At 67.4% G+C, this 115343-nt stretch carries 101 protein-coding genes, 1 tRNA gene and 1 riboswitch (1 of these 103 running past the window's edge); of the genes, 52 read left to right on the forward strand and 50 right to left on the reverse strand.

The window, feature by feature from the left end:
* On the forward strand, positions 1 to 906 hold a 906-nt coding region (locus tag CWC60_RS07930; RefSeq protein WP_109793463.1), incomplete at its 5' end, for an ABC transporter substrate-binding protein.
* A gap of 74 nt (positions 907 to 980) precedes the next feature.
* Here the strand turns inward: CWC60_RS07930 and CWC60_RS07935 are convergent.
* Positions 981 to 1592, reverse strand: a complete 612-nt coding sequence (locus tag CWC60_RS07935; RefSeq protein ID WP_109793464.1) for an SCO family protein — start codon at positions 1590 to 1592, stop codon at positions 981 to 983.
* A gap of 97 nt (positions 1593 to 1689) precedes the next feature.
* On the opposite strand from CWC60_RS07935, the gene CWC60_RS07940 reads away from it, so the two are divergent.
* Entirely contained in the window at positions 1690 to 2439 is a 750-nt protein-coding gene (locus CWC60_RS07940; protein WP_109793465.1) for a glucose 1-dehydrogenase, read from the forward strand.
* A gap of 17 nt (positions 2440 to 2456) precedes the next feature.
* Here the strand turns inward: CWC60_RS07940 and CWC60_RS07945 are convergent, their stop codons facing one another.
* The gene (locus tag CWC60_RS07945) at positions 2457 to 3221 is read right to left on the reverse strand and encodes a putative bifunctional diguanylate cyclase/phosphodiesterase (protein ID WP_109793466.1); all 765 of its coding nucleotides are present in this window, start codon (positions 3219 to 3221) and stop codon (positions 2457 to 2459) included.
* Positions 3222 to 3499: 278 nt separating this feature from the next.
* Between CWC60_RS07945 and CWC60_RS07950 the strand changes: the two genes are divergently transcribed.
* Complete coding sequence (locus CWC60_RS07950; RefSeq protein WP_109793467.1) at positions 3500 to 3736, forward strand: Sec-independent protein translocase family protein; 237 nt, start codon at positions 3500 to 3502, stop codon at positions 3734 to 3736.
* A 51-nt stretch (positions 3737 to 3787) separates the two neighbouring features.
* On the forward strand, positions 3788 to 4132 hold the full coding sequence (locus CWC60_RS07955; protein WP_109796361.1) for a hypothetical protein: 345 nt from the start codon (positions 3788 to 3790) through the stop codon (positions 4130 to 4132).
* 26 nt (positions 4133 to 4158) lie between these two features.
* On the opposite strand, the gene CWC60_RS07960 is transcribed toward CWC60_RS07955, so the two are convergent.
* From CWC60_RS07960 to CWC60_RS07995, 8 genes are all read right to left on the reverse strand, one after another.
* On the reverse strand, positions 4159 to 5853 hold the full coding sequence (locus tag CWC60_RS07960) for a mechanosensitive ion channel family protein (protein ID WP_109796362.1): 1695 nt from the start codon (positions 5851 to 5853) through the stop codon (positions 4159 to 4161).
* A 131-nt stretch (positions 5854 to 5984) separates the two neighbouring features.
* Positions 5985 to 6060, reverse strand: a tRNA-Lys gene (locus CWC60_RS07965).
* Positions 6061 to 6137: 77 nt separating this feature from the next.
* Positions 6138 to 7265, reverse strand: coding sequence for a tRNA guanosine(34) transglycosylase Tgt (tgt, locus tag CWC60_RS07970; protein WP_109793470.1), 1128 nt, complete (start codon positions 7263 to 7265; stop codon positions 6138 to 6140).
* On the reverse strand, positions 7262 to 8299 hold the full coding sequence (queA, locus tag CWC60_RS07975) for a tRNA preQ1(34) S-adenosylmethionine ribosyltransferase-isomerase QueA (RefSeq protein ID WP_109793471.1): 1038 nt from the start codon (positions 8297 to 8299) through the stop codon (positions 7262 to 7264). The genes tgt and queA overlap by 4 nt, the downstream gene beginning before the upstream one ends.
* Before the next feature lie 21 nt (positions 8300 to 8320).
* Positions 8321 to 8815 carry a pantetheine-phosphate adenylyltransferase gene (gene coaD / locus CWC60_RS07980; protein ID WP_109793472.1) on the reverse strand — a complete coding sequence of 165 codons (495 nt, stop codon included), beginning with the start codon at positions 8813 to 8815 and terminating at the stop codon, positions 8321 to 8323.
* Positions 8816 to 8847: 32 nt separating this feature from the next.
* Complete coding sequence (gene gyrA, locus CWC60_RS07985) at positions 8848 to 11604, reverse strand: DNA gyrase subunit A (protein ID WP_109793473.1); 2757 nt, start codon at positions 11602 to 11604, stop codon at positions 8848 to 8850.
* 172 nt (positions 11605 to 11776) lie between these two features.
* Positions 11777 to 12589, reverse strand: a complete 813-nt coding sequence (locus tag CWC60_RS07990; protein ID WP_109793474.1) for a division plane positioning ATPase MipZ — start codon at positions 12587 to 12589, stop codon at positions 11777 to 11779.
* Between the two features lie 54 nt (positions 12590 to 12643).
* On the reverse strand, positions 12644 to 13624 hold the full coding sequence (locus CWC60_RS07995; protein WP_109793475.1) for a DUF3179 domain-containing protein: 981 nt from the start codon (positions 13622 to 13624) through the stop codon (positions 12644 to 12646).
* A 156-nt stretch (positions 13625 to 13780) separates the two neighbouring features.
* On the opposite strand from CWC60_RS07995, the gene CWC60_RS08000 reads away from it, so the two are divergent.
* Both CWC60_RS08000 and CWC60_RS08005 read left to right on the forward strand, forming a co-directional pair.
* Positions 13781 to 14641, forward strand: coding sequence for an alpha/beta fold hydrolase (locus CWC60_RS08000; protein WP_109793476.1), 861 nt, complete (start codon positions 13781 to 13783; stop codon positions 14639 to 14641).
* A gap of 229 nt (positions 14642 to 14870) precedes the next feature.
* Positions 14871 to 15929 (forward strand): Glu/Leu/Phe/Val dehydrogenase dimerization domain-containing protein, encoded by a 1059-nt coding sequence (locus CWC60_RS08005; protein WP_109793477.1) that lies wholly within the window; start codon positions 14871 to 14873, stop codon positions 15927 to 15929.
* On the opposite strand, the gene CWC60_RS08010 is transcribed toward CWC60_RS08005, so the two are convergent.
* From CWC60_RS08010 to dnaK, 6 genes are all read right to left on the reverse strand, one after another.
* Entirely contained in the window at positions 15926 to 16348 is a 423-nt protein-coding gene (locus CWC60_RS08010; protein ID WP_109793478.1) for a DUF1489 family protein, read from the reverse strand. The genes CWC60_RS08005 and CWC60_RS08010 overlap by 4 nt on opposite strands.
* A complete protein-coding gene (locus CWC60_RS08015; protein WP_109793479.1) occupies positions 16341 to 17723 on the reverse strand; it encodes an SLC13 family permease in 1383 nt (460 codons plus the stop codon). Before CWC60_RS08015 ends, CWC60_RS08010 begins: the two co-directional genes overlap by 8 nt.
* A 7-nt stretch (positions 17724 to 17730) precedes the next feature.
* Positions 17731 to 18099, reverse strand: a complete 369-nt coding sequence (locus tag CWC60_RS08020; RefSeq protein ID WP_241147904.1) for an HIT domain-containing protein — start codon at positions 18097 to 18099, stop codon at positions 17731 to 17733.
* Between the two features lie 36 nt (positions 18100 to 18135).
* The gene (locus CWC60_RS08025; protein ID WP_109793481.1) at positions 18136 to 18462 is read right to left on the reverse strand and encodes a phosphoribosyl-ATP diphosphatase; all 327 of its coding nucleotides are present in this window, start codon (positions 18460 to 18462) and stop codon (positions 18136 to 18138) included.
* A 25-nt stretch (positions 18463 to 18487) separates the two neighbouring features.
* Complete coding sequence (dnaJ, locus tag CWC60_RS08030; RefSeq protein ID WP_109793482.1) at positions 18488 to 19627, reverse strand: molecular chaperone DnaJ; 1140 nt, start codon at positions 19625 to 19627, stop codon at positions 18488 to 18490.
* 76 nt (positions 19628 to 19703) lie between these two features.
* Positions 19704 to 21641: a molecular chaperone DnaK gene (dnaK, locus tag CWC60_RS08035; RefSeq protein WP_109793483.1), complete on the reverse strand. Its 1938-nt coding sequence runs from the start codon at positions 21639 to 21641 to the stop codon at positions 19704 to 19706.
* 180 nt (positions 21642 to 21821) lie between these two features.
* Here dnaK and CWC60_RS08040 point away from each other — a divergent pair, with 180 nt between their 5' ends.
* Entirely contained in the window at positions 21822 to 22667 is an 846-nt protein-coding gene (locus tag CWC60_RS08040) for an exonuclease/endonuclease/phosphatase family protein (RefSeq protein ID WP_109793484.1), read from the forward strand.
* Between the two features lie 10 nt (positions 22668 to 22677).
* On the opposite strand, the gene CWC60_RS08045 is transcribed toward CWC60_RS08040, so the two are convergent.
* The 6 genes from CWC60_RS08045 to epsC are packed head-to-tail and all read right to left on the reverse strand — an operon-like array spanning position 22678 to position 27496.
* Complete coding sequence (locus CWC60_RS08045; RefSeq protein WP_109793485.1) at positions 22678 to 23469, reverse strand: alpha/beta fold hydrolase; 792 nt, start codon at positions 23467 to 23469, stop codon at positions 22678 to 22680.
* Positions 23470 to 23496: 27 nt separating this feature from the next.
* Entirely contained in the window at positions 23497 to 24159 is a 663-nt protein-coding gene (tenA, locus tag CWC60_RS08050) for a thiaminase II (protein WP_109793486.1), read from the reverse strand.
* Complete coding sequence (locus tag CWC60_RS08055) at positions 24156 to 24488, reverse strand: ferredoxin family 2Fe-2S iron-sulfur cluster binding protein (RefSeq protein ID WP_109793487.1); 333 nt, start codon at positions 24486 to 24488, stop codon at positions 24156 to 24158. The genes tenA and CWC60_RS08055 overlap by 4 nt, the downstream gene beginning before the upstream one ends.
* On the reverse strand, positions 24485 to 25633 hold the full coding sequence (locus tag CWC60_RS08060) for a cysteine desulfurase family protein (RefSeq protein WP_109793488.1): 1149 nt from the start codon (positions 25631 to 25633) through the stop codon (positions 24485 to 24487). The genes CWC60_RS08055 and CWC60_RS08060 overlap by 4 nt, the downstream gene beginning before the upstream one ends.
* Complete coding sequence (locus CWC60_RS08065; RefSeq protein WP_109793489.1) at positions 25630 to 26739, reverse strand: cysteine desulfurase family protein; 1110 nt, start codon at positions 26737 to 26739, stop codon at positions 25630 to 25632. Before CWC60_RS08065 ends, CWC60_RS08060 begins: the two co-directional genes overlap by 4 nt.
* A gap of 13 nt (positions 26740 to 26752) precedes the next feature.
* A complete protein-coding gene (gene epsC, locus CWC60_RS08070) occupies positions 26753 to 27496 on the reverse strand; it encodes a serine O-acetyltransferase EpsC (protein ID WP_109793490.1) in 744 nt (247 codons plus the stop codon).
* Between the two features lie 170 nt (positions 27497 to 27666).
* Between epsC and CWC60_RS08075 the strand changes: the two genes are divergently transcribed.
* Positions 27667 to 28323 carry an alpha/beta hydrolase gene (locus CWC60_RS08075; RefSeq protein WP_109793913.1) on the forward strand — a complete coding sequence of 219 codons (657 nt, stop codon included), beginning with the start codon at positions 27667 to 27669 and terminating at the stop codon, positions 28321 to 28323.
* Here the strand turns inward: CWC60_RS08075 and CWC60_RS08080 are convergent.
* Entirely contained in the window at positions 28239 to 29396 is a 1158-nt protein-coding gene (locus CWC60_RS08080; protein ID WP_109793491.1) for an anhydro-N-acetylmuramic acid kinase, read from the reverse strand. The genes CWC60_RS08075 and CWC60_RS08080 overlap by 85 nt on opposite strands.
* Before the next feature lie 55 nt (positions 29397 to 29451).
* On the opposite strand from CWC60_RS08080, the gene tyrS reads away from it, so the two are divergent.
* On the forward strand, positions 29452 to 30705 hold the full coding sequence (tyrS, locus tag CWC60_RS08085; protein ID WP_109793492.1) for a tyrosine--tRNA ligase: 1254 nt from the start codon (positions 29452 to 29454) through the stop codon (positions 30703 to 30705).
* On the opposite strand, the gene CWC60_RS08090 is transcribed toward tyrS, so the two are convergent.
* Positions 30702 to 33896, reverse strand: a complete 3195-nt coding sequence (locus CWC60_RS08090; protein WP_109793493.1) for a YhdP family protein — start codon at positions 33894 to 33896, stop codon at positions 30702 to 30704. The genes tyrS and CWC60_RS08090 overlap by 4 nt on opposite strands.
* Between CWC60_RS08090 and CWC60_RS08095 the strand changes: the two genes are divergently transcribed.
* The 7 genes from CWC60_RS08095 (at position 33877) to CWC60_RS08125 (ending at position 41910) form a co-directional block, all read left to right on the forward strand.
* Entirely contained in the window at positions 33877 to 36843 is a 2967-nt protein-coding gene (locus CWC60_RS08095) for a bifunctional [glutamine synthetase] adenylyltransferase/[glutamine synthetase]-adenylyl-L-tyrosine phosphorylase (RefSeq protein ID WP_125182745.1), read from the forward strand. The genes CWC60_RS08090 and CWC60_RS08095 overlap by 20 nt on opposite strands.
* Entirely contained in the window at positions 36840 to 37310 is a 471-nt protein-coding gene (locus CWC60_RS08100; RefSeq protein ID WP_109793495.1) for a peroxiredoxin, read from the forward strand. The genes CWC60_RS08095 and CWC60_RS08100 overlap by 4 nt, the downstream gene beginning before the upstream one ends.
* On the forward strand, positions 37307 to 38131 hold the full coding sequence (locus CWC60_RS08105) for a ferritin-like domain-containing protein (protein ID WP_109793496.1): 825 nt from the start codon (positions 37307 to 37309) through the stop codon (positions 38129 to 38131). The genes CWC60_RS08100 and CWC60_RS08105 overlap by 4 nt, the downstream gene beginning before the upstream one ends.
* 97 nt (positions 38132 to 38228) lie before the next feature.
* The gene (locus CWC60_RS08110) at positions 38229 to 39830 is read left to right on the forward strand and encodes a M23 family metallopeptidase (protein WP_125182746.1); all 1602 of its coding nucleotides are present in this window, start codon (positions 38229 to 38231) and stop codon (positions 39828 to 39830) included.
* Positions 39799 to 40248, forward strand: coding sequence for a bactofilin family protein (locus CWC60_RS08115; RefSeq protein WP_109793498.1), 450 nt, complete (start codon positions 39799 to 39801; stop codon positions 40246 to 40248). The genes CWC60_RS08110 and CWC60_RS08115 overlap by 32 nt, the downstream gene beginning before the upstream one ends.
* Positions 40249 to 40258: 10 nt before the next feature.
* Complete coding sequence (panC, locus tag CWC60_RS08120; protein ID WP_109793499.1) at positions 40259 to 41113, forward strand: pantoate--beta-alanine ligase; 855 nt, start codon at positions 40259 to 40261, stop codon at positions 41111 to 41113.
* Positions 41110 to 41910, forward strand: coding sequence for an alpha/beta fold hydrolase (locus tag CWC60_RS08125; protein WP_109793500.1), 801 nt, complete (start codon positions 41110 to 41112; stop codon positions 41908 to 41910). Before panC ends, CWC60_RS08125 begins: the two co-directional genes overlap by 4 nt.
* A gap of 63 nt (positions 41911 to 41973) precedes the next feature.
* Here the strand turns inward: CWC60_RS08125 and infC are convergent, their stop codons facing one another.
* Positions 41974 to 42495, reverse strand: a complete 522-nt coding sequence (infC, locus tag CWC60_RS08130) for a translation initiation factor IF-3 (RefSeq protein ID WP_109793501.1) — start codon at positions 42493 to 42495, stop codon at positions 41974 to 41976.
* Positions 42496 to 42595: 100 nt separating this feature from the next.
* On the reverse strand, positions 42596 to 44539 hold the full coding sequence (gene thrS, locus CWC60_RS08135) for a threonine--tRNA ligase (RefSeq protein WP_109793502.1): 1944 nt from the start codon (positions 44537 to 44539) through the stop codon (positions 42596 to 42598).
* Positions 44540 to 44710: 171 nt separating this feature from the next.
* Here thrS and phhA point away from each other — a divergent pair, with 171 nt between their 5' ends.
* Entirely contained in the window at positions 44711 to 45496 is a 786-nt protein-coding gene (phhA, locus tag CWC60_RS08140) for a phenylalanine 4-monooxygenase (protein WP_109793503.1), read from the forward strand.
* A gap of 45 nt (positions 45497 to 45541) precedes the next feature.
* Positions 45542 to 46213: an EthD domain-containing protein gene (locus CWC60_RS08145; RefSeq protein WP_109793504.1), complete on the forward strand. Its 672-nt coding sequence runs from the start codon at positions 45542 to 45544 to the stop codon at positions 46211 to 46213.
* Between the two features lie 357 nt (positions 46214 to 46570).
* On the opposite strand, the gene CWC60_RS08150 is transcribed toward CWC60_RS08145, so the two are convergent.
* Positions 46571 to 47605 (reverse strand): phosphotransferase, encoded by a 1035-nt coding sequence (locus CWC60_RS08150; protein WP_109793914.1) that lies wholly within the window; start codon positions 47603 to 47605, stop codon positions 46571 to 46573.
* A 222-nt stretch (positions 47606 to 47827) separates the two neighbouring features.
* Between CWC60_RS08150 and CWC60_RS08155 the strand changes: the two genes are divergently transcribed.
* On the forward strand, positions 47828 to 49213 hold the full coding sequence (locus CWC60_RS08155) for a caspase family protein (protein ID WP_109793505.1): 1386 nt from the start codon (positions 47828 to 47830) through the stop codon (positions 49211 to 49213).
* Positions 49214 to 49350: 137 nt separating this feature from the next.
* Positions 49351 to 51474, forward strand: coding sequence for an AsmA family protein (locus tag CWC60_RS08160; RefSeq protein ID WP_109793506.1), 2124 nt, complete (start codon positions 49351 to 49353; stop codon positions 51472 to 51474).
* Positions 51475 to 51480: 6 nt separating this feature from the next.
* Here CWC60_RS08160 and CWC60_RS08165 read toward each other — a convergent pair whose 3' ends face one another.
* Positions 51481 to 52290: an enoyl-CoA hydratase/isomerase family protein gene (locus tag CWC60_RS08165; protein WP_206419831.1), complete on the reverse strand. Its 810-nt coding sequence runs from the start codon at positions 52288 to 52290 to the stop codon at positions 51481 to 51483.
* Positions 52291 to 52360: 70 nt separating this feature from the next.
* Between CWC60_RS08165 and CWC60_RS08170 the strand changes: the two genes are divergently transcribed.
* From CWC60_RS08170 to CWC60_RS08190, 5 genes are all read left to right on the forward strand, one after another.
* Positions 52361 to 53236, forward strand: coding sequence for an alpha/beta fold hydrolase (locus CWC60_RS08170; RefSeq protein WP_109793508.1), 876 nt, complete (start codon positions 52361 to 52363; stop codon positions 53234 to 53236).
* A gap of 61 nt (positions 53237 to 53297) precedes the next feature.
* Positions 53298 to 53445, forward strand: a riboswitch (FMN riboswitch).
* A gap of 109 nt (positions 53446 to 53554) precedes the next feature.
* Positions 53555 to 54226, forward strand: coding sequence for a 3,4-dihydroxy-2-butanone-4-phosphate synthase (gene ribB, locus CWC60_RS08175; protein WP_109793509.1), 672 nt, complete (start codon positions 53555 to 53557; stop codon positions 54224 to 54226).
* 37 nt (positions 54227 to 54263) lie between these two features.
* On the forward strand, positions 54264 to 54935 hold the full coding sequence (locus CWC60_RS08180; RefSeq protein ID WP_109793510.1) for a DUF2459 domain-containing protein: 672 nt from the start codon (positions 54264 to 54266) through the stop codon (positions 54933 to 54935).
* A gap of 108 nt (positions 54936 to 55043) precedes the next feature.
* Positions 55044 to 55925, forward strand: coding sequence for an aromatic amino acid exporter YddG (gene yddG / locus CWC60_RS08185; RefSeq protein ID WP_109793511.1), 882 nt, complete (start codon positions 55044 to 55046; stop codon positions 55923 to 55925).
* 12 nt (positions 55926 to 55937) lie between these two features.
* Positions 55938 to 56696: a class I SAM-dependent methyltransferase gene (locus tag CWC60_RS08190; RefSeq protein ID WP_109793512.1), complete on the forward strand. Its 759-nt coding sequence runs from the start codon at positions 55938 to 55940 to the stop codon at positions 56694 to 56696.
* Here CWC60_RS08190 and CWC60_RS08195 read toward each other — a convergent pair.
* Together CWC60_RS08195 and CWC60_RS08200 are read right to left on the reverse strand one after the other, a co-directional pair.
* Positions 56686 to 57681, reverse strand: a complete 996-nt coding sequence (locus CWC60_RS08195; protein ID WP_109793513.1) for an NAD-dependent epimerase/dehydratase family protein — start codon at positions 57679 to 57681, stop codon at positions 56686 to 56688. The two genes, CWC60_RS08190 and CWC60_RS08195, sit on opposite strands and share 11 nt — an antisense overlap.
* A 32-nt stretch (positions 57682 to 57713) precedes the next feature.
* Positions 57714 to 58940, reverse strand: coding sequence for a DUF2336 domain-containing protein (locus tag CWC60_RS08200; RefSeq protein WP_164516432.1), 1227 nt, complete (start codon positions 58938 to 58940; stop codon positions 57714 to 57716).
* A 110-nt stretch (positions 58941 to 59050) separates the two neighbouring features.
* Here CWC60_RS08200 and CWC60_RS08205 point away from each other — a divergent pair, with 110 nt between their 5' ends.
* From CWC60_RS08205 to CWC60_RS08220, 4 genes are all read left to right on the forward strand, one after another.
* Entirely contained in the window at positions 59051 to 59770 is a 720-nt protein-coding gene (locus CWC60_RS08205) for a pyrimidine 5'-nucleotidase (protein WP_109793515.1), read from the forward strand.
* Complete coding sequence (locus CWC60_RS08210) at positions 59770 to 61275, forward strand: M81 family metallopeptidase (RefSeq protein WP_109793516.1); 1506 nt, start codon at positions 59770 to 59772, stop codon at positions 61273 to 61275. The genes CWC60_RS08205 and CWC60_RS08210 overlap by 1 nt, the downstream gene beginning before the upstream one ends.
* A gap of 70 nt (positions 61276 to 61345) precedes the next feature.
* A complete protein-coding gene (locus CWC60_RS08215) occupies positions 61346 to 62578 on the forward strand; it encodes an MFS transporter (protein WP_109793517.1) in 1233 nt (410 codons plus the stop codon).
* Between the two features lie 165 nt (positions 62579 to 62743).
* Positions 62744 to 64849, forward strand: coding sequence for a sodium-translocating pyrophosphatase (locus CWC60_RS08220; protein WP_109793518.1), 2106 nt, complete (start codon positions 62744 to 62746; stop codon positions 64847 to 64849).
* Between the two features lie 87 nt (positions 64850 to 64936).
* Here CWC60_RS08220 and CWC60_RS08225 read toward each other — a convergent pair whose 3' ends face one another.
* The 3 genes from CWC60_RS08225 to flbT all read right to left on the reverse strand — a co-directional run bounded on the left by CWC60_RS08225 (position 64937) and on the right by flbT (position 66503).
* Entirely contained in the window at positions 64937 to 65695 is a 759-nt protein-coding gene (locus tag CWC60_RS08225; RefSeq protein WP_109793519.1) for a glutathione S-transferase family protein, read from the reverse strand.
* Between the two features lie 63 nt (positions 65696 to 65758).
* On the reverse strand, positions 65759 to 66118 hold the full coding sequence (gene flaF / locus CWC60_RS08230; protein WP_109793520.1) for a flagellar biosynthesis regulator FlaF: 360 nt from the start codon (positions 66116 to 66118) through the stop codon (positions 65759 to 65761).
* Positions 66099 to 66503, reverse strand: coding sequence for a flagellar biosynthesis repressor FlbT (gene flbT, locus CWC60_RS08235; RefSeq protein ID WP_109793521.1), 405 nt, complete (start codon positions 66501 to 66503; stop codon positions 66099 to 66101). Before flbT ends, flaF begins: the two co-directional genes overlap by 20 nt.
* A 221-nt stretch (positions 66504 to 66724) precedes the next feature.
* On the opposite strand from flbT, the gene CWC60_RS08240 reads away from it, so the two are divergent.
* Genes CWC60_RS08240 through CWC60_RS08285 form a run of 11 tightly spaced genes read left to right on the forward strand, consistent with a single transcriptional unit; the run spans position 66725 to position 79995 of the window.
* Complete coding sequence (locus CWC60_RS08240; protein WP_109793522.1) at positions 66725 to 68497, forward strand: tetratricopeptide repeat protein; 1773 nt, start codon at positions 66725 to 66727, stop codon at positions 68495 to 68497.
* 7 nt (positions 68498 to 68504) lie between these two features.
* The gene (locus tag CWC60_RS08245) at positions 68505 to 69197 is read left to right on the forward strand and encodes a cytidylyltransferase domain-containing protein (RefSeq protein WP_109793523.1); all 693 of its coding nucleotides are present in this window, start codon (positions 68505 to 68507) and stop codon (positions 69195 to 69197) included.
* Positions 69194 to 70201, forward strand: a complete 1008-nt coding sequence (locus tag CWC60_RS08250) for a Gfo/Idh/MocA family protein (RefSeq protein WP_109793524.1) — start codon at positions 69194 to 69196, stop codon at positions 70199 to 70201. Before CWC60_RS08245 ends, CWC60_RS08250 begins: the two co-directional genes overlap by 4 nt.
* Before the next feature lie 31 nt (positions 70202 to 70232).
* On the forward strand, positions 70233 to 71351 hold the full coding sequence (locus CWC60_RS08255) for a DegT/DnrJ/EryC1/StrS family aminotransferase (RefSeq protein ID WP_420891151.1): 1119 nt from the start codon (positions 70233 to 70235) through the stop codon (positions 71349 to 71351).
* Positions 71338 to 72429 carry an NAD-dependent epimerase/dehydratase family protein gene (locus tag CWC60_RS08260; protein WP_109793526.1) on the forward strand — a complete coding sequence of 364 codons (1092 nt, stop codon included), beginning with the start codon at positions 71338 to 71340 and terminating at the stop codon, positions 72427 to 72429. Before CWC60_RS08255 ends, CWC60_RS08260 begins: the two co-directional genes overlap by 14 nt.
* Positions 72426 to 73124 carry a GNAT family N-acetyltransferase gene (locus tag CWC60_RS08265; RefSeq protein WP_109793527.1) on the forward strand — a complete coding sequence of 233 codons (699 nt, stop codon included), beginning with the start codon at positions 72426 to 72428 and terminating at the stop codon, positions 73122 to 73124. The genes CWC60_RS08260 and CWC60_RS08265 overlap by 4 nt, the downstream gene beginning before the upstream one ends.
* A gap of 5 nt (positions 73125 to 73129) precedes the next feature.
* Positions 73130 to 74143 carry an N-acetylneuraminate synthase family protein gene (locus CWC60_RS08270; protein WP_109793528.1) on the forward strand — a complete coding sequence of 338 codons (1014 nt, stop codon included), beginning with the start codon at positions 73130 to 73132 and terminating at the stop codon, positions 74141 to 74143.
* A 6-nt stretch (positions 74144 to 74149) separates the two neighbouring features.
* Positions 74150 to 75973, forward strand: coding sequence for an asparagine synthase (glutamine-hydrolyzing) (asnB, locus tag CWC60_RS08275; RefSeq protein WP_109793529.1), 1824 nt, complete (start codon positions 74150 to 74152; stop codon positions 75971 to 75973).
* Positions 75970 to 77121 carry an N-acetyl sugar amidotransferase gene (locus CWC60_RS08280; protein ID WP_109793915.1) on the forward strand — a complete coding sequence of 384 codons (1152 nt, stop codon included), beginning with the start codon at positions 75970 to 75972 and terminating at the stop codon, positions 77119 to 77121. The genes asnB and CWC60_RS08280 overlap by 4 nt, the downstream gene beginning before the upstream one ends.
* Positions 77118 to 77462, forward strand: a complete 345-nt coding sequence (locus CWC60_RS23545; protein WP_164516433.1) for a hypothetical protein — start codon at positions 77118 to 77120, stop codon at positions 77460 to 77462. The genes CWC60_RS08280 and CWC60_RS23545 overlap by 4 nt, the downstream gene beginning before the upstream one ends.
* Positions 77443 to 79995: an AMP-binding protein gene (locus CWC60_RS08285; protein ID WP_164516434.1), complete on the forward strand. Its 2553-nt coding sequence runs from the start codon at positions 77443 to 77445 to the stop codon at positions 79993 to 79995. The genes CWC60_RS23545 and CWC60_RS08285 overlap by 20 nt, the downstream gene beginning before the upstream one ends.
* 3 nt (positions 79996 to 79998) lie before the next feature.
* Here CWC60_RS08285 and CWC60_RS08290 read toward each other — a convergent pair whose 3' ends face one another.
* The gene (locus tag CWC60_RS08290) at positions 79999 to 80487 is read right to left on the reverse strand and encodes a MarR family winged helix-turn-helix transcriptional regulator (protein WP_206419833.1); all 489 of its coding nucleotides are present in this window, start codon (positions 80485 to 80487) and stop codon (positions 79999 to 80001) included.
* A gap of 143 nt (positions 80488 to 80630) precedes the next feature.
* Here CWC60_RS08290 and CWC60_RS08295 point away from each other — a divergent pair, with 143 nt between their 5' ends.
* The 5 genes from CWC60_RS08295 (at position 80631) to CWC60_RS08315 (ending at position 85724) form a co-directional block, all read left to right on the forward strand.
* A complete protein-coding gene (locus CWC60_RS08295; RefSeq protein ID WP_164516435.1) occupies positions 80631 to 80972 on the forward strand; it encodes a response regulator in 342 nt (113 codons plus the stop codon).
* Positions 80973 to 81104: 132 nt separating this feature from the next.
* Positions 81105 to 82199, forward strand: a complete 1095-nt coding sequence (locus CWC60_RS08300; protein WP_164516436.1) for a DUF2336 domain-containing protein — start codon at positions 81105 to 81107, stop codon at positions 82197 to 82199.
* Between the two features lie 50 nt (positions 82200 to 82249).
* Positions 82250 to 83269, forward strand: a complete 1020-nt coding sequence (gene moaA / locus CWC60_RS08305; protein ID WP_420891152.1) for a GTP 3',8-cyclase MoaA — start codon at positions 82250 to 82252, stop codon at positions 83267 to 83269.
* Between the two features lie 135 nt (positions 83270 to 83404).
* Positions 83405 to 85195 carry an ankyrin repeat domain-containing protein gene (locus CWC60_RS08310; protein ID WP_109793534.1) on the forward strand — a complete coding sequence of 597 codons (1791 nt, stop codon included), beginning with the start codon at positions 83405 to 83407 and terminating at the stop codon, positions 85193 to 85195.
* Positions 85196 to 85220: 25 nt separating this feature from the next.
* Positions 85221 to 85724, forward strand: coding sequence for an MgtC/SapB family protein (locus CWC60_RS08315; RefSeq protein WP_109793535.1), 504 nt, complete (start codon positions 85221 to 85223; stop codon positions 85722 to 85724).
* 225 nt (positions 85725 to 85949) lie between these two features.
* Here the strand turns inward: CWC60_RS08315 and CWC60_RS08320 are convergent, their stop codons facing one another.
* From CWC60_RS08320 to tpiA, 10 genes are all read right to left on the reverse strand, one after another.
* Positions 85950 to 87110, reverse strand: coding sequence for an aminotransferase (locus tag CWC60_RS08320; protein WP_109793536.1), 1161 nt, complete (start codon positions 87108 to 87110; stop codon positions 85950 to 85952).
* Between the two features lies 1 nt (position 87111).
* On the reverse strand, positions 87112 to 91953 hold the full coding sequence (locus tag CWC60_RS08325; protein WP_109796364.1) for a coiled-coil domain-containing protein: 4842 nt from the start codon (positions 91951 to 91953) through the stop codon (positions 87112 to 87114).
* A 4-nt stretch (positions 91954 to 91957) separates the two neighbouring features.
* The gene (locus CWC60_RS08330; RefSeq protein WP_109793538.1) at positions 91958 to 94249 is read right to left on the reverse strand and encodes an ATP-binding protein; all 2292 of its coding nucleotides are present in this window, start codon (positions 94247 to 94249) and stop codon (positions 91958 to 91960) included.
* A 99-nt stretch (positions 94250 to 94348) separates the two neighbouring features.
* The gene (locus CWC60_RS08335) at positions 94349 to 95107 is read right to left on the reverse strand and encodes an SDR family NAD(P)-dependent oxidoreductase (RefSeq protein WP_109793539.1); all 759 of its coding nucleotides are present in this window, start codon (positions 95105 to 95107) and stop codon (positions 94349 to 94351) included.
* 1 nt (position 95108) lies between these two features.
* Positions 95109 to 96263, reverse strand: coding sequence for a CaiB/BaiF CoA transferase family protein (locus CWC60_RS08340; RefSeq protein ID WP_109793540.1), 1155 nt, complete (start codon positions 96261 to 96263; stop codon positions 95109 to 95111).
* A gap of 84 nt (positions 96264 to 96347) precedes the next feature.
* Entirely contained in the window at positions 96348 to 97622 is a 1275-nt protein-coding gene (gene eno, locus CWC60_RS08345) for a phosphopyruvate hydratase (RefSeq protein ID WP_109793541.1), read from the reverse strand.
* A 211-nt stretch (positions 97623 to 97833) separates the two neighbouring features.
* Entirely contained in the window at positions 97834 to 98685 is an 852-nt protein-coding gene (gene kdsA, locus CWC60_RS08350) for a 3-deoxy-8-phosphooctulonate synthase (protein ID WP_109793542.1), read from the reverse strand.
* A gap of 10 nt (positions 98686 to 98695) precedes the next feature.
* Entirely contained in the window at positions 98696 to 100330 is a 1635-nt protein-coding gene (locus CWC60_RS08355; protein ID WP_109793543.1) for a CTP synthase, read from the reverse strand.
* An 81-nt stretch (positions 100331 to 100411) separates the two neighbouring features.
* Positions 100412 to 100741, reverse strand: a complete 330-nt coding sequence (gene secG / locus CWC60_RS08360; RefSeq protein ID WP_109793544.1) for a preprotein translocase subunit SecG — start codon at positions 100739 to 100741, stop codon at positions 100412 to 100414.
* Positions 100742 to 100833: 92 nt separating this feature from the next.
* Complete coding sequence (gene tpiA, locus CWC60_RS08365; RefSeq protein WP_109793545.1) at positions 100834 to 101583, reverse strand: triose-phosphate isomerase; 750 nt, start codon at positions 101581 to 101583, stop codon at positions 100834 to 100836.
* 145 nt (positions 101584 to 101728) lie between these two features.
* On the opposite strand from tpiA, the gene CWC60_RS08370 reads away from it, so the two are divergent.
* Both CWC60_RS08370 and trpE read left to right on the forward strand, forming a co-directional pair.
* The gene (locus CWC60_RS08370) at positions 101729 to 103624 is read left to right on the forward strand and encodes a peptidylprolyl isomerase (protein ID WP_164516437.1); all 1896 of its coding nucleotides are present in this window, start codon (positions 101729 to 101731) and stop codon (positions 103622 to 103624) included.
* A 20-nt stretch (positions 103625 to 103644) separates the two neighbouring features.
* Complete coding sequence (gene trpE / locus CWC60_RS08375; protein ID WP_109793547.1) at positions 103645 to 105162, forward strand: anthranilate synthase component I; 1518 nt, start codon at positions 103645 to 103647, stop codon at positions 105160 to 105162.
* A 106-nt stretch (positions 105163 to 105268) separates the two neighbouring features.
* Here the strand turns inward: trpE and CWC60_RS08380 are convergent, their stop codons facing one another.
* A complete protein-coding gene (locus tag CWC60_RS08380) occupies positions 105269 to 105757 on the reverse strand; it encodes an acyl-CoA thioesterase (protein ID WP_109793548.1) in 489 nt (162 codons plus the stop codon).
* Positions 105758 to 105837: 80 nt separating this feature from the next.
* On the opposite strand from CWC60_RS08380, the gene betB reads away from it, so the two are divergent.
* Positions 105838 to 107334 (forward strand): betaine-aldehyde dehydrogenase, encoded by a 1497-nt coding sequence (gene betB / locus CWC60_RS08385; protein ID WP_109793549.1) that lies wholly within the window; start codon positions 105838 to 105840, stop codon positions 107332 to 107334.
* A 138-nt stretch (positions 107335 to 107472) separates the two neighbouring features.
* Here the strand turns inward: betB and CWC60_RS08390 are convergent, their stop codons facing one another.
* Both CWC60_RS08390 and CWC60_RS08395 read right to left on the reverse strand, forming a co-directional pair.
* On the reverse strand, positions 107473 to 109296 hold the full coding sequence (locus tag CWC60_RS08390) for an ABCB family ABC transporter ATP-binding protein/permease (RefSeq protein WP_206419835.1): 1824 nt from the start codon (positions 109294 to 109296) through the stop codon (positions 107473 to 107475).
* A gap of 172 nt (positions 109297 to 109468) precedes the next feature.
* Positions 109469 to 110263 (reverse strand): enoyl-CoA hydratase/isomerase family protein, encoded by a 795-nt coding sequence (locus CWC60_RS08395; RefSeq protein ID WP_109793551.1) that lies wholly within the window; start codon positions 110261 to 110263, stop codon positions 109469 to 109471.
* A 68-nt stretch (positions 110264 to 110331) separates the two neighbouring features.
* Here CWC60_RS08395 and CWC60_RS08400 point away from each other — a divergent pair, with 68 nt between their 5' ends.
* Complete coding sequence (locus CWC60_RS08400; protein WP_109793552.1) at positions 110332 to 110619, forward strand: DUF1330 domain-containing protein; 288 nt, start codon at positions 110332 to 110334, stop codon at positions 110617 to 110619.
* A gap of 99 nt (positions 110620 to 110718) precedes the next feature.
* Here the strand turns inward: CWC60_RS08400 and CWC60_RS08405 are convergent, their stop codons facing one another.
* Positions 110719 to 111507: an enoyl-CoA hydratase/isomerase family protein gene (locus CWC60_RS08405; RefSeq protein ID WP_109793553.1), complete on the reverse strand. Its 789-nt coding sequence runs from the start codon at positions 111505 to 111507 to the stop codon at positions 110719 to 110721.
* 107 nt (positions 111508 to 111614) lie between these two features.
* Between CWC60_RS08405 and hemB the strand changes: the two genes are divergently transcribed.
* From hemB to CWC60_RS08420, 3 genes are read left to right on the forward strand one after another with little or no spacing between them, the layout of a single operon-like run.
* Entirely contained in the window at positions 111615 to 112670 is a 1056-nt protein-coding gene (gene hemB / locus CWC60_RS08410; protein WP_109793554.1) for a porphobilinogen synthase, read from the forward strand.
* Between the two features lie 35 nt (positions 112671 to 112705).
* A complete protein-coding gene (locus CWC60_RS08415) occupies positions 112706 to 113314 on the forward strand; it encodes a Panacea domain-containing protein (protein WP_109793555.1) in 609 nt (202 codons plus the stop codon).
* A gap of 53 nt (positions 113315 to 113367) precedes the next feature.
* A complete protein-coding gene (locus tag CWC60_RS08420; protein ID WP_109793556.1) occupies positions 113368 to 114156 on the forward strand; it encodes an SDR family NAD(P)-dependent oxidoreductase in 789 nt (262 codons plus the stop codon).
* Between the two features lie 65 nt (positions 114157 to 114221).
* Here the strand turns inward: CWC60_RS08420 and rpsD are convergent, their stop codons facing one another.
* Together rpsD and CWC60_RS08430 are read right to left on the reverse strand one after the other, a co-directional pair.
* The gene (rpsD, locus tag CWC60_RS08425; RefSeq protein WP_109793557.1) at positions 114222 to 114842 is read right to left on the reverse strand and encodes a 30S ribosomal protein S4; all 621 of its coding nucleotides are present in this window, start codon (positions 114840 to 114842) and stop codon (positions 114222 to 114224) included.
* Positions 114843 to 114937: 95 nt separating this feature from the next.
* Positions 114938 to 115343, reverse strand: the final stretch of a protein-coding gene (locus CWC60_RS08430) for an RNA methyltransferase (protein WP_109793558.1). 407 nt of this gene lie beyond the right edge of the window; the window shows 406 of its 813 coding nt (coding positions 408–813); the start codon falls outside the window, past its right edge; its stop codon occupies positions 114938 to 114940.

Here is a 115343-nt window from a genome sequence, read left to right on the forward strand (position 1 = left end):
AAGGATCAGATCCCCGGCACCTCGCCGGGCTTCGGCACCGCAGCGTCGGCGGATGGCGAGCACTATCCGTATCTGTTCCCCGCGGCGGCCAGTTACTGGTCGCAGGCCGGCGGCGCGGTCGAGTTCGCGCGCCAGCGCCTGGGCGGCGACCTGAAGGGCAAGAAGATCGCCTACCTGTTCTTCGACAATCCAGCCGGCCGTGAGGGCCTGCCCGTCGTCCGCAAGCTGGCGGAGATGGAAGGCTTCGACCTGCAGGAGTTCCCGGTCCCCTCGCCCGGCATCGAGATGGACAACCAGGCGCGCGACATCGCCCGCCGGTTCCGGGCCGATTTCGTGATAACTCACCTGTTCGGGCGCGCGCCGTCGGTGTCGATGCAGGCGCTGCGCCGCGCCGGCTACCCGCTGGAGCAGGTCGTGTCCTTCGTCTGGGGCCAGTCCGAAGCTGATGTGGAGGCCGGCGGCGGCTATGCCGCCAATGTCGGCTATAACGGCATCCAGTTCGCCGGGGTCGGCGACGACTTCGAAGTCCGCCGCGAGATCGAGGCCATGTACAAGGACCGGGGGCAGGATCTTCCGGCCACCTTCAACTCGACGGTGTTCTACAACCGCGGCCTGCTGATCGGCGCATTGCATATCGAGGCGGTCCGCAATGCCGTCAAGGCCAATGGCGGCGGCGCCGATATCACCGGAACCCAGGTCCGCGACGGCTTCCGGGCCATCAAGGACTTCTCGCTGGGCGGTCTGGTGCCCCCGCTGAATCTTGCGGGCGGCGACCATGAGGGCGGCGGCTGGGTCCGTGTCTTCACGATCACCGAGAACGGCTTCGAACCGAAGACGGACTGGTTCAAGGGCTACCGCGACGTCGTCTTCGAGATGATCAAGGAAGAAGCCGCGAAGTCCAACTGAACCGACGGATTCGCGACAGATTGGGTCGGGCCGGCATCTGCCGGTCCGGCCCTTTTCGTTGCGCCCGGCGGACCCTAGCCGTCGACCGCCTGGCGGATGCCGGCCGCTATCGTCTCCGGCGAGGCCTGACCGTTGAAGATGGCGATATTGTCGCCGTCCGGACCCATCAGGAAGATGAAGTTGGAGTGATCCATCAGGTAGTATTCGTCGTCCCTGTTCACCGGCGCGTAGAAGACCCGGTAGGCCCTGGCCATGGCCGCGGTCTGTTCGTCGGTGCCCCGCAGACCGACCATGCGCGGATGGAAGGCCTCCACATAGGCCGCCATCTCCTGCTGGCCGTCGCGGGCGGGGTCGATGGTGACGAAGACCGGCAGAACCTTCTCACCGGCTTCGCCGGCCAGGTCGAGGGCCACGGCCATGTCCTGAAGTTCGGTGGGGCAGACGTCCGGGCAGAAGGTGTAGCCGAAATAGATCAGCGCATGACGGCCCTGCAGCATCGCTTCCGTGACCTCGCGGCCGCGGTGGTCGGTCATGGTGAAGGGCCCGCCGATCTCGACGCCCTTCGTGACGTTGACGGCCCCGGCGACGCGCTCTCCGCTCCGGCTCTGCCAGACGATGATGGCGGAGATGCCGATGACGGCGGCGATCACCAGCACGATGAGTGCGAAGATGTGATGGCGTTGCATACGGAAACGATTACGCCGCCTCTCCGCAGGGTTCCGCGTGGCATGCGGTCGCATCGCCGCTAAGCTGGGACCACGACAGCGACAACGGGAGGAAGACATGCGGCTGGAAGGCAAGACCGCGCTGGTCACCGGCGCGGGTTCGGGGTTCGGCGAAGGTATCGCGCGGCGCTTCGCCGAGGAAGGCGCGCGCGTGCTGGTGGTCGATATCGACGCCGAGGCCGCCGGCCGGGTGGCGGACGCGATCGGACCCGCTGCGGAAGCGGTCGTTGCGGACGTTGCGGACGGCGACAGCGTGCGCAGGCTGTTCGAGCGCGCGGACGCGATCTTCGACGGCCGCCTTGACTGCCTCGTCTGCAATGCCGGCGTGCCACAGCGCAACCGGCCGATGTGGGAGATCGACGAGGCGACCTTCGACCGGATCTACGCCGTCAACGTGAAGAGCCTCTACCACGCGGCCCGGCACGGCCTGGACCTGATGAAGGCGAATGGCGGCTCGATCATCGTCACGTCGTCGACCGCCGCGGTCCGCCCCCGCCCCGGCCTCACCTGGTACAACGGTTCCAAGGGCGCGGCGACGGTCATCGCCAAGTCCATGGCGCTGGAACTTGTGCCGATGAAGATCCGGGTCAACGCCATTCATCCGGTGATCGGCGACACGGGCATGGCGGCCGAGTTCATGGGCGGCGAGGACACGCCGGAGATCAGGGAAAAGTTCGTGTCGACGGTGCCGCTGGGGCGGATGAGCACGCCGCTCGACATCGCCAATGCCTGCCTTTTCCTCGCCTCCGACGATGCGGTCTTCATCACCGGAACCTGCATCGAGGTCGATGGCGGGCGCTGCGTCTGACCGCCGCCGGCGGCTGTCTAACCGCCCAGTTCACGGGAGAGAGCCGCTGCCGTCGCCGGCCTGCCGAGCAGGAAGCCCTGAGCGAGATCACAACCGGCTTCCTGCAGGAACGCGCGCTGCTGCTCTGTCTCGACGCCCTCGGCCACGACGGTCATGTCAAGGTCGTGCGCCAGACGTACGGCGTTGGCGACGATCGCCCGCGAGCGAGCGTTGTCGCGCAGTCCGCTGATGAACGACCTGTCGATCTTCAGTGTGTCGAAGGGCAGCCTGTGGAGATGGGTGAAGGAGCTGAACCCGGCCCCGAAATCGTCCATCGCGAGGCGAAATCCGGCTGCGCCAAGGGCGCGAATGCCTTCTTCCGCCGCCGGATGATCCAGCGGCGCGGTTTCCGTCACTTCCAGATGGAGGCATTCGGGCGCGATCCCATGGGCGTTCAGCACCCCGGCGCACTGGGCGACGATATCGGACTTTGACAGCTGGATCACCGACAGGTTCACAGCCACGAACATCGACCTTCCGGCACCAGTTCGTTGCCACGCCGCCAACGAGTCGAGTGCCTGTTCCAGCATCCAGGCGCCCGGTGCATGGATCGATCCGGTCCGTTCGCTGACGGGGATGAACTCCGCCGGTTCGATGCGGCCATGCTCGGCATGGGTCCAGCGCATCAGCGCCTCGGCCCCGGCAATGACGCCATCGCTCAGGCGGCGCACCGGCTGGAAAACCGGCGAAAGTTCGCCGCGGTCCAGCGCGTGTCGGAAATCGTTTGCCAGGCTGAAGTTCATGGCGTTCGTCCCCGGTCCTTGGAACCTGCCCGGTCGGGGCCCGGCCGGCACGCCTTTCTGGGCGATGATGCTCTCACGCCGGTTGAATGATACTTCAAATACACTCTCGCCACGATATTTCCTTCGGAGGGGGTGGCATGTGAGCCGCGTATGGCCGTTCCGGCTGGCCCGGCACGAGCGTCAGGCGCTTGCATTCCGGAGCGGCGGCCACATCTAGAAAATGTCTTGCGGACCCGGCGCCGACCGCAGCCGGGTCCGCGCGATCGCGGAGGTCGAACATGGGCCCGTTCTCCTTCTGGCACTGGCTCGTCGTCGCCATCATCGCTGGCGGCCTGGCCGGTTATGTCCTGCTCCGGAGTGCCGACCGTGTCCGCGGCCGGAGCCGCCCTGACGGCGGCGCCGGGATGCGCTGGACGTGGTTTCGCGTCCCCGGCCTGATCTGCCTCGCCATCGCGGGCCTGGGCGTCGTCGCCGGCGCCGTGCTGCTCATCCATGACCATATGGGGGCGGCCTGATATTCCGACCAGATCGACGTTTCGATTCTCAACAGAATGGAGAGCCATGCCATGCGTCCTGCGTTCGTGTCCGCTGCGGCGATCGCCGTCGCCAGCCTGTTCGTCCTGCCGCCCGCGGGCGGCGCCGCCGCCCAGCAGCAATGCGCCGAGCCCCTTGAGCGGCAGTACGACGCGTTCAGCGCCGGCGGCGATGTTCTGGGCAAGGTGATCGCGAACGTGACCAATGAGGATGGCGAGCCGCTGACCTGGGTACTGGAAACCGAGGGGCCGGTCTTCGGCCTGGGCGGACGCAAGGCAGCGTTGCCCGGCGACGCCGTGGAGATCGCAGCGGGGCGCGCGCTGGTCCGCATCCGCGACGAGTCGGCGCTGGAGCAGTTCCCCACCTACGCCTGCTGAACCGGTTCCCGAACCGGGCCGGCGGATCACCCCGCCTCGTTCGCGTCGATGATCCGGGACTCGAGCCGGCCGGCCCGGCCGGGCCGCTCCAGGCGCACGCGCGGCCACCATTCGGGATGGTTCTCGCGTATCCAGTCCCCCATGCGTTCGGCCAGCCGGACCTCCATCATCCAGGCATCCGACGGATTGGCCGCGGTCGCGTAGAAGTTGACGGTCTGCGCATGCTCGGTCTGCCCCTCGACCGCGACGAGCAGCAACCCGTCCTCCATGGCGTCCTCGTCCCGGGCGACCAGTTTCTCGAACACGTCGCGCAGGTCGGCCGGCCGCGCCGCCTGATCGAGTTCGATCGCAAAGCTGCGCACGGTGGTGGAATCGATCATCGTCCAGTTCTCGAAGGGCCGCGACAGGAAGTATTTCACCGGCACGATCAGCCGCCGCTCGTCCCAGGTTTTCAGCACGATATAGGTGTAGAAGATCGATTCGACGTGCGACCAGCGATCCTCGTAGAGCACGCTGTCGCCGATGCGGATGGGTTTGGCGATGGCGACCTGCAGGCTCGCCAGGATGTTGCCGAGAATGCTCTGCCCGGCAATGCCCAGAATGACGGTCGCCACGCCCGCGGACGCCAGCAGCGACATGCCGAAGCTCTCGAAGAGCTGCAGTTTGTGAAGCAGCAGGACCGAACCGAGGACGAAGGCGACCAGCAGCACGAAACGGCGCAGGCCGTAGACATTGGTGTACAGATGCCGCCGCGCGGAATCGTCCGTGCCGTCGATTTCGCCGACATATCGCTCCGTCACCACCTCCAGCGTGGCGTCGATCGTCCTGACTACGGCAAGGGTCAGGCTGAAGATCACCAGGGCCCAGAGCAACGGATAGAGGAACAGGGTCACGGCGCTCGAGAATGACAGCGCCCAGTCGACCCCGATCAGCAGCGCCACGCTGACGAGACCGATCGCAAGCGGCGTGCGCGCCTCGTCCGAAGCGCGGCTGATCCATCCGATATGCGAATTCGCGCTCGTCCGCCCGATCACCGCCCGCAGGACCATCACCGCCGCCAGGGAAGCCAGGAACAGGACCGGCAGGGCGATCAGTTCCCACGCGCGGACGCTGGCCGTCACCGACTCCCTGAGCGGCGCCGGCAGGCTGCGTTCGAACCAGGTGGGCCCGAAGGCGGCGTTCAACTGCGGAACCATCCCGACGGTCTTGCGGCTGAATACCCAGACCGGTTCGGTATCGGCCGGCCCGATCCGGTTCAGACGGATGGGAACCGAACGGTTGTCGAGCATGAGCGAACCGAGCCTGATGCTCCGGCGCTGCTTGCCGGCGAAGGGATGGTCGGTCGACAGGCTTTCGTCCAGACCGTCCGGCCGGGTCGGCACGTCCTGCCAGTCGATCACGACGCGCCGCTCGATCACTTCGTAGAGCATGCGCGCCAGCTCGGCGCCGCGCCGGCGCTGACGGTCCGCTTCGACGCCGTTCAGGTTCAGGGCGTGAGCGGCCGCGCCGAACATGCGGCGGTCGGCGAGATCGAGAAAGGTTTCGAGCGTGCCCCGGGGCGTCTCGCGCACGAAATCCTCAGGCGGCGCGCCGAGGCCCGCATTGAGCCGCTGGGCTTCGAAGACGGTCGGCTCCGGTTCCTGGGCCGCCAGCGGCAGCGCGCAGACGAACACGATGGCCATGGCGAACAGCCGGCCCGGTGCGCTGCGGACGATCGACACGCGCTCCTCCATGCGATGCAGGCGGTGGACTGGCGACCTGGCGCCGCCGCGATCCGGGGCATTTGGGAACTGGCGCGCGAATGTCGACCCCCGGGTCGATGCCGCGGGCCCGAACAGAAGGAAGGGAATATTGGTGAGCCCGACAGGATTCGAACCTGTGACCCGCTGATTAAAAGTCAGCTGCTCTACCAACTGAGCTACGGGCCCACCGGGGCTGTGCGGCGCGCCGGACAGCGGCGCGGAACCTAGGCCGCGGTCCGCCGGCGGTCAAGACGCGGCCGCGGTCAGAGCGGCGCGATGTCGCCCTGCGCCAGTTCGCGGCGGAACGCCGCGGCGAAATCCGCGAACGCGCCGGCGAGGATCGCCGCCCTCATCCCGCGCATCAGTTCCTGATAGTAATGCAGGTTGTGCCAGGTCAGCAGCATGGCGGCGAGGATCTCCTTCGCCTTCACCAGGTGATGCAGATAGGCGCGGCTGTAGTCGCGGCAGGCCGGGCAGCCGCAGGCCTCGTCTAGCGGGCGCGGATCGTCGCGATGGCGGCTGTTGCGGATGTTGACCGTGCCGCGGCGGGTGAAGGCCTGTCCGTTCCGGCCCGAGCGTGTCGGTGCGACGCAATCGAACATGTCGACGCCGCGTTCGACGCCGCCGACCAGGTCGTCCGGCTTGCCGACGCCCATGAGATAGCGTGGCCGATCGGCGGGAAGCGCCGGCGCGGTGAAGTCCAGCACCCGAAACATTTCCGGCTGCCCCTCGCCCACCGCCAGGCCGCCGATGGCGTAACCCTCGAAGTCGATCGCGGTGAGCGCCTCGACCGATTCCCCGCGCAGATCCTCGAATGTGCCGCCCTGGACGATGCCGAACTGTCCGTAGCCCTCGCGGCGGCGGAAGGCCGTGCGGCAGCGCTCGGCCCAGCGCATGGACAGGCGCATGGACCGGGCGGCCGCCTCGTGGCTTGCCGGGTACTCGGTGCACTCGTCGAAGGCCATGGTGATCGTGGCGTCCAGCAGATCCTGGATTTCGGTCGAGCCCTCCGGCGTGAGGCGGACTTTCGCGCCATCGATATGGCTGGCGAAGGTCACGCCGTCCTCGTCCAGCTTGCGCAGCCCCGCCAGCGACATGACCTGGAAGCCGCCCGAGTCCGTCAGGATCGGTCCGGGCCAGTTCATGAAGCGGTGCAGACCGCCCAGCGCGGCGACCCGCTCCGCGCCCGGCCGGAGCATCAGATGGTAGGTGTTGCCCAGGATAATGGACGCGCCGGTCGCCTTCACCGATTCGGGCAGCATCGCCTTGACCGTCCCCGCCGTACCGACCGGCATGAAGACCGGCGTCTCGACGGGACCGTGGGCGGTCTCCAGCCGGCCCGCCCGGGCCCGGCCATCCTGCGCCTCCAGGCGGAAGCCGAAGGCGCTCATGGCTCGACCCGGTGCAGCAGGCAGGCGTCGCCGTATGAATAGAAACGGTAGTCCCGCTCGATTGCTTCGGCATAGGCCGCCTTCATGCGTTCGAGGCCCGAGAAGGCCGAAACCAGCATGAAGAGCGTCGAACGCGGCAGGTGGAAATTGGTCAGCAGCATGTCGGCGGTCCGGAATCGGTGCCCGGGGGTGATAAAGATGTCCGTCGCCCCTGAAAAGGCCCGGATGTCGCCGGCCGCATCGACCGCGCTCTCCAGCAGCCGGAGCGACGTCGTGCCGACGGCGACGATGCGTCCGCCGGCGGCGCGGCCCCGGTTCAGCGCCTCGGCCGTTGTGGCGGCGATCTCCCCGACCTCCGCGTGCATGCGGTGATCGGCGGTATCGTCGGCCTTCACCGGCAGAAAGGTGCCCGCCCCGACATGCAGGGTCAGCCGGTGGACGGCAATGTCCCGCGCGGCCAGTTCCGTGAACAGGGCCTCGGTCAGGTGCAGGCCGGCGGTCGGGGCGGCGACGGCGCCCGGCCTGTCGGCCATGACGGTCTGGTAATCGGAGAAATCCCGGACATCCACCGGGCGCTTCGAGGCGATATAGGGCGGCAGCGGCATCTCACCGGCGGCGTGCAGCGCCTGAAACAGGGCGTCGTCGGCCCGGTCGAAGCGCAGCACCACCTCCCCGCCGTCGCGCCTCTCCACCACCTCGGCGGACAGGGCGCCGCCGAATTCGATCCGGTCGCCGGGACGAAGCCGCTTCGCCGGGCGGGCAAAGGCGGCCCAGGTGCGCCCGTCGATCCGCATGTGCAGCGTCGCCTCGACCTTCGCTTCGCCGCGGCGGCCTTTCAGCCGCGCCGGAATCACGCGTGTGTCGTTGACCACCAGCATGTCGCCGGGGCGCAGCAGACCGGGCAGATCCGCGATGCGGAAATGCCCGAGACCCGCCGCGCGCACCTCCAGCAGGCGCGCGCTCTCGCGCGGCTCGGCAGGGCGCAGGGCGATGCGATCGGACGGGAGATCGAAATCGAAGAGGTCGACTTTCAAATGCTTCCCGTCCCGCCTCCTCTAGCGGCTTTCGATCTTGTTCGAGAGCCGTTTGGCCACGGCGGGCGAAAGGAACGGCTTCACGTCGCCGCCCAGCGTGCCGATCTCCTTGATCAGCTTGGATGCGATGAACTGGTGGCTGTCGGAAGCCATCAGGAAGACCGTCTCGATGTCGGCGTTCAGCCTGAGGTTCATGCCGACCATCTGCATTTCGTATTCGAAGTCCGAGACGGCGCGCAGGCCGCGGATGATGGCGCGGGCGCCGACCTCCTCGGCGAAATGCATCAGCAGCCCCTCGAAGGGCCGCACCTCGACCTGGCCCTCGAAACCGGCGACTTCCTGTTCGACCATCTCGACACGCTCCTCCAGCGTGAAGAGCGGTCCCTTGCCGGCGTTGATGGCGACGCCGATTACCAGCCGGTCCATCAGCCGCGCGGCGCGCCGGATGATGTCGAAATGGCCGAGATGTATCGGATCGAATGTGCCGGGATAGAGCCCGACGATTTCACGGTTCATGCTGGTTTGCCCCTCCCCAAGAGCGCCGGCGATCAGGCGTCCTCCCCGCCTTCTGCATCGCCGTCCTCATCCTCGTTGTCGCCGTCGGCATCCTCGTCCGACAGGCGGGTGACAGAAACGACGCGTTCCCCCTCGCCGACGTCGAGCAGCGTCACGCCCTGGGTATTCCGCCCGGCGATCCTGATTTCGTCAACCCGGATACGGATCAGCTTGCCGCCATTGGTCACCAGCATGAGCTGATCGCTGTCCTCGACCGGTCCGGAGGTCACCACCTCGCCATTGCGCTCGCCCGTGACGATGTTGACAATGCCCTGCCCGCCCCGATTGGTGACACGGTACTCGTAGGCGGAGCTGCGTTTGCCGTAACCGTTCTCGGTGATCGAGACGATGAACTGCTCGGCGGCGCCGAGCTCGGCCAGACGCCCGGAATCCAGCGAGACTTCTTCCTCATCGCTTTCCACTGGCAGATCAGGTGCTTCCGGCTCGATGTTCTGACCGCGTCTGAGCATATTGGCGTGTTTCAGATAGGCCCTGGCCTCCGGTGTGCTGGTGTCGACGTGCCGCAGGATGCTCATGGAGATCACCCGGTCGCCCCGGGCCAGCCGCACGCCGCGCACGCCGGTGGAGTCGCGGCCCTTGAAGACGCGGACGTCGCCGACGCGGAAACGAATGCACTTGCCGCCGGCCATCGCCACCAGGACGTCCTCGTCCTCGGTGCAGAGCCGCACGTTGACGATGTAGTCGCCCGGATCGAGCTTCATCGCGATCTTGCCGTTCGACATCACGTTGGCGAAGTCGGACAGCAGGTTGCGCCGGACATTGCCCGAGCGCGTGGCGAACATCAGCTGGTAGTTCTCCCAGCTTTCCTCTTCCTCGGGCAGCGGCAGCAGCGTCTGGATCACCTCGCCCTGCTCCAGCGGCAGCAGGTTCTGCATCGCCCGGCCCCGCGCATTGGGCTGAGCCATGGGGATGCGGTAGGCCTTCATCTTGTAGACCTTGCCGGCCGACGAGAAGAACAGCACCGGCGTGTGGGTGTTGACCACGTAGACCTTGGCGACGAAATCCTCGTCGCGCGTCGACATGCCCGCACGGCCCTTGCCGCCGCGCCGCTGCACCCGGTAGGTGGAGAGCGGCACGCGCTTGATGTAGCCCTTGTGGCTGACGGTGACGACCATGTCCTCGCGCTGGATGAGCGCTTCGTCGTCCTGCTCGAATTCCAGATCCTCGATCGCCGTGCGCCGGTCGTTGGCGAACCGTTCGCGGGTTTCGAGCAGCTCGGCGCGCAGGATATCCATCAGCCTCGGCCGGCTGGACAGGATGTCGAGATAGTCGGCGATCTTCTCGCCCAGACCTTCCAGTTCGCTGCCGATCTCGTCCTTGCCCAGTGCGGTGAGGCGATGCAGGCGCAGGTCCAGGATGGCGCGCGCCTGGCCTTCGGAAAGACGGTAGCGGCCCTCGACCACCTTGTGGGTCGGGTCGTCGATCAGTTCGACCAGGGCGCGCACGTCCTCGGCCGGCCAGTCCCTGCCCATGATCTCCGCCCGGGCAGTCGCCGGATCGGGCGCGGCGCGGATGATGCGGATCATCTCGTCGATATTGGCGACCGCGATGGCCAGGCCCACCAGCACGTGAGCGCGGTCGCGGGCCTTGCCCAGCAGATGACGCGTCCGCCGGGTTATGACTTGCTGACGGAACTGGACGAATGCGTCGATCATGTCGCGCAGGTTCATCACCTCGGGCCGTCCGCCCCGCAGCGCCAGGCTGTTGACGGCGAAGCTCGATTGCAGCGGGGAGAAGCGGTAGAGCTGATTGAGCACCACTTCGGGCGTCGCGTCGCGTTTCAGCTCGACCACCACGCGCACGCCGTCGCGGTCGGATTCGTCGCGCAGTTCCGCGATGCCCTCGATACGTTTGGCCTTCACCGCCTCGGAAATGCGGATCAGCATGGCCGCCTTGTTGACCTGATAGGGGATCTCCGTGGCGACGATGGCGTAGCGGTCCTTGCGGATCTCCTCGATTTCGACCTTGCCGCGCACGATGACGGAGCCCTTGCCCGTCAGCAGGGCGGCGCGGAGGCCGGCCCGGCCGAGAATGATGCCGCCGGTCGGAAAATCGGGGCCCTGGACGTACTGCAGCAGGTCCTCGGCGGTCAGCGCCGGGTTCTCCGCCAGCGCCAGACAGGCGTCGATGACTTCGCCCAGGTTGTGCGGCGGGATGTTGGTGGCCATGCCGACGGCGATGCCGCCGGCCCCGTTGACCAGCAGGTTCGGGATACGCGCCGGCAGGACGGACGGTTCCTCGGTGGTGTTGTCGTAGTTCTCGGTGAAGTCCACCGTGTCGAGGTCGATGTCCTCCAGCATCGCCTCGCCCGCCTTGTCGAGGCGGATCTCGGTGTAGCGCATGGCCGCCGGCGGATCGTTGTCCATGGAGCCGAAATTGCCCTGCCCGTCCAGCAGCGGCAGACGCATGGAGAAGTCCTGCGCCATGCGGACCATGGCGTCGTAGATCGCGCTGTCGCCGTGCGGATGGTACTTGCCCATGACGTCGCCGACGACGCGGGCCGACTTCCGGTACGGCTTGTCGGAGGTGTAGCCGTTCTCGTTCATCGAGAACAGGATGCGCCGGTGCACCGGCTTCAGTCCGTCGCGCACGTCGGGCAGCGCGCGGCTGACGATCACGCTCATGGCGTAGTCCAGATAGGACTGGCGCATCTCGTCTTCGATGGAGATCGGAGAAATGTCGGTCGGCGGCTCCGGCGGAGCCGGTGGGGTCTCGTCGTTATCGGCCAATTGGATGCGTCTCCGTCCCTGTCCGGATCATGCGCGGGAGACGCCTTTCCGGCGCCTGCCGCAACGTCATCGTGACCATCACGAAACGTCAGGGAATCAGTTAGATAGATACTTTCTTTACATAGCCCGAATGAGCGCGCGGGGCAAGCCGTGCGGGGCAAATTTGCCGCTTTCAGGCGGCGTCCACCGCGCGTGTCCCGCCAGGAAGCTGAAGGGCGTCCATCAGCGCCCGCAACTCCTGTCTGGCCGCGACGTGGGACATGGTCACGTCGACGCCGGAATCGCTCTCCATGACGTCCAGCAAGGTGAGTCCGTCCAGGAAGAGTTCCCGGTAGATCACCCGCTCCGACAGGCCGGGCGCGACGCGATAGCCGACGCGGCTGGCCAGGCGGTCGAGCACGTCACCCACACGGCGCTTGTTGCGGGCGTCGAGCTGGCTCAGCCGGTTGCGCAGCACCACCCAGTCGACGGAACCGCGGTCGCGCAGCATGCGGCGCTTGCGCTCCTCCCAGACCGTCTCGGCGTAGCGGCTGGGCCGGCGGATCTCGAAGCTCTGCGGGTCGACGTCGGCCAGGTTGTCGAGGTCGACGAAACTGTCGTTCAGCGGGGTGACCAGCGTGTCGGCGAAATTGTGGGCCAGGCGGCTGAGCGGCGTGTCATGGCCGGGGCAGTCGATGACCACGTAGTCGCTGGCCGGGGCCAGTTCGCCCAGCACGCCGAGCAACCGCTCCCGGTCGGCCGCACCGTCATCCGTGCTCTCCACGACCTCGAAGCGCGGCATTTCCAGGTCGAGCGCGAGCCGTGCGGCCGTGCCCCGGCGGTTGGCGAAATAACGGCTGAGCGTGCCCTGCCGCGCATCGAGATCGACCGCGCCGACGGTGTGGCCGGCCTTGAGCAGGGAAACGATGATGTGCATGGCGGTGGTGGACTTGCCAGTACCGCCCTTCTCGTTGCCGACGACGATGGCATGTGCGGATGCGGACATGGGTGACGCGAATCCCTCCAGAAACGACACCCTCTCCTTCTATGCGTCCGGGCTTCAATCCGCCAGATGACGGATCGGCGCGTCCGGATAAAAGGCGTGATAGGCGAACGCGAAATCGACGCCATGGGCGACGTCGGCGCCGTCCCGGATGACCGTCACATTGCCCACGTCGCGGCTTTCGGCGATGACATTGGCGTCGAGGGCGGAGAACTGCCCCGGCGTCCAGCGGATGACCGTGCCGTCGTCCAGCCGCACCTCGCCCTTCGTCCGCACCAGTTCCAGCGTCCAGGCCCCGCGTTCCCCCAGGGACACGACCCGCATGAGCGGCGGTACGCCGTCGGGCATCTCGCCCTGCCAGAACCAGGGCTGGCCCAGCGTGTCGTAGCCGACATACGGGTTCTGGCCATAGTTCCGGCGGTAGCGGCCGCCGGGCACCAGGACCTGGCCGCCGGGCGCGCGTTCGCGGAAGCGGGCGAAGGATTCGACCCGCGAGGGGATGACCTCCAGCCGCGCGCCGGTCAGTTCGCCGACGATCGCCTCCCCCAGGAACTGCTGCCACCAGCTTTCGGTCTGGCGGTCCCACATCACAAGGTCGGAATTGCGCAACTTGCCTGTGGTGCCGAAATCCAGCACCCGCTCGCCCAGCCGCCGGTCGAAGACGATGGCGGCGTTGCACAGCGGGCAGAAGGTCACGGCGACGGGGACGCCGGCGATCTCGTCATTGACGATCTCATGCCACATCAGGACCGAGAGAGGATAGGCTTTCGCCTCGCCGTCGACGATCAGGCCCATCACGGGCTGCGCGTCCTCCAGCCCCTCGATCTCTCCGACCGGGCGGAATTCCGGTTCGTCGATCGGTGGAATGCCGTCCTTCGAGGGACCGCCCGACTTGATCTCGTCGAAATCGACCGACCGTTTCGAGAAGTCGGTGTCGGGCCATTCGGACTGCCAGTAGCGGATGTACTGCTCGTCCGTCTGGGCCGCCGCCTGGGCGAACGACCCGGCCATCAGCAGGACGGCGATGATCCAGCGCATGCGTGCCTCCCCTGTGCGTCGGGCGATGCTAGCGAGAGGCGCGGAACACCGGCGACACACAAGGCCGTGACGGTTTCCGTGACCGGCTCAGGAATCGGATTGGCGGACCGGCGCCCATTGGCCTAGGACTCGAGAGCGTTCCTGGGGAGGAGAACAATGGACGAGACGGCAAGGAATATGGTCGAGCGGCTGGAGGCCGCCGCCGACTATCGGGAGACCGAATGGCGGGGCCTGCGGACGGCCTGGCGGTGCTTCGGCGAGGGCCGTCCCGTGGTCCTGCTGCACGGCGATTTCGGATCGTGGACGCATTTCGTCCACAACATCGAGGCGCTTTCGGCACGGTTCCGCGTTCTGGCCGCCGACATGCCGGGCTACGGACGCTCGGACACGCCGCCCGAACCGCATCTGCCGGACCGCCTGGCGCCGCCGCTGGCGGCGGGCGTCGATGAACTGCTCGGGCCGGACGCCGAACTGGATATCGTCGGCTTCTCCTATGGCGGCATCGTCGCCGGGCATCTGGCGGCGATGCTGGGCGCCCGTGTCGGCCGGCTGCTTCTCAGCGGACCGGGCGGCTTCGGCATGCGGAGCGGACCGTCGCCCGGCGTCGATCTGAAGGGTGTGCGCGAAGGCATGTCGGAAGCCGAGATCGACGCCGTCCACCGCCACAATCTGGGCCGGCTGATGATCGCCGACCCCGCGTGCGTGGACGATCTGGCGGTCCGCATCCAGCGTGAGAACATCGCCGCCGCCCGCGTCCGCTGCGGCAAGATCCCCGACACGACGGCGCTGCTGGACGCCCTGCCCCGGGTCCGGGCGCGCCTGTCGGGCATCTGGGGCGGCGCGGACGCCTTCTCCGATCCGGAACGCCTTGCCGGACAGATGGCGGCGCTGCGCCGCTTCGACCCGGACATGGATTTCCAGGTGGTGCCGGGCGCCGGGCATTGGCTGTTCTACGAAGCGTCCGGAACGGCGAACAAGTGGCTGCTGCAGACGCTCGAAGATTCTCCCGGCGTGTAATCGGACCATCCACGCGTGACGAAACCGGCGAATTTCCGCCATGCGGCAGCGCGACATCTGCGCAACAAGATTTCGCACGGCGACCGCTGCAAGTAACCGCCGGGTCCATTTGGCGCCGGACGCGAAAGCATTCGTGCTTTGTTTGGGACTCTCCGTCGCGTGAGTTGAAAATTAACCCTGTTGTGCTGAATTCGGGAACCAGAAACCAGCGATCTTACGCGAGGTCACCATGTCGGTCTTCGGTTCGGAACACTTTGACGACCATGAGGAAGTGGTCTTCTGCCGGGATGCGGAAACGGGGCTGAACGCGATCATTGCGGTCCACGACACCACGCTCGGCGCGGGTCTGGGCGGTTGCCGTTTCTGGCCCTACGCCAGCGAAGACGAGGCCGTGGCGGACGTTCTGCGCCTTTCCCGCGGCATGACCTACAAGGCGGCCCTGGCGGGCACCGGCCGCGGCGGCGGCAAGTCGGTGATCATCGGCGATCCGGCGAAGCTGCGTTCGCCCGGATTGTTCCGGGCGATGGGCCGTTTCGTCGAGAAGCTGGGCGGCAGCTACATCATCGCCGAGGACGTGGGCACGTCACCGGACGACATGGCCCATGTCCGCGAGACCACGCGCCATGTCGCGGGTCTTGCCGGCCTGTCGGGCGATCCCTCCCCGGCAACGGCCCATGGCGTCTTCGTCGGCATCCGCGCCGCGCTGAAGCATTGCCGCGGGAATGACAGCCTCGCCGGCGTGCGGGTCGCGGTGCAGGGTCTCGGCCATGTCGGCTGGGATCTCTGCCGTCAGCTGCACGAGGCGGGCGCGAAGCTGCTCGTCGCCGACATCCGCGACGGGGTCTGCGAACGCGCCACGAAGGCGTTCGGCGCCGAGGCCGTTGCCGCGGACCGCATCCATGCCGTGGAGGCGGATGTCTTCGCACCATGCGCCCTGGGCGCCGGCCTCAACGACCGGACCATTCCGGTGCTGAAGGCCAGAATCGTGGCCGGCTCCGCCAACAACCAGCTCGCCGAGGACCGCCACGGCGACATGCTGGCCGAGCGCGGCGTGCTCTACGCGCCGGACTATGTCATCAACGCCGGCGGGGTCATCAACATCACCCATGAAGGCCCGGACTACGACCGGGAGACCGCCATGCGTCATGTCGCGACCATCGGCGACACCCTGGCCGATCTGTTCGCCCGGGCCGAGGCCGAGGACGTCGCCACGCACCGCATGGCCGACCGCATGGCGCGCGAGATCATCTCGAAAGCGCGCGAAAAGGCACGCCTCCTGGCGGCCTAGCCGACTCCGATTTCCCGCAGCTTCGCCCTGAGTTCGGGCGGCAGATCGTCGGCCCCGGAACCGGCGGCGAGGTCGGGTGGCGCGTCCTTCGCCTCCAGATAGCGCCAGCCCTGATGCGGTCGCCGCGCCCATGGCTCCGTGCGGATCAGTTGCGGATCGAAGACGAGGCCGCACTTCGCGCCCTCGTCCGTCTCGACCCTCTCCAGTCCGACAATACGCTGCCGTACCCGGATGGCGCCCGCGATGATCCAGTAGATGGAGCCGCCTGCCAGCACCTCCGCGTCGCGCCGCGGCCGGTTCCGGGTGAGGTGGCGCAGTGTCTCGCCGCGCGCCAGCCGCGCCTTCTGAAAGACCTCGAGCTGTTCCACGCTCTCGACGCCGACGCAGAGTTTCAGCAGATGCACGACCGGCTCAGCCATCCGGCAATCCCAGCACTTCCCACCACAGCAGGTCCAGCGGCAGCAGCACCAGCAGCGTCACCGCCGCCAGCGCCAGCACCGCGCGTACGGCCTTCGCCATCGGCACGCCGGCGAGCTGCAGCGCCACCACGACCGGCGGCACCTGGTAGGGCAGGATGACGGTCGAATAGGCCAGCACCTGGGTCATCAGCACGGTCCGGACCGGCAGCCCCGTGGCGCCGGCCAGTTCGTCGGCCAGTGGCGTCCAGACCGCCGGCACGGTCGGCGCCGTGCCCAGGAAGCTGGTGAGTATCTGCGCGCCGGTCAGCGTGGCGATGTTCGCCGCGCCCGCGCCAGGGGTCAGGCCGGCCACCGTGAGGAAGGCGGCGGCCATCCGGTCGGCGAAGCCCGTGGAGGTCACGACCGCGCCCAGCGAGAGAACGCCGGCGATGTAGATAAGCGGTCGGATCTGCACGGCCTCCCCCAGCTTCTCGGTGGGGATCATGCCGATTCGCGGCAGCAGGCACAGCACGCCGCCGCCCAGCGCCACCCAGGCCGGCGAGACGCCATGGGCGAAGTCCGTCGCCCAGAGCGCCAGCGCCCCGGCAAGGATCAGCGCGAGCCGCCATTCCTCGCGGCTGGCGGGTCCGAGTTCCGCGTCCGCCGCCGGATCGGCCGGCATGCGGTCGGGGAACAGCGCCCGCACGACGACCACGATGGCGATCGCCTTGCAGAGCCCGAGCACCGGGAAATGCAGCAGCAGGAACTCGCCATAGTTCAGCTTCAGACCGTGGATCGTATCGGCCGCACCGGCGAGCACGAGGTTCGGCACGTTGGCAGGCAGGATGCCGAAGCCGGGTATGACCGCGCCGAGCGCCGCGGCGATGGCAATTCCGTTGCCGCCCCGGCTGCCCGGCGTGAACCCGAAGGCGGCTGCCAGACTGACGGCGACCGGAATCAGCAGCACAGCCCGGCCCGTCGCCGAGGGCATGAGGAAGGACAGCGCGAGCGCGACGCCGACGATGCCCACCAGCACGCCGGTGTAGGAGACCCCCATCCGCCGCGCCATGGAGCGGGCCAGCCGCGCGCCCAGACCCGTCTTACCGACCGCCGTGCCCAGGATCATGCCGCCGAACAGCAGCCAGAAGGCGCCGGCGGCGAAGCCGGAAAAGACCGCGGGCGCCTCGGCGATGCCGAAGACCATGGCGATGAGGAAGAAGATCAGCGCCGTCACGTATTCCGGCAGCGCGCCCGTGGCCCAGAACCCGACGGCGGCCAGAGCCAGGGCTCCGCCCATGGCGGCCTGCGTCGGCATCACCGCCGCGGGCAGCATCAGGATCGCCGCCGCTCCCAGCAGGAACGGCAGGACCAGCAGGTGGTTGAGACGCGGATTCACGCGCCGTTCAGCCGTCGCTCGCGCGCACCATGCGGCCCAGCGGCCGTCCGCCGAAGATGTGGACGTGGAAATGGAAGACGATCTGCCCGGCGACCTCGCCGTTGTTGGTGGTCAGGCGAAAGCCCTCCTCGCCGACGCCGCAGATTTCCGCCGTCTCCTTGACGGCCCGCCAGAAACCGGCCTGTTCCTCGGCTGTCGCCCTGGCCGTGAAATCGTTGAAATCGACATACTCGCCTTTCGGTACCACCAGAACATGGACCGGTGTCTTGGGCGCGATGTCGTCGAACGCCATGGCCCATTCCGTCTCGTGGCGCTTCGTGCACGGCAGGTCGCCGCGCAGGATCTTCGCGAAGATATTGTCCCTGTCATAGGCCACGACCACTTCCCTCCCGATATCCGCGAACCGGCCCGACTATTCCCCGCGGGCCGCCTTCTCGGCAAGCCCCGACACGCCCTCGCGCGCGGCCAGGGCTTCCAGCACTTCACCGGGCGTGATTCCCAGATGCGACCACAGGACAATGAGGTGAAAGAGCAGGTCCGCGCTTTCCTCGACGACCTTCTCACGTCCTTCCGAGACGGCGGCGAGTGCGGTCTCGACCCCTTCCTCGCCGACCTTCTGGGCGATCTTGCCGACACCCTTCGCGTGCAGCTTGGCGACATAGGAGGCCGACGGATCGGCACTCTTCCGTTCCTCGGCCACGGCATGAAGGCGATCGAGTATGTCGCTGTTGCGGTTCATTGCCCGGGCCCTTCCCTCGCGCCGGTCAGTCCGTCAGGTCCGACCAGAATTCCTTCACCTTGCCCAGGAACCCCTCCGATTCCGGATTGTTCGACTGGCTGTGCCCGTCGCCGGCCTTCTCGAACTCCTGCAGCAGTTCCTTCTGGCGCTTGGTGAGGTTCACCGGCACCTCGACCTGGGTCTGGATGTAGAGGTCGCCGAAGACGCCGCCGCGAAGCTGCGGCATGCCCTTGCCCTTGAGCCGGAACTGCCGGCCGTTCTGGGTGCCGGCGGGAATGTTCACCTTGGCCCGGCCCCCGTCGATAGTCGGCACCTCCACCGTGCCGCCGAGCGCGGCCGAGGTCATGGGGATCGGTACGCGGCAATGCAGATCGCGCCCGTCGCGGTCGAAGATCGGATGCGGCGCAATCGAAAGGAAGATGTAGAGATCGCCGGCCGGTCCGCCCCGGGCGCCGGCCGCGCCTTCGGCCGTCAGGCGGATCCGCGTGCCGTCCTCGACGCCGGCGGGAATGTTCACCGACAGGGTCTTGTCTTCGTGCATGACGCCGCGGCCGGAGCAGTCGTCGCACGGATCGGAAATGACCTGGCCCTGGCCGCCGCACTGCGGGCAGGTCCGCTCGATCATGAAGAAGCCCTGCTGCATGCGGACCCGGCCGGCGCCCTGGCAGGCGGTGCACTGTACCGGGGATGTTCCCGGCTTGGCGCCCGAACCGGCGCAGCTGCCGCACGCAACGGTCGTCGGCACGGTGATCTGCACCTGCTTGCCGATGAAGGCGTCGTCCAGCGTGATCTCCAGATTGTAACGCAGGTCGTCGCCGCGGGCCGGACCGCCCCGCGGACCGCGGCGGCCGCCCATGAACTCCCCGAACAGGTCGTCGAAGATGTCGGAGAAGGAATGCGCGAAGTCCGCGCCCGACTGCTGCCCGCCGAAGCCGCCGCCTTCGAACGCCGCGTGGCCGAACCGATCATAGGCCGCGCGCTTCTCCGGATCGCGCAGCACGTCATAGGCTTCGGAGAGTTCCTTGAACTTCTGCTCGGCATCCTGATCGCCCGGATTGCGGTCCGGGTGATACTGCATCGCCTTCTTGCGGTAGGCGCGCTTCAGTTCGCTCGCGTCGGTATCGCGGGCGACGCCAAGCATCTCGTAGTAGTCCGTCTTCGCCATCTAGTCGCCAGCCCCTCCCAGTGGTCCAGAATCGGGACGGCCCGCGAGGCGGGCCGTCCCTTTCGTCTGGAGTCGGTCAGGCCGACTTCTTCTTGTCGTCGTCGTCGTCGACTTCCTCGAAGTCCGCGTCGACGATGTCGTCATCCGCCTTGCCGGACTGGCCGCTCTCGCCGGCCTCGCCCTCCGGCGCGGATTCACCGGCTTCGGCCTGCTGCTTGTAGAGCTGCTCGCCCAGCTTCATGGAGATCTGGGAGAGCGCCTGGACCTTCTGTTCGATGGCCTCGGCGTCGTCGCCTTCCAGAGCCGAACGCAGTTCCTCGACGGCCTTCTCCACATTGGCCTTCTCTTCGGCCGGGACCTTGTCGCCAAGATCGGACAGCGTCTGTTCCGTGGCGTGGATCAGGCTTTCGCCCTGGTTCCGCGCCTCGGCGACCTTGCGACGCTTCTCGTCCGCCTCACGGTTGGCCTCGGCGTCCTTGACCATCTGCTCGATGTCGTCGTCGGAGAGGCCGCCTGAAGCCTGGATACGGATCGCCTGTTCCTTGTTGGTCGCCTTGTCCTTGGCCGAGACGTTGACGATGCCGTTGGCGTCGATGTCGAAGGTGACCTCGATCTGCGGCACGCCACGGGGCGCCGACGGGATGCCGACCAGATCGAACTGGCCCAGCATCTTGTTGTCGGCGGCCATCTCGCGCTCGCCCTGGAAGACCCGGATCGTCACCGCGGACTGGTTGTCCTCGGCGGTCGAGAAGACCTGGGACTTCTTGGTCGGGATCGTGGTGTTGCGGTCGATCAGCCGGGTGAACACGCCGCCCAGGGTCTCGATGCCCAGCGACAGCGGGGTCACATCCAGCAGCAGCACGTCCTTGACATCGCCCTGCAGCACGCCGGCCTGGATCGCTGCGCCGATCGCCACGACCTCGTCGGGGTTCACGCCGCGATGCGGCTCCCGCCCGAAGAACTCCTTCACCGTCTCGATGACCTTCGGCATGCGGGTCATGCCGCCGACCATGACGACCTCGTCGATGTCGCCGGCCTGCAGGCCCGCATCCTTCAGCGCCGCGCCGCAGGGACCGACGGTGCGCTTGACCAGTCCTTCGACCAGGCTTTCGAACTTGGCCCGGCTGAGCTTCATGGTCAGGTGCTTCGGCCCCGACTGGTCAGCGGTGATGTAGGGCAGGTTGATGTCGGTCTGGGTCGAGGACGACAGCTCGATCTTGGCCTTTTCCGCAGCCTCCTTGAGGCGCTGCAGGGCCAGCTTGTCGCTCCTGAGATCGATCGAGTTCTCCTTCTTGAACTCGTCGGCCAGGTAGTTGACGAGGGCCATGTCGAAGTCCTCGCCGCCCAGATAGGTGTCGCCGTTCGTCGAGCGCACCTCGAAGACGCCGTCGCCGATCTCGAGGATCGAGATGTCGAAGGTGCCGCCGCCCAGGTCATAGACCGCGATGGTCTTGCCGTCGCCGGACTTGTCCAGGCCATAGGCCAGCGCCGCCGCCGTCGGCTCGTTGATGATGCGCAGAACCTCCAGGCCGGCGATCTTGCCGGCATCCTTGGTGGCCTGACGCTGGGAATCGTTGAAATAGGCCGGGACGGTGATGACCGCCTTGTCGACCGTCTCGCCGAGATAGGATTCGGCGGTTTCCTTCATCTTCTGCAGGATGAAGGCGGAAATCTGCGACGGTGCGTACTGCTCGCCCCCCGCCTGGACCCAGGCGTCACCGCTGTCGGCCTTGACGATGTCATAGGGCGCGGTCTTCTGCATTTCCGCGACCACCGGATCGCCGTGCGGACGGCCGATCAGGCGCTTGATCGCGAACAGCGTATTGGACGGATTGGTCACCGCCTGCCGTTTCGCCGACTGGCCGACAAGACGTTCGCCATCCTCGGTGAACGCGACCATCGAGGGCGTGGTGCGCGCGCCCTCCACGTTCTCGATCACCTTGGCGTTCTTGCCCTCCATGACGGCCACGCAGGAGTTCGTGGTACCGAGATCGATCCCGATAACTTTAGACATTCATGCCTCTCATTTCTGGCCGATGCGCTTGGCCCATCAGGCGCCGCGCGCATCCCCTTACGGTTCGATTTGCAGGTTGTCGCGGGCGGTGTGACAAAAGCGACTCAAAACCACCCTATGGTCGCAACGGTATATAGGATCAGCCGCCACGGGCCGCAACCCGAGCACAGAGCGAGATAAATGCTCCGCATCGCCACTTTCAATATCGGTCTTGCCCGTCTGCGGGCGGGCGGCGTTCCCCTCGTGGACGCGGTTGCCCACGCCGGGCGCCGTCTGCCCCGCATTGTCGAGGCGCTGAGCGCCAACGCGCCCGGCATCGACATCTGGTTGATCCAGGAAGCCTATCACCACAGCGTGCGCGCCGCTCTCGGCGGGGTCAGCGGGTTCCGTCTGCATGCGGCGGCGGAGAGGAGTGCGGACACGGGGCTTTGCGTCCTGGTGCGCCGGGACTGGCCCTCGGGCGGGCTGGCGGTGGTGCGGTTCCGGGCGCTGGACTGGGTCGAGACCGTCGTCGCGCGCAAGGGGGCCATGCGCATCGACGTGGAAACCCCGCTCGGCCCGGCGCGGGTGGGCAACCTGCACGCCAGCTATGACGGAAGAGGACGTGAAGGCATCCGGCGCACGGCTCCCGGCCTGCGGGCCGAGGAAGTCGGGCAGGCGCTCGATCTGCTGGAAAGCGGCGGCGGTGGCCTGAAGCTGCTCGGCGGCGATTTCAATCTCAGCCTCGCCAGCGAGCCCGCAGGACATGGTGTCGCCACGGCGCGCGGCTGGCGCGACCTGCGCGAGACGGCCGACGCCCATGACGACGGCGGCGTGCGGACATGGTCGCTGGACAATCCGATCGCCGTCAGCGCGCCGGGCGGGCCCGCGCACGACATCGACCTGATCTTCATGAAGGACGCGGCGCCGTCGCTCCGGGTGGAAACCGCCCATATCCTGACCGAGCCGGCCGTTCCCCTGCCCTCTGGCCGCCATGTTCCCCTGTCCGATCACTACGCGCTGATGGCGACGCTGATACCGGCCTGAAACCACGGCGCTACCGCTCGAGGAATTCGATCAGGTCCCTGTAGGGCTGCGGGTCTCCGATGAAGAACAGGTGCCCGCCGTCATAGAGCTTCAGTTCGGCCTCGGCGATTCGCTCCGCCATGCGCCGCATCGTTTCCGGCAGCGCAATCTGGTCGTGCAGCCCGCCCGCCAGATGGACCGGCATGGGCAGGCCGGCCAGGGCCTCCCAGCAATCGTGCCCGGCGCGGGCCTGGATCTGGCCACGCGCGCCGCGCAGGAAACCCTCCTCGCCCGCGAACTCGGACTTGTCGGCACGCTTGCGCAGGACGTCGGCAGCGTCGGTGTCGAACCAGTCGTCCGTCACCCGGCTGTCGGAAAGTTTCATCATGCGCCGGAAGGCGGTCTCCTGATCGACCTCGGGCAGCTCGTGCAGCGGATAGGACGCGCCACCCGCACCGCCGGGGGAGGTGCAGTAGAGCGCAAGACGGCTGATCTTCTGCGGATACCGCGCCGCCAGGTTCTGGGCGACCATGCCGCCGAAGGAAATGCCCAACACCGGACAGGGCGCGAGACCCAGATGATCCATCAGCGCCGCGGCGTCCTCGGCGTAGTTGGCCATGGTGTAGCCGTCCTCGGGCTTGGTCGTCTGCCCAAGTCCGCGCTGATCGTAGCTGGTGACCCGGAAACGCTTCGTCAGCGGGCTGTCCGTCGCATTGGGATGGCGGCGCAGATCGCCTCCGGTGCCGCTGATGACCAGCATGTCTGGCCCTTCGCCGGCCTGCTCGTAATGGATGTCCAGATCCCGGATCTTCGCAAAGGGCATCTTCCCTCCCCCTCCCCGTTGTTTCGATCAGGCCGCGTCCAGCCCCATCTGCCAGAAAGCGCTCTCCAGCCGCGTCGCCTGGGCGAACACGGTGGCCAGGCGGTCGAAGCGGGCCTCGGTCAGCCTCTGTTCGCCGAGCCGGTCCAGATGCGCCAGCGCGCCCTGCATCACCTCCTGATATTCCTGCCCAGCATACATCCCGATCCAGGAGAGATAGGGATTGCCCTCGCGCTTCGTCGCCGGATCGTCCGCCAGCCTGCGCCCGATCTCGCCATAGCCGATGACGCAGGGACTGAGCGCGGCATGCAGGTCCAGCACGTCGCCCTGCAGACCGACCTCCAGCACGTAGCGGGTATAGGCCATGGTGGCGACGTCCTCGGGCGCGCGCTCCATTTCCTCGGGCGTGATGCCGAAACCGGCGCAGTAGTCCACGTGGAGCTTCATCTCGGTGTCGAGGATGCCGTTCATGACCTCGCCGGCGGCGCGCATCTCGGCCAGGCTCCCGGACTTGTAGACGGCGAGCGCATAGGCCCGCGCGAAGTGGGTCAGGAACAGGTAATCCTGAACCAGATAGTGGCGGAACGCGCGCTCGGGCAGCGTGCCGTCGGCCATGCCGCGGACGAAACCGTGCTCGACATAGTCGCGCCAGTCGTCGCCGGCCGCGGCCTTCAATCGCTGGAACAGGCTCATCCGATCAGCAGGTTGCGCGTGGCGCGCGGCAGATGGAACTCGATGCCGTCGAGTTCCTCGGTCAGCAGGATCTGGCAGCCGAGACGGGAAGTCTCCTGAAGATCGAAGGCGAGATCAAGCATGTCCTCCTCCTCCTCCTTCGGCTCGGGCAAGCGGTCGAACCAGGGATCGGGGACGATGACGTGGCAGGTCGAACAGGCCATGCAGCCCTCGCAGGCTCCTTCGATGTCGATGTCGTTGGCATGCGCCACATCGAGCACGGAATCGCCCGGCTTCGCCTCGACCGTCACCCGCCTGCCCTTCGCGTCGATGAAGTGAACCGTGATCATGTCCTCGCCTTCCGGATCGCCTCCGCCAGCGCGACGATGGCGATCTCGATGTCAGCCTCGGTCGTCGGCCGGCCGATGCCGATCCTGATCGAGGAACGGATCTCCGCTTCCGTCAATCCGATCGCCGCCAGAACGTGGGAGGGCGCGGACGAGACCGACGAGCAGGCCGAGCCCGTCGATACGGCGATCTCCGGCGCCTCCCGGATGACGTCGTCGGCATCGGCGCCATCGATGCGGAAATTGAGGTTGCCCGGCAGGCGCATGACCTCGCCGCCATTGAGGTGGACTCCTTCGGTGGTTTCCCTGAGCCCCGCCCAGAGCGTGTTGCGCAGGGTCGCGATCCGCCGCCTGTCCTCGGCCATGCTTTCGGCCGCCAGGCGCGCCGCCGCGCCGAAGCCCACCGCCAGCGGCGTGGGCACCGTGCCCGACCGGCGGCCCTCCTGCTGCCCGCCGCCGTGGAGCAGTGGCGGCAGATCGGCCATGGCCCGCTCCGACAGGATCAGCGCGCCGATGCCTTTCGGCCCGTAGAACTTGTGCGCGGTGAGGCTCAGCATGTCGACGCCCAGGCGTTCGAAGTCGACCGGTATGCGGCCCGCAGCCTGAGCCGCGTCGCAGTGCATCCACGCGCCCGCCTCACGGCACTGCCGAGCAATGCCGGCGACGGGCTGGATCGCGCCGATCTCGTTGTTGGCCAGCATCACGGACACCAGACCGACATCGCCCTTCGCCAGTTCGGCGGCCACCTTGTCGGGGCCGACGCCGCCGCCGGCGTCGACAGCCAGTTCGGTGACGTCGAAGCCCTCCGCCGCCAGGGCTCGCGCGCTTTCCAGCACGCAGGGATGCTCGATCGCCGAGACGAGAATGCGCCGCCGACCTTCGGGCAGAATCCGTGCAGCCCCCTTGAGCGCCCAGTTGTTGGCCTCTGTCGCGCCGCTGGTGAAGACGACCGCCTCGTCGGCGGCGTTGAGCAGCCGCGCGATCTCGGTGCGGGCGAGATCCACGGCAGCCTCCGCGTCCCAGCCATGCTCGTGATGACGCGAATGGGGATTGCCCGGCCGTTCGGTGAACCAGGGCAGCATCTCCTGCAGCACATCCGGATCGACCGGGGTGGTGGCGTGATGATCCAGATAGACGGGCGTTGTCATGCCGCCGTCTTCCGCCGCCAGAGCGCTTCCCAGGCAGCCAGCAGGGCGTCGATATCGGCCTCCGTCGTGGTCCAGCCGGTGGATATCCGGATGGCCTCGCCCGCCGCCTCTTCGTCGAAGCCCATCGCCCGGAGCACGTGGGAGGGCTGGACCTTGCCGGAGCTGCATGCGGCCCCGGCGCTTACCGCCACCCCGGCCAGATCGAGCGCCATGAGTTGGGTCTCCGCCGGCACGCCGGGCATCCGGACGCAGGTCGTGTTGGGCGCACGTTCGGCGCTTCGGCCAATGATTTCAGCCCCTTCACAGACGTCGCTCAAGCTGCGTTCGAGCCTGTCCCGCAGTGCCGCGAGACGCGCCGCTTCGCCGGTTTCCTGCGCCACGGCCTCGGCGGCCGCGCCGAAACCGGCGATGCCGATCAGATTCTCGGTGCCGGCTCGCCGCCGCTTTTCCTGCCCGCCGCCGACGATCAGGGGCTCCAGATCCAGACCCTCGCGCACCAGCAGCGCGCCGGCGCCCGCCGGTCCGCCCAGCTTGTGGGCCGAAAGGCTGATCAGATCCCCGGCATCTGCGATTGCGGCCATGTCGGTCCGGCCCGGCGCCTGCACGGCGTCGATGTGGAGGAGCGTCCCGCATTCGCGGCATATCTCCGCGATGGCGGCCAGCGGCTGGATCACGCCGGTCTCGTTGTTCACCGCCACGACCGAGACGATGGCCCGCCCGGCTGCGTCCATCGCCCGGCCAGGCTCCGCCGGGTCGAGAAGACCGTGACCGTCGACCGCGAGGATTCCGCCGCCCGCGCGCTCCACCGCCCGAAGGACGGAATCATGGGAACTCGCCATGGCCAGCGGCGTCCGGCCGGAAGAGGTCAGCGCCCAGTTGTTGGCCTCGGTGCCGCTCGCCGTGAAATGCACCGCCGCGACCGGAACCCCGGCCATCGCCGCGACCTGCTCCCGGGCGCGCTCGATCACCGCCCGCGCGGCGCGGCCCGGTCCGTGGACACTGGAAGGATTGCCGGAAACCGCCATGGCGGAGGCCATCGCCGACTGCGCTTCGGGGCGAAGCGGCGCGGTGGCGTTGCAGTCCAGATAATGGAAGTCGGTCCGCATATGCGGGGGTTTATCAGTCCTCGCCGCCGGAGACGACCCTGACCTTCGGTTCGCGCTCGGCAAGACGCCCTTCCAGTTCGGTCACGCGTTCGCGAAGCCGCTCCATCTCGTCCAGGATCTCGCTCATGCGCTGGTCGACCGGGTTGGTGACGCCTTCCAGGGGCATGCCATAGGCGGCGAAGGCGCGGCGCGCATCTTTCGGGTCATCGACCAGCTTCGGCCTGGTCTTGCCGACGATCTCGGCGGGAATGCCCACCACAGACACGCCCGGGGGCACTTCCTTGACCACCACTGCGTTGGCGCCGACGCGGGCGCCCTTGCGCACCGTGATCGGACCCAGCACCTGCGCGCCGGAGCCCACGATCACGTCGTCCTCCAGCGTCGGATGCCGCTTCTGTCCTACCTGCGAGGCGGAATCGACCGATGGCGCGACGCCGCCCAGGGTGACGTCGTGATAGAGCGTGACGTTGTCGCCGATCTCCGCCGTCTCCCCGATCACGACGCCCATGCCGTGGTCGATGAAGAACCGCCGGCCGATCTTCGCGCCGGGATGAATCTCGATGCCCGTAAGGAAACGGCCGGTCTGGGAGATGAAGCGGCCGACGAAGTAGAGCCGCCGCCGCCAGAGCGCATTGGCGATGCGGTAAAACATGACGGCGTGGAAGCTGGGATAGCAGACCACGATCTCGAGCGCGGACTTCGCCGCCGGATCGCGTTCCTTGATCGCCGCAATGTCGTCTTTCAGAGCCCGCCACATGCCGGACCTCCCCCTTGTCGGGTGCCTGTCGGTCTGGCGGAATATATTTCACAGCCAGATTACGTCAATAAAGCCAAGGGCTACAAATACTGGCGCGAGACATAATGTTTCTATATGAAGGCGCGCTGGCGGCTTCGCGCCGGAACCCCCTCAAGCTGTACCGGAACAACATGCCCGAAGTCATCTTCAACGGACCCGACGGGCGACTTGAAGGCCGATATCATCACGTCGAAGACGAGACGGCCCCAATCGCACTGATCCTGCATCCGCATCCGCTCTATGGCGGCAACATGAACAACCGGCTGGTTTACAATCTGTTCCAGCTGTTCAAGGCGCGAGGATTCGCCGTGCTGCGGTTCAACTTCCGCGGCGTCGGCCGCAGCCAGGGCGAATTCGACCAGGGCGTCGGGGAGCTGTCCGACGCGGCCTCCGCGCTGGACTGGATGCAGCAGATCAAGCCCGACGCCGGCGCCTGCTGGATCGCAGGCTTCTCCTTCGGCGCCTGGATCGGCATGCAGCTCCTGATGCGCCGTCCGGAGGTCGAGGGCTTCATCTCCGTGTCGCCGCCGGCGAACATGTTCGACTTTTCCTTCCTCGCGCCCTGCCCCTCGTCGGGACTGATCATTCACGGCACGGATGATGACCTGGTGCCGGAGCCCGACGTGCGCAAGCTGGTGGACAAGCTGAAGTCCCAGAAGGGTATCGTCATCGACTACGAGAAGATCGAAGGCGCCTCGCACTTCTACGAGAACGAACTCGACGAGGTGGACGGGCTGGTCGGCAGATATGTCGACGGCCGCCGCTCGGAGGCAGAGGCGGGCGGCTGAACCAGCCGTCCCCCCGGCATCGGGCGGGGGACGCCGGTCGTCGAGGGCAGGCTGAGCGGCAGGCCGCGCAGGGAGCGCACCGCCAGAAAGGCGAAGGCCTGGGCCTCCAGCGCATCGCCGTTCCAGCCGACGGCCTCGACGGGCACCACCGGCGCGCCGAGACGCTGCGCCAGTCCCGACATGATGTGCCTGTTGTGCCGCCCGCCGCCCGTGACCAGCCAGCGTACGGGCGGCGCCGGCATGTGAACCAATGCAAGCGCCACCGACTCGACCGTGAAAGCGGCAAGCGTGGCGGCGCCATCGGCCAGGCTCATGCCATCGACGGACGCAGTGAAACCGTTCCGGTCCAGTGACTTGGGCGGCTTTCTTCCGAAATAGGAATGACCGAGCCAGGCGTCGAGGCGGCTTCGGTCCACCCGACCGCTGGCGGCGGTCCGCCCGTCCGCGTCGAAGCGTTCGCCGCTGCCGGCGGCCATCCAGTCGTCGATCAGCGCGTTCGCCGGCCCGGTGTCGAAGGCCATCGGCGGCGCCTGCGGACCGATCCAGGTGACGTTGCCCACGCCGCCGAGGTTCAGGACCGCGAGTGGCTGCGTCAGCCCCTCGGCCAGCGCCAGGTGATAGAGCGGCGCGAGCGGCGCGCCCTGCCCGCCCGCGGCCACGTCCGCGCTGCGGAAGTCATGAACCACCGGGATCCCGGTGGCCTCGGCCAGCGCCTCGGCGTCGCCGATCTGCACGGTGCGGCGGTTGTCGGGATCGTGAAAGGTGGTCTGGCCGTGGAAGCCGATGACATCGGTCCTGCCGCGCAGATCGGGATGGGCGGACAGGAATGCCTCGACGGCCCGCGCATGGGCTTCGGTGACCGCCCGGACGGCACCCGGCCCCGGCGCGGCGTCGCCCATGGCGGCAAGGATCCGGGCGCGTTCCCCGTCTTCGAAAGGATAGCTCTCGAATGGCCCGGTCTCGGCGATGCTCAGGCCGTCGCTGGCCAGCCAGGCGACGTCGACCCCATCGGCCGACGTGCCGCTCATCAGCCCGATCGCGCGGGTCAGGGATCCGGGCGTGCTTTGCCTCATCGAAGCAGTGTGCTACACGCCGCCGCCTGAATGCAAAGAACCAGTTCGAAGACAGATGACCGACGCCCGATCCGATTTCCTCTCGACCCTCAGCGCCCGCGGCTTCGTGCATCAGTGCACGGACTGGGACGATCTCGATTCCAGGCTCTCGAAGGAAACGGTGACGGGCTATATCGGCTTCGACTGCACCGCCGACAGCCTGCACGTCGGCAGCCTGTTGCCGATCATGCTGCTGCGGTGGATGCAGAAGACCGGGCACAAGCCGATCGTGCTCATGGGCGGCGGCACCACCAAGGTGGGCGATCCGTCCGGCAAGGACAGCGCACGGCAACTGCTGACCGACGATCAGATCGAACGCAACATGACCGGCATCCGCCGCGTGTTCGAAAAGTTCCTGGTCTTCGGCGACGGGCCGACCGACGCCATCATGGTCAACAACGCCGACTGGCTGGACAAGCTGGAATACATCCCCTTCCTCCGGGAAGTGGGGCGGCATTTCTCGGTCAACCGCATGCTGAGCTTCGATTCGGTGCGGTTGCGCCTGGAGCGCGAGCAGCCGCTGTCGTTCCTCGAATTCAACTACATGATCCTCCAGGCCTATGACTTCCTGGAACTCGGCCGGCGGATGAACTGCCGCCTGCAGATGGGCGGTTCCGACCAGTGGGGCAATATCGTCAATGGCGTGGAACTGGGCCGCCGCGTCGACGGCATGGACCTCTATGGCCTGACCTCGCCGCTGCTGACCACGGCCAGCGGCCAGAAGATGGGCAAGACCCATGAGGGCGCCATCTGGCTGAACGCTGACAGGCTCAGTCCCTATGACTACTGGCAGTTCTGGCGCAACACCGCCGACGCCGATGTCGGGCGCTTCCTGAAGCTGTTCACCGAGTTGCCGCTGGACGAGATCGACCGCCTCGCCGCCCTCGAGGGCAACGAGATCAACGAGGCCAAGAAGGCGCTGGCCGACGCCGCGACGATGCTGGCCCACGGCGCCGAAGCCGCGGTGGCGGCGGCCGAGACCTCGCGGCGCGCCTTCGAGGCGCGCGAGAGCGCCGAAGGCCTGCCCACGGTCTCCCTGCCGCAATCGGAACTGCTGGCTGGCGTCGGCATTCTCGACGCCCTGGTCCGCGCCGGACTTGCGAAGTCCAACTCCGAAGCGCGCAAGCTGATCCAGAACGGCGGCGCCCGACTGAACGACCGGCGCATCGACGATTTCCGCCTCAGCATCTCCCAGGCGGACCTCGTCAGCGACGGCGCGGCCAAGCTCTCGGCCGGCAAGAAGCGCCACGTCCTTCTGCGCGCCGGTTAGGGCGACTGCATGGAGCCGGTGGGCGGAGGCGTCGCCTCCACCGGATCGACGGGGGCGAGGAACATCCGGCGCAGGATGCCGGGGGCAAGCGCCGACAGAGGGTTGACCGTGACCTGCGGGTCGGACGCATCTCCTTCCACCACATAGGTGACGCCGAACAGGCCCTGATCGCCGCCCAGGATCTGGCCCAGCAACGGTATCGCGCCCAGCACCTGCGAGATCGAATAAGCGGGGATCAGATTGCCGACGAAGCGGATCTGCTCGGTCTGCGGCGCGTAGTAGCCCTCCGCCGTCAGGCCGATCGACGGACCGACCATCCGCCCCTTGCGCACGTCGACCCGGCCTTCGCGATAGGCGAACGGCAGTTCGGCGAGGCTGAATGACAGGCCGCGGCCCGACAGCGCCTCGGCGATGCCGGTGAATGAGGCAAGGCTCAGCAGGCGGGCGAAGCCGGGTGTCTCCCGCAGCGTGAAGTCGGATACCGTGGCGACGCCGGTGATGACGTCCGGCCCGGCCGCCACGCCGCCGATCGACAGGTCGCCGCCGCTGATCGCGTCGGTCAGGCCGGCTGCCGACAGCGCGAGTCCGGCATTGGCCGACGCCAGGTCGAAGCGCCAACCGGAGCCGTCATGGCCAGCGGCGAAGGTCAAAGCCGCCTCGCCGTTCAGCAGGCCTTCGGCACGGCCGACGGGCATGCCCTGCTCGATGCGCAGATCGCCGGTGAAGCTCTCAAGCGCGGTTTCCTGGCGGAGCCGCACGCTGTCGACCGCGATGTCGATCGCTGCGCCCTCGAACGCCGTCAGGTCGGCGCCCTCCCTGTCATCGGCCTCCAGAAGCGTCTGGAGATCGAGACTGGCGCCCCTGATCCGGGTTCGCCAGGCGCCGTCTTCCGCTTTCACCAGGGAGAGGGCGAGGTCGTTGCCGCCGAGACGCGCGCGCTCCAGGTCTGCCCGCAACAGATCGCCCGCACCCGAAATCATCAGGCTGCCGGCGATGTCGAGACCCCCGCCGTGGAAGTCGAGATTGCGGATCGCCACGTTCCCATCCGGCCCCGGGACATGTAAGAAGCCGAGCCGTCCCGGCTCCCCGGCCGGTTTGCGCCAGCCAATCTCGCCGATCTCCAGCGCCGCTTCGCTCAGATCCGCCTCCACCGCGCCCCCGACGGAATCGCCGCCCTGGAACGCCAGCCGCCCGCTCAGACCCAGCGGGCCCTGGAGCCGCCGGGCCTGGTCAATTCCCTGGTCGGCCAGCAGCGCCGACTGCACCTGACCGGAAAAGGCGAGCTCGCGACGCCCGCCTTCGACCCCGAAGTGCTCTATCCAGTTGATGTCCAGCCATGACGCCCCGGAATGGACCCGGCCGGCCAGTTCGGCGCCGCGGCGATCGACGCTCAACGCCATCGATTCTGCGCTGAGAGCGAGATCGCCGAGCAGTCCGTCCGCGACGACCCCGGTCAGATTGGCGTTCGCCACGAAGTCCGTGTCCTCCAGCGACACGCCGGCATGGATCGGCAGGTTGAGGCGGACCCGCGTCGCCGCCGTACCGCCGACCCCGAGTAACGTTCCGCCGCCTTCCACGCTGGCCGCGATCGGATCGTGCAGCACGGAGGCGACGGTCTCGGCAATGGTACCGCGGGTGACGAACTCCGTGGTCAGAACCGGCGGGTTGGCCGCGAAGCTCTCGATGGCGACATGCCCGTCGGACAGGGCGAGATCGCCCAGCCGCCCCGATTCGAGTTTCAGTTCGAAGCTGTCGCCGGTGACCGTGAGTTCGCCCCTGCCCTGCGTTATCGGATCGAAGGGCGGATAGAGCGTGACCGTGGCGTCACGGAAGGCGATGTCGATGTCGAATGCCCGGCCGGGCGGTTGATCGAGGCCCCACATCTCGGCGGCGATGTCGAGGGCGGCGACCACCCTTTCGGCGGTCGCGGACCGCACATGCCCGGTGACCCAGTCGCGCACCGGTTCAGCGACGCCCAGCGGCCAGTAGTCCCCGATCAGGTCGCCCGGCACCTCCTCGCCCGAGATCGTGAGATCGAGATCCGGTCCGATGTCGCGCACGCGCACCCTTCCCTCGGCGCGGGCGACGAACGCGCCGGCGTCATAGACCAGACGCCGGATCTCCATCGCCTGGGTCTCAATGTCGACGGCCCCTTCGATTTCCATGGCGGCGACCGGGACCGGCGCAGGCAGATGCCCGGGGAGATCGAACTCCCCTTCCCCGCCATAGAGCCTTAGCGTCAGCGGTTCCGGCCCCTTCCGCGCGGAATAGCCGAACCGGGCCTCCCCCGAGACGGGAAAGCGGACGCCCGCCAGCCAGTCCGGCGCATCGAGCGCTGTCACCAGTTCCGGAGGCCGGACGGCTTCGAAGCGCACCAGGCCGCTCGCCTGCTCCCCTTCGGGTCGGTAGTCCAGTTCGATCCAGAGCGGCAGGATGAGATCGCGGGCACTGAGATCGACCGAGGCCTGGATGGTCAGGTGATCGCCGGCGGAGCGAATCCGGATCGTGTGCCCCTCCAGTCCGAAGACGCGGTCCCGGACCTGATCGACAATGCGCACCCGGGAGTCCACCAGCGAGATGGAACGCACCCGCCGCAGCGCATCCTCCTCCGCCGCGCCGACGCCGAACAGTTCGGCGACGATCTGCGGCACGGGCCGCTGGGGATGCCCGCCCTCTTCGGTGCTGCGGGTCAATCCCATGGCGAAGCCGCCGTCCTCCGTGCGGGTCAGCAGCAGGCTCACGCCCCGCGCCGTCACCTCGCGCGGACGCAGATTGCCCTGCAACAGCGCATCCCCCCAGAGCGAGAAGGCCATTTCCGGCACCTGGAGGACGCGCTGGTTGTCCCGGTTGACGAATGTCACGTTGTCGGCCGTCAGGTTGACCGTGCGCGCGGCGCCATCCCAGGCGATCGCCGTTTCTCCCACCTCCAGCCGCCAGCCCTCGGGCAGCCCGCCGATGGACTCCTGCAGATAGGGCGTCAGAAAGCCGATCGGCACGGGGCCCTCCGACAGCCGCCAGGCGGCCAGCACCGCCAGTACGGCGGCAAAGGCGAATACGCCGCCGACGAAGTAGAGCGGGATGAGAAGGCCGAGGCGCCAGCGGGAGCGCGTGGCTTGATTCTCGCCGGCGGCGGCCCCAGTCTCCCCCTCTTTCAACTGACCAGCGATCGTCGTGACCCCATTCCCCGACATGATCCGGAGCGCCCCTCTCCCGGCCGACGCCGAAGCGGCCGGGCGCGCCTGGGAGAGATGGCGCGCGGCCGCTAGGACCGCAACTGCCGAGAGCGATGATGGCCCGGCGGGGCCCGAAACGCACGACGGATTCCGCACCCTGCTGGACGGAGTCTTCGGATGCAGCCCCTATCTGACCGGGCTGGCGATGAAGGAAACCGACATCGTGCTGTCGCTGGCCACACGGTCGCCGGAGGAGGCGTTCGCAACCATCCTCGACGAACTGCGCGCGCCGGTGACCGCCGTCCAGTCGAACCGCGTCGCGGCGCAGGAACTGCGGCGCGCCAAACGCCGCGCCGCCCTGCTCATCGGGCTGGCCGACCTCGGGGGCGCGTGGCGGTTGGAGCAGGTCACTTCGGCCCTCACGGACCTTGCGGATGCGGCGGTGCACCGCGGTCTTGGCGTACTGCTGCGCCAATCCGCCGAGAAGGGTGATATCGAGATCCCCGAAGGCGACGATCCGGCCGAGACGTGCGGCGTGGTGGCCATCGCCATGGGCAAGATGGGCGCCTTCGAACTCAACTATTCCTCGGACATCGATCTGATCGTGGTCTACGACCCCGAACGGATCCGCTACCGCGGCGCACGCGACATCTCCGAGCACGCCTCGCGCCTCACCCGCTCTCTGGTGCAACTCATGCAGGAGCGCACCGGCGACGGTTACGTCTTCCGCACCGACCTCCGGCTGCGCCCCGACCCCTCGGTTTCGCCGCTCGCCGTGTCGCTGGAAAACGCGCTGACCTACTACGAGACCATGGCCCAGAACTGGGAACGGGCGGCCATGATCAAGGCCCGGGCCGCCGCCGGCGACATCGCGCTGGGCGAGATGTTCCTCCACGAACTTTCCCCGTTCATCTGGCGCAAGAGCCTGGATTTCGCGGCGATCGCGGACATCCAGTCCATCAAGCGCCAGATTCACTCCAGCAAGGGGCATGACCGTATCGCCGTCGCCGGCCACGACATCAAGGTCGGACGCGGCGGCATCCGCGAGATCGAGTTCTTCGCCCAGACACAGCAGCTCATCGCGGGCGGGCGCGACCCGCGGCTGAGGATTCCCGCCACGGTCGCCGCCGTCGATGCGCTGGTTGAGACCGGGCGCGTGGAACCGGTTACGGCGGAAGAACTGAAGGCGGCCTATGTTCACCTCAGATCGGTCGAGCACCGCCTGCAGATGCTCGACGACGCTCAGACCCAGAAGCTGCCATCCGACGAGGCGGGCCTGCGGCGGCTGGCGCGGTTCTGCGGCTACCGGGACACCGAAGGCTTCGCCGAGGCGCTCACCGGACACATGCGGCGGGTCGCGGGGCACTATGCCGATCTCTTCGCCGAGGAGCCGAGCCTTGCGGCCGACCAGGGCAACCTGGTCTTCACCGGCACCGACGACGATCCGGGCACGGTCGAGTCCCTCGCGGAGATGGGTTTCGGTTCGCCGTCCAGCGTCATCAGCAGCGTGAAGAGCTGGCACAGCGGCCGCTACCGCGCCCTTCGGACCACCCGCGCCCGGCAGCTTCTGACGACGCTGGCCCCCACGATCCTGACGGCGCTCTCGAGGACATCCAACCCGGACGGCGCGCTGGCGAACTTCGACCGCTTCCTTTCCCGCCTGCCGGCGGGCGTGCAGTTCATGTCGCTGTTGCACGCCAATCCCGGATTGCTGACCTTCATCGCCCGCATCATGGGCACCGCGCCGGCTCTGGCCGATACGCTCAGCCGCAATGCGGGACTGCTCGACATCCTGCTGGATCCGGGCGACGAGGCCGTGGACGACCTATCCGCCATCGTCGCGCATTGCGACCGCGAGTTGTCGATGGCGGAGAACTACGAAGACGTGCTGGACGCTGTCCGGCGTTTCGCCAACGACCGGAAATTCGAGATCGGTGTCGGCCTGCTGAACGGCAGCCTCACGCCCGACGCGGTCGGCCGCGGTCTCACCCGTATCGCCGACACGTCGATCCGGGCCCTGTTGCCCCATGTCGCCGGTGAGGTGGCCCGCCGACACGGCCATGTTCCCGGCGCCGGCATGGCGGTGATCGCCATGGGCAAGCTGGGCGCCGAGGAACTGACCTTCGGTTCCGATCTGGATCTCGTCTTCGTCTACGACGACCGCGGCGAAGCGAAGCATTCCGACGGCCCGGCAGCGCTGCAGATCGGGCCGTATTTCTCCCGCCTCAGCCAGCGTTTCATTTCCGCGGTGAACACCATGACCTCGGAAGGCCAGCTCTACGAAGTCGACATGCGTCTCCGGCCATCGGGCAACAAGAGCGCCGTCGCTGTGCCGCTGTCGGCCTATTCCGCCTACATGCAGAACGACGCATGGACCTGGGAAGTCATGGCGGCCACGCGTGCGCGGATCATCGCCGGGCCCGAGGACCTGGCCGAGAATCTGCTGACGACGCTGCGTGAGATCGTCCTGCGCCGCCGTGACGGCGAGGACCTGCGGCGGAGCGTGCTGGACATGCGCCGGCGGATCGCGAAACAGCACGGCACGCGGGATCCATGGTCGGTCAAGCATGTGCGGGGCGGCCTGGTCGACCTGGAGTTCCTGACACAGTACCTGATCTTGGCCCACGCCAGCGACCGGCCTGCGATCGTGCGGGGCCATGTCGGCGCCGCGATGGACCGCCTGCACGAGGCGGGTCTGCTGACAGAAACGCAATACGGGGCGTTGAGCGAGGCCAACCGCGTCCTCAAGTCAACGCAAATGCTGCTGCGGCTCTGCTTCCATCACGGCTTCAAGGAGGCGAACGCCTCCGAGGATTTCCGCCTGCTGGCGGCCGAGATCGTTGGCGGCGGTGATTTCGACGACGTCAGGGAAGCGGTCCGCAGAGCGGAGGCGGACGTATATCGGGCCTTTCAGGAGATACTTGGCGAGGAGAACGAGACCATGACGACAGGAGACAGCGCATGAGCGGCAAACCGGAGGCGGGCGACAAGGCCCCCGATTTCACCATGGCGGCGGACGGCGGCCGCGAGATCAGCCTGAAGGAGCTTCAGGGCCGGAACGTGGTTCTGTATTTCTATCCGCGCGATGACACGCCGGGCTGCACCAGGGAGGCGATCGCCTTCACCGGCCTGGCCAATGAATTCGAGGCGGCCAATACGGTCGTGATCGGGGTCTCGCGCGACACGGTCGCCAAGCACGAGAAGTTCAAGGCCAAGCACGATCTCGGCGTCATCCTCGCCGCCGACGAGGACGGTTCGGTCAGCGAGTCCTATGGTGTCTGGGTCGAGAAGAACATGTATGGCCGAAAGTCGATGGGGATCGAGCGCTCCACGTTCCTGATCGATCCCGCAGGTCATCTGTCGAAGGTCTGGCGCAAGGTCAAGGTACCCGGACATGCCGAGGCGGTGCTGGAGGCCGTCCGGGGCGGATGAACGATGGCGACAGTCTGACAGCGGCGGCCTGCGCCGTACTGAAGACTTCGGACCCGACATCGAAAGCCGGGGCCGCGCGATCGCTCGGGCGCCGCTGGCGGGCGGGTGAACTGGCCGGGACGGGCGGCGATATCCCTCCCGACCGACCGGGCCGGCCCGAGCGGCCCGAACTTCGCGCGCCCCGCGACATGCCGAAGCGCCGCAAGGCCGGCGCCGGGCACTCCCGAATCGCCTTGCTGCACGCCATCGCCCACATCGAACTCAACGCCATCGACCTCGCCGTCGACATGGTGGCCCGGTTCGCGCCCGTCGTCGCAGACGACGCCTTCGTCGATGACTGGCTGGGGGTGGCCGACGACGAGGCGCGGCACTTCAACATGCTCGCCGGCCGGCTGGCCGATTTCGGCGCCGCCTATGGCGACCTTCCGGCCCATGACGGGTTGTGGGAGGCGGCTTCGTCCACGGCGCACGATGCCTGCGCGCGGTTGGCTGTCGCCCACATGGTGCTGGAGGCGCGCGGCCTCGACGTGACGCCGGCGATGGTGGCGCGGCTGCGGCGCGCCGGCGACGACGTAAGTGCCGATATCCTGCAGATCATTCACGACGAGGAGATCGGGCACGTGGCCGCCGGCGCGCGATGGTTCGACCGGCTGGCCAGATCGCGCGGACGGGAACCGCAGTCCTACTGGCGCGAACTCGTGGCGCACAATTTTCGCGGCGGCCTGAAACCGCCGTTCAATATCGAGGCCCGCCGCCGCGCGGGAATGCCGCCGGAATTGTACGATCCCGCTACCTTCCCGGGGCCGAATCGAGGAAACTGAAAGTTCGTTCCGAACTTAGACGTTGAATCACTGCGGCGCTTCCGGTTCTATCCGTGGACTTGCGAGGGGCAAGACCGTTGGCGGAGGGGGCGTATCCGTGACAGCCTTTGCGCGCATGTGGGGCCGGGTCTACCGGGACCGACAGATATTCGTGCGAACCGACGGCCGGCTGCGCTTCCTGCGCGTCTCATCCGGCCTGCAGATCTTTGTGAGCGGCGTGGCTCTCGGCACCCTGCTCTGGGCTGGCATCGCCACATGGACCGCCAGCGAGCAGCAGGCCATGCTGGTGCAGAGCCGGGAACGCATGGGCGCGCTGGAGCGGGACCGCACCCGGCTGGGCGGCGAACTGGGGGCCGTGCGCGCCCAGTACTCCAACGCGACCACCGAGATCGTCCGTCAGTACCGCGAGCTGCACCGCCTGATCGCCACGCGCGGCGTGCTGGAGCGGGATCTCGTTCAGGCCCAGACCCGTCTGGCCGAAGTCGAGACCGCATTCCACGTTGCATTGAACGAAAGCCGGGAACTCGACCAGCATCTCGGGCATCTACGGCAGCGTCTCCAGGTCAGCGTCGCCTCCAACCACCTCATGGAGACCCGTCTGCGGGAAGCCGCGTCGGCACTGGCCGGCGCGAACCGCGGACGCCAGCAAGAGGCGGAACGCCGACGCGCCTATGAGAGCCGCCTTAGCGCCCTGGAAAGCGCGCTGATGCAGAGCACCGCCAATCAGGACGTGGTCCGACAGCGGCTCTACGAACAGCAGCAGGCGATCGAAACCGTGGAGGGTTCCCGCGACGTCGCCCGCGCCGAAATCCGCCAGATGTCGTCGCGCATCGCCGCACTGACCTCCGATCTCGACCAGACCCAACGCTCCAACGCTTCGCTGCGCAAACGCCTGGCCTCGACCGCCGATGCGCTGACCCGCACCCACGAGGAACAGATCGAGGCGGAGCGCAAGGGCTATCGTCTTGCCAGTACCGTCTCATCCCTGGAAGGCCGGCTCGATCAGGTGCGCCAGACGCAGCTCGAACTGCTGCGCGGCATTCGATCCAAGGCGCAGCGCAACATCGCCGCGCTGGAAGCAACGCTGCAGATGACCGAGATCCCGCTGAATGAGCTGCTGGAGGCCACCCATGCCTACCGGCCCGGCATCGGCGGACCGATGATCGCCCTGGACGACGAGGGTCTCGCCGAGGACGAGAGCTTCGAATCCATGGTCGGCACCCTGGAAATGGATCTGCTGCGCTGGGAGGCGATGCAGGAGCTGCTGGAGAACGCGCCCCTCGCCCGGCCCACGACGACGGGTTATGTTTCCAGTGAGTTCGGCCCCCGCAAGGACCCCATCACGGGGCGCCGTGCGGTGCACAAGGGCATCGATATCGCAGCTCCGGCGCGCACGCCGATCTACGCCACCGCGCGGGGCCTGGTGACCTTCGCGGGGCGCAAGTCGGCCTATGGCCGGCTGGTCGAGATCGATCACGGCTATGGTTTCGTCACCCGCTACGCCCATCTCCGCTCCATCGATGTGGAGGCCGGCCAGAGCGTCGAGTTCCACGATCAGGTCGGCACGATGGGCTCCAGCGGACGCAGTACGGGAAGTCACGTCCACTATGAGGTACTGTTCCAGGGCGAGCAGGTCGATCCATCCAATTTCCTGAGGGCAGGTCGTTATGTTTTCAAAGTCAAGGACGCCAGCGGATAAGCCCGCAGTCAGGGCCTCGGCGGCCCCTTCCCTGATCAATCGCGGCCTGGCGATAACCGGCGATCTCCACAGCGACGGCGAGATCCAGATCGACGGCGAGGTCACCGGCGACATCAACTGCAACCAGCTCGTCATCGGCGAGAGCGCAACCGTCAGGGGCGAGATCATTGCCGAGGCAGTGACGATCCGCGGCGAGGTGAATGGCCGGGTCCGCGGCTCCGAAGTCAGCCTCTCCAAGACCGCGAAGGTGGTCGGCGACATTCTCCACCGCAGCCTCGCCATGGAGGCTGGCGCCCATCTGGAAGGCCAGGTCCGCAAGGTCGACGATCCGCGCGCGCCGCTGCCGACATCGATGCCCAAGCTGCTGCAGACCGGCTCCGACAAGGCCGACAAGGACAGCCGGGTCAAGGAAAGCTGACGGCGACGCGATGAATCTCAAGACCGTCAGGACGGTGGCGGCGCTGCGTGAGGCCGTACGCGGCTGGCGCGCCGCTGGAGAGAGCGTGGGGCTGGTGCCGACCATGGGCTGGCTGCACGACGGCCACATGTCGCTGGTGCGCAATTCGATGGTCCAGAACGATCGCACGGTCGTGTCGATCTTCGTCAATCCGAAACAGTTCGACAGGGCTACCGACCTGGAGGCCTATCCCCGGGACGAAGCACGCGACGCGGCGCTGCTCGACGCGGCGGGCGCGGATGTGCTGTGGGCGCCCGAGGCCGGGGAAATGTATCCGGACGGCTTCTCGACCTCCGTCAATGTGAGCGGGTTGACCGACTGTCTCTGCGGGGCGTCCCGACCGGGCCATTTCGGCGGCGTGGCCGTGGTCGTCACCAAGCTGCTGCTGCAATGCCTGGCGGACCGCGCCTATTTCGGCCGCAAGGATTATCAGCAGCTCATGGTGGTCCGCCGCATGGCCCGCGACCTGAACATCCCGACGGAGATCCGCGGTATCGACACGGTGCGCGAAACCGACGGCCTCGCCATGTCGTCGCGCAACTGGTACCTGACCGAATCCGAGCGCGCCGCGGCTCCCACCCTGTTCCGGGTGCTGACCGACATCGCCGAAGCCGCCGGCCAGGGCGAGGACGTGCGCCGCGCCATCGACCGGGGGAAGAGGCATCTCGACCGCGCCGGCTTCGGCCAGCTCGACTACCTCGAGGTGCGGGATGCCGAGACCCTCGAACTGACGACGCGGCCGACGCAGCCGGCGCGCGCCTTTGCCGCCGTCTTTCTCGGCAAGGCGCGGCTGATCGACAACGTGCCCGTGGATCCGGCCGCTTGAGCGTTCCCGCGCCCCGGATCGCCGACGGCGGGTTCGGCCGCATCGAATATTTCGAACTGGGCCACGGTCCGGCGATCCTGGCGCTCCACGCCTCCGGCGCCGGCGCGCCGACCCTGCTGCCATTGGCGGAGACCTGGGCCGCGCGGGGTCACCGCGTCGTCGTTCCCGCCTTCGACGGCTATGGCGGCACGCGCGTTTCAGCCGGCGATGACGCCATCGAGCGCCATTGCACGGTACTTGCGACCATGCTGGCGCGGGAAAGCGGGCCCGCGAAACTGTTCGGGCATTCCATGGGCGGGCTGGTGGCGCTGATCGCCGCCGCGCGCGGCCATGACGGCATTGCCTCGATAGCCGCCGTCGAGCCGGTAGCGATCGGCGTATTGCGGGAACATCCCGAGGACGCCCCGGCGCTCGCGCCCGATGACGAGGCGGTCGCCAGGATCGCGCCGGCAATGGCCGAAGGCCGTCACGAGGACGCGATCCGCGATTTCATATCGTTGTGGAACGGCCAGCCCTGGGCGGAAATGCCCGAACGCATGCGGACCGCGATCCTGCGTCAGGCGCCGCAGATTCATGCCGACACCGCCTCGGGCGCGCTGAAACACGTCCACGCCGGCTTCTACGCCACGATCGACGTCCCCGTCACCCTGATCGAAACAGAGCATGGCCCCGAGGCCGCGAAGGCGGTCATCCAGCGACTGCGCGAGGTCCTGCCCCAGGCTGGGTACGAGCGCATCGCCGGTGTCGGTCACATGGGACCGGTCACGCAGCCGGCGCTTTTCGCGCACCTCTTCTGAAACGCCGAAGGCCCGTCCGGTTTCCCGAACGGGCCTTTCAAAGCCGTGCTGCACCGCCGCGGTTCAGCGCGGAGCGAGAACCATGATCATCTGGCGGCCCTCGGTCTTGGGGTGCTGTTCCACCTTGGCGGTTTCGGCCATCTCCTCCTGAACGCGCTTCATCACGTTCAGACCGAGTTCCTGGTGCGCCATCTCGCGGCCGCGGAAGCGCATGGTGACCTTCACCTTGTCGCCGTCACCGATGAACTCGACGACCTTCTTCATCTTGGTTGTGTAATCATGATCGTCGATGTTCGGACGCATCTTGATTTCCTTGACATCGACGGTCTTCTGTTTCTTTCGCGCGACGTTCGCCTTCTTCTGCTCCTCGTACTTGTACTTTCCGAGGTCCATCAGCTTGCAGACAGGCGGCTTCGCAGTGGGAGACACCTCAACGAGGTCCAGCCCGATCGTGCGCGCAGCCTTGAGCGCGTCAACGGTGGCCACGACCCCGTGGTTGTTTCCCTCATGATCGATCAGTCTGATTTCCCTGCTGTCGATCATGTCGTTCGCGCGGGGTCCGTCCCGGACCGGCGCTGATTGCATGGGCGGGCGAGCTATGAGTTTCCCCTTTTCCTTACAGTTACTTCGTCATCCGGCCCGATCCGTGCGGGCCATTCGCCACAAGAGATGGAACGCACACCGGTCACTTCAGGTCCGGTGGCGTCCCCTCTCCCACTAAGATATCAATCGCGTCTTCGAGAGCAAGGACTTGTTGGTCCTTTTCGCCCAGCCGGCGCACGGAAACACGGCCTTCCTCGGCCTCACGCTTGCCGACCACCAGCATCACCGGAATCTTGGCCACGCTGTGCTCGCGCACCTTGTAGTTGATCTTCTCGTTGCGCAGGTCGGCCTCCACACGAAGGCCGCGCGCCGCCGCCGCCGCGGCGACCTCCCGGGCATAGCCGTCGGCGTCCGAGGTGATGGTCGTGACCACCGCCTGCACCGGCGCGAGCCACAGCGGAAAGCGGCCGGCGAAGTTCTCGATGAGGATGCCGGCGAAACGCTCGAAGGAACCCAGGATCGCGCGGTGCAGCATCACCGGCCGGTGCCGGTCGCCGTCCTCGCCGACATAGCTCGCCTCGAGCCGTTCCGGCAGCACGAAATCGACCTGCAGCGTGCCGCACTGCCAGTCGCGGCCGATGGCGTCACGCAGAACGAATTCCAGCTTCGGGCCGTAGAACGCGCCCTCGCCCGGATTCATCTCGTAGGGCAGACCGACTTCCTCGATCGCTTCCCGGAGCGCCGCCTCGGCCCGGTCCCACGTCTCGTCGGAGCCGGCGCGGACCGGCGGCCTGTCGGAGAACTTCACCTTCACATCCTCGAAGCCGAAATCCCGATAGACCGCCAGCAGCAGATCGCAGAACTTCTCGCTTTCCGCGTTGATCTGGTCTTCGGCGCAGAAGATGTGCGCGTCGTCCTGGGTGAAGTTCCGCACCCGCATCAGCCCGTGCAGCGCGCCCGACGGCTCGTAGCGGTGGCAGCAGCCGAATTCCGCCAGCCTGAGCGGCAGGTCACGGTAGCTCTTCAGGCCCTGGCGGAAGATCTGCACGTGTCCGGGGCAGTTCATCGGCTTCAACGCGTAGAGCCGCTCGTCGGATTCCGAGACGAACATGTGCTCGCCGAACTTCTCCCAGTGACCGGAATCCTCCCACAGCTTCCTGTCGATGAGCTGCGGCGTCCGGATCTCCTTGTAGCCCGAGGCGTCGAGCCGGCGGCGCATGTAGTGCTCCAGCTCCAGGTAGAACTTCCAGCCCTTGGGGTGCCAGAAGGCCATCCCCGGCGCCTCCTCCTGAATGTGGAAGAGGTCCATCTCCCGGCCGAGGCGGCGATGGTCGCGCTTCTCCGCCTCCTCGAGCATGGTGAGATAGGCCTTCAGCTCCTTCTCGTTGCGCCAGGCCGTGCCGTAGACGCGCTGGAGCTGTTCGTTCTTCGCGTCGCCGCGCCAGTAGGCGCCCGCCAGCTTGGTCAGCTTGAAGGCGTGGCCGAGCTTGCTGGTCGACGGCAGATGCGGGCCGACGCACAGATCCTTCCAGTCGCCCTGGCGATAGAGCGAGATTTCCTCGTCGGCCGGCAGGTCCTCGATGATGCGGGCCTTGTACTCCTCGCCGATCGAACGGAAATGCTCGACGGCTGCATCGCGGTCCCAGACTTCGCGTTCGATGTCGAGATCGCGGTCGACGATCTCGTGCATCCGCTGCTCCATCGCCTCCAGGTCCTCGGGCGTGAAGGGCTCCTCGCGGGCGAAATCGTAGTAGAATCCGTTCTCGATCGCCGGGCCGATGGTCACCTGGGTGTCGGGAAACAGCTCCTGCGCCGCCTGCGCCAGCACGTGCGCCGCATCGTGGCGGATCAGCGGCAGCACGGTGTCGTCGGCCGACTTCGCGGTCACGATCTCGATCTCGGCGCTGTCTTCGATCGGCCGGGCCAGATCGCGCAGTTCCCCGTCAACCCGCACGGCGAGAGCCGCCTTCGCGAGACCGGGGCCGATGGCTTCGGCGACGTCCAGACCGGTGGGCGTCCGCTCGAACGTCATGGACTTGCCGTCGGGCAAGGTGATGACGACGGGCGCGGACTCCTGCACGCTCATATTGGTTCTCCGATCCGGTTGGCCGTGTCGACGGCGGTACAGGCGGCGGACTTTATGACCGGGTGGGCGCTAGTCAAGGGCGCAGGGCCGCGGCGTTATCCCGCCGGTCTGTTCCGGAACCCCGGCAATGACCATATTCGATGCAACATGTCGTGACACGGGAGCGCCGTCATGAACGACAATGCCGTCATCGATCAGGGCCACGACGGCTACACCAGCGAGGATCACGGCGTCTGGCGCACGCTGTTCGAACGCCAGGCGAAACTGCTGCCCGGCCGCGCGGCGCCGGAGTTCATCGAAGGACTGGATGCGCTGGGGGTCGAGGCCGGCGGCATTCCGGATTTCGAACGCCTCTCCGACCGGCTGGAGACAGCCACGAACTGGCGCATCGTCGCCGTGCGCGGCCTGATCGACGACGATGTCTTCTTCGATCATCTCGCCCACCGCCGCTTCCCCGTCACCAACTGGATCCGCAAGCCCGAACAGCTCGACTACCTGCAGGAACCGGACTGTTTCCACGACTGCTTCGGCCATGTGCCGATGCTGTTCAATCCGGTCTTCGCCGACTACATGCAGGCCTATGGCCAGGGCGGGCTGAAGGCGCTGGAGCAGGATGCGCTGGGCTATCTCGCCCGGCTGTACTGGTACACGGTCGAATTCGGCCTGATCATGAGCGACGAGGGCCTGCGCATCTACGGCTCGGGCATCGTCTCCTCGAAGGGGGAGACCCTGTACGCCCTGGAAAGCGATACGCCCAACCGCCTCGCCTTCGACCTCATGCGCATCATGCAGACCGACTACATCATCGACCACTATCAGCAGACCTACTTCGTCATCGGTTCCTACGATCAGCTCTTCGAGGCGACACGGCCGGACTTCACGCCCTATTATGAAATGCTGAGGGCGCGTCCCGCGATCGAGCCGCACGAGGTGCTGCCCGGCGACCAGCGCGTCTGAGCGGGCCGCGCGTTCCGGCCCGACCACCAAGGGGAGGAGGAAATCATGATCAAATCGGTGCTGACGTTCATGCGCAAACCGGGCATGCCTGTCGACGAGTTCCAGGACTACTGGCTCAACGAGCACCCGAAGGCCGTGCTGCAACTCGACGGACTGCAGCGCTACGTGCAGAGCCACCCGCTGCGCTCGGGCTACGCCAAGCGCGACCTGCCGGTCGACGGCATCGCCGAGACCTGGTGGCCGGACACGGAGACCATGAAGCGCAATACGGGGACGGCGGCTTGGGAAGCGCTGATCGCCGACGAGGAGCGTTTCGTCGACCGCGACACCATGAACCTGCTGCTGGTCGAGGAACATGTGATGAAGGACGAACCCGTAGCCGATCACGGTTTCAAGATCGTCGAGATCGTGCCGCGCAAGAAGGGCATGGCGGTCGAGGATTTCCAGCGCCACTGGCGTGACATCCACGGCCCTCTCGGGGCATCGATCCCGCAGGTGCGGCGCTACGTGCAGAACCATGCCCGGCTGTCGGCCTATGACCGGGGGCGGAGCCCGGTCTGCGACGGCTACGCCATGGTCTGGTTCGATTCCATGGACGACATGCGCGCCTCGCCGTCGACGAAGGAATACCAGGCGACCATCGCCGATGAAGCCAACTTCATCGACCACGACCGCCTCGATTTCGTGATCACAAAGGAACACGTGATCGTCGGCTGACGGTTGTCGGCTGGCGCGGTTTCTACCGGGACCCGGTGCCGGAGGGACGTGGCTGCGCAGCAGCCGGGGGGTATCGGAAACCGCGCTGCGGGGGATGGTTCGCGCCGTTCGATCCCACCGCCGAGTCCTGAACGGGCCGCAGGCCCGGTTCGGGACATATGCCTGAGCAGATCCGGCCACGCCCTTTCCGGCGGAAAGGCTCAGGCGTGGGTCCCGGGCCCCGGCTCCACCGGTCCCGGGACGCGGGGTGTGCCAGCCTGACCACGCCGAAGGCGGCGGTTTCAAGGTCACCCCCACCCGCGACCCCTCCCCCATCATGAGGGAGGGGGAAAAGCTCCGGTCGAATGTCGGATTGCTTCAGACCAGACCCGCGTCCCTGAGCACGTTCCAGCCCCATTTCGCGCGCTGTTCGGCGAAGCCGGCGAAGTTCTTCGCCGCGTCCGAGCTGGCGTTGCCGTCCAGGCCGCGCCGGTAGACGCCCTGAACGATCGCCGCTGAACGGAACATCGTGTAGGCGATATAGAAGGGCCAGTTCTCGATCTCGCCCTGGCCGGTGAGATCCGCATAGCGCTGCAGGAATTCCTGTTCGGTCGGAATGCCGATCTCGCGCGGGTCATCCAGGTGCGCGAAACCGCCCTCCGCCGCGTGGCCGTAATACTCCTGAGCGCAGTAGGCCACGTCGGCCAGCGGATGGCCCAGGGTCGAGAGCTCCCAGTCGAGCACGGCGACGATCCGGGGCTCTGTCGGGTGCAGCACGCAGTTGCCGATGCGGTAGTCGCCGTGGACGATGGAAACCTCCTCGGCGTCCGGGATGTTCTCGGGCAGCCATTCCATCAGCGCCTCCATCTCCGGGATCTCCTCGGTCTTGGAGGCGACATACTGCTTGGACCAGCGGGAGATCTGGCGGGCGTAGTAGTTCCCCGGACGGCCGAAATCGCCAAGGCCGACGGCCTCGGGATCGACCTTGTGAAGGGCGGCGAGAACCTCGATGAAATGGTCGTAGAGCGCGCTGCGTTCGGCGTTGGTCATCGACGGCACCGCCGGGTCGATGAGCACCCGTCCCTCCACATGCTCCATGACGTAGAACGCCTGGCCGATGACGTCGTCGTCCATGCAGAGCGCCAGCACCTCCGGCACCGGCACCGGCGTGGCGGCCAGCGCCTTCATCACCCGGTATTCGCGGTCGACCTGGTGCGCCGATTTCAGCAGTTCGCCCGGCGGCTTCTTGCGCATGACGTAACGGCGCGAGGGGGTCTCCAGAAAGTAGGTCGGGTTCGACATGCCGCCCTGGAACTGCCGGACCGTGAGCGGCCCGCGGAAGCCGGCAACATTCTCCTTCAGATAGCTCTCCAGCGCGCCCTCATCGAAGCGATGGTGCGGACGCACGTCCATGATCTCGACGTCGGTCGCCTTGTCGCTCACCGTCCCGGTCCTCCCCTTGCCGTTCGAGCGCCGGATTATATCGGCCTGTCCGGGCCTGTATATCCCGCCCGGCGGCGGTCCGGCGACCCACGCCTTCAGGCCACACGAGCGCGTTGACAGCCCGGAGCGGCGCGCGCACCATCCGCCCCCGTCTGTTCAAGCGGCAAACGCCCTTGTCGGAGCAGGAACCCGATGATTCGAATCCGGCGGGCCGGATGGCCCGTGCTGCTGCGTATCTGTACGGCGCTGCTTGTCGCGATTGCGGTCGCGGCCCCTGCTGTCGCGGAAGAACGGATCGCGCTCGTCATCGGCAATGGCGATTATGGCGCCCTCGGCAGTCTGAAGAACCCCGTCAACGATTCACGGCTGATGGCCGCAACGCTGCGGGAGATGGGATTCCGGGTCATCGAGATCGAGAATGCCGACCAGCGCGACATGAAGCGCGGCGTGCGCGATTTCGGCCGCTGGCTGCGCCGCGCCGGTACTGACGCGGTGGCGCTGTTCTATTACGCCGGCCACGGCGTCCAGGTGGCGGGCGAAAACTACCTGCTGCCCGTGGAGGCGGTCATCGAGGCCGAGGGCGACGTCGACATCGAAGCCGTGTCCGCCGGCAGCATCCTGGAACAGATGCAGCATGCGAACACCGGCGTGAATATCGTCATCCTCGACGCCTGCCGGAACAACCCCTTCCAGCGCGAGTTCCGCTCCGCCGCCAGCGGTCTGGCGCGGATGGACGCGCCCACGGGCACCTACATCGCCTATGCGACCGCGCCCGGCCAGCTTGCCGTCGACGGCGCCGGCGCGCACAGCCCGTTCACCGAGACCCTCTCCCGAGTCATGCGCGAACCGGGCCTCGGCGTGGAGCAGGTCTTCAAGAAGGTCCGTCAGATGGTGGCCGCCGCTACCGGCGAGAAGCAGGTGCCGTGGTCGTCCTCGTCCCTGATCGGCGATTTCGCCTTCAATACGCGAAAGGCCGATCCGCCGGCCGCAGCGGCGCCCGCTGCATCGCGGCCTGCCGAGGTGAGGCCCGAGACGCCGCGCGAGGATATCGAACTCGCCTACTGGGAAAGCATCATGGCGACGGACAATGCCGGTCTGTTCCGGAGCTATCTGGAACGCTATCCCGCCGGCATCTTCGCCGAGATCGCCCGCGAACGTATCCGCGCGATCGAGACGCCTGTGGCGGCCGCGCCTGCCGCGACCGTGCGTACAGTTCCGGAAGCCGCACCTTCGGACCGCACTCCAGCACCGGCTGTTGAAGGCTGTGACAGCCGCCGACAATCGGAACCCGACGCCATAGGATGCATCCAGGTCAAGGTCTCCGGCCGGTACCCGGTTTCAAGAGCCTGTCAGGTCCCTCAATATCATGAGGTTTTCGGCGGGCAGATGCTCCGTTTGCGGCAGGGGCTGGAGATCCTGGTGCGAAAACCGACGAGCAACTATGTCCATGGTTCGGCCAATCTCAATTGCTATGAAATGTCTCTCGGTGAGACGGACGGGCTGCTCGCCTACGACGGATGGTACATCCTCGTGACTCCGAGCAATGAAGCCGGTCTGGTCCTGACCCGCTTCGAATAACCGCCTTGCCCGGTGGGGCGTAGGTTTGTCGCGGCCGCCGGTGGCTGCGTGCCGCGATCCCGATCCCATATCCAACAGGCGTGAACCTTCGCGCGGGCGCCGACAAGCCCGCTGCCGTACAAGAATGAAGGACGCGCATGAGACCGCTGAAGATCGCCCGCGGCGCGCTGGCGGCGCTGGCCGTCATCGCTGTGGCCGCCGGGCTCGTTTTCGACTGGAACTGGCTGAAGCCGCTTGCCGAAGACCGGCTGAGCGCCGCCGCCGGGCGCGAGGTGACCATCGAGTCGCTGGACGTGGAGCCCGGCTGGACCAGCCGCGTCATCCTCACCGGCCTCGTGATCGCCAATGTGGAGGCCCGGGAGCGGCCTTTCGCGGAGGTCGCGCGCACGGAGATCGACGTCAGGGTACTGCCGCTGCTGCAGGGCGACTACGAGTTCCCCCGGGTGGCCCTGGAGCAGCCTGGCTACGACCTCTACATCGCGCCCGATGGCGCGGCGAACTGGCGCTTCGGCCCGTTCGCGCGCGAGGGCCCGGCCGCTGGCGCCCTGCCCGAACTTGGGCGCATGGAGATGAACGACGGCGAGGTCGTCTACCGCGACGCGCGCAACGATCTGCGTCTCGAAGGCGCCATCGCTGCAACTGCCTCGCCTGGCCGCCGTGAGGGCCGGCTGCACCTCGATCTGACCGGCCAGCTCCGGGACAAGGCCGTCGATCTCGTCTTCACCGGCGGCTCAGTCTTCAACCTCGGTCAGAAGGAGGAGTCCTACCCCGTCGATATGGCGCTCGAAGTCGGCGGGACGTCGATCAACGCCGAAGGCAGCGCGCTTCGGCCGCTGGATCTTGCCGGTCTCGACTTGCAGCTTGCCGCCAAAGGGCCGACCCTGGCCGCGATCTACCAGATCTTCGGCCTGCCTCTGCCGCAGACACCGCCCTATGACCTGCAGGGCCATCTCACGCACGAGCCGGCTCAGACCCGCTTCAGCGACTTCTCCGGCACCGTGGGGCAGAGCGATCTGGCCGGGTCCTTTGAAGTCCGCCATGACGGCGGCAAGCCGTTCCTTTCCGCGGAAGTCGTCTCGCAGGAACTCCGCCTGAAGGACGCAGCCGCCCTGTTCGAGGCGCCGCGGGCAACAACCGAGCAACCCACCGGCGGTGACGACGCAGGTAATACGGACAGCGCGCCGGTCTCCGGCCAGGCGATCCGCACCGGCCGTCTGCAGGCCATGAACATGGATATCAGCTGGCGCGCCGAAAGCGTCCGTTCCGGCCGCCTGCCGATCAGCTCGCTGGGTACGCGAGTGCGGTTGACCGACGGACTGCTCCGCGCCGATCCGCTGGAACTCGGCATTGCGGACGGCACAGCCTCCGGCGCAATGAAACTCGACGGGCGCTCGGCGCCGCTTGCCGCTGGTGCCAGCATGCAGTTCCGCGATCTGGACCTCAGGCCCTTCTTCGCCGAGCCGGGGGTCGCGCTCGAACTGGGCGGCGCCTTTTTCGGCCGGATCGACGTTCAGGGCCGGGGCCGGTCCTTCGCCGGCATCCTCGACGGCCTTCAGGGCGACGGCATGCTGGCCATGCGCGGTGGCTCAATCGGCTCGCAACTGCTCGGCAAGATCGGCCTCGACCCGCTGGAGGCGCTCGGGCTCGCCAGACCCGAGCGTGCGATGCTGCCTATCCGCTGCGGGCGGGCCGACCTGAAAGTCGACAGCAGCGATCTGATCGTCACCCGGGCCATTGTCGATGCGGCGGAATCCGTCCTGGTCGCAAAGGGTCGCCTCAACCTGATGCAGCGGATGATCGACATGCGGCTCGAGGCGCGCGCCAAGGATTTCAGCCTGATCGATGCCAACGCGCCCATCCACCTGAGCGGCCCGCTCTCCGATCCCGACTACAGCATCGGCGGGCTGGACGCCCTGCCCTTCTTCGAGACCGGCGATCAGCCAAGCCTGGATTGCGACGCGTTGATCGGCGGCGCACTGGAACTGGCGAGTGAGCCTTCGCCCACACCGGCGGCGCCGGACCCGGATCCGGAAGGGACGGAAGCGCCCTCGCAGACCGGCGTACGCCCGGCGGAAGGCGGCACGGGCGATTCCGCTTCCCGCGATTCAGAAACGGAAGCTGCCGGGCCAGGGAACGCCGACGAACGGGACGCCGATAGCGGCGAAGTCGATGCCGGCGGCGTGCCTGACAGGCCGAGACCTGCCGCCGAAGCCGCCCGCGAAGCGGAAGACGAACCGATCACCGGCTTCGACGAATTGTAGGGGCGGCTATTTCGTCATCCGGTCCCAGTCATAGAGCGACGGCTCCTTGGCCATGAAACGCCGTACCGCTTCCTTGTGGAATGGGGTGGTGAACATCACCGCCTGACCGTTGGCCTCGGCGTCCACAACGTCGCCATAGGTCGATTCGAAGGCGCCATTGACCGTGCGCTTGGTGATGGCGATGGCGTCCTTGGAGCTGTGCGCGAGCCGGGCGGCGAAATCGTCGACGGCGCCCATCAGCGTCTCGGAGCGGTGAATCTGGTGGACGATGCCCAGCGCCTTCGCCTCCTCGACGTCGATCGAGCGGCAGGTGAACATCAGGTCCTTCGCCGCCGCCATGCCGACGACGCGCGGCAGGGTGTAGAGCACGCCCAGGTCCGGCATCAGGCCGATGCGGCCGAACACGCTGCAGAAGCGCGCCTTTTCGCTGGCGAAGATGAAATCCGCGACCAGCGCGAAGGCGAAGCCGCCGCCATAGGCCAGGCCGTCGACCGCGGCGATCACCGGGCAATCGATGTTGTAGAGCCGCTGCAGCCAGTTGTGGGCGTCATAGAGACGCGTACGGGCCTGCGCCGCCTGGGCGTCCTTGCGCTCCGCCATGCCCTTGACGTTGCCGCCCGCGGAGAACGCCCGTCCCTCCCCGGCCAGAATCAGCACCTTCACGTCGGGGTTGCCCTCGACGGTATTGACCATGGCCTCGAAATCATCGCGCAGATCGTCGGTCAGCGGGTTGAGGATCTCCGGCTTGCACATGGTGAAGCGGGCGATCCCGTCGCCGTCGATGTCGAACCTTGCGGATTTGTACTGGTGGGTCATCGCATCCTCCCCTTCGCGATCCGGTCCGCAGCCATTATGAAGGAAGCGCATCGGAGGTGGGGAGGATTTCATGAGCGGATGGCGTGCGGAGGCGCCCGACTGGTTCGTCGAGGCGGTGGAGAGTCCCTGGGAAAGACGCTACGCCGACAGCGGCGGGGCGAAGATTCACTACCGCGTGCGCGGGGCGGCGGACGCGCCGGGCGTCGTGCTGTGCCACGGCAACGCCGCCCACAGCGGCTGGTGGGACTTCATCGCGCCCGCACTTGCACAGGATTACCGCGTCGCGGCGATGGACTTCGCCGGCATGGGCGATTCCGAGGAGCGCGCCCTGGTCACCCCCGACGGGTTCGTCGAGGACATCGTGCAGGTCATCGCCGGCATGGACTTCGCCGCGCCGCCGGTTCTGGTCGGCCACAGCTTCGGCGGCGGCATGTCGATGCGCCTGGCCGCCGACCGCCCGGAACTGATCCGGGGTTTCATCATGATGGATTCGCCCGTCTACCCGCCGGACGCGCCGCGCAACAGCCCGCCCAGGGTCGCGAAGCGCCTCTACCCCAGCCGGGACATCGCGCTGGAGCGGTTCCGTCTGATTCCCGATCAGCCGGTCGTGACACCCTATGCAGTCCGCTACATCGCCGAGGACGGCGTGATGGAGACGCCGAAAGGCTGGACCTGGAAGGCGCGCACCAACATCTTCGGCCATCCCGCCTTCGGCCCGGCGTTCTGGGCCGAGCAGCGTGACTATTTCCCGCGTGTCCAGGCGCCGACCACGGTCTTCTGGGGCGCCGAAAGCACGCTCTGCACGCCGGCGACGATGGAGTTCATGAAATCGATCGCCCCGCCGGGAACCGGATTCGTGGAGATGCCCGGCGCCTATCATCACCTGCTGCTGGACAAGCCGCAGGAAACGGCAGCCATGCTGAAGCAGATGATCGCGGGCTATTGACGCGGACGTAACCCCCGCTAACCTTGTCGGCGCGGCGCGTTTGCCGCTTACATGACTGGTGACGCTTTCTCAGGGCAGGGTGAAATTCCCGACCGGCGGTAACGGGGCTCAGGCCTCGAAGCCCGCGAGCGCCTCAGCGACGTTGAGGGTCAGCAGACCCGGTGCAATTCCGGGGCCGACGGTAACAGTCCGGATGGGAGAGAGAGCATGCGGCGCAACCCCGCCGAGCGGGCGCGCGCCGCGTTCACGGTTGCCGGGCATCCGCCCGCCACCGCGCCCTGGGCATGAGTCACCCGCTGGACACTGCGGGAGGACACCATGCCGACATTCGGACAGGAACCCCTTCTGTCATCATTCGGAACGCCGTTGCAGCGCGTGGAGGCCGCCTTTTCGGCCCTGCGCCAGGGCAACGGCATCCTGGTCGTCGACGACGAGGACCGGGAGAACGAGGGCGACCTCATCTTCGCCGCCGAGACGGTAAGCGAGCGCCAGATGGCGATGCTGATCCGCGAATGTTCCGGCATCGTCTGCCTGGCCATGCGGGGCGAGCTGATCGACCGCCTGGAACTGCCCCAGATGGTGGCCGCCAACACCTCGCGGATGGGTACCGCCTTCACCATCTCCATCGAGGCCCGCGAAGGCGTTACCACCGGCGTCTCGGCCACCGACCGGGTAACGACGGTGCGCACGGCGATTGCGGCTCAGGCCCGCGCCGATCATCTGGCGCGGCCGGGCCATATCTTCCCGATCAGGGCCGCCGACGGCGGCGTCCTTTCGCGGCGCGGCCACACGGAGGCAAGCGTCGACCTGGCCGCCCTGGCCGGGTTCAAGCCCGCCGCCGTGCTCTGCGAACTGGCCAATCCGGACGGGACGATGGCCCGGCTGCCGGAGATCGTCGCCTTCGCCCGCCGCCACGGCATGCCGGTGCTCTCGATCGAGGATCTGGTGGCCTGGCGGACGGAAGGCGCCGGACTCGAACGGGCCGGCTAGATGTGAGGTTGCGTTCCCGCAATCCTGGGCCGGAAGCATGAGCGCCCTCGGCGTGCGCGCTGCCCTGATCGGCATCGGCGCCTTCTGCATGGCCTGGGTCGGCGCCTGTGCGCCCGCCGGCACACCGGTTCCGACGCCGGACCCGACCGTGGACGGCGGCAGCCTCACCCGGACCGTCTATCTCGTGAGAAGCCGGCTGCACACCGGAATCGTCATGGCGCGCGACGCGCTGCCGTCGTCGCACCTGCCGGAAGCGGCGGATTTTCCGGACGCCCCGTTTCTGGAGTTCGGCTGGGGCGACCGCGACTACTACCCCGATCCGAATCCCACTGTCGGGATGGGTCTTTCCGCGCTGATGACCCCGACGGAGGCCGTGATGAAGATAGGCGCGCGCGGTCCACCACCCTTCGCGGGCGCGGACGATCTGCTGTCCCTGCCGGTGAGCGACGGAGAATTCGGGCGGATCGCCGAGGCGATCGACGCTTCGTTCGACCGGCCGGACGGCGGCCGGGCCGAGCCGATCCCGGGCGGGCGCCGGGGCGGGCGCAACTTCTACCCGGCCCACGGCCGTTTCCAGATGTTCAACACCTGCAACAACTGGCTCGCCCGCGTGCTGGCCGCGGCCGGGCTGGATGTCTCCACCACCGGCGCGATGACCGGCGCGGAACTGATGCTGCGCGTGCGCGCATTGCCGCGTGTGACGGAATGACGAAAGGCGGCTCGGCAACCCGCATCGTTCTGCGGCGGAGGGCAATTGCATCGGGCGGCGGCGCGCCATAGTTTTCCGCGTCACCGACCAGTTCCCCGGACCGGAAGCATGAACGCCCGCAGCGCGCGCGCAACCCTCGTCGGCATCGGCGCCGTCCTCCTCTGGGCGCTGCTGGCGCTGTTCACCGCCGCCAGCGGCGACGTACCGCCGCTGCAGCTGACGGCCATGAGCTTTCTGGTCGCCTTCCTGATCGCGCTGACGCTGTGGATCGTCAAACGGCGCAATCCGCTTCGCCGCCTGCGGCAACCGCCAGCGGCCTGGCTGCTGGGTGTCGCCGGCCTGTTCGGCTATCACGCGATGTACTTCCTGGCGCTGCGCACCGCGCCCGTCGTCGACGCCAGCCTGATCGCCTATCTGTGGCCGTTGCTCATCGTGCTGTTCTCCGCCCTTCTGCCGGGCGAACGGCTGCGCTGGTTCCACCTGGCCGGGGCCGTTCTGGGCTTCGCCGGCGCCATCCTGATCATCTCCCGGGGCGGCCTCGCCTTCGCCGGGCTCTCCGGCGGCTATTTCGCGGCGATGGCCTGCGCCCTGATCTGGTCCGGCTACTCGGTCCTCAACCGCCGCTTTCCCGACGTGCCGACCGACGCGGTGGGCGGCTTCTGCGGCGTCACCGCAATACTCGCCTTCGGCCTTCATCTGGGGCTGGAGCAGACGGTGTGGCCGGGCACTGCGTGGCAGTGGCTGGCGGTGCTGGGGCTCGGCCTGGGGCCCGTGGGCGGCGCCTTCTTCCTCTGGGATCACGGCACCAAGCACGGCGACATCCGGGTCCTTGGCGCGTCGGCCTATCTCGCCCCGCTGATCTCGACGGTGATCCTGATTGCGGCGCGGGAGGCGGAGCCGACCTGGCGGATCGGCCTGGCCTGCCTGCTGATCACCGGGGGCGCGGCGCTGGCGGCCCGCGAAATGCTGCGCCGCCGCCGGCCCGCGTGATAGATTGCCGCCATGTGGCGTCCGGATATCGTCGATCTCGGCCAGTTCTATGCCGGCCATCTGGGGCGTGTGGCGCGCCGTCACCTGACGGGCGACATCCGCCGGCTCTGGCCGGACGTGAAGGGCCAGCGCGTGCTGGGCATCGGCTACGCCACACCGTTTCTCAGGCCATTCGCGGACGAAGCCGAGCGGACGCTCGCGCTGATGCCCGCCAACCAGGGCGTCCGGCTCTGGCCCCGCACCGGCCCGAACCGGGTGATGCTCGCGGACGAACTGGAACTGCCCCTGCCCGATCAGAGCTTCGACCGCATCCTGGTGGTCCATTGCCTGGAGACGGCCGAGAATCTGCGCCCGATGCTGCGGGAGATCTGGCGGGTCCTCGACAGCGGCGGTCAGGCGCTGTTCGTCGTGCCCAACCGCCGCGGTCTCTGGAGCCGGGCCGAGAACACGCCCTTCGGCCACGGCCAACCCTATACCCAGGGCCAGCTCGTGCGGCTTCTGCGCGACAACATGTTCGATTCAGGCCGGGTCGAGACGGCGCTGCATCTGCCGCCCAGCCGCTGGCGGCCGGTGCTGCGCGCCAACCGCCTGCTGGAGCGGATGGGCCAGAGGCTCTGGCCCGGCTTCGGCGGGCTGATCATGGTGGAGGCGCAGAAACAGGTCTATGCGGCCACGCCGCTGATGGCGGCGGAGCGCAAGCGGAAACGGCGCCGCGCCCGCGCCGGCGTTGTCGCCACGCCGCAACGTGTCGGCGAAACCCTCAGGAAGTGATGAGCTTTTCCCGCATCAGGAAGACATAGGCGTCCTCCACCGCCTCATCGAGCGGCGTCGGCGCGTAGCCCAGTTCGTCCCGTGCCCGGGTGGAGACAATGGTCACCCGCCGCGAAACCATCTCCGCCGCCTCCGGCGTCACTTCAGGCGTCCAGCCGGTAATCGCGGCCAGCTTCTCCTCGAAATGGCCCATCGCCTTCAGCAGGAAGGGGGGCACCGTGCGTTTCGGAACCTTCTCCTGGCGCGCATGCCGGGCGATCAGGCGGACCAGATCGAGAAAGCGGGCGTGCGGCCCGCCGAGCAGGTAGTTCCGCCCGCGCCCGCCCTTCTCGAATGCCGCGACATGCGCCGCCGCCACCGCCGGACCGTGGGCGAAATCGCCCGCTCCCGGCGGCACCCCGGGCAGCCGCCCCATGGCGGCCATGGAGATCAGCCGCGCCCAGTTGTGACGGTCATAGCGTCCGATGATGTGGCTCGGATTCAGGATCACCGCGTCCAGCCCCTGGGACCCCACGGCATCCAGCACCGCTTCCTCGGCGGCGAGCTTTGTCCGGTTGTAGCCGATCCAGGCCGTGTCGCCGCCCTTGGGCGTATCCTCGGTGATCTCCCCGCCCGACCAGTCGAAGACGTTCCAGGTCGAGGTGTGCAGCACGCGCCCGACGCCGTTGTCGAGCGCCGCGCGGATCACGTTCCGCGTACCGCCGACATTGACCGCTTCCTGTTCGTCTGCCTGCTTCTTCCAGATCGACGTCAGCGCCGCGGCATGGAAGACCGCATCGCAACCGACCGGAATGCCGCGGCGAAGGCTGTCGATATCGGTGACGTCGCCGACCACCTGCTCGGCGCCCATGCGGTCCAGAAGGCGGGTATCGGAGGTCCGGCGGCGCAGCGCCACCACATGCCAGTCGCGCCGGCGGAGCTGTTCCACGAGGTGCAGCCCGAGGAATCCGGTCGCGCCGGTGACGAAGGCGGTACGATCACTCATGTCCCGAGTGTGGCCGCGCGACGCGGCGCGGATCAATCGGCGATGTGGGCGATCTGGATCTCCATCTCTTCCGGCGTCATGGGAAAGTCGACACCGTTGCGGGCCGGCAGGATCTGGCTCGGGGCCACCTTGGCGACGCGCTGCTGCACCATCAGGGCGGTGCGCATGGACAGCCCGGCCTCCCAGACCAGCGCCGTCGTCGCCTTGGCGTTCTGCATTTCCATGATCCGCTCGACGCCGGCGTCGGAACGGCCGGCGAGCAGCGCCAGGGCGCGGATCACGAAACTGCGGCGGTTCTTTTCCAGGGCGCTGCGCAGTACTTCGTCGTCCAGCTTGCCCTGTCTGGCCAGGTGCTCGGCGAAGTCCGCGTCCAGCTTGCCATCGGCGTCGCGATCCTCGGACAGGCGCTCGGACACCGCCTCGGCAAGCACGCGGCGGGTCTTGTTGTCCAGGCCGCCGCGCTCGGAAAGCTGTTCCAGCAGTGAGCGCGAGATGAACGAGGCGATCCGGCGCATCGCGCGCTGGGAGAGTTCCGGGCGCATGACGACCGGCTCATGCAGTTCCTCGAACCGCTCGGCCTCCTCGGCGACATTGTCGAGGGTGCGCGCGCGGATCGTGGCGGACTTGTTGTGCAGCAGCGCCGCGATCGACGGCATGTCCGCGGTGGCGACGATGGCGTCGCCGACCTCGGCGCCCAGATCGTGACGCCGGGCGATGGCGGGCAGCGCGCCGATCGTCACGCCGGCGGCGATGAGTTCGACCAGATCGGCGTCGCTGAGCAGCGGCGAATATTCGAGGATGGGCGCGGCGACGATGGCTTCCACGTCCTGCGCCAGTTTCATCACCGAGTCCTTCGGGATATCGCGGGAGGTCTTGACCGCCTCGGCGAGCGCCGCGCGCACCGCCGGCAACTGGTCCTCCGACAGCTTCTCCAGGGCCTGGATGGTCAGCTCGCGGAGCTTTTTCTTCTTCTCCGCCTTCAGCTCCGGCAGCAGTCGCCCGATCTTCCGCGCCAGTTCGATGCGGACGTCGTCGGCATCGTCCTCGGTGAGCTTGAGATTGGCCAGGCCCGGGGCCGCGTCATTCGACGCCACGGCCAGGCGCACGCCCTCGTCATCATCGTCGACAAGGTAATAAAGCACTTCGGGCTGTGTCTCGGGGTTCCCGGCCAGAGCCACGCGGTCGGCCGCATCCCCGCGCAGCAGCAGCGGCTTGGCTTCGCTGTAGTCGGGCGTCGTGGCGCGGGCGTCATCTGCCATCATCTTCTCCCGCCTCGGTTCGGAGCACTCGCCCACCACGATAGATCGGGATCGCTAACCTGCGGTTAATGACTTGCCCCGCCGGCGGCGCGGTCGGCTATAAATGCGCCATGCCTCTGACCAATCCCGAAGCACCCGACCTGCGCCATGTCGAGACATGGGTGTTCGATCTCGACAACACGCTCTACCCGGCGAGTTCCGACCTGTTCGCACAGGTCTCCGACCGGATGCGCGAATTCATCATGGACCTGCTGGAGATCGACGCCGAGGAGGCGCACCGGCTGCAGAAGGGCTATTTCCTCTCGCACGGGACGACCCTGAAGGGCCTGATCGACCATCACGGCATCAACCCCCGGGACTTCCTGGACTATGTGCACGAGATCGATCTTTCGCCCATTCCGCCCAATCCGGAACTGCCGGCGATCCTGGGCCGGCTGCCGGGGCGAAAGCTGATCTTCACCAACGGCTCCGTCCGCCACGCCGAGAACATCATGATCCACCTCGGGATCCACGAGCATTTCGAAGGCATCTTCGACATCGTCCATTCCGACTACGTGCCCAAGAAGCACGTCGAACCCTATCGCCGGTTCCTGGAAGCGCATGCGGTCGAACCGGCGAAGGCGGCGATGTTCGAGGACATGGCGCGCAACCTCGCCCCGGCGCACGAGCTCGGCATGACCACGGTCTGGATTCCGGGCATCAGCGAGTGGAGCTTCGACCATTCCGAGGGCGAGCACATCCACTATGTCACCGAGGATCTGAACCGGTTCCTGAGCGCGGCGCTCGATGTCATCGAGGGACGCCGCGAACCCGAGGAGGGACAGAACTGATGGCCCGTATCGCCCATGCCGGCTTCATGCACGAAACCAACACCTTCGCGCCGATCCTGACGACCTACGAGCATTTCGAGAAGGGCGAGGGCTGGCCGCCGCTGACCCTGGGCGAGGACATGCTGAAGGTCTTCCCGCCCATCAACATCGGCACCGGCGGCTTCATCAACGAGGCGCAGAACCTGGGACACGAACTGGCGCCGGTGTGCTGGTCCGCCGCCGTGCCCGCCGGCTACGTGACCGAAGACGCCTATGAGCGGATCACCGCGCTGATGCTGGAAGGGCTGGAACAGGCCGTCCACGACGGCGCGGACGCGATCTATCTGGACCTGCACGGCGCCATGGTGACCGAGCATCTGGAGGATGGCGAGGGCGAGCTGCTGGCGCGGCTGCGATCCCGCATTGGCGGCGACATCCCCGTGGTCGTCAGCCTGGACCTGCACGTCAACATCACCCGGCAGATGGTGGACCTGGCGGATGCGCTGATCGCCTATCGCACCTATCCGCATGTGGACATGGCCGAAACCGGCCGCCGCGCGGCGCGTCATCTGGACGAGCTGCTGCGCGGCCGGCCAAGCCAGGCCAGGGCCTTCGTCAAGCTGGACTTCCTGCCGCCTCTGACCGGGCAGTGCACCATGGTGGAGCCGTCGAAGTCGGTCTACGAACTGGTCGCGCGGCTGGAAGGCGGCGCGGTCTCCTCGACCAGCTATACGCCGGGCTTCCACCCCGCCGACATCCGCGAATGCGGACCGGCGGTGGTCGCCTATGCCGACGATCAGGAAAGCGCCGACCGTGCGGCGCAGGAGATCGCCGACTTCGTGCTGGCCAACGAAGCCGGTTTCGCCGAGCCCATGCTGGCGCCCCGCGCCGCCGTCGCCGAAGCCCTGCGGCTTTCCAACCGGGCGACGAAGACCGTAGTGCTCTGCGATGCCCAGGACAATTCCGGCGCCGGCGGCACCTCTGACACGACCGGCCTGCTCCGCGCGCTGGTCGAGGGCGGCGCGCAGGGCGCCGTGATCGGTCACCTGACGGATCCGGCGGCGGCCCGCGCCGCCCACGAGGCCGGCGTCGGCGCCCGGCTGACCCTGGCGCTCGGCGGCAAACTGTTCACAGAGGGCGACCCGCCCTTCGAGGCGGAGTTCGAGGTCACGGGCCTGTCGGAGGGCCGTTTTCTCTGCACCGGGCCATTCTATGGCGGCACCAACGCCAATCTCGGCAAGACGGCCGTGCTCACAACCGCCGGCGTCAGCGTCGTGGTCTGCGAGAACCGGATGCAGGCGGCCGACAAGGAAATGTTCCGCCATATCGGTATCGAGCCCGCCGACGTGCCCATTCTGGGCCTGAAATCGGCGGTGCATTTCCGGGGTGACTTCACCGATATCGCCGAGACGATTCTGGTGGTCGAAGCGCCCGGCGCGTTCGTCGACAACCCGGCGCGGAACGCCTACCGCAATCTGCGGCCCGGCGTCCGTCTGGGACCGCATGGCGCCCCCTTCGGCGGCTGAGCGGTTTTACATACGCCGCATGCAAAATACATGATGGCTTTTTGATCGCTCCCGCCTATCTTCGCGCCCCATGACCGCGACCGCACAACATCGCGCCACCCCCGAGGTGAAGCGCAACGTCGCCTTGCTGGCCACCTGTCAGGGCCTGGGCACGTCGACCATGTCGATGATGATCGCGATGGGCGGTCTCGTCGGCTACTGGCTGGCCGAGAACAAGGGCCTGGCCACCCTGCCCGTCACGACCGTCGTCACGGGCACGGCGCTGATGACCATACCCGCCGCTCATCTCATGGGCCGCGTCGGCCGGCGCGCCGGGTTCATGATGGGCACGATGCTGGGCGTCGCCGGCGGCTTCATGGCCTGCCTGGCCCTCTATCTGCAGAGTTTCTGGCTGTTCTGCGCCGCGACCGGGCTGGTCGGCATGTTCTCCGCCTTCGTGCAGCAGTACCGCCACGCCGCCGTCGACATGGCGCCCATACCCTTCAGGCCGCGCGCGGTCTCCCTGGTCATGGCCGGCGGCGTCGTCGCCGGATTTCTCGGTCCGGAACTGGTGAAATGGACCAAGGACATGGTGATCGACCTGCCGGGCCTCGGCGCGATCGCCATCCCCTATTTCGGCGCCTATCTGGGCGTGGTCGCGCTTTGCGTCATCTCCGCGGTTATCCTCTCGTTCCTGCGCATCCCGCGTCCGGTCCGCCGGACCCGCGCGGAACAGGGCCGGCCGTTGTCCGAGATCATGAAGCAGCCGGTCTTCTGGGTGGCCGCAGGCTCCGGCATGGCAGGCTTCGGCGTCATGAGCCTGATCATGACCGCGACGCCCCTGGCCATGGTGGGCTGCGGACTCGCCGACACCCAGGCCTTCACCGTGATCCAGTGGCACGTGGTGGCGATGTTCGCCCCCAGCTTCTTCACCGGTCACCTGATCAGCCGTTTCGGCGTTCTGCGAATCATCGCCGTCGGCGGCGTTCTGAACCTGATCTGCGTCGCCACTGCGCTTTCGGGCCTCGAGTTCCTGCATTTCTGGTCCGCACTGGTGCTTCTCGGCATCGGCTGGAACTTCATGTTCGTCGGCGGCACGACCCTGCTGGCCGAGTGCTACGAGCCCGAGGAAGCGCCCCGCGTGCAGGGGCTCAATGACTTCCTGGTCTTCGGCATGGTTGCCGTTTCCTCGTTGAGTTCCGGCCAGTTGCTCGAGTTCATCGGCTGGAACGCGGTGACGCTGACCGCCGTCCCGGTGATCGGACTCGCCCTGGCCGGCGTCTTCTGGCTGATGGCCACGCGGCGGGGCATGCGCCGCGCCTGACCGCGCCTGCGGCTCCCGCATGGGACTGCCGCAATCTTGCGCATCTGTTGCGCTGGACGGGCGGTTTTGGCATATAGCCGCCACTCTCGACGGCAGGGCCGCGTGTTCGGAGGGGTTTCGAGGCCACCCTGCCATTCGTTTCCGTTCGACAGGGGACATACAGAAATGGATACGACACTACTGCTCGTACTCGTCGCCGGGGCGCTGGCGATCGTTTACGGCATCGTCACGGCCATGCAGGTCATCGGCTCGCCCGCGGGCAGCCAGCGCATGCAGGAAATCGCCGCCGCGGTGCAGGAGGGCGCGCGCGCCTACCTCAATCGCCAGTACATGACGATTTCCGTCGTCGGCGTCGTCATCGCCATCATCCTTTACCTGCTGCTGGGCGGCCTGGTCGCGATCGGCTTCCTGATCGGGGCCATCCTGTCCGGCGCTGCCGGCTATATCGGCATGAACGTGTCGGTCCGGGCCAATGTCCGCACCACCGAAGGCGCGCGCGAGAGCCTGGCCAAGGGCCTCTCCATCGCCTTCAAGGCCGGTGCGGTCACCGGCATGCTGGTCGCCGGCCTCGCCCTGCTGGGCGTCGCGGGCTACTACGCGGTCCTGCTCGGCCTCGGCGTCGACGGCCGCGCCCTGATCGACCCGCTGGTCGCCCTCGGCTTCGGCGCGTCGCTGATCTCCATCTTCGCCCGTCTCGGCGGCGGCATCTTCACCAAGGGCGCCGACGTCGGCGCCGACCTGGTGGGCAAGGTCGAAGCCGGCATCCCCGAGGACGACCCCCGCAACCCGGCGGTGATCGCCGACAATGTCGGCGACAATGTCGGCGACTGCGCCGGCATGGCCGCGGACCTGTTCGAGACCTACGCGGTGACCGTCGTCGCCACCATGGTGCTGGCCTCGATCCTGTTCGTCGGCGACCTCGCCTACTCGACCATGATGTATCCGCTGGCCATCGGCGGCATCTGCATCGTCACCTCCATCATCGGCACCTACTTCGTGCGCCTGGGTTCGTCGCAGAACATCATGGGCGCGCTCTACAAGGGCTTCATCGCTTCGGCGGTGCTGTCAGCGATCCTGATCTGGCCGGTCACCAGCTACGTGGTCGGCATGGACACGGTCATGGAAGCCGGCGGCAGCAGCTTTACCGGCATGGACCTGTTCTTCTGCGCCGTCGCCGGCCTGGTAGTCACCGGCCTGATCATCTGGATCACCGAGTACTACACCTCGACGGAGTACCGCCCCGTTCGCTCGGTGGCCAGTGCTTCCAACACCGGTCACGCCACCAACATCATCCAGGGCCTCGCCATCGGCATGGAATCGACGGCGATCCCGGCGCTGATCATCTGCACCGGCATCATCGTCACCTACGGTCTCGCGGGCCTGTTCGGCATCGCCATCGCGGTCACCGCCATGCTGGCGCTGGCCGGCATGGTCGTGGCGCTGGACGCCTATGGTCCGGTCACGGACAACGCCGGCGGCATCGCCGAGATGGCCGACCTGGACGAATCGGTGCGCAAGACCACCGACGCCCTGGACGCGGTCGGCAACACCACCAAGGCGGTGACGAAGGGCTACGCCATCGGCTCCGCCGGTCTCGGCGCCCTGGTGCTGTTCGCGGCCTACACGCAGGATCTGAAGTTCTTCGCCGCCAATCCGGACCTGTATCCGTACTTCGCCGGCGTCGTCGTCGACTTCGAGCTGTCCAACCCGTTCGTGGTGGTCGGCCTGATCTTCGGCGGCCTGCTGCCCTTCCTCTTCGGCGCCATGTCGATGACCGCCGTGGGCCGCGCCGCCGGCTCGGTCGTCGAGGAGGTTCGCCGCCAGTTCCGGGACGATCCGGGCATCATGGAAGGCACCTCCAAGCCCGACTACAGCCGGGCCGTGGACATGCTGACCAAGTCGGCGATCAAGGAAATGATCGTGCCGTCGATGTTGCCTGTGCTGGCCCCGATCGTGGTGTACTTCGTCATCTTCGCGGTGGCGGGCAAGGCCGAGGCCCTGGCCTCGGTCGGCGCCATGCTGCTGGGCGTGATCGTCACCGGCCTCTACGTCGCGATCTCCATGACCGTCGGCGGCGGCGCCTGGGACAACGCCAAGAAGTACATCGAGGACGGCAATCACGGCGGCAAGGGCTCCGAGGCCCACAAGGCCGCAGTGACCGGCGACACGGTCGGCGATCCCTACAAGGACACCGCCGGCCCGGCCGTGAACCCCATGATCAAGATCACCAACATCATGGCGCTCCTGCTGCTGGCGATCCTGGCGCACTGAGCGGACGGACCACGGTCCCGAAACAGAAGGCCCCGCGGGAGCGATCCCGCGGGGCTTTTGCTTTTCCGGTGCTGCCGGCGGCGGCGTTCAGAGAACTGCCGGCGTCTCCAGATATTCGTCGTAGATGCGGTCGCGGTGCGCCATCAGTTCGCCGGAGGCCGCCGCCTTCACCTCTGCGGGCGCCGTCTCCCACATCTGGCGGAAGCGCGGGTGCATGGGCAGCTTCTCCTCGGGCAGCGGCGCCAGCAGATTCGAGAACACGGCCCAGTAGATATCGACCGCGGTCAGGCTGTCGCCCACCAGAAAGCGCCTGCCCGCGATCCGCGCCGACAGCCCTTCGAGGATCTGGATGACGCGGCCACGATAGTCCTCCTCTTCCCGGTAGCCGTATTTCCCGGCGAGGAACTTGCCCACCTTGGGGTGGAAGCCGCTGGCGCCCTCGCTCGCGAACCCCTCCCCGACAAGGAGATTGCGGGCCGCCCAGCCCAACCCCATCTCGCCGCAGATCTCGTGGGCCAGCCCCATGACAACGGCGCGGCCCTCGAAATCGGCGGGCAGCAGCGGCGTATCAGGCGCGAGGCGTTCAGCCAGCAGCAGGATCCCTGCCCAGCCGGTGCGCAGCGGCTCGTCATCATAGGCCACGACGGGTGCCGACGAATCGCCCGCCCACTGGGCAATGGCGTTCTCGGGATCGTCTTCCGACTGCCCCGCGTACTGGCAGTCCAGTCCCTTGACGTGAAAGATGCCCTTGGCCGCCTCTGTCCAGGGGCTCGGCACGGCGCGCAGGCACGCCATGCGCAGCCCGGACATCGCCCGGGCCTCGGTGATGGATACGAATCTCGACATGTGAAAACCCTCCCCGGTTCAGACCTTCGGTCTAGCCCAGGGAGAGCCGGTATGGAACCGCGATCAGGCGGCGGCGGGCCGCTGCGCCAGACCTTCCATGATGGTGCGGTTCACCGCCACGAGGTCGTCGACGCTTTCCTGGCCGCGCATCACGGCACTGGAATGACGGTCTACCCACAGCGCCAGCGAGATGATCGAGGCGCGGGTCGATTCCGGCAGCGAGTTGCCGTCCCGTGAGCAATCCGCCATCAGGGTCGACCACAGCCGCTTGTTGCGGTGGATCGCCTCGATGACGCCATTGTCATGACGGGGCAGATCCTTGACCTCGATCAGCCGCCGCGTGATTTCGGCGAACAGGCGGTATTCGGTATCGCGCGGCGTCTCTACGACACGCTGCGCATTGCTATACGCTCGCAGGCTCATAGCTCAGTCTCTCTCTTTCGAAGTCGAGCAGGCGGCGGCACAGCGTCAGACCCTTGTAGTACTGACGGTCCATCACGCACTGGCTGATGGCGACACAATTCGCCAGGGCGTCAGCATCCGTGACGACCCCCATGAACTCCGACATGCGCAAGACGAATTCTTCGTAGAACCGCGGCCGGACCTTTTCGTCGAGATACATCGACATGATGGCGAAGTAGATTCGCTTCGCCGGTGTGTCGACGCGCTCGGGCTTCAGGATGTCCTTCTCCCGCAGGATCGACGCCTTGTTGTGCAGGACGAGGGTCGCGCGGCGGTCGCCATTGGCGATGACGGCGCCGTTGATGACGAATTTCTCGCCGGGCTTCAGGGTGAGTTTCAGCGCCATGTTGCGATCCGGCCGGTCGCCCGGCCCTCCCGAGACAGTTGAACATCCATGACGGCCGCGGGCACGGCCATCGATGCGGAATCTGCGCGGGTGCGGTTGATTTATCGTTAACGCCGAACGGGTCTGGGGACGGGCGCAGAACCAGGTATTGGTTAGGACAATCTTTACCGTGGGCACCGTTTGATGCGGCTCGATCCAGTAACAACGGATGACCGTTTCCCATGGCCCGACACGCCCATCTGACCAAGTCCGAACCGCTGCAACGCCCCAAGGTCGGCCGGACCATCATGCAGGGCGACACGATCCAGATCCTGGACGCGATCGCCCGCGTCGATGACGACCGCACGCCGACCAGGGCGGAACTGAAACGCGCGATCCAGCATCTCGCCAAGGCCGGCAAGCTGTCAAACATGAACAAGTTCGTGGAGGCCTCGGCCGAACTGCTGCAGGCCCACCGGCTGGACCCGCACAACGCCGACACGTTGCTGGTGCTGGGCAACAACCTGCGCCATGCCGGCAACGTCCAGGCCGCGATCCATGTCATGGAGAAGGCCCTGAAGGCCGCCGGCGAGGATCTGGAGCTGTTGTACGGCATCGGCCTTCTGGCCCAGGATCTGGGCATGCTGGACGCTGCCGAGCGCATGTACGCCATGGTCATCCAGCGTAACCCCGACGATCCCCGCGGTCATACGGCGCTGGCCGCGGTCAAGCGCGGCAAGGGCGAGTACGACCTGGCCATCGACACGCTGAAATTCGCCATCGAGCAGTCGCAGCAGGATCCCACGCTCTGGCAGGCGCTGGGCGTCACGGTGGCTGAAGCGCGCGGCGCCGATCATGCGCGGCCGTTTTTCGAGGAGTCGCTCCGGCTCAATCCCGACTACGACCTCGCCTGGTCGAACATGGGCCATGCCTATTCCGCCGAGGGACGCTTCGCGGAGTCCCTGCCCTTCCTGGAGAAGTCGGTGGCGCTCCGCCCCGACGACCCCGACACGCGGTTCTCCTACGCTTCCTCCCTGCTCGGCGTCGGGGAGCTGGAAAAGGGCTGGGCCGAATACGAATGGCGCCTGGACCGGCGGCGCAAGGATTCGGTCGTCTTCGTCCACGATCTGCCCCGCTGGCAGGGCGAGGACATTTCGGACAAGACCATCCTGATCTGCGACGAACAGGGCATCGGCGACGCCATCATCTTCGCCAGCGCCTATCAGGACGTCATCGAGCGCGCCGGCCACGTCATCATCGAGTGCGACCGGCGACTTGTGACCTGGTTCCAGCGCTCCTTCCCCGAGGCAACGGTCCACCGTCACGTCACCTTCCGCTCCAACGCCAAGATCCACCGTCACTATGGCTGGCTGCGGGAAGACGGCGTGCCGCAGCCGGACCTGTTCATCCCCTCCGGTTCGATCTTCCAGCTGGTGCGCGGCGATGTGGCCAGCTTCGCCCGCAACGGCGCCTACCTGAAGCCCGACCCGGAACGGGTGGCATTCTGGCGCTCCCGTTTCGACGCCATCGGCGACGGCCCGAAGATCGGCATCTGCTGGTCCGGCGGCTTCATCACGCCGATCCGCGCCAAGGGCTACATGTCATTGATGGACTTCCAGCCCTTCTTCGACCTGCAGCAGAAGGGCGGCCATTTCGTGAACTGCATGTACAAGGACGCGCGCGAGGACTGCCGCCGCCTGGCCGACGAGAAGGGCGTCATCCTGCACGACTGGGACGATATCGACCGCCGCGACCAGTTGGACGAGGCCGCCGCCTATACCGCCGCCCTCGATTACATGGTTTCGATCTCCTCCTCGCCGGTGGCCATCGCCGGCGCGATGCAGATTCCTGCGATCACCCTGCTGCACAAGCACGACCGCTTCCATTTCGGCGCCGGCGTCGAGCCCTGGTTTCCGACCACGGATATCTTCGTCGCCGACCGGCCCGACGCATGGCCCGCCGTGCCCTGCGCTGCGGCCCGCAGACGCGCCGGCGAGAGGCTGGAACTGGACTGAGGCGACGATGCAGGACCTCATACCGGTTATCGTGCAGGCGCGGACGGGCTCGCAACGCTGCCCCGCCAAGGTTATGCGCGCCGTGGCCGGCCGGCGGCTGATCGACTACACCCTGGACGCGCTGGAACGCTGCCGCAGCGCCAGGCCGCTGATCGTGGCGACGTCCGACGATCCCCTGGACGACGCGCTGGCCGCCCACTGCACGGCGCGCGGGACACCCGTGATCCGCGGCCCCCTGCTGGACGTGGCCGGCCGCTTCCGATGTGTCCTGGAACGCTTTCCCGTCCGGGCCTTCGTGCGGATCTCCGGCGACAGCCCGCTGATCGACTACCGCATCGTCGACCGCGCTGTGGAACTGTTCCGCGCCGAACGGCCGGACCTCGTGTCCAATGTCGTCGAGCGCACCTTCCCCAAGGGACAGTCCATCGAGGTCATCGACAGCGCCATTTTCCTCGGCGCCGAGAGCCGCATGCACGATCCCGCGGACCGCGAGCACGTGACGCCGTGGTTCTACCGCCCCGAGTCGGGCTATCGCATCGTCACCATCCGCGCCGACACTGACGCGAGCGCCACGTCGATGGTCGTCGACACCGAGGAGGAGTTCCAGCGTTTCCGGCAGGTGGCCCGCGAACTCTCCGCCCCCGCCTGGCGCTATCATTGGCACGAACTGGCGCCGAAACTGGAAGAGCGCAGCGCATGACCCCCCCCATCGCCGCGGGCGTGATCGGCCTCGGCGTCGGCGAACGCCACATCGCGGGCTATGAGCGCCATCCGGGCTGTCGCGTGACCCGCCTCGCCGACTTCTGCCCCGACAAGCGCGCCGACGTCGCCAGCCGCCATCCCGAGCGGCCGATCTCGGCGGACGCGGATGCGGTACTGGACGACCCGGAAATCGCCATCGTCTCCATCGCCAGCTACGACCAGCATCATTTCGAACAGGTCGTCCGCGCCCTCGACGCCGGCAAGCATGTCTTCGTCGAGAAGCCGGTCGTCCTGCGCGAGGATCATGCCCGCATCGTCCGCGACAAGCTGCGCGAGAAACCGCATCTGAAACTGTCGTCGAACCTGATCCTGCGCCGTTGCCCCCGCTTCCGCTGGCTGAAGGCGGAGATCGAGGACGGCCGCTTCGGCGAGATCTTCCACATCGACGCCGACTACCAGTACGGCCGACTCCACAAGCTGCTGGGCGGCTGGCGCGGCGACTTGCCGGGCTATTCGCTGGTGCTGGGCGGCGCGGTGCACATGATCGATCTCGTGCTCTGGCTGACCGGCGACCGCGCCGTGGAAGTCCAAGCCTATGGCAACCGCATCGCCACCCGCGGCAGCGGCTTCGCCAATCACGATCTGGTCCAGGCGATCGTGCGCTTCGAGAGCGGCATGGTGGCCAATATCGGCTGCAATGGCGGCTGCGTGAAGCCCCACTTCCACAAGCTGGAGGTCTACGGCACCGCGGCCAGCTTCGTTAACCGTTTGGAAAGCGCGTTTGTTTACCGTTCCCGTGATCCCGGCATGGAGCCGGAGGCGATCACGGAGGCTTATCCCGGTGTCGACAAGGGCGATCTTCTGCACGATTTCGTGGACGCGGTCATCGAAGACCGTGAGCCGGAGGTAGGCGTCGATGGGATATTCAGCGCCCTCGCCGTCTGCTTCGCCATCGAACGCGCCGTCCACAGCGGACGCGCGGAGCCCGTCCGCTCCTTCTGAACCGAAGGAAATCCACTTCGGGCGCCCGATCCTGGGCGAGGAGGAGCGCCGCGCGGTGCTCGACGTGCTCGACAGCCCGCAGCTCGTCCACGGCCCCCGCGCCGTCGCCTTCGAGAATGATTTCGCCGGCTGGTGCGGCGGCGGCGAGGCGGTCAGCGTTTCCTCCTGCACCGCCGGCCTGCATCTCGCCTGGTTCCAGATGGGTCTCGGTGAAGGCGACGAGGTGATCGTTCCCGCCCAGACCCACACCGCCACGGCCCACGCCGTCGAGTATGTCGGCGCGAAGCCTGTCTTCGTCGACGCCGAGCCGGTCACGGGCAACGCCGACCTGGAACAGATCGAAGCCGCCATAAACGAGCGCACCAAGGCGATCTCCGTGGTGCACTATCTCGGCATGCCGGTCGACATGCGCCGCCTGAACGCGATCGCGTCGAGGCACGGCCTGCCGGTCATCGAGGACGCGGCGCTCGCCATCGGCTCCACTGTCGACGGCATCCACGCCGGCCTGCTGGGCGATCTCGGCTGCTTTTCCTTCTATCCGGTCAAGCACATGACCACCGCCGAGGGCGGCATGGTTCTGACCCGCGATGCCGGCATCGCCGAGCGCATCCGCCGCCAGAAGGCCTTCGGCCTGGACCGCACGGTAGTCGAACGCGCCGAGCCCGGCGTCTACGATGTCACCCAGCTCGGCTTCAACTACCGCATGAACGAGCTCCAGGCGGCCATCGGCATCGAGCAGATCAAGCGTCTCGAGGGCTTCCTCGCCGCGCGCCACCGCAACTACTGGCATCTCGAGACGGGCCTGAAGGAAATCGACGAACTCGATCTCCTTCGCTCCAGCCATGACGGCCTGGAAAGCAGCCACTACTGCCTGAGCGCGATCCTGAAGGGCCCCGCCGAGGGCCGCCGTTCGGAGATCGTGGCGGCGCTGAAGGCGCAGGGCGTCGGCAGCTCGGTCTACTACCCCGGCCCAGTCCCGGCGCTCGGCTACTACCGCGACAAGTACGGCCTGAAGGCCGAGGATTTTCCCAACGCGACCCGCATCAGCCGCCAGTCGATCGCGCTGCCGGTCGGGCCGCACCTGGACGAGGACGACATGGACCGAATTACGCAAGCGATGAAGAGGGCGATCCACGATGTCTGCAACTGATCATCCCCTGAAGGGGCGCAAGGTCGCCATCATCGGCGGCGCCGGCTTCATCGGCCACAACATGGCGCTGACCATGAAGCGGGCCGGCGTCGACGTCGCCGTCGTCGACAGCCTGGGCGTAAACAACTACTACGCCATCGAGCGGGAGCGGTACACGAACCCCAACGGCGAGATCTATCTCAACTTCATCAAGCAGCGCATGAACCTGCTGCACGAGGCGCGCGTGCCTTTCGTGGAGATGGACGCCCGCGACTATCACGGTCTGTCGGAGACGATGGAGGACCTGAACCCGGACGCCATCATCCACCTGGCCGCAGTGGCGCACGCCAACCGCTCCAACAAGGATCCCTACTCCACATTCGACCACTCGCTGCGCACGCTGGAGAACGCCCTCGACGTGGCCCGCTCATCGCGGCTGAACGTCGACCGGTTCGTCTACTTCTCCTCGTCGATGGTCTACGGCACCTTCGCCGACGGCGTGGTCGACGAGGAAACCTCGTGCAACCCGCTCGGCATATACGGCGCGCTGAAGTTCGCGGGCGAGAAGATGGTGATCGCCTACAATCAGGTCTTCGGACTGCCGTTCACCATCATCCGCCCCTCGGCGCTCTATGGCGAGCGCTGCGTCAGCCGCCGGGTCGGCCAGGCGCTGATCGAGAACGCGCTGCGCGGCAACACGCTGACCATCAACGGCGACGGCTCCGACTGCCTGGACTTCACCTATGTCCAGGACCTGATCGGCGGGGTCATGGGCGCGCTGACCTCGAAGGACGCGGCCAACGAGATCTTCAACCTGACCTATGGCGACGCGCGCTCGCTCAATCAGATGGTCGACATCATCCGACAGCATTTCCCCGGCATCGACGTGAAGCACAATCCGCGCGACAGCCTGATGCCGGAACGCGGCACGCTGAACGTCGACAAGGCGCGCTCGCTGATCGGCTACGATCCGCAGTATCCGCTGGAGCGGGGCTTCGTCGACTACATCGACTGGTACAAGGCGAACTGGGACCAGCTCAACCAGGGCGGCGTCGATGCCGGCCAGGTCGTCTATCTGACCCGCCGCGCCTGGGCATGAACGACGCCCCGGCAATGGCGCTGCAGCCCGATTCATGGCTGAGCGGAATGATCGGGAAACCGGCCTGGCACCTCACGCCGACCGGCCGGGAACTCGATCGCGTGCCATTGCCCGGGGACGGGCCCTGCTTTGTCGACGTCAAGGCGCCGGCCAACGACGTCGAAACCGTGGGTCGCGTGGAGAATGCCGGATTCCGGCTGGTCGACACCAATCTGCAGCTCGAGCGGCCGGCCTGGCCGGTGGCCCGCAGCCGCACCGGGCGCTTCGCCATGCCCGACGACCGGGCCGCCGTGGAACGGCTGGCCGAAAGCGCCTTCACCTATTCGCGCTTCCATCTGGATCCGCTCATCCCGCGTTCGACGGCCGACCGGATCAAGCGGGCCTGGGCGGGGAATTATTTCGACGGCAGGCGCGGCGACCACATGGTCGTCTCGGAAATCGACGGCGAGATCGCCGGCTTCCTGCAGCTTTTCCAGCAGGGCGACCTGCTGGTCATCGACCTGGTGGCCGTCAACAGCCGCTTCCGCGGCCGCGGCCTGGCCTCCGACATGCTGGCCTTCGCCGAATCGACAATCCCGGATCTCGGCCGCGTGAAGGTCGGCACCCAGGCCGCCAATGCGCGGGCCCTGCACGCCTACAGCCGCGACAAGTTCCGGATCATCTCCGCCACCTACGTTTTCCATTATCACGGGTAGAGCCCATGCGGATCGCCAGCCACGACACCGACCAGCGCGCCTTTGTCATCGCCGAAGTCGGCAACAACCACGAGGGCGATTTCGGCCTGGCGAAGGAAATGGTCCATCTCGCCGCCGACGCCGGCGTCGACGCCGTCAAGTTCCAGACCTTCCGCACGGAGCAGTTCATCGCGGCCGAGGACGCCGTCCGTTTCCAGCGCCTGAAGGGCTTCGAACTGAGCTACGACCAGTTCGCCGCACTGGGCGAACTGGCCCGGGCCGAGGGCCTTTCCTTCATCTCGACGCCGCTGGACATGGAAAGCGCTGCCTTCCTGGACGGTCATGTCGACGCCTTCAAGATCGCCAGTTCCGATAACAATTTCTGGCCGCTGATCGACTTCGTCGCCGGCCGGGAAATGCCTACCATCTTCTCGACCGGGCTTGCCGACATGGCCCTGGTTCGGCAGGCCGCGGACAGGATTCACGGCCTCTGGGCCGACCGTGGCGTGGCGCCCGGCCTGGGCGTGCTGCACTGCGTCTCCGCCTATCCGACCCCGCCCGAGGCGGCCAATGTCCGCGCCGTCGCGGCCATGCAGGCCGCCCTGCCCGATTGCGCCGTGGGCTATTCCGACCACACCCAGGGAATCGACGCAGCGGTCGTCGCCGTCGCAATCGGCGCGCGCATCGTCGAGAAGCATTTCACTATCGCGCATGACCATTCCGACTTCCGCGACCATCAGCTCTCCGCCGATCCCGCGGAAATGAAGGCGCTGGTGGAGCGCATCCGCCTGACCGAGACCCTGCTTGGCGACGGCCGCGTGGCCATGGCCGATTGCGAGCGCGACGCGGCGCCGCTGATCAGGCGCTCCATCGCGGCGAAGAAGCCGCTCCACCCCGGCCATGTCGTCGGCGAAGACGACCTGGTCTGGGTCCGTCCCGGCGACGGTTTCCCCCCCGGCGAGGAAGACCGCGTCATCGGCCGCACGCTGACCGCGGCCATGGCCCCGGGCCAGCGCTTCGCGCCCGATCTGCTGGCCTGACCGCCGATGTGCGGCATCGCCGGACATATCGGCCCGGTCGCGCCGCCACCGCCGCGCATTCAGGCAGCCTTCCGCGCCCTGCACCGGCGCGGCCCGGACGCGCGCGGGCTGTTCCAGACCCATGAAGGCGCCGCTGCGGTCACGCTGCTGCACACCCGGCTCGCCATCATCGACCTCGACCGGCGGTCCAACCAGCCCTTCCGCCGCGGCGGCCTGACCCTGGTCTTCAACGGCGAGATCTACAACCACGTCGAACTGCGCCGGGAGCTCGAGGCGCTGGGCGCGCGCTTTGTCACGCGTTCCGACACCGAGGTGCTGCTGGAAGCTTACCGTCGCTGGGGCGAGGGCTGCGTCGACCGGCTGGAAGGCATGTGGGCCTTCGCCATTCATGACGCCGATCGCCACCGGCTGTTCGTCTCCCGCGACCCGTTCGGCGAAAAGCCGCTGCTCTGGCGCAATGGCCCCGACGGCTTCCACTTCGCCTCCGAGATCGCCGGCCTGGCCGCACTGAGCGGCGAACGGCCCGAGGTCGAGCGGGAGACCGTGCGCCGCTTCCTGGTGAACGGCTACAAGTCCCTCTACAAGTCCGACGCCCTGTTCCACCGCGGGGTGAAGGAGCTGCCGCCCGGCTGCAATCTCACCGTCGGCGGCAATGGCGACGTCGAGATCGCGCGCTACTGGCGGCCCCGCTACACACCTGACGCCGCCTTGACCTTCGCGGAAGCCGTGGAAGGCGTACGCCATCATCTCTCGGAGAGCATGCGCCTCAGGCTCCGCGCCGACGTGCCCATCGCCTTCTGCCTGTCAGGCGGCGTCGACAGTGCGGCGCTGGCCTCCTTCGCGGCAAAGCATCACGGCGCGGACGTCGCGACCTTCTCCATCATCGATCCCGACCCGCGCTACGACGAGAGCGGCAACATCCGCGCGACTGTGGACGACCTGGGCTGCCGCCACCGCGAGATCCGCCTGTCGCAATCGTCGGACCTCGACCGTTTCGCCGAGCTCGTCGGCTATCACGGCAAGCCCGTGGCCACCGCGTCCTATTACGTCCACAGCCTGCTGTCGGAGGCGATGCGGGAGCAGGGCTTCAAGGTCGCCGTCTCCGGCACCGGCGCGGACGAGTTGGTCACCGGCTATTACGACCACTTCAACCTGCACCTGCACGCCATGCGCAATCACCCCGACCGCGCGGCGCGGCTGCAGGACTGGCAGACGCATCTCGCGCCGATCGTGCGCAACCCGCACCTGCAGAATCCCGGACTCTACGACGCCGACCCGGACTTCCGCGGCCACATCTACCTCAATGCGGATGTCTTCTCCGACTATCTGACCGAGCCCTTCCGGGAGGACTTCACCGAGGAACCGCTCTCCGGCGACCTGCTGCGCAACCGCATGCTGAACGAGCTATGCGTCGAGGCCGTGCCGATCATCGTCCGGGAGGACGACCTCAATTCCATGCGCTCCTCGATCGAGAACCGCAGTCCCTATCTGGACCGCGCCCTCTGCGACTTCGCCTACACCATCCCGCCCGAGCACCTGATCCGCGACGGCTACGCCAAGGCGCCCCTGCGCGAGGCGGCGAAGGACGTGCTCAACGACACGGTTCGCCTGGACCGGCACAAGAAGGGGTTCAATGCCGCCTTCCGCAGCCTCTTCGATCTCGACACCCCGAAGACGCGGGAGCGCATCCTGGACGACGGCCCGATCTTCGACATCGTCCGCCGCGAGAAGGTCGAGGAAGCCATGGGCCGCGCGGAGCTGCCCAACAGTTTCTCGAAGTTCCTCTTCTCCTTCGTCTCCGCCAAGCTGTTCATGGAGCAATGGGCATGAGCGTCCGTTTCTGTCAGAGCTGCGTCCTGCCCGACAGCCGTCCCGGCATCGAGATCGGCGCGGACGGGGTCTGCAATGCCTGCAAGGGCCACAGCGACAACCGTTCGAGCATCGACTGGGCCGGGCGCGGCCAGGCCCTGGAACGGCTCTTCCGCGGCGCGAAGGCGCGCAAGGCGGCCTATGACTGCATCGTCCCCGTCTCCGGCGGCAAGGACAGCTTCTGGCAGGTCGCCAAGTGTCTCGAGATGGACATGAAGGTGCTCGCCGTGACCTGGCGCTCGCCGGGCCGCAACGCCCTGGGCCAGGCCAACCTGGACCGGTTGGTGGCGCTGGGTGTCGACCATATCGATTTCTCGATCGATCCGTCCGTCGAGGCGCGGTTCATGAAGAAGACGCTGATCGAGACCGGGTCCAGCGCCGTGCCCATGCACCTCGCCATCTTCGCCATCCCCATGCGGATCGCCGTGCAGATGCGCGTGCCGCTGATCGTCTGGGGCGAGAGCCCGTTCATGGAGTATGGAGGGCAGAAGGGCGACAGCGACCTGGACCTGTTGAACCACGCCTGGCTGAAGCGCCACGGCATCCTGCAGGGCCGGGAGGCGCTGGACTGGGCCGGCGACGAGCTGACCACCGCCGAGCTGGCGGCCTACTGCCCGCCCGCGGAGGAGGAGTTCCGGCAGGCGCAGGTCCGCTCCATCTTCATGGGCTACTATCTGCAGTGGGATCCGGCCGAGAGCCTGCGCGTCGCCGAGGCCAATGGCTTCCGCCGCCGCCCCGAGGGCCCCAAGATCGGCCTCTACGACTATGCCGACATCGACTGCGACTTCATCTCCGTCCACCACTGGTTCAAGTGGCCGAAATTCGGCTTCACGCGGCTGTTCGACAATCTGGCGCTGGAGATCCGCAATGGCCGGATGAGCCGCGACGAGGCACTGGCCATCATCGGGCGGCTGGGCGATCAGCGGCCCGACGCCGACATCGCCCGCGCCTGCGATTTCATGGGACTCTCGGCGGCCGAGTTCGCCGCACTGGAGGAAAAGTTCCGCGACCATGATGTCTGGACGGCGCGCGACGGCCGCTGGATCATTGACGGCTTCCCCGTCGAGAGCCGGGACTGGCCGGCTGTGCCGATGGAGCGCGCCGCATGAGGCTGGCGGAAAGGAATCCCCCGCGTGTGTTCGAGCCCGCGCCCGGCATTGCCATCAGCGACTGCGGCGATGTCGAGCTGCGGCCGGACGAGCAGGTCACGCTGGTGACCGAGGCCGGCAAGCGCATGGATGTGGCTGCCAGGGATTTCGGCTTCTACGCCACGCCGTCCGTGAACGGCCGGCTGAAATCGGAGGGCTTCAAGACGGCCCTGGTCCGCAATGCGCGCGGGCAGGTCTACGTCATGGTCGTCGACAGCGACCGTATGGCGGATTTCGACCGCTATTGCGCCTCGGAGCGGCAGACGGTGCTGGAGTGGCTGGATGAACGCCCCCTGGACTGAGGACACCATCCAGGGCGTGCTCGCCGCCAACCGGCTGCGCGAGGACGGGCGCCCGTTCCTGACGTTGATCGAGGCGGACGGGCGCGAACGCGTCTTCACCTATTCCGAACTGCTGGAGCGCGCCGAATGCTGGGCTGCGCATTTCGCGGGCCACGGAATCGTTCAGGGTGACCGCGTTGTCGTGATCCTGCGCCACAGCGTCGACCTCTACGCCGCCTATATCGGCGCGCTGCTGCTGGGCGCGGTGCCGACCATGTTCGCCCACCCCTCGCCCAAGCTCTCGGAGGCCGTCTATTTCGAGACCATCGGGACGCTGCTCACCGGCAGCCGCGCCAGGGCGCTGGTCACCTATGACGAACTTGCGCCGAAGCTGACGCCGCTGGTGAACAGGATCGGCAGCTTCGAGCATCTGGCGACGCCCGACGACATCGACCCGGAACACCGCGATCATCCCGCACCTTCAGTGGCGCCGGACGACGCCGCCTTCCTGCAATACTCGTCGGGCACGACGGGACTGAAGAAGGGCGTCGTCATCAGCCACCGCGCCCTGCTCTGGCAGATCCGGACCTATGGCGAGACCATCGGCGCCGACGAACGCGACACCATCGTCTCCTGGCTGCCGCTCTATCACGACATGGGCCTGATCGCGTGCTTCTTCCTGCCGCTGATCCGCCGCTGCCGGCTGGTCGCCATGTCGCCGTTCGACTGGGTACAGAGGCCCGGCCTGTGGCTCGACGCGGTGACAAGACACAAGGGCACGCTCGGCTGGCTGCCGAACTTCGCCTACGCCTTCATGGCGAGGAATGCGCCGGAATACGATTGGGAGCTGTCGAGCCTGCGCGGCGTGGTCAATTGCTCGGAGCCGGTGACCGCAGCGGCGCACGCCGCCTTCCTCGACCGCTTCCGCGCCCACGGCTTCCGCGAGGATGCGCTGGCCGCCTCCTACGCCATGGCCGAAGCGACCTACGCCGTCACGTCGGGCGGCTTCGGCGAACCCCTCCGGTCGGTCGAGCGGGATGGACGCCGGCTCGTCTCGTCCGGCGTTGTGTTGCCGGGCACCGAGGTCCGCATACTGGGCGATGATGGGCAGGTGCTGCCCGACGGCGCGACAGGCGAGATCGAGATCCTCTCGCACTCGCTCTTCCGCGAATACGATGGCAACCTGGAGGCGACGGCCGAGGCGCTGAAGGATGGCCGGTATCTCAGCGGCGATCTGGGCTGCCTGTTGGACGGGCATCTCTACGTCACCGGCCGCAAGCGCGACCTGATCATCATCGGCGGCAAGAACATCTACCCTCACGACATCGAGGCGCTGGCCGAAGGCGTGGACGGAATCACGCCGGGCCGGAGCGTCGCGCTCGGCGAGGCCGACGACGCCGCCGGCACGCAGCATCTGCTGGTGCTGGCCGAAAGTGACCGCCCCGAAGCCGATTGGGCGGGCCTGTCGGAAACCGTAAGGGCCACGGTCGCCGCGGCCACCGAGGTCAGTCCGCGCGCCGTCCATATCGTGCCGCCGCGCTGGCTGAGGAAATCGACCTCCGGGAAGCTGGCCCGCAGCGCCAATCTGGAGCGCTACCGCGCCGAGTTCGCGCCGAAGCCCGCGGCCCCGGCCATCGCCCCGGCTACCACGCTGGAGCGCGTCCGCCAGGTGGTGAACGGCCAGATCCTGAGCGCCGGGCGAGCGGAGGATCACGAACCGCTGATCCGCTCCGGCCGCATCGACAGCTTCTCAATCGTCAATCTGGTGCTGGAAATCGAGCGGGCCTTCGACATCCGCCTGCCCGAGAGCGTGGCCGCCGACCCGGATGCCCTCGACACGATCGCCGCCATCGCAGCGACCGTCGAGCGCCTGAAGGACGGCGGCATCGGCGGCGAGACCGCCTTCGACTTCGGCCCCGACGACGTGCCCATGCGCGCCGACGGGCCGGTCGCGCTTTCGTCGCGCCGACCCGGCTTCTGGACCTGGTACTACCGCTTCCGCCTCCGGACCCTCGGCGTCCGCCATGGCCGGGGCCTCCGTGTACTGGGCCCGCTCCTGCTCCGGCTCGAGGGAAATCCGCGCAATCTCAGCATCGGCGACGGGGTCACGATCATGCCCTGGGCCGATCTGAAGGTGCGCGAGAACGGGAAAATCACCATCGGTGACGGCTGCGCCATCGACACCATGGCCCGGCTGGTGGCGGCGAACGACGCCGAGATCCGCCTCGGCGACCGCGCCCAGATCGCCTTTTCCTCGATCATCAACGCCGGCGAGAACGTCACCATCGGCCGCGACACGGCGACCGCCGGCCACTGCACCATCATCGCTTCCGAGCACAACTATCGCGGGCGCGAGCCCATCATGCACCAGGGCTACCGGCATGAACCGGTGCTGATCGGCGCCGACGTCTGGCTGGCCTCCAACGTGCTGGTCACGCCGGGCGCGAAGATCGGCAATGGCGCGGTGATCTCGGCGCGATCCACCGTGACGGGCACGATCCCGCCCTATGCGCTGGCCGCCGGCGTGCCCGCGCGGGTGATCGGCGCGCGCTGACGCTCAGCCGAGCGGCAGGCTGCGGATGTGGTTGGTCCAGCCGTGCTCCAGGGCCTCGAGCCGCACCAGCAGCGCCGCCAGATCATTGCCTTCGGCATCGAAGACGTCGGCGAAATCGGCCTCCAGCCCGGCGATCCTCTCCGACAGCGCGCGGCCTGTCCGTGTCAGGCGGACAATCGTCGCGCGGCGGTCCTGGGACGACTTGAACTGCTCGATATAGCCGGCCTCGACCAGATTCTTGAGGTTGTAGGAGGCGTTGGAACCCTGATAGTAGCCGCGCTCCGTCAGGGTGCGGACGTTCACCTCCGCGTCGCCGATATTGGTCAGAAGCAGAGCCTGGACGGCGCTGATGTCGGCGATGCCGAGGCGATCCAGCTCCGCCCGGATCACGTCCAGATAGAGGCGGTGAAGACGCTCGATCATACGGGTTACGGCACGGTAGGCGCGGCCCGGATCGCGGGTCATGCTGTCCGGCTGATGGCTTTCGGCCATGAAGTCGCTCCGGCGGTTAAGCGAACGGTAAGATGATGGTGGCAGCGTTTCCTTAACAAGCCCCTGCCCCAACCAGGCCATCAATCATGAGTACGCGCGATATCGGTGGGATGGAAGACGGCGCCGCCACGCCGAGCGTCGTCGTGATCGACGACGACAGGGCCGGCGGCGAAATCATCGGCCGTTTCATCGCGGGTTCCGGATTCACGGTGCGTGTCGAATCGAACGTCTTCGCCGGTCTGCACGCGGTCCGCCGGGCGCAGCCGACGGTGGTCCTGCTCGACATCCAGCTGCCGGGCATCGATGGCATCGAAGCGGCCGCTATGGTCCACCGCTACGCGCCGGCGGCCAAGGTCATTTTGATGTCGGGATTCCCCGAGCAGCTCTCCAAGGCGAGCCGGGATTCGCTGGCTGCGTTCGCCATTCTGGAAAAGCCGCTGCCGCTTCCCGCGATCGTGGATTTCGTCCGCCGCGCCGTCGGGTGATGCCCGTCACGCAATTGAAATTGCATGCTTATTCGTTCGTTAACCCTTGCCGCATATCGTGGAAAGCAGATCGCACGACTGGAGCATCTGGTGTTGAATCCGGCGCAGAGAGCCAAACCTGACGTCAAGGCGTTGTTTGATCTGGCTCAGCGCAAGAGCCGGGAAGGCCGCGCGCGTCTCTACGAGGATGTCTGGAACCTGTTCGAAACGGACGGCGACGCCCTGTCCGACAACGAACGGGGAATCATGACCGACATTCTCCGCCGCCTGAGCCATGACGTGGAAATGACGGTGCGCCGGCGGCTGGCCGAGAAACTCGCCGCCGACGACAACGCTCCGCCGGAACTGGCGGCCATGCTCGCCAATGACCAGATCGAGGTCGCCTACCCCATTCTGATGGACTGCCGCGCGCTGCGCGACGCCGATCTCGTCGAGATCGTCCGCCACCGCACGCTGCAGCACCAGTTGGCGACCGCCATGCGCGCCGACATCTCCGCCGAGGTCAGCGATGCGCTGGCCAGGCATGGCGGCGAGGACGTGGTCGTCGCCCTGCTGGAGAACAGCAGCGCACAGATCTCCGAGGTGCTGTTGGAGCATCTGGTGGCCGAATCGGAACGCGTCGATCGCTACCAGAAGCCGCTGCTGCGCCGGCCGGACCTGCCCAAGCCGCTGGCCAAGCGGATGTACGCCTGGGTTTCCGCTGCGCTGCGCCAGTACATCCTCGACAACTACAAGTTCGACCAGGCTTCCCTGGACGAAACGATGCTGAACGCCATGAACGAGGCGGTTCGCGCCAACAACGGCGAAGACGAGCCGCGCGACCCCTCGGAGCGGCTGGTGGAACGGCTCTACAACGCCGGGCAGCTCAACACGGGCTTCGTCATGAAATCGCTTCGTCAGGGCGAGGTCAGCCTGTTCGAATTCGCCCTGGCCCGGCTCTGCGGTCTGCGCGTCGAACTGATGCGGCGGCTGGTCTACGAACCGGGCGGCGAGGCCTTCGCCATCGCCTGCCGGGCGCTGGACATGGACCGGCAGGTCTTTCTGACCATGTACGACCTGACGCGCGCAGCGCGCGGCTCGCTCACGCGCAGCCACTCGGAGGAACGCCAGCGTCTGCACGATCTCTATCACGACATCTCGTTCGAAAGTGCGCTCGCCGTCGTGCGCCGATGGCGCCAGGATCCGGACTATCTGGCCGCGCTCAACCAGCTCGCCCACCAGAAGTAGCCTGGCCGCCCACGCCTTTACACGCCGGGTCCGCCGCGCAATATAGCGGACTGGACCTGAGCAATCGGAAGGGCGAACCATTGATCGACCCGTTCGGCAGAACGATCAGCTATCTCCGCGTCTCCGTGACGGACCGCTGCGATTTCCGCTGCGTCTACTGCATGTCGGAGAACATGACCTTCCTGCCCAAGTCGGAAGTGCTGAGCCTGGAGGAACTGGACACCCTCTGCTCGGCTTTCGTCGCCAAGGGCGTACGCAAGCTGCGCATCACCGGCGGCGAGCCGCTGGTGCGCCGCGATGTCATGACCCTGTTCCGCAATCTCGGCCGGCATCTGGAAAGCGGCGCGCTCGAGGAACTCACGCTGACATCGAACGGCAGCCAGCTTCACCGCTTCGCCGACGAACTCGCCGCCATCGGCGTGCGGCGCGTCAACGTCTCCATCGACACGCTGGACCCCGAAAAATTCGAGCGCATCACGCGCTGGGGCAAGCTGGACAAGGTGCTGCGCGGCCTCGAGGCGGCGCAGAAGGCCGGGCTGCACGTGAAGATCAACACCGTGGCGCTGAAGGGCATCAACGAGGACGAGATTTCCTCCATGGTCGACTGGTGCGGCCGCCACGGCCACGACCTCTGCCTGATCGAAACCATGCCGCTGGGCGACATCGACGGCGACCGCACCGACCAGTATCTGCCGCTTTCCATGGTCCGGGCGCGTCTGGCGCAGGACTGGACGCTGCAAGACACCGACTACAAGACCGGCGGCCCCGCGCGCTACACCCTCGTGAAGGAGACCGGCCAGCGGCTGGGCTTCATCACCCCGATGACCCACAATTTCTGTGAGAGCTGCAACCGGGTGCGGCTGACCTGCACCGGCACGCTCTACATGTGTCTTGGCCAGGAGGATGCGGCCGATCTGCGGGCGCCGCTGCGCGCCGACCCGAGCGGCAGGGCGCTGGATCAGGCCATCGACGAGGCCATCGGGCGCAAGCCGAAAGGCCATGATTTCATCATCGACCGCCGCCGCTCTGCGCCTGCGGTCGGCCGGCACATGAGCGTCACCGGCGGCTGAACCCGGGCCGTTTGACGGCGACGCGCCCCACGTGGGCATGTATCTTGCTGAAATTCCTGTGCGGATCGTGCGCTGTGCCAGCAGGGCACAGGGCGCGCCGCGCCTGAACGCAGACGCCCGGGGTCCCAACGCGCCATGATCGCGCGCCGCATCATACCGAAGTTCCTGTCGGTGACGGAAAACGTCAGCCGGGGCATGACCGTTGCCGGTCTGGCCCATGGCGCGGCACTCGGCGTTCTGATCGTGGCCGCGCCCCAGCTCTTCGACCGCGATCTCGACCGTTTCGCGTCGCCGATCTCGATCCAGATCTTCGAGGGCGTCTACCAGCAGCCTGAGCCGCAGAACGTGCTGCGCATCGAGCCGGATCTGCCCGCGGCCATCTCTGTGGAGACCGCCATCGAATCCAGCGACCCCGACCCGCCCGAAGGCGCGGTCCCCAGGCCGGAGAATGCGCCCGAGATCGCCCTGCCCGATGTGCGCCCGGCCGCGATCGAGGCCGCCCGCCGCGCGCCCCGTCCGGCGGACGCCGGCGCCGCCCCCGAGCCCGCCGCGCCGGGCGACGTCGCCCTGATCTACGAACGCGGCGCGCCGCTGACCCCGGACGAGGAAAGAGGACAGCGAGAGACACCTGACGCATCGCGCCTGCAGGACCGCGAGCGGCTGCCCGAGAACGCGCGCGCGATCGAGGCCGAGATCCGCCGTCTGGAAGCCATGAAGGCGCAGGCCGTGGTCGAACAAAAACTCGCCGCTGCCCGCAAGCAGGAGGCTGCGGCGCGCAACGCCGAGGAGCGGCTGGCGGCCATGCAGCGCCGGCTCGAGCGGCTGCAGATCGCCAGGGCCGAAGCGCGCGTGCCCCGGATCGAGCCGCCCGATCGCGCGGCTCCGGAAGCCCCGCGCGAGGTCGCCCAGGACGCGCGGACGCGCGCCACCCTCACACCCGATGCGGCGATGCCGGAGAAGGCGGCGGAAGTCCTGGAACGCTCCGAGAGGCGCGAAAAACAGGATGACGCACTGACACCGGCCGAACGGGAAAGGGCGCGCCAGGCCGTCGAGCGTTATCGCAAGGCCGCCCAGGAAGGCATTCCCGCCGCGGAGATGAACCTCGCCCGCGCCCTCGACCGCGGTGATGGCGTCGAGAAGGATCGCGCCAAGGCCCGCTCAATCATGGAGGACCTCGCCGAGAAGGGCTACGAGCCGGCCCAGATCGAACTGGCGAAGAAGCACCTGACCGGCGATGGTGTGGAGGAAAGTCGCAAGAAGGCCTACATCCTGCTGAAGAACGCTGCGGAGGAGGACAACGTGGTGGCCCGCCGCGCGCTCAGGGCGCTGCGCGACGAGATGAGCCTGGAGGAGCGCCAGCAGGCTGAGCGGGAAGCTGCCAACCGGCGGCGGAAGATCGAACAGCAGCACGCGGAGAAGCGTCTGCCGCCGGCGCGCCAGAAGGCGCTGGACGAAAACCTGCGCGAGGCCGTCGACCACGGGAATATCGGCAAGATGGAGACGCTGCTGCGCGCCGGCGCCGATCCCAACGCGATCGATGCTTCCGGCCGGGACGCCATCATCGCCGCCGCCTGGCGCGGACGCGAGATGGTGGTGGAATTCCTGATCGAGAAGGGTGTCGACATCGACACAGTCGATCTGGATGGCCGCACCCCGCTTGCATGGGCCGCCATCAATGGCTACGTGCATATCGTCGAGGATCTGCTGGCCCACGGCGCCGACCCGAACGCCCGTGACGACACGGGCACGACGCCGCTGATCCGGGCGGCGTGGAATGGCCACTTCGAAGTCGCCGAAACGCTGCTGAACGGCGGCGCCAACCCCTTGATCGAGGATCGGCAGGGCAAGACCGCGCTCGACCGGGCGCAGGAAGAATCCTGGCCCCGCGTGGTCCGGCTTCTGGAAGGACGCATCTCGGCCAACTGAACCGGCGCAAGATCGGGAGTGGACGATGGAAGAGTTTCTGCAGACGGACTACATCCCGGTCGGCGAAGCGTTGCTCCGCGTCCTCGCCGCCGCCGGCTGCGGCTTCATCCTGGGTCTGGATCGGGAACTGAAGAAGAAGCCGGTCGGCCTGCGCACCTACATGCTCGTCGCCGTCGGTGCGGCCGCGTTCACCATCGCGGGCATGGAACTCGCTCACCAGGATGCGCCGGTCAACAACCGGATCGATCCCGGCCGCGTCATCGAAGGCATCATCGGCGCCTTCGGCTTCCTCGGCGCCGGCGCCATCATCAAGTCGGGCGACGACCGGCTGTCGGGCATGGCCAGCGGCGCAGCCACCTGGGTGACCGGCTCGATGGGCGTGGCCTGCGGCCTCGGCCTGTTCTGGCTGGCCCTGCCGCTGGCGCTCGGCGCCGCGGCCGTCCTGTTTGTCCTCGAATTCATCCAGGGCCGAACGGAAGCGATGAAGAACCCCAACTACCGCAAGGCCGGCGGCAAGCACTTCCGCTAGAGCGGACCAGTAAGATATTGAATCCACTGGCATGCTCGGCTTGAGGTGGCTGTACCGGGGTCAAGTCCCATCACGCCAGAGGAATTCGTCTCCACATGGCGTCACCCCCGCCTCCGTGCGGGGGTCCGGAGCGGCTTCGCCGCCATTAGATGATCTGACCGGATACCCGCACGTTGGCGGGCATGACACCAGGCGGCAACGCGATTCAATCAATGCTGGTCCGCGTCAGGCGAACCGGGTCGCCAGCTTTTCCGAAGCCGCATCGAGTATGTCGTCCTGCTTGGAGAAACAGAAGCGCACGAAGTTCGACGGCGCCTCCGCGCCGGCGTAGAACGCGCTGACCGGCACCGCGGTGACGCCGGCCTCCTTCGTGATCATCTCGCAGAACGCGACGTCGCCATCGGCGAAGCCCAGCCCCCGGATATCGGCGTTCAGGAAGTACGTGCCCTGACAGGTCGCGGGCTGGAATCCGGCCGCCACCAGCCCCTCGGCAATGCGGTCACGCTTGGCCTGCATCACCGCCGCCAGGCCGGCGAAGTAGCTGGCTTCCTTCTCCAGGCCGTAGGCGACGGCGCGCTGCAGGTTGGGCGGTGTGGTGAAGGTCAGGAACTGGTGCGCCTTGGCGATGCGCTGCAGCAGTTCCGGCGCCGCGGTGGCGTAACCGACCTTCCAGCCGGTCAGTGAGAACGTCTTGCCGGCCGATCCGATCTTGACCGCCCGGTCGCGCATGCCCGGCAGGGTGATCAGCGGAATGTGCGCCAGCCCGTCGAAGACGATGTGCTCGTAGACCTCGTCGCAGACGGCGTAGGCGTCATGGGCCAGAACCAGTTCGGCGATCAGGTCCAGCTCCGCACGGCTGAACGCCTTGCCCGCCGGATTGAGCGGGTTGTTCAGCAGGATCAGCTTGGTCCTGTCGGAGAACGCGGCCCGCAGCCGGTCCTCGGGCAACTTCCAGTCGGGCGGCGACAGGCGCACCAGCTTCGGGACGCCGCCCGCCCGGCGGATCATGGGCAGATAGGAATCGTAGAGCGGCTCGAAACAGACGACCTCGTCGCCCGGCTCGATCAGCGCCAGGAAGCATGCGGCCAGCGACTCCGTCGCGCCCGAGGTGACCATCGTCTCCGCCTGCCAGTCGACATCCAGGTCATAGAACCGCTTCCCGTGGGATGCCACCGCCTGGCGCAGTTCCGGTACGCCGAGCATCGGCGGATACTGATTGGGCCGGTCTTCCAGCGCCTCGGCGGCGACGCGCCGGACGTCCTCCGGGCCGTTGTCGTCAGGAAAGCCCTGGCCGAGATTGATCGAACCGTGCTGCATGGCCAGACGGCTCATCAGTTCGAATACGGTCACCCCGTATTCGCCGAGGATCGAGTTGCCTTGTTTCATGTCAGTGTCTTGCAGGTCTGCTTGTCATGGGCGTGCGGTCGAGCGCGGCACATAGCACGCGGTAGAGCTTTCCGACATCCGCGCTGAGAAAGACCGATGAGAGCAGCCCCTGGCTGTCTGCCTCGTCCACCGCCTGCAGCAGGGATTCGTACTCGTTGACGTACATGTCCACGTGACGGCGGAACTCGCCGTCTTCGGCATAGGCGCGGGCTATCCGCTTGCGCTGGCCACGCTCGGCCAGCCGGCGGGCGAACAGACCGCGGTCGCCCTTGCGGAAGGCGCGCCATTGCCGGTCGTCGACCGTGTCGCCGAGCATCGCATGCATGTCCACGGACAGTGAATGCAGCCCTTCCGAGACCATGGCCGCGGAGCGCAGGAAGCGCTTGTCGCGGTCGATCCGGATGTCCTCGCGGACGCGCCGCGCCGCTTCCGCCGCCCTTTCCGCCGCCGACTGCAGCTTTTCCGCCTGCCCTTCGAAGGCACGAGCGGCCAGTCCGGACTGGATGGTCACGGCCTGGGAGGCGCCGGCGACGGCTGTCGCCTGCTCGCCCAGCAGGCGGCGCGCCCGGTCCGCCGCCTTCTCCGCGAGCGACACGGACTCGGCGAACGCCTCGCGCTGGCGGGTCATCGCCGTGTCCGACTTCTCGGCCGTCTCGGTCAGCGCCCGGCCCGCCTCGCCGGTGCGCTCGACCTCCTCGGTCATGGCGCGGACCGTCGCGACCAGATCCTCGTTCAGCCTGGCCGAGGCGGCGCCGAGCGTCTCGATCCTGGTTTCGAAGGCCTCCGATTTCTGCTGCAACTCGGACAGCGCGACGGCGATGGTCCCGGTCAGTTCCCGGCCGCCTTCCGCCGCGCTCTCGCGCATCGCCTGCAGCCGTTCGGCCTCCGCCTCGAAGCCGGCGCGCAGTGTCTCCGCCGCGCGTGTCGCCGCTGCCTCGGCCTCCGATACGGCGGCCAGGCGCGACTGAAGCAGGGCTTCCAGTTCGCTGCCGCGCTCACCCAGCGTCGCCGCGACCTGCTCGCTCTTTTCGACCTGAACCTCCAGGCGGCGGGTCACCTGTTCGGCGCTGGCGCCCGCAGCCTCGCCCGCATTGACGAAAGCGGACATCCGCGCCCGGGCCTGTTCGAGCTCACCGGCCAGACGCTGGGCATTCGCGGTGACTGTCTTGGCCAGCCGCTCGTGCTCGGCCGCGAAGGCGTCCCGCTCCTCCGACAGGCGCCGTGCCCGCTCCAGGCTTTCCTCGGACGTCCGGACAAGATCTTCCCGCATCGACGCGCTGGCGTCGGCCAGCCGCCCGGCGGCGATCTCCACCTCGCCGGCCTTGGGCAGCGCCGCCGCCATGGCGCTCGCCGCCTCTTCCATCGCGGCGCTGGCGGACTTGGCGGAGTTCTCGCCGGAATTCGCCGCTTCGGCAATGCGCTCCGCGGTCCGCTCGAGCATGGCCTGGGACGCCTGATTGCGATCGGTGAGCGCCTGCATCTGCCGCGCGATCGCCTCTGCCTTTTCCAGGTTCGCATCGGCGGCGCTGTCGGCCGTGGCGCTGAGCGCGGTGGCCCTGAGTTCGATCTCGTCGGCGGCGCCGAGAACCCGGCCGGAAACCGCGCCGGCCCGCTCGTCCAGCCCGTCGATCTCCTGCTGCAGCCGGGCGGTCAGATCCATGATCCTGTCGCGCACGCGTTCGGCTTCCTCGGTCAGCGCGCCGCTGCCGACCTCCAGGCTTTCCGCGGTGATACGGGCCAGTTCGCTCGCTTCGGTGACCTTCCGGGCAAGGCCCGAAAGCGATGCCGAAAGCGCCTCGTCGGCGCCGCCGGCATGTTCCTGCAGCCGTTCCAGCACCCCTGCAATGCGGTCGCCCTCCCCGGCCAGCCGTCCGGCGGCCTCCGTCATCTGCCGCTGCATGCCGTCGGCGGTCTCGCCCAGGCGGCTGCCGTTCTCCTCCAGCGACTGCGCCGTCCGGTCGCCCAGTTCGGCGATACGCACGATCTCGCGGCCAAGCACGGAAGACGAATCGGTGACATCGCTCAGCAGGGCACGGACATCGCGCGTGCGTTCCCCGGCCCCTTCGGCGCCGGCGCGAGCGGCGGCGTCCAGACTGTCGACAGCCGCTTCCAGCTCGCCGATCCGCTCAGCCAGCCGCCCGGCGGCGCCATCCGCCGTGGCCGCCGCCGCCGACAGTTTCAGTTCCAGTTCCGCCGCGGCGCCGCTCAGATTCTCGCCCAGATCCGAGCTGATCTTCTGCAGGCCGGTTTTCTCCGTCTCCAGGCTGCCGACAGCGCGCCGGGTTTCGTCCACTGCCCGCTGGAGCCCGCCTATGACGCCTTCCAGTCTGGCCGCCGTCTCCCCGTCCAAGCCCTCGGCCAAAGCGCGGAGTCGGCCGGCCATCCCTTCCAGTCCCTCGGTGCGGTCGCGCCAGAGATCCACGAACACGCCGAAGGCATCCTCCGTCTCCCGCGCCTGTGCGCCAAGCCGCCCCTCGACCGCAACCAGCCGTTCCGCCGAGAGCGCAGCGCGTTCCTCCAGACGGCCCGAAGCTTCCTCGAGGTCCCCCGAACGCGCGGTCAGTTCCGCGGTCACCGCCCGGCTGCGTCCCTCCAGGACGTCCAGGTTCTCCTCGATGCTGTGGCGGATCGCGGCGGCCAGACCCCGCACCTGACCATCCAGCGTCGACATGTTCTCGCCCGCGCCGCCCACGGCCTGCTCGATGTCCTTGAGCAGCAGGGCCAGTTCGGCGACCGATTCTGACAGCCGCGCCGAGGCCCGGTCGGATGCGCCCGTGGCCTCGTCCACCGTCGCCCGCATGGCTCCCGTCCGACTCTGAAGGTCAGACATGAATGCCGACAGATCGTCCGACAGCCTGGCAAAGGATCCGCCCGCCGCCGACGTCGCATGCTCCACCCGGTCGGCGACCTGTTCCAGGCGTTCGGCCGCCCCCTGTTCCGCGGCCAGCGCCGCCGCGGCGATCCGCGCCGCGATGTCTTCCAGTTCGCCGGTGCGCAGGGTCACGACGTCGCCCAGTTGCGCCAGACGTTCGTCAACGCGGTCGCCGGCGCTCACCAGCGAACGCGCCGCGCCCTCGATCGACTCCACCGACTGCCGGGCGCGTTCCTCGCTGCCTTCGGCACCGCGGGCGACCTCGTCCAACGCTTCGCCCAGGCTGCGGACGGCGGCCTGGCCGCGTTCTGCCAGGTCCCGCAGACCGGCATCGCTGCGCGCGGCTTCCAGCCCGACTTCCTCCAGCGCGGCAGACAGTTCGGCTACGCGCGCCGAGAGCCGCGCCGACGTCTCCCGACCCTTCTCCCCGGAGGCTTCGGTCCGCTGCTCCAGGAAGGCGATCTGCTTCTCCAGGTCGCGGGCGGTCCCGGCGAGCCCGCCGGAGACCGCGGCCAGCCGTTCGGCCGACCGCTCTGTCGCCGCTTCGGCGAAGCTGGCGACCTCGCGGACGCGCTCCTCCAGACCGGCCATGCCTTCCTCGACCACGCCCGACAGATGCGAAACGGTGGCGTCGATCCGCTCCTGCGCGGTAGACAACCTGACGTCGGCGGCTTCGATCTGCCGACCCGCAGCGGCGAAGGCTGCGCCGGCTTCGGTCACATGGGCTGCGGCCCCTTCGGTGCGATCTGCAGTCGCGGACGCCGTCTCGCCTGCGGCCTCGGCATGCTCGCGGAACAGGTCGACCGCGGCCCGGGCCTGTTCGACCGCGGCCAGCAGCGCCTGCTCCGCTTCCCCGGCGCCGACATTGATGCTGTCGAGGGAGCCCGCCAGTTCGGCCATCCGCCTGTCGACGCGGCCTGCCGCCTGATCGGACGCCCGCATGGCCCCCGAGGCCAGTTCGCCCAATTCCTCGAGCCGATCCCGCGTGGTCTGATCCAGATCGCCGATCAGGGTGCGGATCTCGCCGGCAGCGGTCCGCACCCGTACAAGACTGTCATCGACGCCCTTGCCGACCGCTCCGGACTGATCGGCCGTCCGCGCCATCTCCTGGGAAAGCGCCTCGATCCTGGCCTTGAGATCCTGTGTGGCGCCCGCAATACGGCGCACCGTCTGGTCGCTCTCTTCGCGCAGACGTCCGAGCGGCTGATCGATGGAATGGCCGATCTGCTCTGCTCTTCTGGCCACGATTTCAACGGTTTCCCCGGCAGCCTTCACCTTGGACTCCAGGGCGGCGCCGATCTCCGCCGTGCGCCGTTCGGCCAGGGCCACGGTCGCGCTCAGATTGCCGCTCTCGGTCCGGCCCAGCTCGCGCACCCGTTCGCCGACGCGCTCGAACTCCGCCAGCAGCCGGTTCTGTTCCGCCAGAGCATCGCTCAGCAGCGCGGAGACATCGTCGGCCCGGCCGCCGGCGGCAGCGGCGTTGCGCGACAGCGCCTCCGCCCCGGCGCCGATGCGTGTGTCCAGGGATTCCACGCGGGCGAGCGCATTGGACAGTTCCGACTCGACGGTCTGGCTCAGCCGGCGCAGCGAAAGCGCCACCGCGTTCAGTTTCGCCTCCGCCTCGGCGTTCGGACCGCTGATATCGGACAGCACTTCCAGAAGGGCGGCTCGGCTGCGGCCCGCCTCGACGCTCCGCCAGTAGAGGAAACCGGCCAGCCACAGGAACAGCGGCGGCGTGAAGGCCGCAAGCACCAGCAACGCCACTTCGTGCGGCAGCATCAGGCCGAGCGAGCCGAAGCCCACCGACCAGGCGATGTAGCGCCAGACCAGGACCGCCCAGACAACGGTCGCACCGCCAAGAACCACGGCGGTGACGCGCCGGACCCTGCCGATATCCGCGGCTGCAGCCTCGTCCGCCGCCTCCGCGCGAACCGCTTCCTCTTCCGAACGTCCCGACCATTTCAGCAGCATCGGTTCAGTCTCCTTCGGCAGTGTCGCCCGGCGGCAGACTCGCGGCGCGGTCCGCATGCTCCTGCAGGATCGAAATCAGTTCCGCGGCGTCCAGCGGCTTGGCCAGATAACGGTTCATGCCTGCGTCCATGCAGCGCGAGATATATTCGTCGCCCGGATGGGCCGTCATCGCGATAATCGGAATGGCGCCGGCGGCGCCCGGCATCTGCCGGATGGCGCGGGTCGCGCTCAGGCCATCCATTTCCGGCATCTCGACGTCCATCAGTACGAGGTCATAGGGCAGCGTGCGCAGGGCCTGCAACGCCTCGCGGCCGCCGCCCGCTACCACGGCCTCGTGGCCGGATATCTCCACGATCGAGGCCGCGAGCTTCTGGTTCACGGCGACATCGTCGACCACCAGAACGCGCAGGCGCGCGCCGGAGGCGGCAACGGTCCGGCGCGGACGGGCGCTCTCGTCCGCCGCTTCGGCCGGTCCGCCCGCCAGCGCCCGATGGTATCGGGCGCGGCGCACCGGCTGCAGCAACCGCGCATCGAACAGGGCGTCTTCGGCCTCAGGCACCGCCTCGACGACGCCCACCGGCACGGTCAGGACCAGCCGGCAGCGCTTCAGGGCGGCATCCGCCCGCACCCGCGTCGCCAGATCCCCCGCGCCGCCCTTCACGCGCCAGTCGATCACGGCGACCGAATCGCCGCCGGCGGCCCGCAGCTGACGGAGTCCCTCCGCCGGGTCGTCCGTGGATCGCACCGCCGCGCCCCAGCATTCGGCATAGCGGGCGGCAACTTCGCGCACCACGCCGGACGGACCGACCAGAATCACCTTGACACCATCGAGGGAGTCGGGGGCTTGCGCCTGCTTGCCGGATCGTATCGGCAGGTCGACGCGGAAGGTCGAACCGCCGCCATCCTCGCTTTCGACCGAGATCTCGCCACCCATGGCGTCCACCAGGCGGCGTGAGATCGCGAGCCCGAGTCCCGTGCCGCCGAACCGTCTGGAAATGCCGCCCGCCTGGCTGAACGGGCGGAACAGGCGGGGCAGAACGTCGGCGGGAATGCCGATGCCGGTATCGGTGACTTCGATGCGCAGCATGGCGCGCGACTGCGGCGCCAGCGTCGCCGTCAGCGTGACCGAGCCCTCCTCGGTGAACTTGATGGCGTTGCTGAGCAGGTTGAGCAGCACCTGGCGCAACCGTCCGGCGTCGGCGGTCAGGATGTCCGGCACCTCCGGGGCGATGTAGCTGGCCAGTTCGAGCCCGCTGGATTGCGCCCGTTCCGCCATCAGGCCGACGGTCCCTTCGATGGTTCGGGCCAGTTCGAAAGGACTGTCGTCCAGTTCCACCCGGCCCGATTCGAACTTGGTCAGGTCCAGGATGTCGTTGATCAGGTTGAGCAGCGCGTCCGCCGATTCCTTGATGATGTCGGCGTAGGAGCGCTGTTGCGGGTCGAGCTTCGTGCCCTGTAGCAATCCGGTCATGCCGATGATGCCGTTCATCGGGGTGCGGAGTTCATGGCTGATCGTGGCGAGGAATTCGGATTTGGTGCGGTCGCCGGCCTCCGCCGCCTGCCGGGCGGTCTCCGCCGAACGGTGGGCCGCCTCCAGCCTTTCGATCAGGTCCGTGTTCTGGAACCGGAGCGAGAAGGATTCCCTGAACCGCTTGTTGAGGATGCGCAGCCAGCCCAGCAGCACCGCGAAGCCCAGCAGACCCATGGCGGCTGTGGCCATGCCGAGTTCGTCACCAGTCAGCGCGAGCATGAGCAGCAGCGGCGCAACCGTCGGCACGGCGAGCGCGATGAAGGCCGGCGGATAGAGCGCCCTGTGGACGATGGCGGCAAACAGCGAGCCGAAGGTGAGCAGGGCCAGAAACGCCTGATGCGGATAGGAACCGGGGTCGAAATAGCCCGCCAGGCAAGAACCCCAGATCACCCCGACCACAGCGGAAAGCGCGACATACCGCAGGCCCCAGGCCTCGGCGTTTTCCGGCGCGGTGCCTGCCGCCTCGAACGCCTTTCGCAACCGGTCGCCGGCGATCGTGAACAGGGCCGCGCCGACGATCAGGACGATTGTCGGCCACAGTGCGCGGTCGACGAAGACGGTGCCGAGAATCGCGACCAGAATGAAGGGACTGACCCGCAGCCGGGATGAATCGCGGATCAGTTCCGCGATCATGGCCGCGCGGATGCGGGAATCGCGGTCGAGGGACGACGAATCGCCCGCGCTTCCCGCCGGCCGCCGCGGCGTCGCGTCGACGGCCGAAAGCGCACTATCGCCGATGTTCTGCGAAGCGCCGACGCTGTCCATACCGACGCCCACTCCCAAGCGCTGCCCCCTGACCGGTCAAGGTGTCACGACCGGCCGCCAAGGGCAATCTTCCGGGGCGCGGGGCGGCCCGGGCGCGCCTCACCAGGCGGTGTAACCGCCATCGACGACCATTTCGGCGCCGGTGACGAACCGGCTCTCGTCGGACGCAAGATAGACCACGGCGTGGGCGATGTCGGCGGGCTCGCCCAGATGGCCGACCGGATGCCGGCTGGCGATGTAGGCCATGACCTGATCGGGCTCGGGACGCTTGTTGACGGCATTCACCACCATGGGCGTCTCGATGTAGCCCGGATGGATCGAGTTGACCCGGATCGTCAGCCCCGCCTGTGCGGCTTCGACCGCGGCCGACTTGCTCAGCAGCCGGACCCCGCCCTTCGATGCGCAGTAGGCCGCCGTGCCGGCGTTGCCCACCAGCCCGAGGATCGAGGAGATGTTGATCACCGAACCGCCAGGCCGCATGCGGCGGAAAGCGAGCCGGGTCCCGAGAAAGACCGAATCGAGATTGACCGACTGCACGCGCCGCCACTGGGTGAGCGTGGTCTCGGCCAGGGGCCGGTTCTCACCCAGGCCTGCATTGTTCACCAAAACGTCGAAGCCGCCGAAGGCCTCTTCCGCCTCGTCGGCCACCTCGTCCCAGCGCCCTTCGACAGTGACGTCCTGCGCCAGGGCCAGGACTCCCCCGCCCGCATCCGCAATCTCGGCGGCAACGGTATCCGGCGCGGCCAGGTCGGTGACGACAAGGCGGGCGCCCTCGGCAGCGCAGCGCAGTGCGGATTCCCGGCCCAGCCCGGAGGCCGCGCCGGTGATCCAGATGACCTTGCCGTCGAGCCGGCCCATGTCAGCGGACAGCGCCGGAGGCCTTCAGCCGTTCGATCTCATCGCCGGTAAAGCCCCACTCGGTCAGCACCTCGTCGGTGTTCTGACCCGGATCGGGCGCGACCGTCGGCCGGCCGTTGGGCGTGCGGGAGAAGCGCGGCGCGGCGTTCGGCTGCACCACCCCGTCTATGTCGATGAAGGTCTCGCGCGCCTTGTTGTGCGGATGCTCCGGCGCTTCGTCCATATCCAGAACCGGCGCGAAACAGACGTCGGAACCTTCCATGATCTCCGTCCATTCGTCGCGGGTCTTCGTCCTGATGACCTTCCCGAGCTTTTCCGAATATTCGGGCCATTTTTCCGGGTTCATCTGCTCCGACATCTCCGCGGGGTCGATGCCGGTCTTCTCGAGCAGTTCGGCGTAGAACTTCTTCTCGATGGAGCCGATGGAGACGTACTTGCCGTCCTTCGTCTCGTAGACGTCGTAGAAATGCGCGCCGGTGTCCAGGATGTTGGAGCCTCGCTCCTGCTTCCAGCGCCCGGCCGCCTTCATGCCGTAGATCGCAGTCATCAGGTTGGAGGCGCCGTCGATCATCGCCGCGTCGACCACCTGGCCGTTGCCGGATTCCCTGGCCTCGATCACCGCAGCGAGACAACCGAAGGCGAGGTAGAGCGCACCGCCGCCGAAATCGCCGACCAGGTTGAGCGGCGGCACCGGCCCGCTGTCGCTGCGCCCGATGGCGTGCAGCGCGCCGGTGAGCGCGATGTAGTTCATGTCATGTCCGGCCGCGTGTGCGATCGGCCCTGTCTGGCCCCAGCCGGTGACGCGGCCGTAGACCAGCTGCGGATTGCGCGCCCAGCATTCGTCGGGCCCCAGGCCGAGACGCTCGGTGACGCCCGGACGCATGCCCTCGATCAGGATGTCGGCCTTCTCGACCAGGCTGAGCACCGTCTCGACGCCTTCGGAGGTCTTGAGATTCGCCGCCACCGACCGCTTGGAACGGTTGAGCAGGTCCCACTTGTTGCTGCCCCGGTCAATGCCGAGATCCGCCGCCTCCTGGCGGTCGATGCGGATGACGTCGGCGCCCAGATCGCCGAACAGCATGCCGCACATCGGCCCCGGGCCGATGCCCGCCAGTTCGACTACCTTGATCCCGCTGAGGGGTCCCTGACCGCGCATGATTGTTTCCTCCCCGTGCAAACCACTTGCTGAGGCGGAGAGTGCCCGCTTATCGGGCCCCACTCAAGGCGGCTTTCGCGCGCCTCACACCCGCAGGATGGAACGGCCGGCGTAGATCCCGTCGGGGCCGAGCTGATCCTCGATGCGGAGAAGCTGGTTGTACTTGGCCGTCCGGTCGGAGCGGGCCAGCGAGCCGGTCTTGATCTGGCCGCAGTTGGTGGCGACCGCCAGGTCGGCGATCGTCGAGTCCTCGGTTTCGCCCGAACGGTGCGACATCACCGCGGTATAGGCGGCCGTGTGCGCCAGTTCGACCGCCTCGAGCGTCTCGGAGAGGGTGCCGATCTGGTTGACCTTGACCAGGATCGAGTTCGCCACGTCGCGCGCAATACCGTCAGCCAGCCGCTCCGGATTGGTGACGAACAGGTCGTCGCCGACAAGCTGGATCCTGTCGCCCAGACGCTCGGTCAGCGCCGCCCAGCCGACCCAGTCGTCCTCGGCGCAGCCATCCTCGATGGAGATGATCGGATAGCGGGAACAGAGGTCGGCGTAGTATTCGACGATGCCTTCGGCGTCGAGCGACTTGCCCTCGCCTTTCAGCTCGTAGCGGCCGTTCTCGAAGAACTCCGTCGACGCGGCGTCGAGCGCCAGGAACACGTCCTCGCCCGGCAGATAGCCGGCGGCGGCGATCGACGACATAATGAAACCAAGGACTTCGTCGGCGCTTTTCAGAGATGGCGCGAAACCGCCCTCGTCGCCGACATTGGTGTTGTGGCCGGCGTCCTGCAGCCGCTTCTTCAGCGAGTGGAAGATCTCGGCGCCGCAGCGAAGCGCCTCGGAAAAGGTCTCCGCGCCGACCGGCATGATCATGAATTCCTGGATATCGATCGGATTGTCGGCGTGGGCGCCGCCATTCAGGATGTTCATCATCGGCACCGGCAGGGTGCGCGCAGAGACGCCGCCGACATAGCGGTAGAGCGGCTGCATCAGCGCGTCGGAGGCCGCCCGCGCCGCGGCCAGGCTGACGCCAAGGATGGCATTGGCGCCGAGACGCGACTTGTTGGGCGTCCCGTCCAGCTCGATCAGCATGCGGTCGATGGCGAGCTGGTCGGTAGCGTCCATGCCGGAGATGGCGGAGAAGATTTCGCCATTGACCGCCTCGACGGCCTGGCGCACGCCCTTGCCGCCATAGCGCTCATCGCCGTCGCGCTTCTCGACGGCCTCGTAGGCGCCCGTGGAAGCCCCCGACGGCACCATGGCCCGGCCGAACCCGCCGGTCTCCAGATGCACCTCGACCTCGACGGTCGGGTTGCCGCGGCTGTCGAGTATCTCGCGGCCAATGATGTCGATGATGGCGGTCATCGGAACCCTCACTATGGCTTGTTGTCTTGTTTTCCTGCTGTCCGGCGGTCAGGCGAAACCGAGGCGCTGCAAGAGGTAAACCAGCAGGGCGAAAATGACAAAGGCGATCATGGGCGCGCGGGCAAAGCGCCACACCTAGCGCCAGTCCGGCGGGCCCTTGCGGAAACGCGGCGACTCGCGGTGGGGCTGGCGCGGGCGGCGGTCCATCGCCTCAGAGCGACTTGGCGAGCCCGTCGAAACGCTTCAGCGTGGCGATCAGACCCTCGAGCTGGTCCAGCGGCACCATGTTCGGTCCGTCCGACGGCGCGTGGTCCGGGTCCTGATGGGTCTCCATGAAGATCGCCGCGACCCCCACGGCGGCTGCGGCCCGCGCCAGACAGGGCACGAAGCGCCGGTCGCCGCCGGAACTGCCGCCCTGCCCACCCGGCTGCTGCACCGAGTGCGTGGCGTCGAACACCACCGGGCAGCCGGTCTGTTCCGCCATGATCGGCAGGCTACGGAAATCGGTGACGAGCGTGTTGTAGCCGAAGCTGGCGCCGCGTTCGCAGACCGAGACGTTGCCGTTGCCGGTGGAGCGGATCTTGTCGACCACGTTGACCATGTCCCAGGGCGCCAGGAACTGGCCCTTCTTCACGTTGATGGCGCAGCCCGTCTCCCCGGCGGCGAGCAACAGGTCCGTCTGGCGGCAGAGAAAGGCCGGAATCTGCAGCACGTCGACATGCGGCGCGACCTCGGCGCACTGGGCCTCGCTGTGGACGTCGGTCAGCACCGGCAGGCCGATATCACGGCGGATCTCGTCGAAGATCGCCAGCGACTTCTCCAGTCCCAGGCCACGCCTGCCCTTCAGGCTGGTGCGGTTGGCCTTGTCGTAGCTGGTCTTGTAGATCACCGGCACGTCGAGCCGGCGGCCGATCTCCCGGATCGCCTCCGACATCATCAGCGCGTGATCCCGGTCCTCCAGCTGGCAGGGCCCCGCGATGATGACGAGCGGCAGGTCGTTGCCCATCTCCACCGCCCCGGCGGTCATCCGGCCCGGTGTCGGCGTCTTCGCGGTATCCGCCATGGCGTTGTTCCTAGACCAGTCGCGACTGCTTCACGGCCGCCTCTATGAAGGAGGCGAACAATGGATGTGGCTCGAAGGGCCGCGATTTCAATTCGGGATGGAACTGCACGCCGATGAACCAGGGATGGTCGGACAGTTCCACGATCTCCGGCAGGCGGCCGTCCGGCGACAGGCCGGAAAAGACCATGCCGTTCGCCTCCAGCGCCTCACGGTAGTTGATGTTGACCTCGTAGCGGTGGCGGTGACGTTCGCTGATCGAGCGGCTGCCATAGATTTCCGCAACGCGGCTGCCCTCCTTCAGATCGCACGGATAGCGCCCGAGGCGGAGCGTGCCGCCCATGTCATCCTTGCCCGTGCGCCGCTCCTTCTGCCCGCCCTCGCGTTCCCATTCGGTCATCAGGCCGACCACGGGGTCCTGGCACGGGCCAAATTCTGTCGTGTTGGCGTCGTTGAGGCCGACAAGGCTCCGGGCGGCCTCGATGACCGCCATCTGCATGCCGAAGCAGATGCCGAAATACGGCACCTGGCGGGTGCGGGCGAACTGCGCCGCGCGCATCTTTCCCTGGGCGCCGCGCTCGCCGAAGCCACCGGGGACCAGGATCGCGTTGACGTCCTCCAGGCGCTGCACCGCGCCCTCGTCGGTTTCGAAGACCTCGGAATCCAGCCACTCGACGTCGACGCGGACATTGTTGGCGATGCCGCCATGGCGCAGCGCTTCGGCCAGCGACTTGTAGGCGTCGGGCAAGCCCACATACTTGCCGACGATACCGACCTTCACCGCACCCTCCGGATTGCCGACGCGCTCACCGATCAGGCGCCAGCGGCTCAGATCCGGTTCGTCGGTGGAATCCAGACGGAAGTGGTTCAGCACCTCCACGTCCAGCCCCTGGGCATGGAACATGATCGGCGCGTTGTAGATGTTGTCGATGTCCGGCGCCTGGATGACGGCCTCCGGCCGGACATTGCAGAACAGCGCGATCTTGCGCCGCTCGCCTTCCGGAATGCCGGTCTCGCAGCGGCAGACCAGCATCTCGGGCTGAATGCCGATGGAACGCAGTTCCTTCACCGAGTGCTGGGTCGGCTTGGTCTTCAGCTCGCCCGCGGCGCGGATGAAGGGCACCAGGGTGAGGTGCACGAACATGGCACGGTCGCGGCCGAGTTCCTGGCCCAACTGGCGGATCGCCTCCAGGAACGGCAGGCTCTCGATATCGCCTACCGTGCCGCCGATCTCGACCAGGACGAAGTCGTGGCCCTCGGTGCCCGCCAGGATGAATTCCTTGATGGCGTCGGTGATGTGCGGAATCACCTGCACCGTGGCGCCCAGATAGTCGCCGCGGCGTTCGCGCTCGATCACGGTCTGGTAGATGCGGCCGGTGGTGACATTGTCGGCCTGGTTGGCCGCGACGCCGGTGAAGCGTTCGTAGTGGCCCAGGTCCAGGTCCGTCTCGGCCCCGTCCTCGGTGACGTAGACCTCGCCGTGCTGGTAGGGACTCATGGTCCCCGGGTCGACGTTGATATAGGGGTCCAGCTTGCGCAGCCGCACCGTATAGCCGCGGGCCTGCAGCAGCGCGCCCAGAGAGGCGGATGCCAGTCCTTTGCCGAGTGAGGAAACCACGCCGCCGGTGATGAAGATGAACCGCGTCATGGACCTTCCTTCTATCGGAAAACGCGCAGGCGACAAAGCGCCGATCCGCGGACCGGCGCAAGCGGCAGGAAAACCGGCGGATTAATCGGATTGCGGGACAGCCGGACCTTCGGGCTGCGCGGGTGCGGCAGGGGCCTGCTGCTGCACCGGCTGGTCGAGAATCGATCCCGATTCGTCCTTGCCCCCGACCAGGATGGCCAGGATGATCGACGTGGCGATGAACATCGCCGCCAGCACCGCCGTGGTCCGCGTCAGCAGATTCGCCGTGCCCCGGCCGGACATGATGCCGCCCATGCCGCCGCCCGATCCGCCACCGATGCCGAGCGCACCGCCTTCGGACCGCTGCATGAGGATGACGCCGACCATCGCAATGGCGATCAGGACGTGGATGACGGTGATGATGGTAAGCATGGGCTGCGGAAATTCCGGGCTGACTTGGGGCTGGGGCGGCTTTTACACACTATCAGATCGGATGCAATGCCCGGCTGGTCAAGCGGCCGGCCTCAGACCTTCGCCGCCGCGGCGATGGCAAGGAAATCCTCGGCCTTCAGACTGGCCCCGCCGACCAGCGCGCCGTCGACCCCGTCGACCGCCAGCAGCGCCCCGGCATTGTCGGGCTTGACGGAACCGCCATAGAGAATGCGCAGGTCGTCGGGGAAGAAATCCTCGGCCACGGTGCGGATATGCCGATGCACATGGGCCACGTCCTCGGCCGTCGGCGTGTGTCCCGTACCGATCGCCCAGACGGGTTCGTAGGCGATCACCGCGTTCTCCCGCGTCGCCCCCGACGGCATCGACCCCCGGAGCTGGTGCGAGAGCACGAGTTCGGTTTCCTCGGCCTGCCGCTGCGCCTCGGTCTCGCCGATGCAGACGATGGCGACGAGGCCCGCCTCCAGCGCGGCTTCGGCCTTTGCGCGGATCAGGTCGTCGTCCTCGCCGTGGTCGATGCGCCGTTCCGAATGGCCGACGATGACATGGCTGCAGCCGATGTCCTTCAGCATCCAGGCGGAGATGTCGCCGGTGTGCGCACCCTTCTCGGCGATATGGCAATCCTGGCCGCCCAGCGCCACGCGGTCGCGGATCCCGGCTTCCTCCAGCGCCCGCGCCATGATCGGGATCAGCGTCGCCGGCGGACAGATCAGAAGTTCCGCACCGCCGGCGCGTCCGATACCATCCGCCAGCGCCCTGACCTGCTCCGCGGCGTCAGCGGCAAGTCCGTTCATCTTCCAGTTGCCGGCAATCAGCATCACCATACCCCCTGCTGGATCCATATGGAGTGCATAGCGCGGATCGCGCCCGAGGTCACCCGTCGCAAGGGCGCGCGGCGGTTGCGGGGCGCGCGGGGCGCGACTAATGTCCGCCAGCCGAATTCCAAGCGCGGAGCCGCGAGACAGCACCATGATGCAGAAGACGCAAAAGGGCATGGCCAAATGGGTCGTCCGGGCCCTGCTGGTCCTCCTGATCCTCAGCTTCGCGCTGTGGGGTCTGAACGACTTTGTCGGAACGGCCCCGAATGCCCCGGTGGCCACCGTCGGCGACCGCGAGATCGAGAGCCAGCGCTTCGTCAACGAGGCGCAGCGGCGGATCCAGTTTCTCTCCCAGCAGCAGAACCGGCCCATCGATCCGGAACTCGCCATCCAGATCGGGCTCTACAATCAGGTCCTTTCGGGGATGGTCGACAACGCTGTCCTGGCCGAGGAAGCCGAGGAACTCGGTCTTGGGGTAACCGACGATGCAGTGGCCATCGAGATCCGCAACGACCCGGGGTTCACGGGCCCGACCGGGAACTTCGACCGCTTCCGCTTCGAGGAAACCTTGCGCCGCGCCGGCTTTTCAGAGGGCGAGTTCGTCGAGAGCCTGCGGCAGGACATGCTGAACCGGCAGATCGAGTCGACCATGACCGCGGGTCTGGCCCAGGGCCCCGCCCCGATGGCGCGCGCCATCCTGGCCTGGCAGCTCGAAAGCCGGGACCTGCGCATCCTCAGGCTGCCCAATGATGCTCTGGCCACCGCGCCGGAGCCGGACGAGGCCGCATTGCGGGCCTATCACGAGGCCAACCCTGTCCCCTTCACCGCGCCGGAGCGCCGTTCGGCCCGCATCATCCTGGTGCGGCCGCAGGATCTGGCCGAGAACATCGAAGTCTCCGAAAGCGAGATCGAAGAATCCTATCAGGCCCGGCTGGCGGAGTTCACCCGCCCGGCCAGCCGCGCCGTGAAACAGGCGATCTTCGCCGACGAGGCCGCCGCCGAAGATGTGCTGGCGCGGATCAACGAGGGCGTGGCCTTCGACAAGGCCGTCGAGGATGCGACCGGCTCCGCGCCGATCGATGTCGGCCGCATCGGACCCGGAGACCTGCCCGACCGCGTGGCCGAGGCCGCCTTCGCCGCCGGGGAAGGCGAGGTTGCCGGACCGGCGCAGAGCGATTTCGGCTGGCACCTGGTTCACGTCACGGAGGTCACCGAGGAGGACGTCCAGCCGCTTTCCGAGGTGCGGGATGCCGTGGCGCAGGATCTGAAACTGGACCGCGCCATCGGCGATCTGATCGGCATCTCCAACCGCATCGAGGACGAACTGGCCGGCGGCGCAAAGGTTGCCGAGGTCGCCGATATCCTGTCGCTGAAGATGATCGAACTGCCGCCTGTGACCCGCCAGGGCCTGACCCTGGAAGGCGGGAACCCCTCCGAGGGCCTGCCTTCTGCGGCGCTGGAGGAACTGTTCGCTGCCGAACCCGGCGACGACCTGGCGGCGCAGGAACTGGACAACGGCGCGATCCTTCTGGTGCAGACGATGGAAGTGGTCCCGCCCGCCCTGCAGCCCTTCGAGGAGGTGCGCGGCGAGGTTGCTGCCGCCTGGCGGCGCGAACAGCTTGCCGAACTGGCTGCCGCCGAACGCGCGAAGCTGGAACAACGCCTGGAGGGCGGCGAGAGCCTGGAGGACATCGCCGGCGGCTTCGAGGCCGAAGTCGAGACCGCCGAGGGAGTCACCCGTCAGGCCGGCGCCCCGGACCTGAGCGGCGAACTGCGCGACGCCGTCTTCGCCCTGGAGGCCGGCCAGTCGGCCGGCGGCGGCATCCGCGGCGCACAGGTTCTGGTCACAATCGACGCGGTCGAGGAAGCCGATGTCACCGAAAACGGCGACCGGACCGCAGCCCTCGCGGAAGTGATCGGCGAGTCATTCTCGGAAGACGTGCGCCAGACCCTGCTGCAGACGCTCCGTGACGAACACGGCGTCTCGATCAACCAGCGCGCCTTCACCAACGCCGTGGACCCCAACGGCATCTATCTCGAACAGTAGCCTGCCATCGGAACCCTTCCATGAGCTTCACGCCGACCCTTGAGGATTTCCGGACGGTCCATGACGAAGGCCGCGGCCAGGTCGTCTACACGGAGATCGTCGCCGATCTGGAGACCCCCGTTTCGGCCTTCATGAAGCTGACAGACGGCCGTCCCAACTGCTTCCTGCTGGAATCGGTGGAGGGCGGCGCGATCCGCGGCCGCTATTCCTTCATCGGCCTGAAACCGGACCTGATCTGGCGTGCCCACGGCGACAAGGCGGAGATCAACCGCTCCGCCCGCTTCGACCCCGAGGCGTTCGAACCCTGCGCGGAGCCGACGCTGGAAAGCTTCCGCAAGCTGCTGGCCGAGATCCACATCGACCTGCCGCCCGAACTGCCGCCGATGTCGGCGGGACTGTTCGGCTACATGGCCTATGACACGGTCAAGCTGATGGAGCGCCTGCCCTCGGGCAACCGCGACGCGCTGGGTGTGCCGGATGCGCTGTTCGTGCGCCCGACGGTGATGGCGATCTTCGACAGCGTGCGCGACATGGTCACGATCGTGACCCCGGTCTGGCCCGAGGAGGGCGTAAGCGCCAGGCAGTCCTACGCCAGGGCCTGCGAGCGGCTGGCGGATTCGGTGGCCGATTTCGATCGCGCCCTGCCCCACAGCCGCGCAGGCGCCGACGAACTGGCGGAACTGCCGCCGCCGACGTCGAACACGACGCGCAGCGAGTATCACGCGATGGTCGAGAAGGCGAAGGAGTACATCCGCGCCGGCGACATCTTCCAGATCGTGCCGTCCCAGCGCTTCGAGGTGCCGTTCACCCTGCCGCCGCTGGCGCTCTACCGCGCGCTCAGGCGCACCAACCCCTCGCCCTTCATGTATTTCCTCGATTTCGGCGATTTCTCCGTCGTCGGCTCCAGCCCGGAGATCCTGGTCCGCGTCCGCGACGGCCGGATCACGCTGCGCCCGCTCGCCGGCACCCGGCCCCGCGGCGCGACGCCGGCTGAGGACGCGGCACTGGCCGAGGAACTCCTGTCCGATCCGAAGGAGCTGGCCGAGCACCTGATGCTGCTCGATCTGGGCCGCAACGACGTTGGCCGCGTGGCGAAGATCGGCACAGTCAACGTGACCGAGAAGTTCGTCATCGAACGCTACAGCCACGTCATGCACATCGTCTCCAATGTGGAGGGCGAACTGGACGACAGCCACGACGCGCTCGACGCCCTGATCGGCGGCTTTCCGGCCGGCACGGTCTCCGGGGCGCCGAAGGTCCGGGCGATGGAGATCATCGAGGAACTGGAAAAGGACAAGCGCCATCTCTACGCCGGCGGCATCGGCTATTTCTCGGCCGGCGGCGCCATGGACACGGCGATCGTGCTGCGCACCGCCGTGGTCAAGGACGGGGTGATGCACGTCCAGGCCGGCGGCGGCGTTGTCGCCGACAGCGACCCCGAAGCCGAGTATCAGGAGACGGTGAACAAGGCCAAGGCGCTGATGCGCGCCGCCGAGGAAGCCGTCCGCTTCGCCGCGCGTTCGGGGAACATGCGGTAGAGTCGTCTGACCACACTCCGTCACCCCCGCCCCTGTGCGAGGGCCCGGTGCGGCTTCGCCGCGAGTCAATGAATTGACCGGATGCCCGCACGAAGGCGGGCAAGACCTATTTCTCCGGAACCGGAAACGCCTTCGCGTAGTCGGCGAGCTTCGCCTTCCAGTCCGCCGGCATGGCCTGGGCGGCAATGGCGCCGGGGCCGACATGGCGGATGTGGACGCCCGTCAGCTTGCCGGTGAAACAGACGTCGCCCGCCATGGTGCGGGAAATGAAATGCAGATCGAAGGACGACGCGCCCAGCCTGCCCACGTGGACGGCGATGTCGATGGCCTGCCCCGCCGGCACCGGCTTCAGGAAGTCCATCGAGGCGTGGACCATGGGGGTGCCGGTGCCGCTTTCCGTCTGCATGTCCCGCCAGTGGCGGCCGGTGAGCGCGATGAAGAAATCCTCCGCCGCCTCGACCATGTAATCCAGATAGGTCCCGGTGTAGACGATCCCCGCCGGATCGGAATCGCCCCAGCGGACCAGACGGCGGACGGTGAAGGGCGCGCGCGCGACCACCTGGGGCGTGCGCGGGTCGGTCGTATTGTCTTTCAAACCGGATTTCCTGTTGCGGCGAGCGGTCGGGCGATGATCCTATCGCCGCCTTCCGGCGGAGCAAGGAAAGGCGCAAGGCCATGGCGGCAGACCAGACCCATTACGGTCCGAACACTACCCTCGGCGTGCAACAGCTCTTCATCGGCGGCCGCTACCGGCCCGGCACGGCGGAAATCAGCTTCGAGAACCTGAATCCGGCCACGAACCACGTCATCTGCGAGGTCGAGATGGCCTCGGCCGAGGACGTCGAGGCCGCCGTCGAGGCCGCGCAGGAAGCCTTCCTCATCTGGTCGGCGACGCCGGCGCGGGAACGGGCGAAAGTGCTGCTGCGTGCGGCGGCCATCCTCCGCGAGCGCAACAGGGAACTGGCGCGGCTGGAGACGCTGGACACCGGCAAGCCCATCGCCGAGACCGCCGAGGTCGACGTCATCACCGGCGCGGAGATGCTGGAGTACTATGCCGGCCTGGCGCCGGCGATACACGGCGAGCACCATGATTTCGGTCCCGACGCCTTCGCCATGGTGCGCCGCGAGCCGCTGGGCGTCTGCGCCGGCATCGGAGCATGGAACTATCCCATCCAGATCGCGCTGTGGAAGTCGGCGCCGGCGCTGGCCTGCGGCAACACGATGATCTTCAAGCCCGCGGAGCTGACGCCAGTTTCGGCGCTGAAGCTCGCCGAGATCTATCTCGAGGCCGGGCTGCCGCCGGGCGCCTTCAACGTCGTCCAGGGCGACGGCCGCGTCGGCCAGCTTCTCTCACGCCATCCCGGAATCGCCAAGATCAGCCTCACCGGCGAGGTCGGCACGGGCCGCAAGGTCATGGCCGACGCCGCGCAGACGCTGAAGGGCGTGACGCTGGAGCTGGGCGGCAAGTCGCCGCTGATCGTCTTCGACGACGCCGATTTCGACGGCGCGGTCGACGCCGCCATGTCGGCGAATTTCTACTCGGCCGGCGAGGTCTGCTCCAACGGCACCCGCGTGTTCGTCCAGCGCCGCATCTACCGCCGCTTCCTGGAAAGCCTGGAGGACAAGGTCGCCCGCATTCCGCTCGGCGACCCGTTCGACCCGGCGACGCGTATCGGCGCACTGATCAGCGCCGGCCATCTGGAGAAGGTCATGGGCCATATCGAGGCGGCGCGGCGCTCCAACGCGCTGCACGTCGTCGGCGGCCACCGCCCGGAAGACCCCGCCCTTGCCGCGGGCAATTTCGTCCATCCGGCGGTCTTCGCCGAGTGCACCGACGACATGAGCTTCGTCCGCGACGAGATCTTCGGCCCCGTCATGGCGGTGCTGCCCTTCGAGGAGGAGCACGAGGTCGTCGCCCGCGCCAACCACACGCCCTTCGGCCTGGCCGGCGCAGTCTTCACCACGGACTTCGCCCGCGCCCACCGCGTCGCCAACGCGCTGCAGGCCGGCACGGTCTGGATCAACGACTACAACGTGACGCCGCCGGAAGTGCCCTTCGGCGGCCACAAGCAGTCGGGCGTCGGCCGGGAGAACGGGTTGGAAACCATCGGCCACTTCACCCAGACGAAGACCATCTACGCCAATCTCGGCAGGGTCGCGCCGTACTTCTGAACACCCGGAATCACGGCGTCCTGGGGCTTGACCCCAGGACCCGGTCCTTTGGTTCGCCGGGCCCCTGGATCGAGTCCAGGGGCAACAAATCAGGACGGTTCCACCAAACACGGAAACGGTCCCATGAGACCGTTCGAACTATTCCGCGGCGCTGACCGCACCTTCGCCGTCCTGCGCCCGCTCGGCCTGCTGGCGCCGCCACATGTGAGCGTAGAGGCCATTGCGGGCGATCAGTTCATGATGCTGGCCGCGTTCGGCGATGCGTCCGCCGTCCAGCACGATGATCTGGTCGGCGTTGACCACCGTCGAGAGCCGATGCGCGATCATCAGCGTCGTCCGGCCCTGGGAGACGCGGGTCAGCGCCTTCTGGATCTCCCGCTCCGTCGCCGTGTCCAGCGCCGAGGTCGCCTCGTCGAAGATCATCACGCCGGGATCCTTGAGCATCATCCGCGCGATGGCGACGCGCTGCTTCTCGCCGCCGGAGAGCTTCAGGCCGCGTTCGCCGACGATGCTGGCCAGCCCGTCGGGCAGGCTGTCGATCAGGGGGCGGAGCTGGGCCGCGTCGATCGCCGCGTTCATCTGCGCGTCGCCGGCCTCCAGATCGCCATAGCGGATGTTGTGCTCCAGCGTGTCGTTGAACAGCACCACGTCCTGGGGCACGACGCCCAGGGTCCGGCGCAGCGACGCCTGGGTAACGTCGCGGATGTCCTGTCCGTCGATCAGGATGCGGCCGCCGGTGACGTCGAAGAAGCGGAACAGCAGCCGCGTCAGCGTGGACTTGCCGCCGCCGGATTCGCCGACCACGGCAATGGTGTGGCCGGGCGGCACCTCGAAGGAAACGCCATCCAGCACCGTCCGCCGCGGATCGTAGCCGAAGGTCACGTTATCGAACTCGATATGCCCGCCGCGGAAGGCGAGCGGTTTCGCGTCCGGCGCATCGCCGACCTCGATCTCCCGGTCCAGCAGGCCGAACATCTTCTGCATGTCGACCAGGCTCTGCTTCACCTCGCGGTAGACCATGCCCAGCATGTTGAGAGGCATGTAGAGCTGGATCAGGAAGGCGTTGATCAGAACGAAATCGCCGATGGTCATGGAACCGTCGGCGACGCCCCTTGCCGCCAGCACCATGACGATGACCAGGCCCGTGGCGACGATGAGGCCCTGCCCGGTGTTCAGGAAAGCCAGGCTGACCTGGCTGCGCACCGCCGCCTTCTCGTAGCCCGCGAGCCGATTGTCGAAGCGCTCGACCTCGTAGGGTTCGTTGGCGAAATAGCGCACGGTCTCGAAGTTCAGCAGGCTGTCGACGGAGCTGGCATAGGCCTCCTCGTCGCGTCGGTTCATCTCCCGGCGGATGCCGATGCGCCACTCGGTCACCAGAAAGGTAAAGGCGATGAAGGCGATCACAGTGGCGAAGGTCGCGACGGCGAACCAGAACTGGTACTCGATCACCAGAATGCCGAGAAAGATCACCGCCTGGCCGACCACGGGGACGACGTTGAACAGCGCCATGCGCAACAGGAAATCGATCGCCTTGGCGCCGCGGTCGATGAGCTGATGCAGGGCGCCGGTGCGGCGTTCGGTATGGAAGCGGTAGCTGAGCTCGTGCAGACGCTGGAAGACGCGGCGCGCCACCCGCCGCGCGGCCCGCTGCCCGACCGCGGAGAAGATGCCGTCGCGGGCCTGCGCCAGACCCTGCTGCAGGACACGGCCTAGGCCATAGGCCACCACGAAGGCGATCGCCGCCCCGATGGCAATATTCTCCGCATCCAGCGAGTCCACGGCGTGCTTGAGCAGGAACGGCACCGTCGCGCCGGCCGCGATGGAACCGGCCAGGAAGCAGGCGGCAAGAACGATGCGCAGCTTCGGCCGCCAGTCGTCCTTCGGCCAGAGATAGGGCAGCAACCGGCGCAGCACGCTCCAGTCGGGCGGGCCGGACGGCGTGCCGGATACGGTGTTCCTCAACGATCCTCCTTCCGTCGACCACAACATTTGCCGGTTCTGGGGCTCGACTCCGGGACCCGGTCAGGCGTCACGTCGAGACCTGGCTCCGGGATCAAGGGCCCGCCCCGGACATTATCCGGAGTCCCGGAGCGGGCAGCGATATCCTTCACAACTGTCGCTCCGCCCGCGTAATTCAACGCCCGGTATAGCGCGGCGGGCGTTTCTCGAGGAACGACTGCACGCCTTCCTTGTAGTCCTCGCCGGTCATGGAGAGACAGAACTGGTCGGCGTCCATGAAGCTGACGGCGTGGTTGAGCGCCTTGGCGGCGACGTCGACGTCCTTCTTGCACATGCGCACCTGCACCGGGGGCAGGCTGGCGATGCGTTCGGCCATCTCCAGTGCCTTGTGCAGCGCGCCGCCCTTCGGCGCCACCTCGTCGGCCAGACCCCATTCCAGCGCCCGTTCCGCGCCGACCTTCTCCGCCATCACGACGAGGCGTTTGGTCCGGGCGGGCCCGCAAAGGTTCACGAAGCGCGGCACCGAGTTCCAGCTCATGTTCATGCCGCGCTCGATCTCGGAGACGTAGTAGGTCGCCCCCTCTCCCATGACGCGGAGGTCGAGGGAACAGGCCAGCGCCACCCCGCCGCCGACGCACCAGCCTTCGACGGCGCAGATGGTCATCTGTTCCAGCTCCTCCCAGGCGCGGCAGAGCCGCGGCCCGCGCTGGATCGAGCGCCGCCTGGCCAGCAGGCCGGCCTCGGCGCGCTGCTCGGCGACCGGATCCTTCAGGTCGAACCCCATGGAGAAATTGTCGTCGCGGCCGGCCAGCACCACGACCGAGCTTTCCAGATCTTCGTCCAGATGGCGGGCGATGTCGGTCAGTTCCTTCATCAGGGCGTCCGACAGGGGATTGGCCGCAATGCCCCTGTCGAAACGGACGATGACGATGCGCCCCCGACGCTCGATCGTCGAAAACTGCAGTTCCATGATTTCCTCCCCGCGCGTTCAGGCTAGATTGCGGCTCAGCCTAGTCCAATCAGCGGAGGAAAGAAGCCATGGCCGCTTATGTGATCGCCCGCGTCAACGTCACCGATCCGGAGAAGTACGAGAACTACAAGGCGCTGGCGCCCGCCGCCATCAAGAAGTACGGCGGCGAGTACCTGGCCCGCGGCGGCGCGCTGGCGACGCTGGAGGGCGACGAGGAGACCCGCCGCGTGGTCGTGCTCCGCTTCGCCGACATGAAGGCGGCGCAGGCGTTCTACGATTCGCCGGAATACCAGGCCGCCAAGAAGGAACGCGAAGGCGCCGCCGACGGCCAGTTCATCGTCGTCGAGGGGCTGTAGCTTCCTTGTCGTCCCTGGGCTCGACCCAGGGACCCAGCGGAAAGTGACGGCGGATCTGGGCCCCTGGATCACGTCCCGGGGCGCCATCTCCTTTCCAGCCTAGCCCCCGAACTTCGCCGGGCGCTTGTTGACGAATGCGTCCATGCCTTCCTTGCCGTCCGGGGTGCGCATGCATTCGACGATGCCGACGGTTTCCCGCTCCATCTGGCTTTCCAGCGAGTCGGTCGAACTTTCGTGGATCAGCCGTTTGGCCGTGCCGAAAGCACGGGTGGGGCCATTCGCGAGCGTCGCCGCGAGCTTCATGGCTTCATCCATCAGTTTGTCGTCCGGATGGAGATAGTCGACGATGCCCCAGTCCAGGGCTTCGGCGGCGGTCAGCAGACGATTGGTCAGGATCAGGTCCAGCGCCCGCTTCGAGCCAACCCGGCGCGGCAGGAAGTAGGACGACGAGCCGTCCGGTGACAGACCGACCCTGGTGTATGCCATCGTGAACTTCGCGCTTTCGGCCGCCAGCACGAGGTCGCCCTGCAGCGCCAGGCTGAATCCGGCTCCCGCCGCCGTTCCGTTGACGGCGCAGACTACCGGCGGATCCATACGGTGCAGCCGGCTGATGGCGCCATGCAGGTTCAGCAGCATCTTCTTAACGACCGATGGCAGCCTGTCCTCGCCCTGGGAGACGAAGAAGCCGATATCGCCGCCGGCGCAGAACATCTTGCCCTCCCCGGTCAGCACCACTGCTCGGATCGCCGGGTCTTCGTCACAGCGGATGGCGGCGTCGACAAGCTCCTCGGTCAGTGGCAGGTGTATCGCGTTGGCCGAGTCCGGCCGGTTTATGCGCAGCAGCGCCACCCCGTCGGACACGTCCATGGTCATGTGTTCATAGCTCATCCGTCTCTCCTCCCTCGAACGGTGATCCGGCATCGCCGGACCGCTTTGCCCGACGCCCGTGCTGGTCTATGGTTCGGCAGGTTATACGCCACAGACAGGCCATTGCCATGAGCGAGAATCCCCTTCCCTTCCGCCGTCCCGCGCCGGAGGCCGAGCGTGCCGACCTGCCGTTGTCGGCCTATCCGCGCGTCCGCCTGCGCCGGCCCCGCGCCAGCGACTGGTCGCGCCGTCTGGTGGCGGAGAACGTGCTGACGGTCGATGACCTGATCTGGCCGGTCTTCGTCCATGAGGGCGACGACGTCATCGACGTGCCGTCCATGCCCGGCGTGCGGCGTCATTCGGTGGACAGCCTGGTCGACGCCGTCGGCGAGGCCGGCGAACTGGGCGTGCCGCTGATCGCCATCTTTCCCGCCGTCGACGCGGAGCGGAAGAACGACGAAGGCACCGAGGCGACCAATCCCGACAACGTGGTCTGCCGCGCCGTGCGCGCGGTCAAGCAGCACGTACCGGACGTCGGCGTGCTCTGCGACGCGGCGCTAGATCCCTTCACCAGCCATGGCCATGACGGCCTGATCCGCGACGGCTACGTGCAGAACGACATCACGCTGGAAGTGCTGATCCGGCAGGCGCTGATCCAGGTCGAGGCCGGCTGTGACATCATCGCGCCCTCGGACATGATGGACGGCCGCGTCGGCGCCATCCGGGAGGCGCTGGAAGCGCACGGCCATCACAATGTCCAGATCATGTCCTACGCGGCGAAATACGCTTCCGCCTTCTACGGGCCCTTCCGCGACGCCATCGGCTCGAAGGCCAATCTCGGCAAGGCGACAAAGGCGACCTACCAGATGAACCCGGCAAATGGCGACGAAGCGATGCGCGAGGTCGCCATGGACATCGCCGAGGGCGCGGACATGGTGATGGTCAAGCCGGGCATGCCCTATCTCGACCTCTGCCGGCGGGTGAAGGACGCCTTCCACCTGCCCACCTTCGCCTACCAGGTCTCCGGCGAGTACGCGATGCTCAACGCCGCCGCCGACAATGGCTGGCTGGACCGCGAGAAGGTGATGATGGAGAGCCTGCTGAGCTTCAAGCGGGCCGGCTGCGACGGCGTTCTGACCTATTTCGCCGTTGAGGCGGCAAAGCGGATTCGCGCCGGCGATTAACCCTTTGTTCGCCATGGCGGGCGAGACTGCGCGCCATGACAGGGAGCCACAGATTCCGCGCGCCCGCGCTGAAATCCACCATTGCAGCCGTCGGCTGGTTCCGCTTCGCGGCGGAGCAGGACGGCATCAGGCTGCAGCCGCGCAAGCTGCAGCTTCTGCTGTACATGGCGCAGGGGCTCTACGCCGCCGCCAATGACGGCCGCGCGCTGATGCCGAGCCGATTCGTCGCCAGTGCCCTGGGCCCCTGCGACCCCAATCTCTATCCCGTGCTGGAGCAGGGCGGCGAACCCGACCGGCCCAAGGAGATCGATGACCGCGCCGAGGCCTGCCTGAAACTCATCTACCGGAAGTTCGCCAGGTCGCCGGTCGAGCAGCTCGACGCTTTCATCGAGACCGATGGCATCTTCTCCGATGTGCGCCAGGCCGCGCCGGATGCGGAAATTCCGCTGGACATGATGGCCGACGCCTATCGCCGGACCTTCATCCAGCCCGCCGCGCGGGAAACCGAACGCCGCCCCGCCGCCCCGGTGAAGCCGCCGCCGGCGGCGAACGAGGAACGCCCCGAACTGCCCGACGGGGTGCCCAGGGTCATCACCGGCGGCAAGGCCGTGAAGCGCTGGGCTCCGAAACGCCGGATTTATTGACGGCCGCCGCCGGGTTATGACTCCCCCACAGGGTTCCAGGGGGAGAACACGGAATGGCCGAAAGAAAGGGACGGCTTGCCGGCCGGCGGGCGTTGATCACGGGGGCCAGCCGCGGCATCGGCGCATCGATCGCGGAACGCTATGCCGAGGAAGGCGCGGACCTCATGCTGGTCGCGACCGGCCTGCCGCAGCTTGGGGACATTGCTGCGAAGGCTGCCGCCCACGGCGGCAAGGTGGAAACGCTGGCGGCCGATGTCAGCGACCGCGCCGCGGTGGCGGCCATGATCGAAACCTGCGTCGACCGGCTCGGCGGCCTCGACGTGCTGGTCAACAACGCCGGGGTCTACAAGGCCAGCCGCTTCATCGACTACGAGCCCGAAACCTTCGACCGGATCATGCAGGTCAACACCTATGGCGTCTTCCACGCCATGCAGTTCGCGCTGCGCCACATGCAGAAGGCCGGCGGCGGCAAGATCGTCAACATCGCCTCGACCGCCGGCAAGTGGGAGTCCCTCAACCAGGGCGCCTACAACACCTCCAAGCATGCCGTGGTCGGCATGACGCGCTGCGCCGCCCTTGAGCACGCAAAGGACCGCATCACCGTCAACGCCATCTGCCCGGGCTTCGTGAATACCGACATGATCGACCAGTTCGACGACCACGCCGAGATCCTGGGCATGCCGGTCGAGGAACTGCAGACGATGCTGGTGAACCGCGTGCCCATCGGCCGCATGCTGGAGCCGGTCGAGATCGCGCATATCGCGGTCTATCTGGGCTCTGGCGAATCCGACGGCATGACCGGCCAGACCATCACCATTTCGGGCGGCATGCGCATGGGCTGAACGAGAAGCGGCGCCGGATCGCTCCGGCGCCGCTCTCGAAACATTGCGGGCCCGAAGGCCGCTGGTCAGCGCGAGTAGTACTCGATGACCAGATTCGGCTCCATCTGCACCGCGTAGGGCACGTCGGCCAGCTTGGGCACGCGGGTGTACTTGCCGGTCATCTTGTTGTGGTCGACCTCGACATAGTCGGGGGTCTCGCGCTCCGACGACTCCGCGGCGTCCAGCACCAGGTTGATCTGGCGCGACTTCTCGCGGACCTCGATCACGTCGCCCGGCTTGCAGCGATAGCTCGGAATGTTCACCCGCTGGCCATTGACGTTGACATGGCCGTGGTTGACGAACTGGCGCGCCGCGAACACGGTCGGCACGAATTTCATGCGATAGACCAGCGCGTCGAGGCGGCTCTCCAGCAGGCCGATCAGGTTCTCGGAGGTGTCGCCCTTGCGGCGCACGGCCTCGCCATAGACCCGGCGGAACTGCTTCTCGGTGATCGAACCATAGTAGCCCTTGAGCTTCTGCTTGGCGCGAAGGTGCAGACCGAAGTCGGAGACCTTCTTGCGCTTGCCCGCCTGCCCGTGCTGGCCGGGACCGTAGTCGCGGCGGTTGACGGGGCTCTTCGGACGGCCCCAGAGGTTCTCGCCCATGCGGCGATCGATCTTGTATTTCGCGCTGATACGCTTCGACATCGGTTGCCTTCTGCCGTTCGGTCAAATCACAGATGAACGCGGCCGGTGCGTTCCGGTCGCGGGAGGCCGTGCTATAGGACCGGGGCTGCGGGCTGTCAACCGCCCTTTTCCCCGCCCTTTGCGCCCCTTGTGCCCTGACGGTGGCCGGAGAGACTGCGGACCACGCCGAACAGCGTCCTGACCTCCTGCTCACGCAGATCCGCACGGTGAAACATCGCCCGGATGTTCCGCAGCATGGTGGGCCGCTTATCGGCGATGCGGTGGAAGAAACCGGCCGCGTCGAGCTCCGCCGAAAGGAAATCGAGGAAGGCGGTCATCTGCGCGGCTTCGGCCACGGGCCCGGCCTCCTCCGGCGCCGGAGGCATGGTGGTCGCTTTGCCCGCCGCAAGGGCGGCAAGCCGCCATTCGTAGGAGACGAGCAGTACCGCCTGGGCCAGGTTGAGGGAGGAAAACGCCGGGTTGGCCGTGACCTGGACGACCGCCCGCGCCAAGGCCACGTCG

The sequence above is a fragment of the Minwuia thermotolerans genome (assembly GCF_002924445.1).
In the GTDB taxonomy this organism is placed as follows: domain Bacteria; phylum Pseudomonadota; class Alphaproteobacteria; order Minwuiales; family Minwuiaceae; genus Minwuia; species Minwuia thermotolerans.

Bases quoted from the DNA above. Each gene is read 5' to 3' on its own strand.
- CWC60_RS07945 (WP_109793466.1), bottom strand. From the start codon at position 3,221: ATGAACTTCAGCCTGGCAAACGATTTCCGACACGCGCTGGACCGCGGC.
- CWC60_RS08100 (WP_109793495.1), top strand. From the start codon at position 36,840: ATGAGCGGCAAACCGGAGGCGGGCGACAAGGCCCCCGATTTCACCATG.
- CWC60_RS08195 (WP_109793513.1), bottom strand. From the start codon at position 57,681: ATGAGTGATCGTACCGCCTTCGTCACCGGCGCGACCGGATTCCTCGGG.
- eno (WP_109793541.1), bottom strand. From the start codon at position 97,622: ATGACCGCCATCATCGACATCATTGGCCGCGAGATACTCGACAGCCGC.
- CWC60_RS08180 (WP_109793510.1), top strand. From the start codon at position 54,264: ATGAGCGCCCTCGGCGTGCGCGCTGCCCTGATCGGCATCGGCGCCTTC.
- CWC60_RS08330 (WP_109793538.1), bottom strand. From the start codon at position 94,249: ATGGACAGCGTCGGCGCTTCGCAGAACATCGGCGATAGTGCGCTTTCG.
- infC (WP_109793501.1), bottom strand. From the start codon at position 42,495: ATGCAATCAGCGCCGGTCCGGGACGGACCCCGCGCGAACGACATGATC.
- CWC60_RS07935 (WP_109793464.1), bottom strand. From the start codon at position 1,592: ATGCAACGCCATCACATCTTCGCACTCATCGTGCTGGTGATCGCCGCC.
- dnaK (WP_109793483.1), bottom strand. From the start codon at position 21,641: ATGTCTAAAGTTATCGGGATCGATCTCGGTACCACGAACTCCTGCGTG.
- tpiA (WP_109793545.1), bottom strand. From the start codon at position 101,583: ATGGTGATGCTGATTGCCGGCAACTGGAAGATGAACGGACTTGCCGCT.
- CWC60_RS08395 (WP_109793551.1), bottom strand. From the start codon at position 110,263: ATGGAACTGCAGTTTTCGACGATCGAGCGTCGGGGGCGCATCGTCATC.
- CWC60_RS08080 (WP_109793491.1), bottom strand. From the start codon at position 29,396: ATGAGGCAAAGCACGCCCGGATCCCTGACCCGCGCGATCGGGCTGATG.
- CWC60_RS08000 (WP_109793476.1), top strand. From the start codon at position 13,781: ATGGACGAGACGGCAAGGAATATGGTCGAGCGGCTGGAGGCCGCCGCC.
- CWC60_RS07990 (WP_109793474.1), bottom strand. From the start codon at position 12,589: ATGTCCGCATCCGCACATGCCATCGTCGTCGGCAACGAGAAGGGCGGT.
- CWC60_RS08165 (WP_206419831.1), bottom strand. From the start codon at position 52,290: ATGACCCACCAGTACAAATCCGCAAGGTTCGACATCGACGGCGACGGG.
- CWC60_RS08310 (WP_109793534.1), top strand. From the start codon at position 83,405: ATGATCGCGCGCCGCATCATACCGAAGTTCCTGTCGGTGACGGAAAAC.
- CWC60_RS08225 (WP_109793519.1), bottom strand. From the start codon at position 65,695: ATGTCGAGATTCGTATCCATCACCGAGGCCCGGGCGATGTCCGGGCTG.
- CWC60_RS08405 (WP_109793553.1), bottom strand. From the start codon at position 111,507: ATGAGCTATGAACACATGACCATGGACGTGTCCGACGGGGTGGCGCTG.
- tgt (WP_109793470.1), bottom strand. From the start codon at position 7,265: ATGAGCGCCTTCGGCTTCCGCCTGGAGGCGCAGGATGGCCGGGCCCGG.
- CWC60_RS08045 (WP_109793485.1), bottom strand. From the start codon at position 23,469: ATGCCCTTTGCGAAGATCCGGGATCTGGACATCCATTACGAGCAGGCC.
- CWC60_RS08320 (WP_109793536.1), bottom strand. From the start codon at position 87,110: ATGAAACAAGGCAACTCGATCCTCGGCGAATACGGGGTGACCGTATTC.
- ribB (WP_109793509.1), top strand. From the start codon at position 53,555: ATGCCGACATTCGGACAGGAACCCCTTCTGTCATCATTCGGAACGCCG.
- CWC60_RS08065 (WP_109793489.1), bottom strand. From the start codon at position 26,739: ATGCGGACCGACTTCCATTATCTGGACTGCAACGCCACCGCGCCGCTT.
- CWC60_RS08145 (WP_109793504.1), top strand. From the start codon at position 45,542: ATGATCAAATCGGTGCTGACGTTCATGCGCAAACCGGGCATGCCTGTC.
- CWC60_RS08240 (WP_109793522.1), top strand. From the start codon at position 66,725: ATGGCCCGACACGCCCATCTGACCAAGTCCGAACCGCTGCAACGCCCC.
- CWC60_RS08265 (WP_109793527.1), top strand. From the start codon at position 72,426: ATGAACGACGCCCCGGCAATGGCGCTGCAGCCCGATTCATGGCTGAGC.
- coaD (WP_109793472.1), bottom strand. From the start codon at position 8,815: ATGAACCGTGAAATCGTCGGGCTCTATCCCGGCACATTCGATCCGATA.
- CWC60_RS08400 (WP_109793552.1), top strand. From the start codon at position 110,332: ATGGCCGCTTATGTGATCGCCCGCGTCAACGTCACCGATCCGGAGAAG.
- CWC60_RS08115 (WP_109793498.1), top strand. From the start codon at position 39,799: ATGTTTTCAAAGTCAAGGACGCCAGCGGATAAGCCCGCAGTCAGGGCC.
- CWC60_RS08355 (WP_109793543.1), bottom strand. From the start codon at position 100,330: ATGACGCGGTTCATCTTCATCACCGGCGGCGTGGTTTCCTCACTCGGC.
- CWC60_RS23545 (WP_164516433.1), top strand. From the start codon at position 77,118: ATGAGGCTGGCGGAAAGGAATCCCCCGCGTGTGTTCGAGCCCGCGCCC.
- CWC60_RS08005 (WP_109793477.1), top strand. From the start codon at position 14,871: ATGTCGGTCTTCGGTTCGGAACACTTTGACGACCATGAGGAAGTGGTC.
- phhA (WP_109793503.1), top strand. From the start codon at position 44,711: ATGAACGACAATGCCGTCATCGATCAGGGCCACGACGGCTACACCAGC.
- CWC60_RS08325 (WP_109796364.1), bottom strand. From the start codon at position 91,953: ATGCTGCTGAAATGGTCGGGACGTTCGGAAGAGGAAGCGGTTCGCGCG.
- trpE (WP_109793547.1), top strand. From the start codon at position 103,645: ATGAGCTTCACGCCGACCCTTGAGGATTTCCGGACGGTCCATGACGAA.
- CWC60_RS08250 (WP_109793524.1), top strand. From the start codon at position 69,194: ATGACCCCCCCCATCGCCGCGGGCGTGATCGGCCTCGGCGTCGGCGAA.
- CWC60_RS08335 (WP_109793539.1), bottom strand. From the start codon at position 95,107: ATGGGCCGGCTCGACGGCAAGGTCATCTGGATCACCGGCGCGGCCTCC.
- CWC60_RS07950 (WP_109793467.1), top strand. From the start codon at position 3,500: ATGGGCCCGTTCTCCTTCTGGCACTGGCTCGTCGTCGCCATCATCGCT.
- CWC60_RS08370 (WP_164516437.1), top strand. From the start codon at position 101,729: ATGATGCAGAAGACGCAAAAGGGCATGGCCAAATGGGTCGTCCGGGCC.
- CWC60_RS08210 (WP_109793516.1), top strand. From the start codon at position 59,770: ATGGCCCGTATCGCCCATGCCGGCTTCATGCACGAAACCAACACCTTC.
- CWC60_RS08160 (WP_109793506.1), top strand. From the start codon at position 49,351: ATGAGACCGCTGAAGATCGCCCGCGGCGCGCTGGCGGCGCTGGCCGTC.
- CWC60_RS07940 (WP_109793465.1), top strand. From the start codon at position 1,690: ATGCGGCTGGAAGGCAAGACCGCGCTGGTCACCGGCGCGGGTTCGGGG.
- CWC60_RS08090 (WP_109793493.1), bottom strand. From the start codon at position 33,896: ATGTCGGGGAATGGGGTCACGACGATCGCTGGTCAGTTGAAAGAGGGG.
- CWC60_RS08190 (WP_109793512.1), top strand. From the start codon at position 55,938: ATGTGGCGTCCGGATATCGTCGATCTCGGCCAGTTCTATGCCGGCCAT.
- CWC60_RS08060 (WP_109793488.1), bottom strand. From the start codon at position 25,633: ATGACAACGCCCGTCTATCTGGATCATCACGCCACCACCCCGGTCGAT.
- CWC60_RS08260 (WP_109793526.1), top strand. From the start codon at position 71,338: ATGTCTGCAACTGATCATCCCCTGAAGGGGCGCAAGGTCGCCATCATC.
- CWC60_RS08025 (WP_109793481.1), bottom strand. From the start codon at position 18,462: ATGAACCGCAACAGCGACATACTCGATCGCCTTCATGCCGTGGCCGAG.
- CWC60_RS08340 (WP_109793540.1), bottom strand. From the start codon at position 96,263: ATGCGCGGTCAGGGACCCCTCAGCGGGATCAAGGTAGTCGAACTGGCG.
- hemB (WP_109793554.1), top strand. From the start codon at position 111,615: ATGAGCGAGAATCCCCTTCCCTTCCGCCGTCCCGCGCCGGAGGCCGAG.
- CWC60_RS08075 (WP_109793913.1), top strand. From the start codon at position 27,667: ATGCCCGAAGTCATCTTCAACGGACCCGACGGGCGACTTGAAGGCCGA.
- betB (WP_109793549.1), top strand. From the start codon at position 105,838: ATGGCGGCAGACCAGACCCATTACGGTCCGAACACTACCCTCGGCGTG.
- kdsA (WP_109793542.1), bottom strand. From the start codon at position 98,685: ATGGCGGATACCGCGAAGACGCCGACACCGGGCCGGATGACCGCCGGG.
- CWC60_RS08055 (WP_109793487.1), bottom strand. From the start codon at position 24,488: ATGATCACGGTTCACTTCATCGACGCGAAGGGCAGGCGGGTGACGGTC.
- CWC60_RS08105 (WP_109793496.1), top strand. From the start codon at position 37,307: ATGAACGATGGCGACAGTCTGACAGCGGCGGCCTGCGCCGTACTGAAG.
- CWC60_RS08040 (WP_109793484.1), top strand. From the start codon at position 21,822: ATGCTCCGCATCGCCACTTTCAATATCGGTCTTGCCCGTCTGCGGGCG.
- CWC60_RS08420 (WP_109793556.1), top strand. From the start codon at position 113,368: ATGGCCGAAAGAAAGGGACGGCTTGCCGGCCGGCGGGCGTTGATCACG.
- CWC60_RS08415 (WP_109793555.1), top strand. From the start codon at position 112,706: ATGACAGGGAGCCACAGATTCCGCGCGCCCGCGCTGAAATCCACCATT.
- CWC60_RS08285 (WP_164516434.1), top strand. From the start codon at position 77,443: ATGAACGCCCCCTGGACTGAGGACACCATCCAGGGCGTGCTCGCCGCC.
- secG (WP_109793544.1), bottom strand. From the start codon at position 100,741: ATGCTTACCATCATCACCGTCATCCACGTCCTGATCGCCATTGCGATG.
- CWC60_RS08220 (WP_109793518.1), top strand. From the start codon at position 62,744: ATGGATACGACACTACTGCTCGTACTCGTCGCCGGGGCGCTGGCGATC.
- CWC60_RS08205 (WP_109793515.1), top strand. From the start codon at position 59,051: ATGCCTCTGACCAATCCCGAAGCACCCGACCTGCGCCATGTCGAGACA.
- CWC60_RS07995 (WP_109793475.1), bottom strand. From the start codon at position 13,624: ATGCGCTGGATCATCGCCGTCCTGCTGATGGCCGGGTCGTTCGCCCAG.
- CWC60_RS08215 (WP_109793517.1), top strand. From the start codon at position 61,346: ATGACCGCGACCGCACAACATCGCGCCACCCCCGAGGTGAAGCGCAAC.
- yddG (WP_109793511.1), top strand. From the start codon at position 55,044: ATGAACGCCCGCAGCGCGCGCGCAACCCTCGTCGGCATCGGCGCCGTC.
- CWC60_RS08245 (WP_109793523.1), top strand. From the start codon at position 68,505: ATGCAGGACCTCATACCGGTTATCGTGCAGGCGCGGACGGGCTCGCAA.
- dnaJ (WP_109793482.1), bottom strand. From the start codon at position 19,627: ATGGCGAAGACGGACTACTACGAGATGCTTGGCGTCGCCCGCGATACC.
- CWC60_RS08010 (WP_109793478.1), bottom strand. From the start codon at position 16,348: ATGGCTGAGCCGGTCGTGCATCTGCTGAAACTCTGCGTCGGCGTCGAG.
- epsC (WP_109793490.1), bottom strand. From the start codon at position 27,496: ATGTGGCGGGCTCTGAAAGACGACATTGCGGCGATCAAGGAACGCGAT.
- panC (WP_109793499.1), top strand. From the start codon at position 40,259: ATGAATCTCAAGACCGTCAGGACGGTGGCGGCGCTGCGTGAGGCCGTA.
- CWC60_RS08280 (WP_109793915.1), top strand. From the start codon at position 75,970: ATGAGCGTCCGTTTCTGTCAGAGCTGCGTCCTGCCCGACAGCCGTCCC.
- asnB (WP_109793529.1), top strand. From the start codon at position 74,150: ATGTGCGGCATCGCCGGACATATCGGCCCGGTCGCGCCGCCACCGCCG.
- flbT (WP_109793521.1), bottom strand. From the start codon at position 66,503: ATGGCGCTGAAACTCACCCTGAAGCCCGGCGAGAAATTCGTCATCAAC.
- CWC60_RS08200 (WP_164516432.1), bottom strand. From the start codon at position 58,940: ATGGCAGATGACGCCCGCGCCACGACGCCCGACTACAGCGAAGCCAAG.
- tyrS (WP_109793492.1), top strand. From the start codon at position 29,452: ATGACCGACGCCCGATCCGATTTCCTCTCGACCCTCAGCGCCCGCGGC.
- CWC60_RS07955 (WP_109796361.1), top strand. From the start codon at position 3,788: ATGCGTCCTGCGTTCGTGTCCGCTGCGGCGATCGCCGTCGCCAGCCTG.
- CWC60_RS08270 (WP_109793528.1), top strand. From the start codon at position 73,130: ATGCGGATCGCCAGCCACGACACCGACCAGCGCGCCTTTGTCATCGCC.
- CWC60_RS08290 (WP_206419833.1), bottom strand. From the start codon at position 80,487: ATGGCCGAAAGCCATCAGCCGGACAGCATGACCCGCGATCCGGGCCGC.
- thrS (WP_109793502.1), bottom strand. From the start codon at position 44,539: ATGAGCGTGCAGGAGTCCGCGCCCGTCGTCATCACCTTGCCCGACGGC.
- CWC60_RS08155 (WP_109793505.1), top strand. From the start codon at position 47,828: ATGATTCGAATCCGGCGGGCCGGATGGCCCGTGCTGCTGCGTATCTGT.
- CWC60_RS08170 (WP_109793508.1), top strand. From the start codon at position 52,361: ATGAGCGGATGGCGTGCGGAGGCGCCCGACTGGTTCGTCGAGGCGGTG.
- CWC60_RS08150 (WP_109793914.1), bottom strand. From the start codon at position 47,605: ATGGACGTGCGTCCGCACCATCGCTTCGATGAGGGCGCGCTGGAGAGC.
- rpsD (WP_109793557.1), bottom strand. From the start codon at position 114,842: ATGTCGAAGCGTATCAGCGCGAAATACAAGATCGATCGCCGCATGGGC.
- flaF (WP_109793520.1), bottom strand. From the start codon at position 66,118: ATGAGCCTGCGAGCGTATAGCAATGCGCAGCGTGTCGTAGAGACGCCG.
- tenA (WP_109793486.1), bottom strand. From the start codon at position 24,159: ATGAGCCTGTTCCAGCGATTGAAGGCCGCGGCCGGCGACGACTGGCGC.
- CWC60_RS08315 (WP_109793535.1), top strand. From the start codon at position 85,221: ATGGAAGAGTTTCTGCAGACGGACTACATCCCGGTCGGCGAAGCGTTG.